Origin of the sequence: Streptomyces sp. NPDC006516 (genome assembly GCF_040611875.1) — a bacterium.
Classification (GTDB): domain Bacteria; phylum Actinomycetota; class Actinomycetes; order Streptomycetales; family Streptomycetaceae; genus Streptomyces.
This window is the reverse complement of sequence record NZ_JBEXPD010000006.1, coordinates 111,369-221,801: the sequence shown is the minus strand read 5'-3', so window position 1 is coordinate 221,801 and position 110,433 is coordinate 111,369. Positions and strand designations below refer to the sequence as shown.

The following is a 110,433-nucleotide window of genomic DNA, read 5'->3' as shown; positions in this document are numbered from 1 at the left end:
GTGGTCGAGCCCTCGACGTAGACGTTCCACGGCCAGGAGTCACCGGCCAGGTTGATCCCGACCCAGCCGCTGGCGGGCTCGCCGCCCCGGCCGACCAGCTTGATGTTCAGGTCGTAGCGCTCCTCCTCCTTGAGCAGCGCGACGGAAGTCCGCGTCACGGGCTTCCCGGTGACCGTGTCCGTGGCTGTCACGTAGCCGACGTGCCGGCCCGCCGAGGCGGCTTGCGGGTCCCCGGTCACGGGGACAGTGGCGGTTCCGTCCGCAGGGACGGTCACCGTGGCGGCTCCCAGCACGAAGGGCCCGCCGTCGTCGGTCAGCGCGAGGTCCAGTGTGACCTCGGCGGGACCGGTGTTGGTGAACGTCAGGTCCTTCGTGACGGCGACGTCCTGCGGCTTGTGCGGCCAGGTGTAGTTGCCGAAGAAGAGCGATCCGGTACCGCGGACCGTGGCGCGCACGGCGGCGGCCACGTCGAGGCGGCCGGTGCCGACCTCGTACGGGGAGTACCCGGCGTCCAGACCCTTGGCGGTGCTCATGAGGTGTTCCTTGAGCTGCGCGCCGGTCCAGTCCGGGTGCTGCTGGGCCAGGATCGCCGCCGCGCCGACCACGTGCGGAGTGGCCATCGAGGTGCCGCTGATGGTGCGGTAGAGGCCCTCACCGCCGTCGGTCATGTCCTGCGAGCGGGCCGCGGTGATGTCCACGCCGGGCGCCGCGATGTCCGGCTTCATGCCACCGGAGTAGGCCAGCGGGCCGGTGCTGGAGAAGTTCGCGAGGCGGTCCTGCTTGTCCGTGGCGGCCACGGTCAGCGCTGCGGCGGCTGCCCCCGGGGCGGAGATGCTCTCCGGGCCCGAGTTGCCGGCTGCGATGACGAACAGGGTGCCGTACTGCTCGGACAGTGCGTCGACCGTCTGCGACATCGGGTCGCTGCCGTCCGTCGGGTAGGAGTCGCCTAGGCTCATGTTGACGACGTCCGCACCGGTCTCGGCGGCCCACTGCATTCCGGCGATGATCCAGGAGTCCTGGCCGTAGCCCTCCACACCACCGAGCACCTTGCCGACGAACAGATCGGCGCCAGGAGCGACGCCTTTGTTGTCGCCACCGGAGGCGGCGCCCGAACCGACGATCGTGCCGGCCACGTGCGTGCCGTGGCCGTTGACGTCGGTGACCGGCTCACCCGGCACGAAGCTGGCCGTGCCGTCGATCAGCCCGACGAGATCGGGGTGGTTGACATCGATCCCCGTGTCGAGCACCGCCACCTTGACGCCCTTGCCGTCGTACCCGGCCGCCCAGGCCTCAGGCGCGCCTATCAGCGGCACGCTCTCCTTCAGGCTCGCCTTCACGCGGCCGTCGAGCCACAGCTTCGCCACACCGGCGCCCAGCTTCGCACTGCCCTGCGGCGCGACGGTGGTCCAGAAGGTGCGGGTCTGCCGCTTCTGGGTGCTGAGTGCGGCACCGCGGATGCCCTTGAGCTTGCGGGTCAGCTTGCTGCCCCGGGGCGCCGTCGGCTCGACGGCCGAGCGGGACTTCGACCCGCCGTACGTCGCTATCAGCGGTACCGCGGCCGACTTCGCGTCGTCGTAGCCCATCTCGATCAGGTCGGTGACGTTGAACAGTCGCCGATCCAGTTTGTCCGTGCCCAGGAGCTGAGTGGCCTCGTCAGGAATGACGAACAGGTCGCCCTTGATCTTCTGGATCTTCACGCCGCCGACAGCGCTGTCCGGCCGGTCGACATCCGCGGTCTGCTTGCCGTCGGCCATCGTGGTGACCGTGACGACATCGCCGGTGACCAGGGTGACCTTGTGGGTCGCCGAGGGTCTGGCGGGAGCGGTGGGCTTGCTCGGTGCGGCTTGTGCGGGCGCTTGCAGAACTGCAAGTCCCGACGCCAGCAGCGGCACCACGATGGCCGCTGAGATCACTTGCCGGCGCCTGCCTCGGAAAGCGGGCGACTGAGAGGGGGAGAACATGCCATGGGTCTATAGGCCGGTCACGCCCGACGTGAAGACCTGCGGGCGGCAACTCCGCGCCATGGCAGGGACTTGCCAGCCGCAAAAGAGCCGGAACTCGGGCAATGGAGGTTGTACGGGGCACCATCCAGCCGCGCTCTGCCGAGCTGCCAGGCGACGTCGGACTCGTCGTAGGAGCGCTTGCCGGCGAGTCGGAGAGCAACGAGGGCAGTTGCTCGGCGTCGCTGCCGACCGCTTGGAAGCGGCCGCTGTTATGCAGGTTGTCCGCCGGCGCGTGGGCGTTCTCCTGCATGATCTTCATGACATAGGTGCAGCCCTGGCGGCCGAGACGCACGAAGTTGTAGTACTGCGCGAGCACCATGACCGAGCCGACCTGCCCGGACGTCATCGACGGCAGCCATGCCGTGCCCCTACCGCATGGCGAGTTCGCGTACCGTCGCCATGTCGCTGAACGGGAGCAGTTCTTCGTTGACGATCTGGTAGGGCTCGCTGCCCTTGCCCGCGATCAGGACGATGTCGCCGTGCCCGGCGGCGGACAGGGCGAAAGAGATCGCGCGGCGGCGGTCGGCGAACCGCTCGAAGGCGGCGCCGCTTGCTATCAGGCCCGGGACGATCTGGTCCATGATCTCCCGAGGGTCTTCGTTCCTGGGGTTGTCCGAGGTCAGGACGCAAAGATCGGAGTAGGTCCCGGCGATCTCCCCCATCGGAGCGCGCTTGGTGACGTCCCGGTCCCCGCCACAGCCGAAGACGGTGATGACCCGGCCCGAGGCGAAGCCGCGGATGGTGGTCAGCACCTTCTCCAGCGAGTCCGGGGAGTGTGCGTAGTCCACGATGACGGACGTGCCGTCCTGGGTCTCGTAGCGTTCGAACCTTCCCGGGATCGGGGGCATCTGCTCGAGTGCGCTGACCAGTCCGGCCAGATTGTGGCCGGTGAGGTGGCAGGCGGCGACAGCGGCCAGTGCGTTGGAGACGGAGAACCGTCCGGGAAGGGGGATCGCGGCCGGATACTTGTGGCCGGCGTGGTGCAGGGTGAAGCGGGTGCCGACGGCGTCCATGGTGAGGTCAGTCGCGCGGTAGTCCGCCTCCGCGTCGATGCCGTACGTGACGACGGCGCCGGGCATCATCGTCCCGATGTCCGCCCCGAGCGGATCGTCGGCGTTGACCACCGCACGCCGGGACAGCCCCTGGAAGAGACGGAGTTTGGCGTCCCGGTAGTTCTCCATGGTGCCGTGGTCGTCCAGGTGATCCTGCGTCAGGTTGGTGAACACCCCTACGTCGACGAATGAGTGGTCCAGGCGGTGCGTCAGCAGACCCATCGATGTGGCTTCCAGGACGACGGTGGCGACACCGCGGTCGCGCATGCACCCGAGCAGATACTGGAAGTCCGGCGACTCCGGAGTGCTCAGTACCGACCTCGGCATCGGAATCAGCTCGTCGCCGATCCGGCTGCCCGCCGTCCCGATGACCCCCACCTTGGCTCGCTCGGCGATCCTCAGCACCGACTCGACCATGTACGAAACCGACGTCTTCCCGTTGGTGCCGGTGACGGCCACCATGTCCATCTGGCGTCCGGGCTCGCCGTGGTACCGGGAGGCGACGACCGCAGCCGCCTTGCGTGTATCCGGCACCGCCACGACGCACACGCCCGCGTCCGACGCCCAGGCCGCGGCCGGAGGCTTCGGTGCCGCGGAGTCGACGAGGATCGCCACCGCGCCGCGTGCGAGCGCCGGCCCGATGGCCTCGAGGCCACCCTCGCGGTGACCGGGCACCGCGATGAAGAGGGATCCCGGGACGGCGCGGTGAGCGTCGAAGCACGCGCCCGCCGTGATCCTCGTCTCCGGATCGCCCGCAAGGACTTCATGGTCGTGCCCGGCGAGCAGCTCGCTCAACTTCACAGGGGTCCTCTCGTGGATGCACCGGCTGCCGGTCGTCCGGCAGTCGGCGCGCAGGTGGCGCGCAGGGCGCCAAGGAGTGACAGAGCAGGATGTTGTGGCGAGGACAGCCACGTTGCGGTTGCAGTGGAGAAGAAGACGGTGGCCGGAAAGGGCTCTGCCGGCACAGACGCGGAGTGATCAGGGCCGAGAGCTGCCCGGCATCGCTAACCGTGGCCGTGCAGCGCGCGGCAGCAGGCCGCCGGCATGTTCACCAGGTTTGCGCGTGCACCTGCGGCGGTCGGACACACGGCATGAGTGGCCTGGAGCAGGCACTCCCTCACTGCACATGTGCGACCCATGTGTGGAGTGTACGTCCATCCGCAGGAGCGATCTCCCGAAGTTCCTCCCCGATCTTGGATGGTGGGTGTGTCGTCTCGGAACCGGAGTCGTGATCGGTGGTCGGTCGCGTGTGTGGTCGCCCACGGCTCCGAGCTGGGGAAGGTGCGGTAGGCGACCGAGGCGCGTTCGCCTGGCTGCGAAGCCATCGGGAGGCAGCGAGTGTCGGAGGTCCTGGCGGACTCGGCCCGCGCCTGAGCGCCTTTTCCGCCATGGTCGCCACTGACGGCAGGCGAGGGCGGACAGATCGCGAACGTCAGTGCCGGGACCATGGGTGACTTCGTCTACTCCGAGCACCCACCCACTGCCGCGCCAAGAACCTCGGTACGCGGTAAGGGTCCGACCGGCACCCCGGTCGGACCCTCAGCGCCGCTCCGACGACGGCTCGCGCTCCGTCGGTCAGGTTGCCGCAGGGGCGCCGAGCATCGCGGAAGCGTGCCGCAGCGGGTCGAGACCACGAGTGGGTGCGGGGGCCGGAGCGAGGTCGCGGCAGGTGAAGCCGAGCTGGGTCATGGCCCGCAGGACTTCGCCGGCACTGAAGTCACGGCGGTCTTGGCGTGTGACGACCTGGCCGACCTGTTTGACGGGGTAGGTTCGCCGGCCGATGATCACGGACTCGCCGGAAGCCTGCTCGGGCTTGACGCCCTTCATCGATTCCAGGACGCCGCTCCTGGTGAGGTCGAACGGAAAGCGGGCGATGACACAGCGCATGATGCCTCACAGGGAGAGGAACGAAGAGGGAGTGGCTCTGCCGCGGTGGATACGGCTCAGCGGGCAAGGGCAAGGACGCCCAAGCCAATGCCGTATTCGTCGACCACGGGCAGGGCATCAACCTGGCTGTGGCGCATCAGGTGCCCGGCTTCGGCCATCGTGGTCACTGGCGAGGTGAACGGCCCGCGGGCGCCGAGCATGTCCCGCAGCTGAACCTTGTCCGAGTACGCGGAGGCGTCACGCGCTCCTGTGAGCTGAGCCTGGGTGACCAGTCCGATACACAGGCCGCTGTCGTCGCAGACAAGCAGATGCCCGGTACGGGCACTGGCCATGACCGCCAGGGCTACCTCGACGGTCATGTCGTCACAGACCTGCGGTCCTGCGGTGTCCATGACGTCGGCCACCGTGCTGTGTACGACACCGGCCTTCGTCGAGCGGGGGTGCATCTGAACCAGCGTCACAAAATACCTCCTGCATGAGGGGTCAGCTTCCCGATCACGAGTTCTCAGGCCGCCGCGTCGAAGGAGGACTGGCGCACGTTCACGCTCCGGGCGGCCGAGACGGGGCTGCGCCGACGACGTGAGGGCGCGCTGCGCTGACGCCGCTCGGCCACCGGCGCAGTGATCGTCACGGGGATGCCGGAGGGAGTCCGGGCGCCGGTGATCCGGCCGAGTGCCTCTTCGCCGGAGCGGACCTGGGTGGTCTGGGGCACGATGCCTGCGGCGGCCATGAGGCGGGTCATGTCGCGGCGCTGGTCGGGGGTGACCAGGGTGACGACACTGCCGGACTCCCCTGCTCGCGCCGTACGGCCACCGCGGTGGAGGTAGTCCTTGTGATCGGTCGGCGGGTCGACGTTGACGACCATGTCGAGATTGTCGACGTGGATGCCGCGGGCCGCGACATTGGTGGCCACAAGCACGGTGACGTGCCCGGTCTTGAACTGGGTCAGGGTCCGGGTGCGCTGCGACTGCGCCTTCCCGCCGTGCAGTGCGGCGGCCCGAACGCCGTTGGCCAGCAGGTGGTCGGTGAGCTTGTCCACGGCCCGCTTGGTGTCCAGAAACATGATCACCCGGCCTTCGCGTGCCGCGATCTGCGTCGTCGTGCGGTGCTTGTCGGTGCCGTGGACGTGCAACACGTGATGTTCCATCGTGGTGACCGCGCCTGCGGACGGGTCGACGGAGTGGACGACCGGGTCGGTGAGGTAACGGCGGACCAGGCGGTCGACGTTGCGGTCCAGGGTGGCGGAGAACAACATGCGCTGGCCTTCGGGGCGGACCTGGTCCAAAAGCGCGGTGACCTGGGGCATGAAGCCCATGTCGGCCATCTGGTCGGCCTCGTCCAGGACAGTGATCGCGACCTGGTTCAGTCGGCAGTCACCGCGGTCGATGAGGTCCTTGAGCCGGCCCGGAGTCGCGACGACCACCTCGGCGCCGCCACGCAGCGCGTTGGCCTGCCTCCCGATCGACATTCCGCCGACAACAGTGGCCAGGCGCAGCCTCACCGAGCGGGCATAGGGAGTGAGCGCGTCGGTCACCTGCTGTGCCAGCTCACGCGTCGGTACGAGGACCAGGGCCAGCGGCTGGCGGGGCTCGGCGCGCTGACCGGCGGTGCGGGCCAACAGCGCCAGGCCGAAAGCGAGGGTCTTGCCGGAGCCGGTGCGCCCGCGCCCCAGGGCATCACGGCCCGCCAGCGTGTTGGGCAGGGTCGCACCCTGGATCGGGAACGGAACGCTCAGGCCCTGGGCGGTCAGCGCCGCCAGCAGCTGCCCCGGCATGTCGAGGTCGGCGAACGCCTCGACCGCGGGCAGTGCGGGTGTGACCGTCTTCGGGAGGGCGAACTCCCCCTGCACCGCCGCGGGCCGCCGGCCATGTCCGCTCGACCGGCTCGGACCCCCTGAACGGTTCGGGACGGACGAGCTGAAGCGTGCGCCCCGCCGCGGACCGGCGTCGGCGCCGAAGGCGAGAGAGTCGGTCCGGTTGCGGCTGGAGGAACGGCTGTTCGTACGTGTGGGGTTCATCGAGAACCTTCCTTGATACACGGCACGTACCAGGAAATTCCCACAGCCTAAAACAGTGCAGGGAATCACAAGAAACGGACCGAATGGAATGAGAAAAGAATCTGGTGTGCGGTGAACCAGGTGAGGCAAGAAGAGGTTGAAACGAGCGAGTCACACGGGACGTGAAATCCCGGACGTCGACCGGTTTCAGCTCAGAAGAAGCACGGGCCCCGGAGAAGGAACCCAGGCAATGCCCAGAGGAGGAAAACGCGGGAAATGTCCGTAGCTGGGGCCCACACCCCGAGGGATGCGGGCCCCAGCTACGAAGTACGCGACAGCGTCAGGCCGGAATGATGTTCTCGGCCATCGGGCCCTTCTGGCCCGGGACGATGTCGAAGTTGACCTTCTGCCCTTCGAGCAGCTCACGGAGGCCCTGGGCGGCGATGTTCGAGAAGTGGGCGAACACGTCGGCGCCGCCACCATCCTGCTCGATGAAGCCGAACCCCTTGGCCGCGTTGAACCACTTCACGGTGCCTGATGCCACGTCATGTCTCCTTTGGGGGCAGTACGCCGGGATCCTCGATGTCAGGTACCCGGGTCGCCGCGATGATGCCCCGACCGGAAAATGACCGGCAGACAAAACGCTTCCAGTGGCCGAAAATACTGGCTTAGGCGCTTGAATTTTTGGGAACCACAACTGCAACTGAGATCGAGACTAGCATGAAGTAACAGCGTGGGCACGGAAAATCATTTCACTCAGCCAGTAGCAGCACAAACACTCTCCGCACGGCACGTCAAACCCTCACCTCGCGGGCATAGATATTGCCCCACCCGAACGCCAGGCCGTGAAAGTGGAGCTCGACCAGAGGGCTGGGCATCACCCTGGTCCTTGCCGCGTTGGCGATCGGCAGGTGAGCTCACAGGCATGAGGACTGCCATGTGGGCCTGCGGCAGGGCTCTGGCCACCAGTTCACGACGCGTTCCTGGCCGGCTTCTCGAGAACTGCATGCTCGACATGTTCCGTGTGCCCACCGGGAGCGGCGGAGACCACGTCCCAGCCTCAGACAGCGTCTGCCGTCCGAGCACGGACCCTCATCGTGAAACGGTCAGTGAGGCGGGTGGCTACTCTCCTGCCAGGGCCGATCAGAAGCGAAGGGGAGCAGGCTGTGCGTAACGCCGCAGTGACGCCTGAGGGCGACCAGATCCGTTGGGTTGAGCTGCCGGGACAGGAGCCTTCCCGCGTCTATGTGCACGGGCTGGGGGCCACGTCGCCGGCCTACTTCACGGAAGTTGCCGTTCATCCTCTGCTCGCCGGACGTCGTTCACTGCTGATCGATCTGCTCGGGCACGGCATCAGCGACCGGCCCGCACACTTCGATTACACCCTGGAATCCCACGCCGATGCGCTCGCCGCAGCCCTGAGGAGCGCGGGTGTCATGGGTGCTGAGCTGATCGCGCACAGCATGGGTGGTTCGATAGCCATCGTCCTGGCCGTCCGGCACCCCCAGTTGGTCGCACGCCTGGTCCTGGTCGACGCCAATCTCGACCCGATCCCGCCCACGCCCGGCTCCGCAGGCAGCAGCGGCATCGCCGCGTACTCCGAGGAGGACTTCCTTGCGGGTGGCTGGGAAGAGATCCGAGACCGGGCCGGTTCCCACTGGTGGTCCACGATGCGCCTGGCGGGCCGAGAAGCCCTGCATCGCAGCGCGGTCCACCTCACGCGCGGGACCGATCCCTCTATGCGCGAGCGTCTAGTGGAGCTGAAAATCCCCCGCACCTACATGCGGCCTGAGGCCGACGGCCCGCTTCCGGGCTCCGATGCGCTCGTCGAAGCCGGCGTGACTGTTGTCTCGGTCCCGGACTGCGGGCACAACATCATGTTGGACAACCCAGAGGGTTTCGCCCGTGCCACCGCGGCAGCGCTTTCGACCCACAATCAGCGCGAGCAGTAGAAGCGGCCCAGGACGAGGATGCGGGTGCGGAGGAGATCGAGTTCTGCCCGGCCGGTTCCAGCCGGCGGAGGACAGGCGCCGGCCTCGGTCCAGTCCGTAAACGGCGCGAGGCTGTGACCCCGAGCAACCCACCTTCTGGCGAAACACATCACGCCGTGCCGCACCCGTACACAGGACGAAAATTCAGATCATCGGGCACGAGATCTCTGATCACATCCGAGATCGTGGCAGCAGCAGCCCGATCAGGCGGGACTGTTCACCGGCGAACTCGCTTGATGAGCGAGAGCGGACAGCAGAGAGGTTGGAGCGATCCGTAAGCTGAAGCCCGGCTTCTTTTCTTTGCTCGTCTCTGACATTGGGGGCTCACCCCCGGCAGCCATCCGGCGCTGCGACTCCCAGACGCCCCTCGCACCGGCCATGCCCGCGGCCCGAAGGCTCTTCGCACCACTGGCGCGGTGCCGACAGCGTATGGAACACCGTGCTGTCCGGCCGTCCGGCCCCCGCCGCATCGACTCGATCACCACTCCCCCAGATGCGACAGTGCCTTCTGCAAGCCCCCTGAACTGCACACCCGGACAAACGATCAACCCGACGTCGCATCATGAGATCAGCGACAGATCTGGTGGACGGACACAAGGGTGCGCAAATTTTGGTTCCGCTTCCATCCGAACCGCGCTTGTTCACATGCCGTGGCCGTGGTGCTGCACAAGGACAGCGAGGAGCCGGGCCAACTGCTCGCGTTCCGGCGGAGTGAGTGGCGCAAGCACGTCGCTCTCCGCTTCGGACAGCAGTTTGTCGAGCTTGAGCAGCTGCCGCTGGCCCTGCCGGGTGAGGGTGATGACGTTCTGTCGGCGGTCGGCGGGGTTGGGTGAGCGTTTCACCAGTTCTCGATCGGCCAGCTCGTTGATGACCGTGACCATGTCACTTCGGTAGATCCCGGTGCGGGAGACCAGTTCCGCCTGGCTTGCGGGTCCGAACTCGTCCAGCGTGGCGAGCACCGCGTAATGCCACTTGCGGGCGCCCGCCCGCGCCAGCTTCTCGTTCACCAGACGATCCGACTGGATCGCAGCCAGTGACAGGAGCCGGGTCCGCAGATTCCACAGGCGCGCGGCAGTGGCCTGCCGGTCGGCCGAACAAGCGGGGTCAGGGTTGTAGTTGCTCATGCCCACATCCTTGCGTTAGTCACACTAACAAACTACTCTGCCCGACGACGGAATGTTAGTGTGACGAACCAATGGGAGGACGTCATGCCTGTGGCGAGCGTGCTGGACTCGACGATGTTTTACGAGGAGGTCGGCAGCGGCACCCCCTTCGTCTTCCTGCACGGCAACCCGAGCTCATCGCACCTGTGGCGCAAGGTGCTGCCCGAAGTCGGCCTGCCCGCACGCCTGCTCGCCCCCGACTTGATCGGCATGGGCCGCTCCGGCAAGCCCGACGTGCTGTACCGGTTCGCTGACCACGCCCGCTACCTGGACGAGTGGTTCGACCAACTGGGTCTGGACGGCGTGGTGCTCATTGGCCACGACTGGGGCGGCGCACTCGCCTTCGACTGGGCGGCGCGCCACCCTGATCGGATCCGCGGTATGGCCTTCTTCGAAACCATAGTTCGGCCCATGTCATGGAGCGAGCTGGGCGACGGCCCGCGCTCGCGCGCCCAGGCCATGCGCGGACCCCAGGGCGAGGCACTGGTCCTGGACCAGAACGTCTTCCTGGAATCGGCCTTCACCGGTGGCGTGCTGAACCCGGTCACCGAGGCAGACATGCGGGCCTACCGGGCGCCGTACCCCACTCGGGAAAGCCGTCGCCCGGTGCTGGAGTGGGCACGCTCGCTACCGCTGGACGGACAGCCGACCGACGTCGCCGAACGAGCCGAGCAGTACGTCAAGTGGCTGGCCAACAGCCGCGAGGTCCCCAAGCTGCTCCTCACCTTCGACTCCTCGCCCACATTGCTGGTCGGCAGAGAGATGGCCGAATGGTGCGCGGCGAACATCGCCGCGCTGGAAACCCAGCACTGCGGACCGGCCGGCCACCACGCGCCCGAGGACCAACCCCAAGCCATCGCCCATGCGATTGGCGCGTGGGCTCGGCGGCACACTCTTCCCGTTCACTGATCGTTTCAAAGTGAGATCCGGAGTCGTCGCAAGCAGATGACGGTGAAGGCGAGTTGGATGTCCGAGGTGAGGTCGGCTCGTAATCTCGTAGCGGATGCCCAGTCGTTTGAACTGGGAGAACCAGGCGAACGTCCGCTCGACGGCCCACCGGGTCACAATGCGGCGACGGCCGTCCGGGCTGGCCGCCCGATGTCCATGCCTTCCCTCCGCGTTCTGCTCGCCAGGCTGTCGGGGTTGGTTCCAGCAGTTCCGACGAGCATACGAGGACGCGAACCAAGTCCAGGTCTTCGACACCTTCGGGCGCGCGACCTCGTCCTTCTGCGCCGGGGACGCCATCGAGCACCTGCTCGTGGACGAGGCCAGCCATATCCCCGAAACATCCGTCCAGCCGACAGACGTCGGCCTGCTCACCCTGCCCGATGGTTTTGCCCCCGGCCCCTCGGCGGGTCGTCTGCCGAGGAGGAAGCAGGATCTACGTCCAGGCCGAGCCGTTCGCCGCGTGGGGCATGTTCGACCTCAGCACGTGATACCCGGCACTGGAAAGACCATTTCGACCCGGGCGCGGCCTTCGACCGGTTGATCGAGATCTTCGACGAGTCGGTGCCCGGCGCTCTTCATTCAGCTGACCACTGAACGTTGCGCTCGGCCTGCGTGAGCGTGCCGGTCGGGCCGGGCTATTTCCTCGTCACTCCACAGCGCGGCCGATGAGTTTGTTGCTCCCGGTCGGTCCAAGCTAGTGACACCCCAGGAAAGGACACCGCCATGTCGGAACTTCTCGTCGACTTCATCACCTCCCTCGACGGCTATGCCTCGGGAGAAGGATGGCCCGGGTTCTGGGGCCTCGAGGGCCCGGAGTACCTCGCATGGCTCGGTGAGCAGCCCGAGGTCACCTACCTGATGGGAGCGAACACCTACCGCCTGATGTCGGGCTTCGCCGCAGGCGCGGTCCCGAACGGCACCGACGAGTTCAGGCCCGAGGAGGAGGCCTCCGTCGACGAGCTCTCGCGTACGTCCAAGGTGGTGTTCTCCTCCTCACTCCAGGACCCCCTGACGTGGGCCAACTCCACCCTCGTCCGCGACGACGCTGTCGAGGCGGTCCGCACCATGAAGTCGAATGGTTCAGGGCTTCTCAGCACGATCGGCAGCCTCAGCCTGTGCCGGTCCCTTCTACGAGCCGGACTCGTCGACCGCTTCCGGGTCGTGATGTTCCCGGTGATCACCGGCGCCACGGGCCAAGAACGCATCTACGACGGTTATCCGGACGTTGCCCTCGAGATGATCGAGCATCGCACCTTCGACGGCCGCATCCAGCTGGTCGAGTACAAGCCCAGCGTGCTCGAACACCCGCCGCTCATCCCTGCGTGACCTCCTCGTCCGCCAGTTCGGGCGGCCTGGCCAACGAGGTCGCTGCGTTCGGCGTCCGGGTCAACTCCGTCAGTCCCGGTTTCGTCCAGACCACCGCTGCCGACCAGCTCGTCGCACGCATCGCGGAGAACTCCGGCACCAGCACCGAAGCGGCGCTGAAGCAGCTCATGGACTCCCTCGGCGGAATCCCGCTGGGCCGCCCCTCCCGCCCCCAGGAAGTTGCTGAACTCGTCGCCTTCCTTGTCTCCGACCGCGCCTCGGCCATCGTCGGCGCCGAGCACGTCAACGACGGCGGCACCGTTCCTACCATCTGATCCCTCCACCCCTAGGAGTCCTCATGTCCACCGATCAGCCCCAGACCGTCGCTCCCGAGGCCCGCCCGAGGCCGTCACCGGCTTCCTGGACGCGCACCGCGCCCACGACGCCACCACAGCACTCAGCTTCCTCAGCCCGGACGCAAGCGTGACCGACGAGAGCAAGACCCATCAGGGAGCCCGGCGATCGAAGCCTGGATGACCCGCGCTTCCGGCGAGTACACGTGCACGATCGAACTCATCGGCGCGCAGAAGGCCGATGCGGACCACTACGTCGCCACCCACCACCTGGAGGGCGGCTTCCCGGGCGGCGTCGTGGACCGCACTACCGCTTCAGCCTCAGCGACGGCCTCATCGAGGACCTGCGAATCGAGCCCTGACCAGGCTCACCATGCCCGACGCCACGTATAGATCACTTGCGGGGCGGCACTTGTGGCAGCCCGATGGGGGCGGGCCTCAGCGGGTCACCATTGAGCTCGTCGCAGCCGTCTTCCTCCCACCACAGAGAACCTCGCGTGGTGAGGTGGGGGCGCAGTCCGCGGACGTCTGCACCTGCGTGAAGCGCCTGAGCGACCGCGTGAAGAAGGCTCGCCAGATCGGGCCACGAATCGGTGAAGTCGCCGCCGCCGCTGTGGCCTGCCCAGCCGAGGCAACCTGTGTCTGGGCCGGGACGCAGGTCGAGCACTTGGGCCCCGCCATCGGCACTCTCGGCCCAGGGGATCCAGAGCGGGTGCCACCAAGGCTCGTTCTCCCAGGGGCGGGGGGTCAGGCCGTCATTCTCCGCCGCGACGTCCATGCGGGTCTGCCAATGCTCCACGATGCCGTTCGCCGAGAGCGGGGACTGCTCCGGCAGGAAGCTCGTCCAGGCGCTCACGCCGTTGTGGCAGCGCAGAGACTCAGCCAGATCACTCGGCAGCTGGGAGCCGAGGATTTGTTCCGCCTGCCGAATCTCCTCCGGTGTTGCCGGTGGATTGAGGAGTGCGAACTCGGAGGCAACATGCGTCGCCAGCCAGGCGTCGATCCGACGCCAGGACTCAGTCGGGGACAAGATCTGCGGTGCCATGGCGTCATCTTGCCCGACCCGGGCCTGACCTCATCGTCGGCAATCTGCGGCGTCCCGGCCGGTGCCCGTATGCGCCGCGATCCGTCTCACCCGACCACGAACTTCACCGAGCCGAAGCGATCAGGTAAGCGAGGCTCCGGCGGTCTTCACCCGTGGGTCGAGTGCCGGTCGACGATCAAGTGCGCTCCACCCGGCATCGACACCGCCGGCCCCGACGCGCCCTGCGGCTCGTGCTGTTCTTGGACGACGCGGACCCGCGTCCGACGGCTCCTGGATGTACGGCCCGCCGTGCCTCGTCGCTGGAGACGCCGATGGGGGAATGCAGCCATCTTCTCTCCCGGCCCGCGCCCCCGTGGCTGCATCTTGGCGATTGTTAAGATCCGGCCATGGCTCAAGCGCACGTGGTGGCTGTACTGGCCTTCGAAGGCATGGCGCCGTTCGAGCTGGGCGTGGTGGTGGAGGTCTTCGGCCTGTCCCGGCCCGAGCTGGGAGACCTTCCCTGGTACGAGCTGCGGGTGTGTGCCGAGGAACCCGGCAGGGATCTGCGGGCGGTCGGCGGTTTCACGCTGCGCGCCGAGTACGGGCTCGACGCGCTGACCGGGGCGGACACGGTGATCGTGCCGGGGGTGGCCAACGCGGGGGCGGAGGTCTCGCCTGCCTTGGTGGATGCGCTGCTGCGGGCCCATGCTCGGGGAGCGCGCCTGGTATCGATCTGCTCGGGGGCGTTCGCGCTGGCCGCGACCGGCCTGCTGGAGGGCCGGCGCGCCGCCACCCACTGGCGCTACGCCCGCGCTCTTGCCGAACGGCACCCGGGGATCGAGGTCGACCCCGACGTGCTGTACGTCGACAACGGCGATGTCCTCACCAGCGCGGGCAGTGCGGCTGGTATCGACCTCTGCCTCTATCTGGTCCGGGCCGATCACGGTGCGGCCGTGGCCAACACGGTGGCGCGCCGTTTCGTCGTTCCGCCGCACCGCGAGGGCGGGCAGGCGCAGTTCATCGAGGCGGCGGTGGGAGAGATCAGCCCCGAGGACGACGGGGTCACACAGAGCATGGACTGGGCGCTGCGCCATCTGAACACGCCGTTGTCCGTGCCCGCCCTGGCCCGGGCCGCGCGCATGTCCGAACGCTCGTACTTGAGGCACTTCACCCGCCGCAACGGCGTGAGCCCCATGCGCTGGGTCATCGCCCAGCGCGTAGCCGCCAGCCTGCCGCTGCTCGAGTCCGGCGAGGGCACCGTGGACGAGGTCGCCGCCGCAGTCGGTTTCGACAGCACCGGGACGTACCGGCACCACTTCACCCGTCAGATGCGTACGACGCCGACGGCCTACCGCAAGACGTTCACCCGCGCCCGGACCACACGTGACGGTCGGTCCGTACGACCGGCACGCCTGGCGGAATCCTGACGACCGTAGGCGTTTACGCCACTCGTGGGGCGGACCCACGGATCAGAGGATGGAGCCATCGCCGGCCGGGGAGACCTGGCCCGCCCATCGGTTCTCCGTCCGACCCGCAAGAATCAAGAGGTCTCCCATGTCCGCCACCGCTTCCGCCGAAATCACCAGCGCCGTGCTGAGCGTGCCCGCCGCCGCCCCGGCCGTGGGCGCGGCCCACTTCGCCGCCCGCCTCGCCTTCGAGGCGGATGTCTCCGACGTCCACGCCGATCTGGCATCCGGCGCACCCGGGATCGTGGTGGTCGACACCCGCAGCGATGCCGCCTGGGACCAGGGCCACATCCCAGGGGCCTTTCACCTTCCCACCGCGCGGATTGCCGACCTGGCACCGCAGTTGATCGACCCGGCCCGGACTGTGGTCCCCTACTGCTGGGGCCCCGGCTGCAACGGCGCGACCCGCGCGGCGCTGGCCTTTGCCCGCCTCGGCTACCAGGTGAAGGAAATGCTCGGAGGCTTCGAGTACTGGGTACGCGAGGGCTTCGTCTACGACTCCGCCGCCGGCTCCGAGCAGCGTCCCGTCGACGATCTGACCGCTCCGCGCTCGGGCATTGCCTGCGCATGCTGAGGGACACCGCGCGGCCGGAAGGCGGCATCCGTCCGGCCACGGAGGCCGGCCCGCCGGCGATAGCCCACCTGCGCGCAGCACACGTCCCCTTCGAGCGCGCCGGAGCGGTCAGCTCTCGACAGGTACGGGCTCAGCGCGGACCGACACGGCGGTGAGGTAGGGACCGTCGCCGCTGAGCCGGAATGCCGGGGGCAGGCTGTCGCCGAGGGCGTCCGAAACCTCAGTGGTCGGGTAGCCGAAGAGGTCGATGCCGTGGAGGACAACTGGGCAGGCAGACGGCCCGTCGAGCGTGAAGGGGTCGCGGGTGAGGCCGATGCCGGCCAGCCCAGGGGTGTCATGGTGTCGGCCGCGGCGGTCCGTGATGTCGCCGTATGCCTCGAACGTCAGGCCCCGGTACTGCGCGCTGAAGGCCCAGCGGGCGCCACAGACCCAACCGTCGCGAACATCCGCGACGGTGGCGACGGCCCACCGGGCGGTGCGCTCGTCCATGCCGAAGCGGAGGGTCCCGGCACAGCCAGGGAGCCGGAGACCGACCTCGGGGAGAAACTCGAGCATGCGCAGAGGGTCCCAAGAACGGCACCGCGCCACAAGCCGGAAACGACGACCACCTGCCGCCGACCTCCAGGGGCCGCTTCCCTGTCGCTGCGCTCAGGCGCTAGCGCGAGCTGGTTCCCCCGTCGGGTCGTCGGCGGCTCGGTGCGGCGGGCTGACATACGGGCAAACCGCCTGGTCATGTGCCACGCGCCTCGGCGGACTGAGGGCGCCCGCCACATGGCTTCGCGCGTGGTGACACGGCGGGCACGCCGCCGACCGGGAGCATGCCGAGCCCGGCGGTGTCCGAGGACCCCAGGAGTCAGGCGGCGTCTTGCGGTCGCGCCTCGGGAAGCAACTCGGCGAACCCGAGGGTGGGGAAGACCTCCGCCGCCGTGCGTAGCAGTTCCAGCGGTTGCATAGGCATCGCCGTCACTGTGGTCCGTCGTGGGCTGTCTGCCGTTTGCGGGTCGATGAGCAGATGCAGACCTGCGATGTCGATGAAGGGCGTGTTCCGGAGGTCCCAGATCACCTCGGTCACGTCCTGCGGCAGGGCTGAGAGTACGGCGCGGAGTTCGGGCAGGGTCTCGTGGTCGATTTCGCCGTGCGGGAGGATTCGGGCGGTCGTGGCGTCGATCATCGCGGTGACGTGCACGTGGACATGCCCCCTTCCGGGGGTTGTGAGCCCAAAGACGAGATCCCTCGTGAGGGATGACCTTGGGGGGCCGGGAGCCCGTGAGGGGGGCAATGCCCGGAACCCAAAGTCCGGCACTCGTGGGTGCCGAACGGTCTCGCGTCCCCTCACCGTGACACACTCCTGCCCCTTCAGGCCACCACCCCGGCGGCCGACGGAAGGTCCGGGATGCCGGCCACGGGCCGGTGTGCTTCACCAGGCACACGGGCGCACCCTGGAGTTATGAGCGCGCCGATCGTCATTCATCGGCCCTCCGCCTCAGGGGGCCGGAGGGTCACCATCCGGGGGCAGATCGCCGGACTCGCCCATGGGGACCGGGACGTCACCGAGTTCCTGCGGCGGGCCGGACTCCCGGACGCGGACGAACTGCTGGACCGTCCGGAGTGGGTGGAATGGCGCGGCGGTCGCGCACACCACTATGCGGCGGCATAAGCCCTCGTGCTGGTCGTAGCAGTGCGCTCGAGAGAGCTTCGGTGGAGGCGGGCTCTCGGCTCGCGCTCGGGTGTGGCAGTCGGTGCCGGTCCCGATGATGGGGCGTCAAGATGTGGCGACCGCCGATGGCCGGGCGAGGCTGGGGTCGGTCGCTCGCCGAGGTGCGGAAGGTCAGCTTCAGCAATGCCCGGGCGGAGAACTGGCACCCGGCAGGTATTCGTCGTGCGCGCATGCATTCGTCTTCCGCGCCCCAGACTTCACCTGGATGCGGCGTGGCTGGCCGTTGGGGTGGTCATCGGGGATGGCGAACGTGGTCCTGGTCCGCTTCGCGAGCGCGGCACCGGCTGCCACGGCGAGGGCAGTCAGCCCCAGGGGCGGCAGTGTGAGGGCAAGTCGAGGAAGAAGAACGACGGATGCGCCCAGGCCCATGCGATCCTGGCCAGCGCCCCGCGCCACGTCTGCGGCAGCACCGGCTCGCCCGCGCGGTGTCAGGAGTCGGGGTGCGCGTCCGTCCGGAGCGTCCACGCGGCTCCCGGGCAGCCTGCCGGAAGGGGTGGGAAGCGGTGGCCTTTCACGTCGGTGCTCCAGTGGTGGCCCGCGCCGCAGTCACACTCGTAGATCCCGCTCTCCGGCACAACCTCGCCCGGATGCCACGACGTCTGTTCCTCGCTCATCTTCCCGGTGTACGACGCTCCGGTGCGGGGCGCGACTCAGGGGCGGTGTTCACGGCCGTGCTTCTCACCGGACGGTGACCACTACTCGCGGTCAACCCGGCGTCCGGCCGGCAGATCTCGCACGACGCGATGTCCGCCTCGGCCGGCGAGTCCTCGGCCGGGTACATGGTGCAGCCCTCCGCGCGGCGCCGGCGCTCCTGCTCAATCGCCTCCGGCGAGTCCTTCGACGGCTGGAACAATGCCTTCACGGCCACCGGCTCCTACCGCCGCGCCACGGCACCCGCGCGCGAGTCGAGGAGCCCTCCAAGGCCGGCTGTCCTGACGGACGGCCGGCCATTCCTTGCGGTGTCCGCTGGACAGGACTCAAGAATCGAGTACGGCGGCGACCGCCTCGATCTCGACGAGTTGGTCGCTGTAACCGAGCACGGTGACCCCCATCAAAGTGCTGGGGACGTCGTGGTCGGCGAACGCGTCCCGGACCACCTGCCAGGCGGCCACCAGGTCCTCCCGCCGGGCCGATGCGACGAGAACCCTTGTACTGATGACGTCCTGGAGCGACGCACCCGAGGCGGTGAGCGCAGCCTGCATGTTCTCGATCGCCTTCGCTGCCTGGCCGGCGTAGTCCCCGATCGCTGCCGTGGAGCCGTCATCGTTCAGCGGACATGCTCCGGCCAGGAAGATCAGGCGTGACTCAGCAGGCGCCGTGGCCGCGTAGGCGTACTCGGCGACGTCGGACAGGGAGGCGGATCGGATCAGAGTAATGGCACGAGCCACCGTCGTGGGGCCTTTCCCTCGGGTACTGAGCGCGCACATCCTGTCAGCACCCCGGCAGCTCCCGCCTCCCGTTATTGGCCGCCCCCACGGTAACGCCGTCATCTCCGCTCAACATGCATGAACCGCGTGATCACCAGAACTGACTCCGGAACCAGCCGCCAAACACCTCGTCATGCAACCGCCGACTGAGATCAGGCCGCTTGCGCGAGCTGGTGAGCGGCCCGGTGCGTTCGGTGCAGAACAAGGTGAAGAACGACTAATACGCCTTATCCGCGCGGACCTTCACCGGTCGGCTGCGGCCGGGACCGCGCCGGGAGCGGACGGCCGGTATCCCCAGGATGAGCGGCTCGAACGCCTGACTGTCGTGCAGGTTCGCACCCGACACCGCCACGACCAGCGGCAGGCCGTGCCCCTCGGACAGCACGTGTAACTCGCTACCCTTCTTACCGTGATCGACCGGATTCGGCCCGGCCAGCGCGCCCCCCGCTACCGTCTTCGTGGCCTGGCGATGAGGCCCCCGGCCTTCGGCCCCGAAATGACTTGAGCCCTCAGCCGAGATGATCAAAAAGGTGGTGCCGCCGGTGCCGGAGGCATGACGGCACCTTCATACCGCCATGCACACCCACTCGTCAGCATGTACGCCACAGCCGTGACACCCCCGCTCGTCATGGGGAGCGGTCCCGCCACCTTGCGGTCGAGCCGCGAACGACGGCAGTAGCGGGGCGACCGGCTCCCAGAGCTCAGCAGGAACCAGGCGCTTGGACAGATCAGCCCTCACGGCCGCCATCATGCCGCTCGAACCTCAAGTCACGTGGCACAGACCTCTGTTCTCTGGCCGATGCGGCCGATCTGGCGGCCTGCTCGATCTTCACGTAGTAGGCGGCGCGGGCTTCCTCGTCGACCTGCATCTCATGTTCGGGGCGCATCCCGGTTCGGCCGTCGACGCCTTCGCGCAGGATGTCGGCGTGCCCGGCATGCCGGTTGGTCTCGCCGAGGACGTGGACCATGACGGCGAACAGGTTCGTGCAGGAATGGAGATCGGGCCACCAGTCCACGTGGCCGGGGGCATCGAGGGGAAGCTCGTTGATCGTCGCGTCCGAGTGTTCCCACGTGCGCCGGTAGAACTCGATGATCTGATCGCGGTTCTCGCCCTCAGTCGCCCACAGATCGCTGCCGTCGTGGTCCTGCCACCGGGGCAGCGGATCCGGGAAAGGGCGGTCGAAGACCTCGCCGAAGTACCTGGCCTCGACGCTGGCCACGTGTTTGACCAGGCCGAGGAGGTTGCTCCCGGTCACTGTCAAGGGTCGTCGGGCGTCGTATTCGGACAAGCCGTCGAGCTTCCAGAGCAGCGCTTCGCGGTCCCGCCGCAGTCTCCCGTGCAGGTTTCCCTTCGCGAATTCATCGATCATGCGGCATGAGCCTGCCATGGGCTGATCGCGGCCTCAAGATCCCGTGCGTGGACCGCAACGCCCGGAAAGCCGAAGTCTGGGGCATGGCCAGTGCCCTGAGCTGTCACAGGAATCCCTCGTGGTGTGCATAGCCGGTCGTGAGCAGAGTCCGTGCATTGATCGCTCGACGGATCGGACGGCTCGCCTGATCTTGCCGGCAGGGCGCTGTCAGGAGCAGCCGGCGTGCAGCACCTCGCGATCCCAGAGGTGGCGCGGCTGCGTGTGCAGGTGCCAGTAGTGCTCGGCGATGTCATCGGGGTCGAAGTCGGTGCCGGGGGCGACCGGCCCATCCACGGTGACGCTCGCCGCGTGGACTCCGAAGGAGCCGTACTGCTGATCGAGCAGCGCGATCAGGGTCCGGACGCCCGCTTTGCCCAGGGAGAGGCTCACATACTCCGGCTTGGGCTCGGGCATGCCGCCTGTGACAAGGAACGTTCCGTTCCCTCGTGCCGCCATGGCCGGTGCGAGGCGCGCTGCGGCATTCAGCGAGCCGACGATGTTGACCGCCCAAGCTTCCATATGATCGCGCACCGACATCTCGCCCAGCCCGTCCGCGCGGACGAGTGCTGCGTTGTACACGGCAACCTCCGGTACGCCGTGCTCCCCGACGGCCTGGTCCAGGGCCCCGTCCAACTCGGCCCGGTCGGTGCTGTCGGCCCGCAACGTCATGATCGGGACGCCATAGGGAGCAAGCCCGTCAGCAACGTCGCGCAGCACCTGTCCGCCCCTGGCGACCAGCGTGATCGGCATCCCCTCTCTGGCGAACCGACGGGCGACTGCCCGCCCGATTCCCGGTCCCACACCAATGATCACTGCACCCGGCATGACCGGCCCTCCATTTCGTGATCGGCAATACTGGGGACCGTAAGGCATCACACCAATGAGAAGGTCAAGGAGGCTGCCCTGCATGCGAATTGGCGACCTCGCCCACGAAACCGGGGTGAGCCGGCGGCTGTTGCGCTATTACGAGGAGCAGGGCCTGCTCAGACCGGCGCGGTCGGACAACGGCTACCGCGAGTACGCGGAGGGAGACGTCGCCATGGTGCGCCACATCCGAGCAATGCTCGCCGCAGGGCTCTCCACCGCCGTTATCGGCAAGGTTGTGCACTGTGTGCGCGACAAAGACGAACTGAGGGTGCCACTCGGCTGCCCGACCTTCATCGGGGAATTGCGGCGTGAACGCGCCCGCATCACCGAGACGATCAGCCAACTGGAGAGTTCCCGGCGGATACTCGACGCAGTTCTGGACACGGCGCCTCGGAACAATGAAGATGCGTCGCGCGAGGCCACCCTATGAGCCGGGGCGGGAGCCGGATTGTCTGCATGCCTCGGCATTGAGTGCGCCGTGGACCGCCCGTCAGCGGTTGACTCCGAGGCTCAAGCACGGGAACTGGAGGTTCAGGGGCGCCACAGCTTCACCTTTCCGCTTCGGTCGTCGGCCTCCTGCGGCCAGGGCACGCCCCGGCCGTGGCCAATTCGGCGCGATGCGGGGCGGGACCACACCCCTCCCCCACGCCCGGCAACCGAGAGGAACGGGTTGGGGGTCGGGGCGGAGTGGGAGCCCCTCGTCGATCCCGGCGCCACCCGCTGCACCGCGACGAGCGGGCGCCCCATACCGGCGCGGGCTACAACGTGACGGCCGGTCCGGAGGAATGCGGATTCTGCTGGGACTCAGCAACGGGGAAGTTCACCCCGGTGAGGTCTTCGGAGACGGCCCACAGCCGCTGCTGGACGACCATCTCGTACGACTGCGGGCTGGAGGTGACCAGCCGGGGGTGGCCCATGATCTCGTTGCGTCCGCCAGGTCCGTAGTACTGGCCGCCGAGCGCGGCGGGGTCGGTGGCGGCACGAAGGGTCGGCAGCGCGCCCATCGCCGGGGTCTGGGTGATCAGCGGCGCGAGCCAGGTGAGCGGAAGCCGGAGGGCGGCGGGGGTGTTGCGGGCGAGCTCGGTGCTGGACATGCCGGGGTGCGCGGCCACTGCGACAGTGGTGCCGTGCGTGGCGAGCCGGCGCTGCAGCTCGTATGTGAACATCAGGTTGGCCAGCTTGGACTGACCATAGGCGGCGACCCGGCTGTAAGACCGCTCCCACTGCAGGTCGTCGAAGTGGATCGCGGCCCGGATACGGTGGCCGGTGCTGCTGACCGTCACCACCCGCGAGCCGGGCACCGGCAGCATCATGTCCAGCAGCAGGCCGGTGAGCGCGAAGTGGCCGAGGTGGTTGGTGCCGAACTGCATCTCGAAGCCGTCCCGGGTGGTCTGCTTCGGGGTGTACATCACGCCGGCGTTGTTGATCAGCAGGTCGATCCGGTCGAGCCGTGACCTCAGCGCCTGCGCCGCGGCCCGGACGGAGTCGAGCGAGGTCAGGTCCAGCGCCTGCACGGTCACATCGCCGGCCATGCGGGCGGCGGCCTGCTCGCCCTTCTCGACGTTGCGCACGGCGAGCACCACGGACGCCCCGCAGTCGGCCAGCGCTTTGGCGGTTTCGTACCCGAGTCCGGTGTTGGCCCCGGTCACCACGGCCACCCGCCCGTGCTGGTCCGGAATGTCCGCCGTCGTCCACTTCTTGCCCATGTCAAGCCCCCACCAGTTAACATACCGAAAGTATCTTACATCTCAAACGTTAAAGTACTTTCGGTACGTTGTCAACGTACCGAAGGTACTTAAGTTAGGCTGGCGATCGTGACATTCCAGCGGGCGCGAACCGAAGAGCAGCGGGAGATCCGTCGACGGGCGATCCTCGACATGGCGTCGGCGATGCTCGACGAGATGCCCGTGGCTGCGGTCACCCTGAACGAGCTCAGCCGCCGGGTAGGCCTGGCGAAGCCGAATGTGCTGCGGTACTTCGAGTCTCGCGAGGCGGTGCTGCTTGAACTGCTGGACCGCTACCTGCGGGAGTGGCTGACGGACCTGGCAGGCGAGTTGTCCGCCGGCGTGGACGAAGATCTGCCCATGGCCGAGCGAGCGGCAGCGGTGGCCGAGATCCTCAGCCGCTCACTCTCCGGCCGAGTGGTGCTGTGCGACCTCTTCGGCGCACAGGGGAGCGTCCTGGAACACAACGTCTCCGTCCAGGTCGTAGCACGCTACAAGCGCGCCTCCCTGGACCGTCTGGCAACCATGACCGCCCTGATCCGGAAGTACCTGCCAGAACTGGGCGAGAACGCAACACAGTTCAGCCTGCACGCCATGGTCCTGGCCGGCGCGCTGTCGGCGTACAGCGCACCCCCGCCCAGCCTGCGGGCGGCCTACGAGGCCGAGCCCGACCTGGCCCGCCTTCATTTGGAGCTGAAGGACTCCTTGCGGCTGGGTCTGACCGCAGCCCTGCTGGGTGTGCTCCCCCGCCGCTGACCTGCGCGGCACCCGGCGGCGGAAACCCGGCGTCCCTCCGGCGCCAAACCCGCCTGAGTTGTCGCGCCGGGCCAGAGCCGATCGTGTTCGAGGCGGGCAACCGCGCCGGCCCCTGCCCCGATGTCAGACCCGCTCGAACGGCTCGGCGTACGTGAAGGCGCCCCGCAGCGCAGGGTCGTAGGCGCTCAGGGTTCGGACCTGGAAGTACTCGCCCCACGAGGGGTCCGGTGCGGTGATGCCGTAGTCCGTGCTGGTGCGGAACCCGTAGCGGCTGTAGTACGCGGCGCTGCCCAGAAGCGCGACAAGGGGCTCGCCCAGGGCATCCGCTGCGCCGAGCACGGTGTGGACGAGGGCGAGGCCGACACCGCGGTTCTGGTGGTCGGGGTGCACGCTGAGCGGGCCGAGGCCCACGGCGGGAGCGCTGCCGACATGGCCTCGCGTACAGACCACGTGTCCTACTACCTCACCCTTGTCGCTGAGTGCCACGAACGAGAGTTCCGGCAGCCAGGCGTCGCACGTGCGCAACTCGTCGAGGAGGGCTACCTCCACAGGAACCGGGGTCTCCGGCTTGGCGAAGGCGGCCGCGGTGACGATGCTTACGGCGGGGACATCAGCAGGCGTTTCGCGTCGAATCAGCACCTGCACAGTCTGGTCCCCGCACCGCAGCGCCGCAAATAACTTTGCGCTCAAGGGCCGGACGCGGAATCGCAGATCGACGGCACCACCGCTGGGCGGGCTCATCGGTGCGGACCACCGCTACGCCACCGGCATCCTGGCGACCCCCGAGACGCGCACAACCATGCTGAGCAAGGGGAAGAGCCGGCCAACTGCGTCTCCTTCCGGTCGCTCAGGGAACACGTGGTTCATGACCACACCAGACGCACTGCCCGGCACAGCCGAGTCCTACTGGATGGACACAGCTCCGGGCCCTCGATGGCCGAGGCTCGAAGCCGACACGACGGCGGACGTCGTCGTGATCGGCGCAGGTATGGCCGGTCTCAGCACCGCCTGGGAATTGATCCGGGCCGGACGGAATGTGGCCGTGCTGGAAGCGGATCGCGTGGCTGCCGGGGTGTCCGGCTACACCACGGCGAAGCTCACCGCGGCTCACTCCCTCGTGTACGAACGACTGCGCCGCACACGCGGGAAGGAAGGCGCACGAGCGTACGCCCGCTCCCAGCAGGGAGCGGTGGAACAGGTCGCAGCAGTGGCTGCCGAACTGGGCATCGACTGCGACATCGAACGGTCCTCAGCTCTCACCTTCACCACTGACCCGCACCAACGCGCCATGTTCGAAGCCGAGGCCGAGGCTGCCGCGGAAGCGGGGCTCGACGCCGACTTCGTGACCGGGACGGACCTGCCCTTTCCCGTCAGCGCAGCTGTACGGGTCGGCAACCAGGCACGATTCCACCCGCGCAAGTACCTTCTTGCTCTGGCCGATGACATCACCGCCCGCGGCGGTGTCATTCACGAACGGACCCGCGTGACCGGCCTCACCGAGGGCAGTCCGTGCAAGGTCACGACCGAGCAAGGCGTGACGGTCAGTGCGGCGGACGTCGTCGTCGCCACGCACTACCCGGTCTTCGACCGTGCGCTCCACTTCGCCCGCCTGTCGCCGCGCCGCGAACTGGTCGTGGCCGCTCCCCTGCCCGCCTCCGAGGCGCCGGAGCACATGTACATCACGGACGACATGGGTAAACGATCGGTCCGCACCGCGCCGTTCGACGAGGGCCGGCGTCTCCTCATCGTCACGGGCGAGAGCTTCACTCCCGGCACAGGTGACAGCCGCGAGCGGTTCCTGCGGCTGGACGGATGGATGCACGAACACTTTCGGGTCGGTGCCACGGCCTACCGGTGGGCTGCCCAGGACAACGAGGCGAGCGATGGCGTGCCGCTCGTCGGCCCGTTCCATCCGGGCGCCCGTCATGTGTACGTGGCGACCGGATTCGGCGGCTGGGGCATGAGCGGAGGCGCCATGGCCGGTCAGTTGCTGGCAGCGGAGCTCACCGGCGCGGAACCCGAGTGGGCAAGCCTGTACGACCCGCGCCGCCTGTGGAGCACCGTACGGGAAGGGTCGGCGCTGTTGCAGCAGCAGGCGGACGTCGCACGGCACTTCGTAGGTGACCGGTTGAAAAGCACCCACGTGGACTCGGTCACCGACATCGCTCCGGGCTCAGGGGCGGTCGTTCGGGTCGAAGGGCGCCGCTGCGCCGTGTACCGCGATGAGGAAGGTACGGCCCACGCGGTGTCCGCACGCTGCACCCACCTCGGTTGCCTGGTGGCCTTCAACCAGGCCGAGACCGCCTGGGAGTGCCCGTGCCACGGTTCGAGGTTCGGGATCGACGGCGAGGTGCTCCACGGCCCGGCCCTGCGCCCGCTGCCTCCGCGGAGCATCTGACTACCGTTCCTCACTTGCCGCAGGTTCCGGCCCGCCACCCGTAGACCGAGCAGCACGGCGCCGACTGAGCCGGAAGAGGCGAGGCGCTCCGGTGCTCGAACGGCAGGGGCCGGGCTGGGGGGATGGTCAGGCGTCGTCGCCGTCATGCCGTTCTTCCGGCCCGGCCGCTGGGCCCGCGGTTCGCGCTGCCCGTGCACTACGACAATTACAGCTTGATGACGTCGCCGCTGAGCACGTTCCTGGACGAGATGGGCCGGCGGGGCCTCGGAGAGCGGATCGTTCACTGCGGCCAGGTCAGGTCGCGAGGTTCACACCGGGACACTCGGGCGTCCACGTGGCCTGAACCCGGCATCCCGAGCGCTGTCGGAGCCGTGCCAGGCGGTGCATGGCGACCTCGCCGTGCACCCCTCGCCGGACGACCCGTGTGACCGAGGACCGGGACATCCAGGTCCGTGCGGCGTGCCGTGCCTCGCCCGCAAGCCGCCCCTTCCTCATGGACCGCACCCCCGGCAGCCCTCGGTCCGGCGCACGCGACCTCCGGCAACGGACGTGGTGAGAGCACGTAATCGCGCCATGTGGGCAGGAGAAGCCGCAAGACTTTGGGAGGTTGTCATGGCGAGAGAACGCATCGGACTGGCCGAGGTGCTGGTGGCGGCGGAGGACGCCGCGCCGGCGGATTCACTCGACGTCGTAGCGCGTAATCTCCGCACCCGGTTCGGTGCCCGTTACGTGTCGTTCCTGTTCGTCGACGTGGTGGGCAGGCGCCTGCTGCGGGTGAGCGACACGGCAGGTGAGGCGCAGGAGGACCGCGCCGAGGGCGTTCCCCTGGACGACAGCGGTGTCTACGACGAGGTCCTGCGTACCCAGAAACTGGTGCAGACGCCGGAGGGGGACCAGGGGCGGCGGATACTTGCCCCGGTCAGCAATCGCGGCGACGCCATCGGTGTCCTGGAGCTGTTCCTGCCCGATGCCGACGTCACCCAGGACGTTCTGGACCAGGTCGAGGAGGCGGCGCACGCGCTGGCGTACATCATCGTCACAGACCGCCGTTTCACCGACCTGTACCACTGGGGCAATCGCACCACCACCGTCAGCCTCGCCGCCGAGATCCAGCGACAGCTGCTGCCTTCCGCCTCCTCCTGCGAAGCCCCTGCGTTCACCCTTGCCGGGGCGCTGGTCCCCGCCTCCGACATCGCCGGCGACACCTACGACTACAGCCTGGACGACGACACCCTGCACCTCTCCGTCACCGATGCCATGGGCCACGACGTCGATGCCTCCCTCATGGCCACCCTCCTGGTGAACGCCTCCCGCGGCGCCCGACGCGCCGGGGCGAACCTTGCGGAACAGGCGCGGCAGGTCCACCAGGCCCTTCTCGACCACGGTCGGCGCACCTTCGCCACCGGCCAGCTGCTGCGCGTCGCCCTGGATGGGACCGGTGCCCAGCTCGTCAACGCCGGTCACCCGCGGCCGCTGCGGCTGCGCGACGGCGTGGTCAGCGAGGTGCGTCTCACGGCGAACATGCCGTTCGGCGTTCCGCAGCAGGGCCCGTACCTGGTGCAGGACGTCGATCTGCGTCCCGGGGACCGGCTTCTCCTCCATACCGACGGCATGCAGGAGCGCGAAGCGGCGACCGTCGCTCTGCCCGGCATCATGCGCGACACCGCCGATCAGCATCCGCGCGAAGTCGTGCGCGCCCTTGTGGCCGCGGTCGCCGACGCATACGACGGGCGGCCGCCCAAGGACGATGCCACCGTCCTGTGCCTCGACTGGCACGGCCCTCTCACCAGGCCCCGCTCGCCGCGCCGTTGAACTTCCGCACGTCTGCCGGCGCAGCCTGGGAGAGCCTGAGGGCTGCTGTCAAGCGGCGCGTCGTCCGGCGGCACAGCGTGGGAACCGCGCTGACAGCCATCCCACCACGCTCGACTGACATCCCGTACAGGAGAATGGTGGCGACCCGCAGGGAGAATCTGGTGCCGGCGTCGCCGAACGCGCTGCCCGGCAGTGTGGCGACGCCGAACACCGGTCGAGCCGCACGGCGGCCAGTTCCGCTCCGGTGGTGACACCCTGCGCGTGGAGGGTGCGGCGCTGCGGGGAGAAGTCGGGGTGGAGGTAGAAGCCGCCCTGTGGCGGACGGCACTCCGCTCGCGCCGCCCGCAGCCGGTCGTGCACGATCAGTCACGGCGGAGCAAGGCCATGGCCATCTGCTGGACGGACCGGGTGAAGCGCCGAGGGTCGTCATGCGGCGTCATGTGGCGGACCAGGTCGCCGTCGAAGAGGGCGAGTACGGCGTGGGCAAGGAAGTCGGCGTCGAGGTCGGGTCGTCCGTCGGCGAACAAGGCGGCGAGATGGTGGTGCCACAGCTGGTAGCTGGGATCGCCGTACCTGTCCTCAGCACAGGCTTGCCCGTGGGCGGACAGCAAGGTGGCGTTGCCTTCGGCGATCGCGCCGAGCCCGTCCAGGAAGGCGAGCAGTCGCTCCGGTGCGGGCGCTCCGGGTCCCAGGGGCGGGGGCCCGTTCCCGACCGCATCGCGCAGTTCCCGGGTCCTCTCCTCCAGCAGCGCCTGCAGCAGTCCGGCGCGGTTGCCGAAGCGCCGGAAGACGGTGCCTTTCCCGACTCCGGCAAGGGCGGCGACACGGTCGAGTGACACATGGTCCCTGCCGCGTTCGGTCAGGAGTTGCTCGGTCGCGCGTAGCACCGCGCGACGGTTACGGACCGCGTCGGCACGTTCGGCCCGCTGTTCAGCCATCGACATCTCTCACCTGGACGGACTGTTGGTCCGCATACTACCGTGCGCCAAACGGACTATCGGTCCGCATAATGCACACCAACAGAGGGGCCTCATGGTCATGCACGCACTCGTCGTCGATCCCGACGCTCCCGGATCCCTGCGCCTCGGGCCGGCCGCAGAACCTCAGGCAGCACCGCATCAACTGCTGGTCGATGTCCAGCACATCTCGCTCAACCGCGGCGAGGTGGCGTTCGCGGGGCGGCTTCCGGCCGGGACCGTTCACGGCTACGACGCCGCCGGTGTCGTCGTACGTGCCGCGACGGACGGCACCGGACCGTCCGTAGGAGCCAGGGTCGCGGCATTCGGAGCCGGCGCGTGGGCCCAGCGGATGGCCGTGGACACCACCGCGGTGGCCGAAGTGCCCGCCCGGGTCGGCCTCGCTGACGCCGCCGCGCTGCCGATGGCCGGCATCACCGCTTTACGCACGCTGCGCTCCCGCCCCATCCTGGGCCGACGCGTACTGATCACCGGCGCGGCCGGCGGCGTCGGCCGCTACGCCGTCCAGCTCGCGGCCCTGGGGGGTGCCCATGTGATCGCCTCGGTTGGATCGTCGACGCGAGCCGCAGGCCTTGCCGAGCTGGGCGCCCACCAAGTGGTGGTGGGCCTGGAAGGCATCGACCGGCCGGTTGACCTCATCCTCGACAATGTCGGCGGGCGACAGCTGGTCGCAGCCTGGGAACTCCTCGCGCCGGGCGGGGGTGTGCAGAACATCGGCTGGGCTTCCGACGAACCCGCGGTGTTCGCGCCGTACTCGCTGTTCTCCGTGGGACCGTCCAGGACGATGAACACGTTCGGTGACGTGCACGAGGTAGGCCCGGACCTGGCAACCCTGCTGGAGTTCGTGGCAGCGGGAAAGCTTTCCCCGGAGGTCGGCTGGCGTGGTTCCTGGGAGCGTGTCCCCGAGGCCGCCCAGGCGCTGTTGGACCGGCGCGTCGCGGGCAAGGCGGTCCTGGATGTAGAGCCGGTGGCCTACTGACTGACCACAGCCGGGCGGCGCGCCGAGAAAGCACGCCGCCCGGCTGTGTCGAGGCGTGGGTCGGCCGGCACCGCCGGTCACGGCTGCCCGGACGGGACTGGACCTGTTCACGTCCTGCTCGCCCACGCTCAGCCCGCCGTCACCCCCGCCCAGGCGGCCGGCCGGGCCTCGGCTCCACGACTCCCGGCCGGCCGGTGGGTCAGCGAGTGACGCCCAGCGCCGGAAGCACCGTTTCCGCGACTCTGTAGGCCTCCTCCAGCAAAGGGTTCCCGGACAGGATGAACGTGTCGACACCCAGTTCCTCGAACTCCTTGAGACGCTCGACGACCTGGGCCGTCGAGCCGACGACCGCCGTGCCGGGGCCCGGCCGGAACAAGCTCATACCCGGCCACATGTTGGGGTACGTCTCCAGCTCACGGGCCCGGGCGGGGACCCGCCCGCCGTGCTGGCGGAACTGACGCTGCCAGCCCACACCCTCCTCACCGGCCCGGTCACCGAGCATGCGTGCGTACGTGGCCTCGCTGGTGACGTCCAGCAGCCGGTCAGCTGCGGCCCATGCCGCGTCCTCCGTGTCGCGGACGATGAGGTGGAGCCGCAGCCCGATGCGGAGGGTGCGGCCGTAGGCGCGGGCCCGTGCCCGGACCTTCTCCAGCTTCTCCTTCAGCAGGTGCGGGGGTTCCCCCCAGGTGAGGAAGACGTCGACGTGTTCGGCCGCCATCTCGATCCCCGGGTCCGACGAGCCGCCGAACCACAGCGGGATGTGCGGGGCCTGCACCGGCTTCAGCTCCCGGAACGAGGCGCCCGCGTCCTTCAGGTCGTAGAAACGGCCCTTGTGGTCGAAAACCTCTCCGGCCGTCAGCCGCTTCACGATCGACCAGTACTCGGCACTGAGTGCGTACCGTTCGTCGTGCTCCACATGGAGTCCGTACTCCCGCAGCGCCTTCGTGGAACCGTTGACCACGTTGAAGCGCAGCCGGCCCCCGAAGAGCTGGTCGAAACTCAGCGCCATCTTGGCCAGCAGGGTCGGCGACACGAGTCCGGGGTGGACTGCGAGCAACGGTTTGAACCGGGTGCTGGTGGACGCCGCGAGTGCGCTGCCCAGCGGCCAGACGTCGTACAGGTCGGTGGCGAGCAGGGCGCCGCTGTATCCGAGCTGTTCGACGGCCCCGGCGAGCCGGCTCAGATAGCCGAGGTCGGCGGTCCGCCGGCCTTCGGGCTCCCACGGGTAGGCGCCTTCGCGCGGGATGATGTACCAGAGGACTTCTGCCGCCACGGCGCTCAGACCGCCTTCGGGCCGGCAGAGCCGGTGACGCGCGCCCGGGCCGTGGCGACCTCGACCGGCCGGTCGATGAAACCGGTGCGGTGGAAGATGTCCGCGGCCTCCTGCTGCTCGGCGATGAACTCGTCACTCACCGCCTCGATCTTCCACGGCAGGGCCCGCAGAGCGGTCTCCCAGTCGTCGGCGCTTCCGCCCAGGTCCGCCGCGGCGATCTCGGCGGCGGCGCGGGGGTTGGCTGCCGCCCAGTCGTCGGCCCGTCGGAGGGCTCGGGTGAGCGCCTCGACGACCTCGGGGCGGTTCTCGGCGAAGTCGCGCCGGGTGAAGAAGACGGAGCGGTCCGAGATCACGTCGCCCGTGGCGACGAGCGTGCGCAGTCCCCCGGCCCTCCGCGCGGCCGCGAGCTCGGGGCCCTGGGCGACCCAGGCGCCGATCTCTCCGGAGCGCAGCAGCCGCTCGCTGTCACCGCCGCTGCGGACCGCGGTGATGTCGTCGGAGTACGAGAGCCCGGCGTCGTCCAGCGCCTTGGCGATCAGATGGGTCTGCCAGGACCCGATCGCCAGGTGCACGGCCGCACCCTTGAGGTCGGCGACCGTACGGGCGGGGCTGTCCTCGGGCACCAGGAGGGCACCGTGACCAGGACGCGGGGCGGAGACCGCGGTGTAGACGAGGTCGTGGCCCGCGGCCTGCGCGGTGACCGGCGGGGTAGAGCCGGTGCCGCCGAAGTCGATGACGCCCTGGGTGAGCAGCTCGCCGGTGCGGACCCCGTTGGTGTACGGGAAGAAGGCGACCGTCTCGTCCAGCGCGGCCAGTTCCTCCTGCGCGAAGCCGAGACGGGAGAGGTGGTAGAGGTGGTAGAGGGAGGGGTTACTGCTGTGCACCCCGATGGTGACGGTCATTCAGATCACTCCGGCTTCGGAAGACGTGAGGAGTTGCGAGGACGAGGAGGAGGGGTCGGGTCGCGGACCGGGGTCCGCATCGGGTCGGTGCGGACCGTGGCCGGCGTCGACCCCCAGGTCGCTGAGCAGCCGGCGACGCAGTGCGGCGAACGCGGGATCGCCCGGGTCGCGCGGCCTGCCGACGTCGACGGACTCGTCGGTGACGAGCCTCCCGTCGCGCAGGACGGCGACGCGGTCCGCGAGCCGCACCGCCTCGTCGACGTCATGGGTGACCAGCAGGACTGCGGGGCGGTGCTTGCGGCACAGCTCCCCCACCAGGTCCTGCATCTTCAATCGGGTCAGGGCGTCCAGCGCGGCAAACGGCTCGTCCAGCAGCAGAAGTTCGGGCTCCCGTACCAGCGCCCTGGCGAGGGCCACGCGCTGGGCCTCGCCGCCGGAGAGCGTGCCGGGCCAGGCCTCGGCGTGCCGTTCCAGGCCGACCTCCGCCAGGGCCCTGAGCCCGTGCGGGGCGCGGCTGCGCGGAAGGGCGACCGTCACATTGGCCAGCACCTTCTTGGACGGTACGAGGCGGGGTTCCTGGAAGACGATGGTGCGGGCCTCGGGGACCAGCACCTCTCCCCCGTCGGCACCGTCCAGCGCGCCCAGGATGCGGAGCAAGGTGGTCTTGCCGCTTCCGCTTGCGCCGAGCAGGGCCACGAACTCGCCCCGTGCGATGTCGAGTCGCAAGTCGTCGAGCACGGCCCGGGTGCCGAAGACCCGGCGCAGACCCCGTACCCGTACGGCAGGTCGTTCCGCTGCGGCGGTCATCGTGTCCCTCCTTGCGGGATCCGCCACGGCATCAGGACGCGCTCGAGCAGCCGTACGACGATGTCGGCGGCCAGGCCGAGCAGGCCGTAGATCAGGATGCAGACGGCAAGGATGTCGGTACGGGCGTAGCTCTGCGCCTGAGACATCAGATATCCGATGCCCTCGGTGGAGTTGATCTCCTCGGCGGCGATGAGGGCGATCACGCTGAGCGTCATGGACAGCCGCAGTCCGGCCAGAAGGGACGGCAGAGCGCCGGGAATGACGACCTCCCGGACGACGGCGAGCCGGCTCATCCCGAAGCTGCGCATGGCCTCGACGAGCTTGGGATCGGTGTTGCGTACGCCGCTCGACGTGGACACGTACATGGGGAACGTGGTGGCGACGGCGATCAGCAGGATCTTCGCCGTCTCGTTGATCCCGAACCAGACCATGAAGAGCGGTACGAGGGCGAGGAAGGGAATGGTGCGCAGGGTCTGGAGCGAGGAGTCGAGAAGCTCGTCCCCGATCCTGGTGAATCCGGTGATGACGCCGAGGGTGAGCCCGACGGCGAGGCCGATCAGCAGACCGATGCCGGAGCGGGTCAGCGAGGTGGTGAGCGCGTCAGGCAACTGTCCGTTCCCCCACAACTCGCCCACTGCACGCAGTACTTCGGCGGGTGACGCCAGCACGTCGGCGGTGAGCACCCCCGTCGCCGAGGCCGCCCACCACAGGGCGAGCAGAGCGACCGGGCCCAGTGCGCGGACGGTCACGGCGAAGGGCCGGCTGCGCGTCGTCCGCAGCCCGGGACGGGGAGTGATCAGGCCCTCTGCGGCTGTTGCCCCGGAGACGGCGCTCATGTCAGCTTCTCCACGTCGAGGAGGTGGGCCGCGACGTCCACCTTGTTCTTGGTGACCTTCTGTTCCGCGTAGAAGGCGGCGACGGCCTCGAATCGGGTGATGTCCTCGGGGCCGATCGGATCGACCGTGCCGCCCTGGGCGATGAACCCGGTCTGCACCTCCTTGGCCTTACCGGTGACGGCGGTGGGCCCGACATCGGTGAAGACGTTCAGGTAGGCGGCGGGGTCCTTCTTCTCCCTGACGCTGGACGTGTGGAGGTACGTGTAGAGCGCCTTGACGATCTCGGGGTGCTTCTCGGCGAAGCCGGTCCGCACGGCGTTCAGGCTGTAGTTGTCGGAGCCGATGGCCGCGCCGTCGGCGACGAAGTGGGCCTTGCCGCTGCCGATCTCGGCCACGGCATAGGTGGCCCAGACGGCCCAGGCATCGACCTTGCCCGCGTTGAAGACGGCGGCGGTCTGGTCGGGGCGCAGGTAGACCCGCTGGACCTTGTCCACCGGGATCCCCTCCTTGGCCAGCGCCTTCAGCAACAGGTACTCACCGGTGCCGCCCTGGTTGACGGCGACCCTCTTCCCCACCAGGTCGGCGACGGAGCCGATGCCCGAACCGTCTCGGACGAGGATGCCCTCGCCCGCCCCGTCGGGGTCGACGGCGGTGAAGAACTTGAACCCGGGTCGCTGCGCGAGCGAGGTGATGCCCGAGGTGATGGAACCGGTGGCGAAGTCGAGCTGGTCCGCGTTCATCGCCTGTGCCGCGGGGGCGAAGGGCCCGGCGCTGCCGGTCCATTCCACCTCGGCACCCACCTTGCCGAGGGCCTCGTCGAGGCTGCCGTCCTTCTTGCCGGCGGCGAGGACTCCGGAGTTGCCGGGGTCGGGAATGCGTACGGTGACGGTACTCGTGGCGCCGGATCCGCTGTCCGCGTCGGAGGTACCGCAGGCGCTGAGGGCGAGGACGGCGGTGACCGTGAGCAGGGCGGGGGCGATCGTCGTACGGACAGATCGGTGCAGGTTCATGCTGACAGCGGTCCTTCGGGTTCGCGGGCGGGTGAGAGGGCTGAGTGAAGGCCTGCGCGGCCGGCAGCCCTGCTCAAGGGCTCGAGGTCGGCCCAGGCGTCGACGTCGACGCGCTCCGGGAGGAAGCCGTGGGCACGCAGCGCGGCCTCCTGCTCGGCCAGCAGGGCGAGGCGCTCGGCCGCCAGAGTGGGGTGCAGGGTGAGGTGGGTGCCGGGGCGATAGGCGCCGGCGACCCCGTCGGCGCCCGCCCCCGTCTCGGCGCCCAGGATGCGATCGACGTCGACGGGATGCCTGGTGGCCCAGTCGGCCGCTCTGAGCAGGACGGCGAGGAAACGGTCGACGAGGTCGGGGTGATCGTCCAGCAGCCGCTGGTGGACGGTGATGGGGCGGGGTGTTCCGTTGTTGACGCGGAAGCGGCGGTCGGGGAGTTCGTCGAGTTCGACGGCGACTTCCGCTCCTGCCCGGCGGGCCGCCTCGACGGCGACCGCGCCCTTCACGTACACGGCGTCCACGTCACCGCGCCGCAGTGCGTCAAGCTCGGCGGCCCACTGGCCCTCGTGCGCGTGGGCGGGTACGTCGACGAGTGCGGCGTCCCCGAGCTCCAGGCCGGCAGAGGCGAGCGCGCCCTCGAATCCGCGCAGCGCCATGGCCCGCCAGAAGTCGATGGCGATGGCGTGGGAGGGCACGGCGAGCCGCAGGCCGCGCAGGGCGTGGGCGCCCCTGATCCCGGCTCCGGGTGCGACCAGCACGACCTGGCGTTCCTCGATCCAGGTGAGGCCGATCAGCCGGGTCGCCTCTCCTCGCGAACGGGCCCAGAGGGCGGGCACGTTGCCGCCTTCGCGGAACAGGCCCGGCAGGGCGTGGGTGTAGTGGGTGGCACGGTCCGCGTCGGGGGCGGCGTCCTGGAGGGAACGCACCGCGATGCCGTCCGGGGCGAACTCCTCGTTGAGCCAGTGCCGGTCGGCGGCGATGCCCGTCGCGGTGGGTACGGGACAGCGGGTGAACCAGAGGGTGTCGGGCAGCGCGGCAGTGTGCGACATGGTCTCTTCCCGAAGAGGGTGGACGGAGCAGGGGGCAGGGTGCGCCCGGGTCGAAGGGCGGGGGCACGGTCCGCGGGCGGCGGGGGCGACGCGGGAACAGCCGGGCGCGTCAGCGAGGCGCGCGAGCCTGAGCGGTACGCGGCTTCAGCGGCAGGCGAGGTATGGGGCGCAGCGGCAGGCTGTGAGGTACGGAGCTTCAGCGACAGGCGGCACTGGAAACGCGCGCCAGGTCGATGTGACGGCGCAGCGTGAGAGCGAGCGTGACCGGAATGGAGCTGCCGGGGGACGTGGCGCTGAGGCCTGCCATGGCACTGCTCCTTTCCGTACGCCTGTGGTGAGGACTGCAGACTGCCACGGGCTCACTCCCACCCACAACTGGCCTCCCATAATGTGGGATCGACTGTGAACAGAGCGTTGCGCAGCCAGGTTCGAGGGCTTCTGACTCCCGTAATGTGGAGATCATGGTCCCTTCCACCTCCCCAGCGGAGAGCGAGACCGGCATGGGCGAGACAGCGGCGGCACGTGCTCCGGGTGGGGCACAGGCGGTCCAGCGCGCGCTGGACGTCCTGCACTGTTTCCACGACAACGGCCCCGACCTGAGCGCCGCTGACCTCGCCCGGCGCCTCGAACTCTCGGCCTCCACGGCACACCGGCTGGCCCGCACCCTCCTGGGCGCGGGCTTCCTGGAACAGGACGCACGGACCGCGCGCTACCGGCTGGGCCCTGCGGTGACGGAGCTCGGCCGGCTCTCGTACCACCAGCGTGGGCTCCATCTGGCCGCACCGGAGTTGGCCGACCTGGCCGAGCGCACCGGCGCGACGGCCGACCTGGCTCTGCGCAGCGGCCCGCATGCCGTGATCGTCGCGGGCGGTTCGGTGACACCGCGGATGGGGCTGCGCCGGCCACTGCACTCGACGGCTCTGGGCAAGGTGCTGCTCGCCTGGGCCCGGCCGGGCGACAGCGGCCCCGCCGGGCTCACGCTGCACGCTTTCACCGACCGCACGATCGTGGAACCAGCACTGCTGGCAGCCGAGTTGGAGCGCGTCCGTGCTGATGAGTACGCGCTCAACGACGGGGAGTCGGCCCTGGGGGTGCGCACCCTGGCCGTGCCTGTGCTGGACGGCGCCGGCCATGCGCGGTTCGCGCTCGCCGTCCGAGCCACTCCGTCCGTGATCACGGCCGAACGCACCGACTGGTTTCTGGAACAGGCCCGCTCGTGTGCGCACGCGCTGGAGGTGCTGTTGCTGACACCGGCAGAGCGCAGGCCGCCGCCCTCCTGACGGACCCGCCACCGATTTGCCGGCTGTCGCGAGCTTGCGAGGAGCGGTCGGCGGCAAAGAGAAGCTCCGGGAGGGCGCTCCTGTCGCGTCTCGATCGTTCGTCGCCCGCACATCGGCAAGGTGCTCCGGGTACTCCGGCCCTCGCGCAACCCAATTCCATGCCCCGGCGTCCGACTCGATGACGGACGGCTACCGATGACCTGGGAGGGCACGTGGCGAAGAAGGGCCAGATGACCGACGCAACGACGGGGAAGGACCGCGAGAAGTGGATGGCGCGTTTCCAGGTACGGCTGGCCATGCAGCCGGGCGTGGACCGGGCAGTCGTGCTCAAGGCGGTCAAGGATGTCACGGCACACTGCGCGGAGACGGGAGAGCACCCGCGGGCTGCCTTCGGTGACCCGGACGCCTATGCCGTGCAGACCGCCGCCCGGCTGGTGCCGGCGGACCGGGCGGCGCGCGAGAGGAGACACGACACCGTGGTGGGGGCACTCGGCTCCGTACTGAAGAGGGCCGAGGACGTCGCCGGGCTGTGACCGGCTGAAGCGACGTCCGCCATGGTCCGGCGCACAACTGCGGACGCAGCAGCGATCTGTCGCAGGCTGCTGGCCGGCTCACGGGATGTGCGGAGCGCCACCCCAGCCGGGACAACCCCCCGTGCTTCGCACGGTTACGCCGGAGGTCGGGCCCCCCGCAGGTGACGCCTACCACGCTTCGGCTCATCGCGCGTCGACCGTGACAAGAGCCCGCCGGTCGCCGTGGCTCGAGAGGTCGTGCGCCTGGCCGACGTCTCTGGAGACCCATGCGGACGCCAGCGACGTCACCCCGACTCCGGCACCAGCGACGACATCGTCTTCACCACGGCCGGGGCGCCCGGAGATCACGCCTGCTCACCGGTCAGTGGCGAAAGGGGCCGCTCGAAGAAGGTCTCCAGGACCACCGTGGCCTGCGTTCCGCTGACCCCGTCGATGGCGTAGATCCGGCGCAGCACATCCTGTAGTTGCTCGGTGGTCGCGGTCCTGACCTTCACCAGCAGCGAGGCGGTTCCCGCGATGACATGCGCCTCCAGGATCTCGGGGACCGCGGCGAAGTCCTGCGCCGAATCCCCCATCCAGGAGGTCGAGTCGACCATCACGTAAGCCAGCACGGCGCTGCCCACGGCGACCGGGTCCACCTCGGCCGTGGTACGCCGGATGACGCCGCGCTCGCGCAGCTTCCGCACCCGTTCATGGGCGGCGCCGGCGGACAGACCGACGGCCTGGCCCAGCGCGGCGTAGGACTGGGTGGCGTCCCGCTGGAGCTGGGCCAGCAGCGCACGATCGATGTGATCCACAACTCTCCATTCGGAATCTGCTGGCCCAGACCATATCTCATCTTGTATTAATCACATCATGCCGACTCACATTCGGCAGACCGGCAGACTAAACCTTTCGCGAGGAGTGGACCCCATGAGCAGCGAGCGCCCCGGGCTGTACGAGATGCTCGACGACCGGTTCCGTACCGGCAGGTGCATGAACGGTGACGACGCGCTGGAGGTCTTGTTCACCGGGTGCCGCTGGGCCGAGGGGCCGGTCTACCTCCCCGCCTGGCGCCAGCTGGTCTGGAGCGACATACCCAACGACCGCATGCTGCGCTGGGACGAGGAGACCGGCTCGGTCGGCGTCTTCCGCCGCACCGCCGGGCACACCAACGGCAACACCCTCGACCGCGAAGGCCGCCTGATCACCTGCGAGCAGGGCAACCGCCGCGTGACCCGCACCGAGCACGACGGCACGATCACCGTGCTGGCCGACCGGTGGCAGGGCAAGCGGCTGAACAGCCCCAACGACGCCGCCGTGAAGTCGGACGGCTCGATCTGGTTCTCCGACCCCGACTTCGGCATCACCAGTGACTACGAGGGGTACCGCGCGCAGAGCGAGATCGGCGCCAACAACGTCTACCGCATCGACCCGTCCACCGGAGAGGTGCGGCTGGTCGCGGACTGCTTCGGCGCCCCGAACGGACTGGTCTTCTCCGCCGCCGAGCAGCAGTTGTTCGTCTCGGACACCCGGGCGGGCTTCATCCGGGTCTTCGACGTACGCGACGACGGCACCCTCTCCGACGGCAAGGTCTTCGCCGAAGCCGGGGCCCGCGAGAAGGCCCGCTTCGACAACCTCCGCTTCGACGACGGCGGCCGGCTCTGGGCCGCCGCGATGGACGACGGCGTGCACTGCTACGACCCCGACGGAACCCTGATCGGCCGCCTCGACGTCCCCGAGGCGGTCGCCAACATCGCCTGGGGCGGCGCCAAGCGCAACCGCCTCTTCATCACTGCGGAGACCAGTCTGTACTCGGTGGTCATGGGCGTCACCGGCACGCACCCGACCGGCCCGGGGCGGCGGCCCTGGCAGTAGCCAGCGCCCCGGCGAACGCCCGGCCCGTATCGTCCACAGCTGGGGCGAGTCGGTCGGGCGGGGCTCACCCCGCCGGGGCGCCGGCGCCCCGGAAGGTGCGGCGGTACGCCATCGGCGAGACGCCGATCGCGGCGTGCAGGTGCTCACGCAACGACGTCCCGGTGGCGAAACCGACCTGGCCGGCGATGTCGTCGACGGCCAGGTCGGTGGTCTCCAGCAGGTGCTGGGCCCGGGACACCCGCTGCTGGATCAGCCAGCGCCCCGGGCTCGTCCCGACCTCCTCGTTGAACCGGCGCACGAAGGTGCGCCGGCTCATCCGGGCATGCCCGGCGAGCTGGATCAGCGTCAGCGGCTCGTGCAGGTTCTCCAGCGCCCACTGGCGGGTGGCCGACGTGCCGGCCACGGACGGCGGCAGCACCGGGTGCTCGATGTACTGGGCCTGTCCGCCGTCCCGCCACGGCGGCACCACGCAGACCCGTGCCACGTGGTTGGCGACAGCCGTACCGTGATCCCGCCGTACGAGGTGGAGACAGACGTCGACACCAGAGGCGGCACCGGCCGAGGTGAGCACGTCGCCGTCGTCCACGAACAGCACGTCCGGGTCGAGCGCGACCGTCGGGTACCAGGCCCGGAAGACGTCGGCGACGGCCCAATGGGTGGTGGCGGGCCGCCCGTCGAGCAGTCCGGCCGCCGCCAGCGCGAACGCCCCCGTGCAGATCGACACGATCCGCGTCCCGGGCCGTACCGCCGCGAGAGCCTCGGCCGCTCCCGGCGGCAGCTCGCGCGAGAGGCGGGAGATGTCGAAGGGCGGCAGAAGGACCGTGTCCGCCGTCGCCAGAACGTCAGGGCCGTGCCCCACCGTCACCGAGAAGTCGGCGTTCGTGGCGACGGGTCCGCCGTCGACGGAGCACGTCACGACCTCGTAGCGGTCCTGGAGCGCGCCGAAGATCCGGCTCGGAATGCCGAGCTCGAAGGGGTACACCCCGTCCAGGGCGAGGACGGCGACCCGATGAACAGCTGTCATGGCACGATCCCGTCGTAAGTTGGCATTCATGCCATGGTACGGGGAAGCACCTCCGGCAAGGCTGGTGCACATGACGAATCCCGACACCATGCACGCCATCCGCCAGGACACCCACGGCTCGCCCGAGGTCCTCGCTCAGGTCGTCCTGCCCCGTCCCACGCCCGCCCCGGGCCAGATCCTCGTCGCCGTCCGCGCGGCGGGGGTCAACCCGACCGACTGGAAGCACCGCGCCGCCGGCCTCTTCCTCGACCGTCTGCCGCTGGTCCTCGGCTGGGACGTGTCCGGCGTCGTCGAGGCCGTCGGCTTCGGCGTCACCCTGTTCAAGCCCGGCGACGAGGTCTTCGGGATGCTGCCCTACCCGCACGGCGTCGGCTCCCACGCCGAGTACGTGACGGGCCCCGCCCGCGCCTTCGCGCACAAGCCCACCGGCATCGACCACGTCCAGGCCGGCGCCCTGCCGCTCGCCGCCCTGACCGCGTACCAGGCGATCGTCGACACCGCCGCGGTCCATGCCGGACAGCGCGTCCTGATCCACGCGGCAGCCGGCGGAGTGGGCCACCTCGCCGTCCAGATCGCCAAGTCCCGCGGCGCGTACGTCATCGGCACCGCCAGTGCCCCCAAACACGACTTCATCCGCTCCCTCGGCGCCGACGAGGTCATCGACTACCGCAGCACCGACTTCCGAGACGCCGTCCAGGACGTCGACATGGTCCTCGACCCCCTCTCCGGTGACACCCGCGCCCGCTCCCTCGACGTCCTGCGCCCCGGCGGCATCCTCGTCTCGCTCCTACCGAGCGCCGACCCCGACGAGGCCGCGAAGGCAGCGGCCCGCGAGGTGCGCGTCGAGACCCTCCTCGTCGAAGCCGACCACGCCGGCATGAACGCCCTCGCCGGCCTGGTCACCTCCGGCTCGCTGCGCGCCCACGTCGAGGCCGTCTTCCCACTCGCCGATGCAGCCAAGGCCCACGCTCTGGGCGAGTCGGGCCACACCACCGGCAAGATCGTGCTGACCATTCCCTGAGCGCCGGTGCTCCGGCGCAGGCGCCGACCCATCCTTCGGTACCAGCGAGCGCTCCCCTGGCCGCTCCCAGCGGCGAACCCCGTGGTCCGGTCGGCGAGTACGAGGAGGCAAGGAGCCCCGGGCCCGCGAACTGGACCGGGCCTACGGGAGGGGACCGGGCCTACGGGAGGGGACCGCCCGGCGTCGATGGCCCAGCCTCATCCATGGGCTCGACCCCTCCTGGCCTGGTGACGCTACGCACGGCGGTGCCCCTTCGCCACGACGCCCGCTGTTTCACCAGACCGGGCGCCATGGCGGGATCGAGTCTCCAGCCAAAGCGCGGATGACCGCAGCGAGTTCGGCTCGCGGTACCTGCCGGCCGGCCTCGTGAAGCTGCTCCGTCAACCGCGCCTCCAGCTCATGCAAGGTCCGGCCGGCCACAGTGAGGTGCTCGTGCGCCTTGTCGGTGAGGACGACGAGTTTGCGGCGGCCGCCGGCAGGGTGCGGTCGCCGCTCGACGTAACCCCGCTTCTCCAGATCGTCGATGATCTGGCCGGCAGCCTGCTTGGTGACCCCGAGCCGCTCGGCCAGCTCGCTGCTCGTCGCGCCGGAACCGCGCAGCGCCTGGAAGACCAGGCCGTGCATGGGACGCAGGTCGGCGTAGCCGGCGGCGTCGAGGCGGCTCACGAACTCGGAGAGGACGAGCTGGAAGGCCATTCCGAGCAGGAAGGTGAGTTCGGCGCGTTCGAGGGGGTCACGGTTTTCCACCGGATCATCTTGACACACCTGAATAAAGGCACTTTACTCGTCACGAGTAAAGTGCCTTTACATAGAGGGGTGTACATGTACGTCGTCAGCGAAAGCGAGCAGCGGACGACCAGGACTCCGAGCGGCTCGATGTTCGCCCTGGCTGCCCCCAGCCAGGGCAGCACCGAGATCAGCACATGGCGGGTGGAGATCGGCGCGGACTCCGCCACGCCTGTGCACGTCATCGACCGCGAACAGGTCTGGATGCCCCTGTCGGGCGAGTTCGAGATCGAGGTGGAAGGCAGGACCGGTCAGGCCAGGACCGGTCAGGCCGTCATCCTGCCCGCCGGTGCGGTACGGCGGTTGAAGGCCGTGGGCGGCCCAGCGGAGGCTCTGGTGGCCATGGCCGTGGGCGGCAAGGCGATGCTGCCGGGGAGCGAGGACAGGATCCCGCTTCCCTGGGCCGAGTGACTCCTTTCCTGTCGACGGCCCGGCCAGGCCCCCCCGGTCGTTCTGGTCGGACCGTTCGCCGCTCCGAGGCCGCGCAGCCAGTGTGTCGCCGCGCCTGGGCCGCAGAACGGGAACACGACAACGGTCAAGAGGCATCGATGCGTACCGGGCCGCCTACAAAGCCGACAGACATTGTCGAGGACGAAGGCCTGGACCGGCGCTGTGGTTCACCTTCGCCGGCTACAGCAGGCTCGGGGAGCAGGACCTTGGCTCGTACGGCGTCGTCCGGATGCTCGACGAGAAGCGCTGGGAACGAAGAAGGTCTTCTACACAATGGCAGCCAGATACAGACGCGTTTCGTCGATCAGGACCTCCAGGCCTGGCAGCGCCCTTCTCCAGACCTCGATCAAGCTCAGTGCCCGGCCACACGGCCTGGGCGGCGAGGGGCTTGGCACGCGGGGTCGGCGGAACCGGGTACCGTCAGTGTCATGTTCTTCCAGTCGCCGGTCTACGAGCGGGAGCGTGACGGGCCCCCGCGCTGACGTCCTTCGACGTCGCCGCACCCATCCCCCTACCGACGAATCCGTAGATCACTTCACATCGCCACCGGGAGAACCCATGACCGACAGCAAGAACATCAACAACCCCGTGGGCCAGGGGGGCGGCCAGCGCAAGAGGCAGTCCCGCGCCGAACGGCAGAACCACGGTCCGCACCGCAACCTCGACCGCCGGAGCGCCGCCGACCAGAAAGCAGAGCTGGTTCGCAAGATGCGCGAAAAGACAGGCGCAACTGGGACCGCCGGACAGTCGAGCGACAACAACACCGCCCAGAGCTGACGCACCGCCGCCACAAGGCGGCACCGCAGGGCACCAGGGCTCGGACCGCGCCGCGGGTCCGGGCCCTGGTGCCGTATCGGGGCTGCTGTCGTACTGAGCACAGTCAAGCCCGAGCATCCGGACGGCGAACAAACCCTCGCTCTCGCGGACGGCTGTCCGGCCAGGCCCGCCCAGGCGTCGTTTCAGCGGCTTCAGGACCGGCCCGGCCTACCCGGTCACTCCGGCTGACTGCTGCTCGGGGCAGGTTCAGCCGGCGGCGGACCTGCGGGCGGTGGCCGTGGCGGCATTCGGGTGGATGGCGAAGACCTGGTCCAGGCCGACGATGCGCAGAATGCGAGTGGTGTTGGCGGGGACCGCGGCGAGGGCTATGTGGCCGCCGTACTCGATGGTCAGGCTCCGGGCCGACAGCAGAGCGCTGATCCCGCTGGAATCGCAGAAGTCCAGACCGCCCAGATCCAGGACCAACAGCTGCCCCGAGGCAAGGCTCAGGTCCTCCACGGCTTTGCGCAGTTCGGGCGCCGTCTCGTGGTCGAGGTCACCGTTGATCTCCAGTACGGGACCGGTGACGGCTTCGCGGGTGGTGATCGTCAACGGTCTCATGTCAGACCTTCGCTCCGGGGACGGGAAGGGCGGCGGGCACGCCGAGGGCGAGTAGCGCGGTGTCGTCGTCGAGCCCGTCGCCGAAGGAGGTGAGCAGTCCACTCAGGGCGGCGATCAGAGCCTTCGGGCCCGCCGGCGGCTGGGCCGCGGTGAACGCGCGCAGGGCGTCCTCGCCGTACAGCTCGCGATCGGGTCCGGTGCGGGCTTCGGTCAGGCCGTCGGTGTAGAGGAGCAGGGTGTCTCCGGGCAGCAGCCGCGCGCGGGCGGTGGTGAACGAGGCCTGGGGCAGGACACCGACGAGCAGCCCGCCCGGAGTGGGCAGATAGTCAGCGCTGCCGTCCGCGCGCTGGATCAGCGCGGAAGGATGGCCACCGGAAGCCAGGTGCACGCCCATGTGGCCGTCGTCGGGTTCCAGGACACCGAATATGGCGGTGCAGTAGCGGGTGTCGCCGCTGGTGTACCGATCGTGCAGCACCGTGTTCAACGTGTTCAGCACGCTGACCGGGTCGGCGTCGTGCAGAGCGGCGGCGCGCAGGGTGTGGCGGGTCAGGGAGGTGACCGCGGCGGCCTGGGGGCCCTTGCCGCACACGTCGCCGAGGAAGAAAGCCCACCGGCCGCTGCCCAGGGGGAACAGGTCGTAGAAGTCGCCGCCCAGCAGATCCGGGGAGGCGGTGTGGTAGTAGGAACCGGTCTCCAGACCCGGAACCTCGGGCAGCTCGGGGGGCAGCAGGCTCTGCTGGAGGACGGCCAGCGCCTCCTGGAGCCGGATGCGGTCGGCCTCGGCCTGCCGACGTGCTTCCTCGGCCGCCTTGCGGCCGCGCAGCAGCTCGGCCTCGTACGCGCGGCGGTCACGGGCGTCGAAGACGGTGGTGCGGATCAGCATGGGCTCGCCGTCCTCGCTGGTCTTCACCTTCGAAGTGACCAGCGCCGGCATCCGCTGCTTGCCGGCGGACTTGATGTCCATGGCTATGCCGCTGACCTCACCCTTCATCTGCAACAGCGGCGCAAAGTGCGTCTCGTGATACAGCTTGCCGCCCACCGTCAGCAGATCGACGAACCGCATCCGGCCCACCACACGAGACCTCTCCAGGCCCAACCAGTCCAGCAGCGTGGTGTTGATCTTCGCGATGGTGCCGTCCATCAGAGTGGAGAGGTACCCGCACGGAGCCTGCTCGTACAGCTCCTCAGCGCTGTCCTCCAGCAGAGATGTGAACACCGCGTCCGTGGCGTCCACATCCTGCTCCTCCCCCGGCTCGGGCACCGACTGGTCGGTGCGGCACATCATCAGGCCGCTCCCATGAAGTCGGTGATCGCCCTCAGGGTGGCCTGCGGTGCGCTCAGCTGCGGGCAGTGCCCCGTCGCTTCCAGGGTGACCAGGCGGCTGCCGGGGATGGCGTCCCGGACGTAGGCACCGACCTCGCGTGGAGCGATCACGTCCTGCCTGCACTCCAGGATCAGCGTCGGCACCGTGATCGTCTTCAGATCCTGGCGGCTGTCGGACAGGAACGTCGTGCGGGCGAAGACCCGGGCCATGTCCGGGTCGGTCGCGCAGAACGAGGTCGTCAGCTCCTGGCCGAGTTCCGGCCGGTCGGCGTTGCCCATGATGACCGGGGCCATCGCCGCCGACCAGCCCAGATAGTTCGACTCCAGCGACTCCAGCAGCTCGTCGATGTCCTCGGCGCTGAATCCGCCCCGGTACCCCTCGTCGTCGATGTAGCAGGGCGAGGGCGCGACCATCACCAGCCGGGACAGACGCTGCGGCGCCTTAGCCGCCGCGAGCACTCCGACCATCGCGCTGACCGAGTGCCCCACGAACGTCACGTCCCGCAGGTCCAGTTCCTCACAGACCTCCAGCACATCCTGCGCGTAGCCCTCAAGCGAGCTGTAGCGCCGCTCGTCCCAGGCCGAAGGGTCCGCCCGGCCGGATCCCACGTAGTCGAACAGCACCACCCGGTAGCTCTCAGCCAGCGCGGGAACCACCAGGCGCCACATGTTCTGGTCGCAGCCGAACCCGTGAGCCAGCAGGAGGACCGGCCCGTCCGCGCGGCCTGTGACAGTGACGTTGTTCCTGCGACGGATATCCATACCCGCCAGTTTCCCATCCGCCGTCCCACCCCAGGCAGGGGCCCCCGCGTCAGGGCGTCCGTCCCCTGCGTAAGTCCAAGATCACTGGAAGGGCACGCAACCGCTGTATCCGTCGTCGCTCGGCCGGGGAGCCCGTCCAGCGAACGAGCGCGTTCCCCGGCCTTCGCGCGGATATGTCAGGTCAGCGGGGCGGGAGGCTGGGCGCCGTAGAAGGTGAGCGGGGGCCAGCCCTTCGACTCGGCGATCGCCGACAGCGCGTTGGCGACCTCCAGGGGGGTGATCTCCTGCGCCGAGGGAGAGCCGTTGGGCCAGTCCACCCGGACGCTGAACGTCATTTCCATCATGAGGTCCGATTCGGCCATGCTCGCGCTGGTCTCGAACTTGGTACCCGGTGAGAACACCGCCGGCGCCTGCGCCGCCTTCGTGTCATCGGCCGCGGCAGTTCCGGCCGAAGCGAAAACGGCTCCCGCCGCTGCCGTCCCCGAATACCCCAGCAGCGAACGTCTGGACATGTTCGACATGTAGCCCCCTCCTCCAGAAGAGCTCCCGCGCCTCGCGGGAGCCGAAAGCGATCTTATGAACGGCTCTTCGGCGGAGGGGCGGCTTCCGCCGAATCGAGAGGAAAGACCAGGCCACGAGTGTCGGCATACTCGGCCTCCTTCACGTGGGCCCCCTTTACGTCGACCCCCCTCACCTCGGCCCCCTCGCGTCGAAACCTGCACCCGGGGGTCCCGCTCGTTCTTCACATGGCGGCAAGCTGCTGCCTCTGCTCGTCGGTCAGGCGGCTGTGGAGCACGGTGAACTCCCAGGGTGCGCGTTCGGACGCTGGAGTCGTCTGTTTTGATCAGTCGCATGACGGAATGGTCTGAGCTCACCCATGCGTACGGCTCCGCCGAAGACGTACCAGGTCTCCTCGATGCAGCCGGGCCCGACCCGGGAGGTCCCGCGTGGAACGAGCTCTGGTCCCGCCTCTGTCACCAGGGGACGGTCTACCCCGCGAGCTACGCTGCCCTGCCCGCGCTGACCGAGAAGGCCCGCCGGCTGACGGCGACAGACCGAACGATGCCGCTGCTCCTGGCGGCTTCCATCGTCGCCGGCACCGACCGGCCCCCCGGGGTATCTGATCCCCGAGATGCCTACGCTGCGGAAATCGGGGAGCTGACGCGTCTGGTGGATGAGGCGCTGCGCCATCCGTCACTGGCCGACAGCCCGGATCGCTATGTGGGGCTGCTGGAAGCCTCGCTCGCTTTCGAGGGAGTCGAGGTGTGGGGGGAGGAGTTGCACGGCCTCAGCGGTGAGGAGTTCGAAGTCCCCTGCCCCGTGTGCGAGGCCGAGAACTTCGTGGTGTTCGGCGAGTACGGCTACTTCACCACGACCGACGGCTTCTACATGAAGGAGACCACTGGGCACCGTAGGGAGCTGCAGCCTGCAGCCCCCTCTTCCTTGGAAGGGCTGGGCAGGCGGCTCCACGCGCGTGCTCTCACCGACGGCCAGCAAAAGGTCGCGGACGCACTGACCTACCTGTTCGGCAGCGCGTACTGCGCGGAGTGCGACGCGCGGTTTCGCGTCGATCACGCCGTCGTGGCCCGCTGGACCATCTGATCCCGGGGTGCCACAGACGGAACCCCGAGGACGACGGGGCCCGAAGCGAGGAAACTGCCCGGCGTGCGGCGGGCGGCAAGAGGCGAGAAAAGTGGGTGTTCCACGGCATGGCTCGGGTGGAGCTTCGAGTACGGTCTCGATCTTCATGCCTTCCGATTTGACCCACTTCGACCGAGTGGCTCCGCCGGCCTGATACTCAGTGCTGGATCAAGCCGTCGACCGGGACAGGATCTACATGGCCGGTTGCCGGAAGGGCCTGGGCCAGAGAGAGGCCGATGTCGACCAGCGATGACCGGCGCAGGCCGACGACGTCGGAGATCCTGGTCCAGACCGACTCGGCGATTTCGCCGTTCGGTTCAGGCCGGAGTCGGCCGCCAGTGATGCGGACCCGGTAGAAGACGCCGACATTCTGGTGTTCGACTCCCGCTCGAGCCTCGGCCGCAGGGATCACTCGTGAGTCCACTCCGATCAGGCGATCCACCACCGCAGTGCAGCCTGTCTCCTCGGCGACCTCCCGGATCACCGCGTCGAACGGATCCTCCCCGTGCTCGACCCGGCCACCCGGAAGAGTCCATGTAGTTTCGCCTGCCGGTGGCACGTGACGGGCGAGCAGCACCCGCCCGTCCTCAATGCACACGGCATACGCCGCCAACCGAAAACTCATCCGCCGCACCTCCCGCCCCGGACCTTATCCAACGTCCAAGATCCGCCCATCGCTCCGCGAGTGGAGCCAGATCAACTTGTCCGGCATCGATCCCGGCCCAGTGACGTCAGCTTGGTGCGCCCACGCGGCATGCTGTCAGGGCCCCTACTGGTAGCTGTCGTACCGGGGCTTGCCTGTCGGCCGGTAGACGCCGACAACGGTGCCGCTCTTCGTCGTCGAGACACTCACCGGCTCCAGAGCGGTGGGAACCGTTCCGTCCGCGAACAGCCGTTTGCCGGTGCCGATGATCACCGGGTGGATGGTCAGCCGATACTCGTCGACCAGCTCGTGCCGCATGAGCGTCTGGGCGAGGTCGCCGCTGCCGACGACGTTGATGTCACTGCCGTCGGACGCCTTCAGCTCGCGCACGGCATCGGCGACGTCGCCCTCCAGCAGAGTGGAGTTCTCCCATTCCAAGGACGTCAGGGTCCGGGACGCCACGTACTTGCGCATGCTGTTCATCCGCTCGGTGAACGGGTTGCCGGGATCGGCGGTCGGCCAGTACGCCGCGAAGATGTCGTACGTCTTGCGGCCGAGCAGCATCGCGTCGGAGTTCTCGTACCAGCCGGCGATGGCCTCGCCGACCTGGTCGTCGGACACCGGCTTCTGCCAGCCGCCGTGCTCGAAGCCGCTCTCGGAGTCCTCGTCCGGACCACCCGGTGCCTGCATGACGCCGTCCAACGACATGAACGTACAGACGATGATCTTACGCATGGTGTGCTCCTTCGTGTCGATGGGTGGACTGTGGGACCGCTGGAAACTCATCGGTGGGACCTTGGCAGCGTGGCAGGAGTCGCCCTCCGACTCTGACCCTGCGCGGTCAACCGGCTACGCTGAACCATCCTGGCCGCACCTCGGTCGGTAGCGGCTGCAGCGACCGCACGGCGTCGGTGTTCATATGAAGCGCCCTGGTACGTCAAGCGCGCTTGAGGCCGAGGGCTCCCCCTCGCCGTGATGATCACCCCACGGGCCCTGGCGTCACCGCTTCTGCTGTCCCGGCACGAACGGGCCGGTCGCGGGAGCCACGCACATGTCCACGACCGTCCTGGTGCCGGCCGCGGCGCCGACCACGCAGAGCCGACCGCCGCGGTCGCGCAGGTCGAGTGAGAACCGCGTGGTCGTACCCGACTGCCGGTGCCCGTGGATGCGCTCGTCGATGTAACCGAGATTGTTCAGAACGGTTCTGACGTCGGAGGGCGTGGGATTCTTCAGATCCCAGAGGGCTTGGGAGACGCGCTCCTCGTGAAGGTGCCCCATGCACCAGTCCCGGGCGTTCAGCTCGACCTCCGGACCGGCCGTAGGGGCGATCGGCTCGACCGCCCCGCTCGGCAGCGCCTCGTCCGCACCGGGCGGCAGGGCGTTCGCAGGCCCGGACGGGGGCGCCTGCGGCGGCCCGTCGGCGGGGCAGGACTCCGCGACCTCGTCGAGCATCTTCGAGAAGGCCGTACCGGGCCGGTCATCGGCGCCCCCTGCGGGGCTGCTCAGGCCGGCGTCCGTGCCGACGCTCTCGGTGCCGCAGGCGGAGAGTGCCACGGTGGCGACAATCGCCGTCACGAGTGTGATGCGCGAGCGGCGCAGGATGGGGGCGACCGTGTCGGCCGACTCGGAAGATCGTCTCATGCGCCCAGTATTCGAACGGCGCAGGACGCCGACATGAGCATGCCTACTCAGGTGAGTAGGAGTAGTCACTCGGCCTGAGCCCGGTCGATCAGACTCAGCGGCGTTCATCATGGCCGGGGAACCCGCTGATCGTTCATCGTCCTGGTGACCCCGGCCCGCAGACGTGACAGAGCGCCGGCGCACCACGTCGGCGCAGCGACGTCTCGCGCATGTGGCGTGGCCAGGGCGGCTACACCTTGCGCGTCAGCACCGCCCCCGGTGGCGACTCGCCCGCTGCTCGCGCCTCGACGGCGGTCGGTTCTCCCCCGTGCTCCCGGCCCGGCGCAAGGCTCGCTCCAGCAGCGCGTGCGCCCTGAGGCCGGCAGCAGCCCGGCCCGCGCAGCCTCACATCCGGGATCTCAGCACATCGACCTCACAGCCCGGCAGGAACGGGTCGAATCCGTGCTCGACCAGCCATCGGATCCCCAGCAGGCTTCGCAGCGACCACCACGCGCGGATCACGTCGAGGTCGACGTCGGTGCCGTAACCGGCGATGACGTCGCCGAGGTGCTCCTCGTGCCCGAGCGTCAAGGTGGCGAGGTCGAACATGGCATCGCCCCGGCCGGCCTCGGACCAGTCGATGATGCCGGTGACCTCGTCGCCGTCGACGAAGACGTGGTCGATCTGCAGGTCGCCGTGCGTGAACACCGCAGCCCACGGCCGGATCGCGGCCTCGGCGACCTGGCGATTGCGGTTGACCAGGTCGGCGGGCAGGACAGCGTTCGTCACGAGCGACTCGCACTCGGCGTCGAGTTCCGCCGCCAGTTCGTCGGGCCCTCGGGCGCCGCCGGCCGGGCCAGGGCGGCAACGGCGCCTCGTGCACCTGGCGGATGGCGGCACCCGCCGCGACCCACGCTGCCGACGACGCGGTCGACGGCTCGCCGAGACGGCCGAGCGCCTTCCCCGGGACAGCGGCGAGTGCGAGCACCGCCGGCCTGCGCCACAGCACCTGTGGAGTACGGACCGGCGCCGTGGCCATCGCCTCGACCTCGACGTCGATGCGCGCCTGATCGGCGTCCACTTTCAAGAACACGTCCCCGACGCGAAGGGTGGCGCGCTCCGAATGGGCGACGACGACCTTGACCTCATCCATGGACGACCAGTTTCCCGGGGCTCATCGCCGATGTCGCCGCAATTGACGTCCGGTACTTGCTCCGCGGATCCAGGCGGCGGAGCTACGCGGCAGTCCCGTGCCGGACGGCGGTGCTGCATCGATTGGCCGGAGGGCCGCTCGGTCTCCCCCGTCGTTCGGCAGCGGATCTAATTCCGTACCACGCGGTCGGGGTCATCGTGGGTGCGGGCGGTGATCCGCGCCCCGGGGGCATCCTCTTCGGGGCCCTCCGCCCCAGGGCCTCAGTTGTGGATCGGGAAAGATGCCTGGAACGCCAGGCGCTCGTCGGCCACGTCGCCGATGCGAGCGAGAATCTCGTCCAGCGCGATGAACTCCTCCCATGCTGCCCGACCCGTGACCCGGGCCAACTGGGCCACGACGAGATCTTCCAGCTCGGGGACACGCTTGTTCTTCCAGATCTTGTCGGCGAGGCTGACCAGCAGGTCCTCGAAGCCGACCCCCGCCTCCGCCCATGACGCGTGGGTCGCGGCGAAGCGCGCCAACTCCGGGCTGATGCCGTGGCTGAGCAGGAGGGCTTGCCCCGCCTCTTCGTGCGCCGATCCGGGCCTGGACAGCTCCTCGAGGTGAACCGTCTTTCCTATGTCGTGCGTGGCGGCCCCGAAGAGCACTGCCTCGCGGTCGAAGATCACGGCGGGGCAGCACTGTTGCATCCAGTCCACCAGCTGGCGCGCGACGTCATGGACAGCGCGCAGGTGAGCTGCCAGTCGTGGCGGACTTCCCAGCTCCGACAGAAGTCCTGCGACACGCTCCGGCAGAGGAGACAGGGGCAGGTCGACAGTGCCGCTCATTGCTCTCGGCAAGAGCGTATTGGCCATCACCGCTTCAGGGTACTGACAGTGGCCTCCTCCCACGGCCACAACGGGGTGCCCGCAGCGAAAGCGCGTCCCGCGCCGCACAGGTGGGGTCCGCCTCCGCGTTCGCATTCGCCGGCGCGTTCGAGCCGCACGCTGAGGACGGTTCGCCGCTGGCGTGGCGGAGCGCCTGGCGAACCTGCGCGAGAACGAGGCGACTCTCACCACGGTCCAGGGCACCCCGGGCCAGGTGGATGGCGTGGAGGAAGATCGGGGCCATCGGCCCGCAAGCGGGGGCCGTCGTCCGGGATGTGAGGCTGTCGGCCAGGTGAGTCCACTGCCGTGGGGCAGAAGCGCCACGCCGCCCACGGTGAACACAGTGCATCGCCTACCGACGTCGCGGGTCCTTGCCGGGTGGGCAGGGACCCGCGACATGAAACGGAGGCGAGCCGGGGCCTGCCCCCTACGATCAGCGCCCTGGCCGACACCGCTCATGGTGTGATGCCGGTCGCAGAACCGGACTCACTTCAGGTCCCAGTACACAGAACCGGACTCACCTCAGGTGGCGGTCATAGAAGCGGCCTCCGTCCTCCACCTCGAACCAAGGGGTCCCCACGTGCCCGCCCATGTTGGCGTGCAGTGTCTTCTCCCTGCTGCCGAAGGCGTCGAAGAGTTCCAACGCCCGCTGCCGGGGGTTCCCTTCGTCGTCCCACTGCAGCAGGAACAGAAGCGGAATCGTGATCTGCCGGGCCTCCTCGCGCTGCGCGCGAGGCACATAGCCCCCGGCGAAGAAGCCGGCCGCCGCAATGCGCGGCTCCACCACCGCCAAACGAATGCCGACGGCAGTCCACCCCGAGAACCCGACCGGACCGCCGATCTCGGGCAACGACAGGAGCGTGTCCAGGGTGGTCTGCCATTCCGGGACCGCATTTTCTACCAGCGGGCCGATGAGGGACTCGAAGAGCTCGTCGACCGGCTCGCCGGCCTGCATCACCCGGCGGAGGTCGGCGCGTGCCTGCTCGTCCGCGACGGAACGGGGCCGGTCACCGCACCCACGGGCGTCGATGGTGGCCACCGCGTAGCCGTACGCCGCCGTGTGCCGGGCCCGGGCCACCAATCGGGATGCCCCTTTGGGCAGGCCGTTGTTGTGGGCCATCAGGATCAGCGGAGCCGGTGCGGATGCAGGCGTCCACAGGGTGCCGGGGATCTCGCCGATGGTGAATTCGCGTTCGAGGATGCCGTCGTCGAGGCGCTGCTCGGATGTGATCTGCATGGTCGTGCCCTTCGGGAGTGCTCTGAAAAACGGCGCTCCCGGACGACCTATCGCCCGACCGTGACTCCGGAGGAGAGCACCCATGTCGATACTGCGTTCACGGGTACCACGTCCTCGTTCTCTCGCACGGCCTCCGGAAACGTAGCAGCGGCCACCGTGGTCCGCCAATCAGTTTCGTGGACTGGGCTCCGTGCCCGGATGCCTCGGTGCCCGGTCACCCCCCGTGGACAGTTGCTCGCGCGCTCATCGCGGCTTCCCGAGGCCGGAACCGGGGGGCCGGGGTCGCGGTCCGCGTGGAGGAGGCGCCCTCCCCCGACCCGGGAGGGGGTGAGTGAGTCGATGTCGGCGTCGGCCGCGATACGGCCCGGTTCACGCTCGTCGGCCAGGTACGCGGAGAGCGCGGTCGTGGCTTCGGCTGCGTCCCTGCGGTGGTCCACCCACACACCGAGGTGTACCTGGCGCGCTGACCTGGAAGGTTCGCCGGGGCGGCAGCTTCGCCTCGATAGTCTGCACGGCGTGATCAACTCATACGCGAGTCCCGACGACGCTGCAGTCGCGATAGCCGGGGCGCGGGCCGGCGCGGACGTGGTCCGCAACATGTACGGCCGGCGGCTCAACCGCATCGACAAGGGTGCCGGGGACTTTGCCACTGCCGCCGATGTGGAAGCCGAGAAGGCGATCCTTGGCGTCATCCGTGCCGCACGGCCCGATGACGCGGTGCTAGGCGAGGAAGGCGGGCAGCAGGGCGCCGCCGTCGCCGTGCGCCAGTGGTTGGTGGATCCTCTGTGTGGCACGCTCAACTACGCCGTCGGCAACATGCTGGTGGCCGTCAATGTGGCGCTGTGCGATGGGGCGGCGGCGGTGGCCGACCCGTTCAGCGGCGAGATTTTCTTCACCGACGGGGAGACCGCCTGGGTGCGGCATGACGGGGCCGACGACGCACTGCTGACGCCCTCGCCCGCCAGCCGATTGGTGGACGTCAACCTGGATCCGCCGTTCCCGAGCGCGCCCGGATTCCGGGCCGTGGCTCTGCTGGCCCACCCTGAATTCGCCGAACGTTTCCGGCCTCGGGTCGTGTCCACGACCCTGGCGCTTGCCTGGGTCGCTGCCGGCAAGCGCGCCGCGTATGTCACCGATGGCGGCGACCTCTCCATGAGCGTGCACTTCGCGGCCGGCATTGCTTTGTGCCGGGCTGCTGGCTGCGTTGTCACCGGGCTCGACGGTGCCCAGATCGGTGAGGCAGGACGTGGGCTCGTGGTCGCCGCCGACGACGAGACCCATGGGCGGCTGTTGTCGATGATGCGCAGCCGAAGGTAGTGCTGTGACCGCATGGCTTTCGGCGAGCTGGATCCGGCTGCGACTGTGAGGGGCCTGCAGCCCGGCGGATGCCCTTCTCGCTGCGGCGACGCGCGTCCCCTGGCTGGCGGCACCGCTCGACGCCTTCGCTGCCGCCGACTTCGTGTACTTCGGACAAGCGCAGCGCAGCGCAGGGCTGCCCGTGAGCCGGCAGCGGGCTGCCGCCGTCACTCTGGCGCTTCACGCCGCACTCCCCCACCTGGTGGCCGACGCACCGGCCACGCGGGCGGCAGCCGGGCTCGACGACATCGCCGGGTTCGTCGGCGACCTCCTGGTCACGGTGTACGGGGAAGCGTGAGATCGCCCGCCCCCTCCACGCCCTCGAACGCCCCTGCCGCACGACCGGGTATTGATGTTCGCCGGGTGCGGTCCCGCCCCGCTCCCGAGGCTGGGCCGATGTCGACTTGGAGAGAATTGTCGCGACGGGTGATGCCCCCCCTCGACAGCATTGTGCTTCTGGACCGTTACCGTATTCCTTTTCGGCACCCGTCCGGCTTCACGCAGCGATGTTTCGAGTTCCGTGGTTTCGGTCGTTGTGGTCCTCTGTAGCCCTTCTCGCAGTCCTGCGAGAAGGGATATGCGTTTCTTTCGCAACCCGGCACGGGCCCACCGTTACTGTTGAGCCGTAGCGCAGTTCTCTCGGCCACAGGGAAGGTGTCGTTGGTGAACGGCGCGGAAATGGCGCGCAAACGCGTGCTGGGAGATCTGATCGCTGCCAGTCACCTGATGACTTTGGAGCAGTTGCCCGGCACGTTGGCGTCGTACGCTGCTCGGGCAGGCTGGCCACACGTGCTCATCTATCTGGCCGACCTGCAGCAGGAACGGCTTTACCTGCTGGCCGGAAATGTCGACGTCAGTCGCTTCGGCGACGCTGCACCCACCGAGTTGGCCATTGAGGGAACCGTGCCCGGACGGGCCTTCCAACTGGGAATGATCTCTCCGGCCTCCGCAGCGACGACGGGCCAGTGGTGGGTCCCGCTGCTGGACGGCGCCGAGCGCCTGGGTGTCCTTCGCGTGGGTGTCGAGGGCTCCGGGGTGGAGGTGGACGAGGACCTGAACCAGCTCGCCGGCCTCGTCGCGCTTCTTCTGGAAAGCAAGCGAGGGACGAGCGATTCTTATTCCCGTCTTGTCCGGCGCCGCAAGATGAATGTGGCGGCCGAGATGGAGTGGCACCTCATGCCGCCCCGGACTTTCGCTACGGATCGCGTTCTGATCAGCGCTGTCATGGAGCCGGCCTATCAGGTCAGTGGTGATGCCTTCGACTACGCCCTGGCGGGAGAAGTCATGCATCTTTCCGTATTCGACGCCATGGGGCACGACACAGCCGCCGGGTTGACGGCGAATCTGGCGCTGGCCGCTGCTCGCAACTTCCGGCGTCAGGGTGCCGACCTCCTGCAGACCGCAGAGGGAGCCTCGAAGACTCTGGACGAGCAGTTCGCGGGAACCCGCTACGCCACGGGCATCCTGGCCGATCTTCACCTGGCGACAGGCGTCCTGACCTGGACGACCTACGGTCACCACCCCCCGGTGGTCATTCGTGGAAACCGGACAGTCGTGCACCTCTCGTGCCCGCCCGCTCCCCCCATGGGGTCCGGGCTGGATGTGCCCGGCGCTCTGGCCCACGACCAGCTCGAACCGGGCGACCGCCTGCTGCTCTACACCGACGGCATCACCGAAGCGCGCAACGGCACGGGGCAGGAGTTCGGCCTCGACGGTCTGACCGACTTCCTCATCCGCCACCACACCGACGGCCTGCCCGTCCCGGAGACCTTGCGCCGGCTGATCAGCCACCACCTGGAACATCACCACGGCCGTCTCGAGGATGACGCCACCGTGCTCCTCCTGGAGTGGCACGGCCCGACTCCATACCAGCCCACGCAGTTGCAGGCGTTGATGGGGCTGCCCCCCACCATCGCACCGGAGACCATCGCCTCAGCATGGCGGCAACAGCCGACGGACGGTGACCCCGTCTGACCGCGGACATCCGCCGCGGCACAGGGGGCGTTCACTGCCGCACCGCGACACAGAGGGCGCCTCACTGCATCCAGGAGGCGCCCTCTGTGCCTTCCCCGGTGCCGTCTCATCGAGCGGCGATCCGTGCCGCGCGGCAGGGAAGCCGCACCGGCCGCACGGGGAGTTCCCGCGCGAAGGACAGGCTCAGCGGGTGACGACGTGGCGCTCGTTCGGGACGCAGTGGGTCATCGTGAGCCCGGTGACGTCCCGGGGCGGGTTCTCCCCGAGGCGGGCGAGCCGCTTGCTCTCCTCGTCGCTGAGGTTCTGGGTGGCGAGTGGCGGCAGGTGCTTGACGTCTCCGGGGGCGATGCCCAGGCCCTCTCCCACGCGCAGGCCCAGGTCGGTCTCCGCCATCAGGCAGTGCCACACCATACGTTCCTGGACCGGGCGGGTGCACTGCGCGAAGAGGTCGGTGAAGTTCTTGACCAGGTCGTCACGCTCCCACTGCTCCATCAGCTGATAGCGCTGGCCGGCCTGCAGGTAGTCGTTCGTACGCGGAAGTCTCGCGCGGGTGAGGCGCCCGTGGATCGTCGGCCCCTGTTCGTCGTGCGTCGGATACTCGCTCTCCTGGAGGCCTCCGGTGATCGACGGTTCGTAGTTGACCTCGGGGTTCTCACCGCCATGGCCGTTGTCGTAGGCCATCTGACCGTCCCGCTGGTTCGTGGCGACCCGGGCGTGCTTGGCCTGGTTGACCGGAAGCTGCAGGTAGTTCGGCCCCACTCGGTACCGCTGGGTGTCGCTGTACGAGAAGGTCCTGCCGACCAGCATCTTGTCGTCGGAGAAGTCGAGCCCGTCGACCAGGACACCGGTCCCGAATGACGCCTGCTCGTTCTCGGCGAAGTAGTTGTCCGGGACCCGGTTCAGGACCATGCGTCCTACCGCACGCGGCGGGAAGTCCTGTTCGGGCCAGGTCTTCGTGTCGTCCAGCGGGTCGAAGTCGAGCTCCGGGTGTTCGTCGTCGGACATCATCTGGACGACCAGTTCCCACTCGGGGAAGTCGCCCCGCCCGATCGCCTCGTACAAGTCCTTGGTCGCGTGCCCGAGGTCGGCGGCCTGGACGTTCGCGGCGTCCTCCTCGGTCATGCTCCGCACGCCTTGCTTCGGCATCCAGTGGTACTTGACCAGCACGGTGTCACCGTCGCTGTTCACCCACTTGTACGTGTTGACTCCGAAGCCCTGCATATGGCGATAGTCGGAGGGGATTCCGCGCGGGCTGAACAGGTTCACGAGCATGTGCATGCTCTCGGGGGTCTGCGACATGAAGTCGAAGATCCGCGCCGGCTTCTGCTCATGGCTGACCGGATCGGGCTTGAGCGCATGGATCACGTCGGGGAACTTGATGGCGTCCCTGATGAAGAAGACGCCGAGGTTGTTGCCGACGAGATCCCAGTTACCGTCCTCGGTGTAGAACTTCACCGCGAACCCTCGCGGGTCCCGGGCGGCCTCGGAGGAGTCCCTGCCACCGATGACGGTGGAGAAGCGCACCGCCACGTCCGTACGTTTGCCCGCTTCGAACAGCTTGGCACGGGTGTACTTGCGGATCGGCTCGTCGCCCCACTTGCCGTACGCCTCGAAATAGCCGTACGTGGTCACTCCACGTGCGTGAACGACACGCTCCGGAATGCGCTCCCGGTCGAAGTGGCTGATCTTCTCCAGAAAGTGGTAGTTCTCCAGGGTCGCGGGGCCGCGTGCGCCGACCGTGCGCTGATTCTGGTTGTCGTAGACCCGGTGTCCCTGCCGGTTGGTCAGCACCGGGCGCCTTCCGTCTTCGCCGGGCTTCCCACTCTCGGTATCGGTCATGGCCTGTACTCCCTCTCCGTGCGGTCGGTGTCGACCGACTGTTCCCACCTGGAGCGGGACGGAGAGGAAATACGAGCGGATGTCCGCCATCTGCCGCCGATATGGAGCCGACTGGCCGTCAGGCAAGGCGGTCGTTCATTCGCCTGATACCTGTGGCCGGCCCATGAAGGAGCATGTCGGCGCCCCGGTCAGAACGAAGACGATCCCGTACCGGGGCGCGCGTACATGCGTTCCGAAAACCGGGTGCCGACCTCTCCGGCGGCAGGTCAGTGGTGGCCGTGCGCGGTGTCGGAGGCTCCGCTGAAGAGGCGGGCCACGGCGCGGAAGGGAAGAGTCACAACGGTTGCGATGGCCCCGCCGATGGAGCGAAGAACGTCAGCGACTGCCTTGAACACGGGATTCCTCCTTTTTGGTGTCTCGACCTCTGCGGTGCCGAGATCAGGTTCATCCGGCTCGTACCCCCATGCGATTCGAGGAAACCCGGCGTTTGCGCGTAGCTGCCTGGCACCGGGGACCGATGAATCTCCCTGCCCCACCGCAAGGCGCATGCATCGCTTTACCGACGGAGAAATGCGGTTGCTGCCGGCCCCTCCCCTCACCGGCGCGCAACTGCCGGAGCTCAGGTATTCCGGTTCTTTCCCTGCGGAGAGAATGCGGCCACCTGAAAGGCCCGGCGACGTACGGGGTCATCGTCGGGCGGGGGTGGCGGGCGTCGGGGGCCGTACGGCAGGATGCGGCGGCAGGTGATCGGCAACGACGGGGGCGCGGGATGACGACGACGGATGGCAACGAGATCACCGAGGCGATCGAACAGCTGCGCACGCAGCTGGCCGAGGCACAGGAGTACGGCAAGGACGCCCGCCTCCAGTTCCACATCGCCGAGGTGGAGATGGAGTTCCTCGTCGAGGTACGGAAGGACGCCGGCGGGTCGGGCGGTGTTCGCCTCGGCGTGGTCAAGCTCGGTGCCGACGCGAAGGTCTCCCAGGGCACGACCCATCGCCTCCGCCTCAAGCTGGACGTGCGCGACACCCTGACCGGGGACTCCGCCACCGTCTCCGGCCGGCGGTGAGCGCACCACGGGCGGGGGGCGCGCACAACGGGACCGCTCCGCTCCACCCGGGGCTCGTCACGGTCACAGCGGGCCCGGCGGATGCCGACGGGCGCAAGGAGTTCTCGTCCGGGCGATTACTCACGCCGCTGCTGGTGCTCACCTCCCGGCACGGCGTGACGTTCGCTGACGGCCGGCCACGGCCGGACATCACCGTCAGGTCGGTCATCGGGAGTCGCGGGGCCGTGCGCCTCGCCGATCCGGTGCCGTGCACGGTGGCGTGGCAAGGGAACGAGGTGCTCGACGCGGCGCTGCTCCGTCTCGCCGTCGAGGCGCCGGACGCGTCCGGTGCCCACGGTGTTCCCGAGCCGCGCTGGGCCGAGGTGGCGGGCACCGAGCCGGTCGCCGTCGCCATCACCGGCATGTCCGCGGCAGCCGCGCGCAGCACGGGCGACGGTACCGAGACCGAGACGGTGCGCGGCGTCCTGGACCCGCTGACGTACACGCGCAGCGACCGTTACGCCGTCGACGTGTCCACCGCCTGGCCTGCCGGCTGGGATCAGTGGTCGGGCATGTCCGGCAGCGCGGTCGTCCACAAGAGCGGCGCCCTGCTCGGCGTAGTCGCCTGGAGCGACCGGCCGTACGAGGGGCGGCGGCTGACGGCCGTCCCCGTGCGGGCTCTGCTCGCGGATGCCGGGTTCCTGGCCGTGCTGCGCGACCTGACCGGCCGTGATCCGCTGTTACGTGCGCTTGACCCCGAACGCCCGGTGGAATCGGTCCGGTTGCCGGCCGGGCCGGGGCCGGCGGCCGGGGTGCGCACCACGCTGAAGGCGCCGCCGCGCAGGATCGTGGACCGGGAGGCCGAGCGCCGCCGGGTGCCCGAGATGGTGGCCGGGACCCTCACCGGCCGGCCCGAGCTGGTGCACGCCATCGTCGGGATGCCGGGCGTCGGCAAATCCGCCCTGGCTCGTCATCTGGCCCACCAGCTGGCTTCCGACTTCCCCGACGCGCAGTTCGAGCTCGACCTGTACGGCCACACCCCCGACCGGGCTCCGCTGGACGCGCAGGCCGCGATGGAGGCTCTCCTCACCTGGGCGGGAATCCGCGGCGACGACGCACCGGATCTCGACGCGAAGGCCGCGCTGTGGCGGAACTGGCTGCACGGCAGACGTGGCCTGCTGTTGCTCGACAACGCGGCGTCGCTGGAGCAGGTGGCGTGCCTGCTCCCGGGCGACGACAGCAATCTCGTCCTGATCACCAGTCGGGTGGCACTGCACGATCCCGATCGCATCACGCTCACCGAGCTCGACATCCTTCCCGCCGACGAGGCGGTACGGCTCCTCGTGGCGAGCGCCGGGCTGCCGGCGGAGGAGGCGGCGGACCCCGCCCTCAAGGAGATCTGCAGGGCCTGTGGGTTCCTCCCGCTGGCCGTGCAGGCGGTCGCCGCCCGGCTGCGTTTCGAGGATCCGGAGGACCTGCTCCTGGCCATGCGGGAGGCGGCATCCCCCCTGTTGGAGATACCCGACGCCGACCGGCGGGTCGGCGCCGCCTTCGAGGTGTCCTGGCAGGCACTGGAGGCGGCCGACCCTGCGCAGGCCCGTCTGCTGCGGGTCCTGGCGATGCATCCTGGGTCCGAACTGGAGGCTGAGGCGTGCGCGGCGATGTCCGGTACGACGGCGCGTGAATGCCGTCGCAGGATGGCCGACCTCGCCGCGAGGCACCTGCTGCAACGCCACGGACGGGGGCGCTTCGGCTTCCACGATCTGTTCCTCGCCTATGCCCGCAACCTGGCGGTGGAACAGGAGCCGCAGGAGCGCTGGGACGAGGCACTCGACCGGCTCTTCACCCATCTCCTCAGCCGGGGCGAGGCGGAACGGGACGCGCTCGCCGCCGGTACGGGCGAGCCTGGTGCCGCTCGGGCCTGGCTGGAGAAGGAGCGCACCAACCTGATCGCGGTGACCGTGGCCGCCGTCGAACGCCGCTCCCCGCATGCCAGGCGTCTAGCCGCGCTGGCGCACGCCGTCCTGGGCAGGCTCGGTGGTACCACCGAACTCGCGAGGATCTGGAGCACCATGAGGGACGCCGCCGAGACCGACCACGACCGTCCCAGCCGCGCCGACGCTCTGCGCGGGCTGGCCGACACCGAGCGTACGAAGGGCGATCTGGACGCTGCCCGGGACAACTACCGGGCCGCCGGTGACCTGTACGAGGAGCTGGGCGACCGGCGAGGACAGGCTGACGCCCTGTGGGGCCTCGCCGAGACGGAACGCGCCCGCAGTCGCTACGAGGACGCGCACGAGCTCTTCACCGGGGTTGAGCGCCTCTACGAGGAACTCGACGACCGGGCCGGTCTCGCCGACACATTCTGGGGGCTGGGCAACGTCAGCGTCTCGAGGGGGCGCTACCAGGAGGGCGCGGAGAAGTTCCGGCGCGCACGTGAGCTGTACGCCGGACTGGGCGACCGCAGGGGTGAGGCACAGGCGACGCGGGGCCTGGCAGACATCGCACGCAACCAGGGCAGGGGGCAGGAGGCGCACGAGGGCTATCTCACCGCTCTGGCGACGTACGAGGAGATCGGTGACGTGCGCGGGCAGGCCCAGTCGTTGCGGGGCCTCGGGCACGTGGCCCGGGTGGGCGGACGGCACGACGAGGCCGCCGCCCTGTTCGTCCGGGCCTGCGAGCTGTCCCGGCGTATCGGCGACCGGCGCGGGGAGGCCGACATGCTGCGCGGCCTCGGTGACGTGCAGCGTCTGCGTGGCGACTACGCGGAGGCCCGCGAGACGCTCACCCGGTCCGCCGGGATCCACCGCAATCTGGGCAATGCGGGCGGCCTGGGCTTCACGCTGCGGGCCCTGGGCGACACCGAGCACGCCGAAGGCCGACCGGACCGGGCGCGAGCCGCCTACGAGGAGGCGCTCGCCGTTTTCGATCGTGTCGGTTCCCGCCGTGGTCGCGCCGACGTCCTGTACTCGTCGGCAGGCGTGCTGCCGTCCGGCGCCGAGGCACGGGCCGCGTACACGGAAGCACTCGGCATCTACGAGGACCTCGGCGCGGACGGCACAGCCGCCAGGTGCCGCGAGCGTCTGGCCGAACTCGACGGGCGCTCGCAGCACGGGGGTTGAGAGGGCCGAGCAGAGCCTTATGCAGTATCTGCGGCCCGTGGGGCTGCCCGGTTCTCCTTCGCAGGGGAGCCGGGCACGACGCCCAGCGGCAGGAGCCGGGGGCGCTTCGCGGTGCGGCCGTCTCCCGACGACCGGCCTCGCAGCCGGCGTCCGAGCCAGGGGCCGAGGAACGTGGCCACCCAGAGCAGCTCGTGTCCTGTCGCTTGCAGACGTCCGGGCGCCGACCGGGGCGGAAGTGGGTAGGTCCACGCGTCGTCGAAGCCAGGCAGCCGGATGGCCTGGGCCAGGGCCGCGGCGATTCGTTCGTGGCCGAGAGGGCTGGCGTGGAGTCGATCCGCGGTCCACAGCCGCGGGTCGGTGGAGACTGCGTGTCGTGCGGTGTCGGCGACCACGACCCCGTGCCGGGAGGCTGCCTCGCGGATGCGGGCATTGAGATCGAACACGCGGGATCTGACGGGCCGGGCGAGGGGCGCGATCTTTCCCACGTCGGGGAAGGTCAGAGTCACGACCTGGGTCCCGGCACCTGTGAGGGCGGCGAACATCTCTTCCAGGTGGCCGGCCACCTCCGATGCGTCGAATCGTGGCCGGAGCAGGTCGTTGACCCCGGCGACGACGGTGGCCAGGTCGGGCCGCAAGGCCAGGGCGGGTCCCAGCTGCTCGGCACGCACCTGCGCGGCGACTCTGCCCCGAACGGCCAGATTGGCGTAGTGGAGTCCGGGGTCGGCCGCCGCGAGGTGTTCGGCGAGCCGGTCGGCGAACCCTCGGAGGCCGGTGGTGTCGTCCCCGTCGCCGAGGCCTTCCGTCTGGCTGTCGCCCAGTGCGACGTAGCGCACGTACTCACCGCTCGGCACGGGTGGACTGCCTCTCCTTGAGAACGGCCGCGATCCTCCGGCACCAGTCCAGGTGTTCCTGTTCGAAGGCCAGGCCGCGCAGGCAGGTCAGGTAGGGCCCGATGCGCTCTCCCCGGCGCAGGAACTCCTCCTCGGCGGTGTCGCCGCGCAGCTGCCGCAACAGCGAGCCGAGAAGCTCGATCTTGGCCTCGGCCGCGGACGCACGCTCCTCGAGTTGCCCGATCACGGCCGCGGTACCGATGCGGTCGGCGACCTGGACCTTGACGAGCAGGTCGTCGCGGATGAACGAGGGCTTGGACACGGCTGCGGCGAACTCCTCCAGCTCGGCGCGGCCGGCGTCGGTGACGCGGAACAGGCGTTTGTTGGGCCGGCTCTCCTGGACCACCTGCCGCCCCGCGACCAGCCCCTCCTTCTCCAGCTTGGTCAGCTCGGCGTACAACTGCTGGGGCAGAGCGTGCCAGAAGTTCGCCACGCCGATGTCGAACGCCTTCGCCAGCTGGTATCCGCTGTACTCACCGTCCAGGAGCGCCGCCAGCACGGCATGCCGCAAGGCCATCGACCCAGCCCCCTCTCAAGTCGTCTCATGTCTCAACCACTCCTGGCAGCATAGTAACCAAATTGAATAGTCGCATTCTTGACTATGAATGAGACGGTCTCCACCGACGTGCCAAGGACCGGAAACCGGGAGATCGGGGCCTTCACCCACTCCCGCACAACTCGCCGGATACGGGCCCTGGTGGCCAGGCCCGAAAGGGAACCCTGAGTGGCGGTCCGGGCTCAGGCGCGCTGCGCCCAGTCAGGGTCGAGGCGGTCGGTCAGGCCCGCGGCGGCGAAGGCTGCCTCCAGCTCGTCACGGCCCTCGGTGAAGTGGGCCCAGCTGTCGTGGTGGACCGGGACGACACGGCGGGCGTCAAGAATCCGGGTGGCCTCGGCGGCCTGGGCGCTGTCCAGGACGATCAGGTTGCCGTCGAAGAGCATGGGAAAGCGGGGGGCGCCGGCGAACAGGAGGGCGGTGTCGATCGGGGCGAAGCGGTCGGCGATCTGCCTGACCGCGTCGAGCGAGGCGTTGTCGCCGCTGACGTAGACCGTCGGCAGTCCCTCCCCTGTCAGGACGAAGCCGACGACCTGGCCGGCGAAGGGCTCGATCTCCTCACGCGCGCCGGGGCCGTGGATGGCAGGGACCCCGGTCACAGTGATGGTGCCGCCGCCCGGACGCTCCAGCTCGACCGACTCCCAGTCGGCCAGGCCCTTGGCCTTCGCCCCTAGGCGCTCGCCGCCGCCGGGGGTGGTGAGGGTGAGGGGGACGTCGGCCAGCAGGGCCCGGCCGGAGGTGTCGAGGTTGTCGGCGTGCTCGTCGTGGGAGAGCAGGACCACGTCGATGGGGCCGAGCTCGGCGGGCGTGGTGGTGGAGGGGGCGGTCTTGGTCAGGGTCGGGCCGCCGGGCGTGGCGTAATCGCCAGGGCCGTCGAAGGTCGGGTCGGTCAGGAAACGCAGGCCGCCGTACTCGAACAGGGCGGTCGGACCGCCGAACGTGCGGACCGGGAACTGGTTGGCGTTGAGCTGGGACATGAGGTCTCCGTTCTCACGAAAAAAACCTGCGGTTAACGTGATGCTAGGCTAGGCAGTCATCACGGAAAAACGCAAGCGCTACCATGAGAGGCATGGACGACACCCTTGCCACCGACGTGGCACCGACCGCTCTGCCCCCGGCGCCGGGTGCCGACCGGTACCGCTCCCTGGACTTCGCCGACACCGCCGCCACCCTGGCCGCCGGCCAGAGCTACGACCTGCTCGCAGCCCCGGGATCCGCCATGCGCTGGCTCGCCGCCCACGACCTGACCACCCCGGACGTGCAGCTGTACGAGGTGTGCGCACAGCGGATGCGCACACTGCGCGACCACATCCGCGCCCTGTTCGCCGCCCGCGTCGACACCACCACGCCGCCCGAGGAATCCCTGCGCGCGGTGAACGAGGCCCTCACGGCCGTGCCCACCGCCCCCCTCCTCGCCTGGGACGGGGCCCGGGGGCTGCGCCGCATCCAGGCGCACCCCACCGACCAAGCGGTCAACCACGCACTGGCGACCCTCGCCGCCGACGCCGCCGACCTGCTCACCGGTCCCGACGCCGACATCCTCGCCGCCTGCGGATCAGCCCCCTGCGACCGGTTCCTCCTGCGCACCCACGGCCGGCGCCACTGGTGCTCCACACGCTGCGGCGACCGCGTCCGCGCCGCCCGCGCCTACGCCCGGCGCAGCGGCGCCTCGGACTGACGCACCACCCCCAGGACCCTCCTGCGGACCGCCCGGCGGTCATACGAGAACAGGGCCGACCCGGGCTGGGAAAGCGTGAGGTCGTTGTTCGAGGCATGGGCGGCCTACGAGGGCCCTGACCCTGATGGGCTCAGGTTCATCGCCCTGGCCGAGCCGCTGCAGGATCTGGGGCTCATGCCGGCTCCAGTTCACGGCCAGCTGCCATTGCGGCTCTTCGAGGACCGCATCGTGCACATCAACGGGTCTGAGGCTCGTCTCCGCTACTGGCGCGTTTGACCGGGCGCTGGAGCCCACGCAGACATATGAGGCCGCAGGCCAGGTCGAGCAGGCCTGGTGGAGATCAGCGCGTCGTTCGTAGCGGGCAAAAGCTGGGTGACGTCGTGCCGGCTGCCGCCGGTGAGCGTGACTGCGAACGGTGTTCCGTGCCGGTCGACGATCAGGTGTGACGTCGAGACGGCGCCTGAGTAGAGCGGGTGCCGGAGATGAGTACGACTGCTCACGCCCCGCCGGGGCCGGCCGCCGACGATGAGGATCAACTTCGTCGAGACCGGGAGACCGTCCATGCTCAGCCGAATCGCCGATGTGCTCGTGCCTGCCGTCGGCCGCCTGTCGGTCACCGCCGATCCGGACGCAGCACTCGCGCCGGGCAGCATCCTCGCCGCCAACCACACGTCATTGGCGGACCCTGCCATCGTGATCGCCGCCCTGCGCCGCCTCGGTGGAGCGGAGCCGGTCATCATGGCGGCGGCGGGGCTGTGGCACGTCCCACTGCTCGGCCGCGCGCTGGTCCGCGAGGGGCACATTCCCGTCTTCCGGGGCGACCGGCGCGCCGCAGCCGCACTGGACGCGGCGGCCGGCGCGCTGGAGCAGGGGCGGCTGGTTCTCATCTACGCCGAGGGCGGGCTGCCGCGCCGCAGGGACGCCGCGGAGGCGGCTCCGGAAGCATTCCGCAGTGGCCTGGCCAGGCTCGCCGCGCGCACCGGCGCCCCTGTGGTGCCCGTGGGCCAGGCGGGCGCCCGCCGAGTCACCTCGGGCGGCACGGTCAAGCAGCTCGCCGGGCTCGCGACGGCGCCCGTACGACGGCCGGGGCTGCATGTACACGTGGGCGCGCCGTTGGTTCTGACGGGCGATCACGCCCTTCGGACGGTGCGGGCCCGGGACGCGGTGACGACCGCCTGGCGGACGGCAGCGGCCCACCTGGGCGAGGCCGCGGCGCTCGCCGCCTGAACCGAGGCGGACTGTTCGCCGAGCCGTAGCCCGCGCGGTGGGGGTGAGCCCGGCACCCTCGCGCCTTCGGAGTCCGGCACCCTCGCGCCTTCGGGGCCGGGCACCGAATGACGACCGGACGGGTGGAACCGGGACGGGCAGCGCCTCCCGGGCGGCCGGCCCCGCCGGGCTCGCCCCGCCCGGCATCGGCGCCCGCCGCTGCACGGCCAGGGCATGGGCCGGTCGAACATTTCGTACGATCCCGGTGCCCGGGGCGGGGAGGGGCCCTGTCGAGGATGACCTCCCCGCCCCGGTCACCGGTCACAACGGCATTCAGGACCGGCGCGCCTGGAGCGGCGTCGGCCGCCCGTCTCGGGGTGAACTGCCGCTGTGCCGTGGCTGACGGATCTCACGCGGCCTGGATGAGCTCCGCGCGGCCGAACAGCAGGGCGTAACCGGAGGGGAGCTGGGCGAGGACATCGTCGAGGAGGCCGGGGCCGGCGAGGTCGGCGACGGTGGCGAGTACGGCTCCGGTGTCCCATCGCACGGTGGCAGCAGTGCCCCCGGTCCGGGCGGCGAGGTCCTTGACGAAGCCCCAGCCGGTGAGGGGCTCGGGGGCAGGGATCTGGGCCGCGAAGGTGCGGGCCGCTTCTGCGGGGAGGCATGCGGCGAGACGGACGCGTTCGTCCCCGGTGAGCTGACGGCCGAGGCCGGCCAGCACGGCGTGCGTGACGGTCTCGGCTCGCTCGCGCGTGGGGTACGCGCCCTCGTACCTGATCTTCTCCAGCATCTGGTCGAACGTCATGCTCGGCGTGACGCGGGCCGTTTCACGAGGGAAGCGCATGGGTGGACTGCCCTTTCTGGGAGCGGCTGCCGCTGGTGGCGGGGAGAGCCGACAGCCGCGCTACTGGTTGTTGGGGGAAGGTCCGGCAGAGGGCCGCCGGGCCCGGCGGGACCGACGAGGCTCCCGCCCTCGGGGCGGGAGTCGCCCTCCCAGCCGGGCCGGCGCGCCGCCGTGGGGCGCCCCGTTCCTTCGGGAACGGGGCGCCCCGGAGTGCGGGTGGGCCCGGGTCAGACGCCGATCTGCTTGTGGGTCGACGCGTCACCGATGGCGATCTTGCGGGGCTTGGCCCGCTCAGCGATCGGGATGCGCAGGGTCAGCACCCCTGCGTCGTAGTCGGCCCTGATGCGCTCCGTGTCCAGGGTGTCGGCCAGGACCAGCTGGCGGGAGAAGACGCCCAGCGGCCTCTCGGAGAGCTCCACCTGCACGTCGTCGCCGACGGTGAGGGGCCGACGCTCCGCCTTGACGGTGAGCATGTTCCGTTCGACGTCGATCTCGATGGCGTCCTTGGCGACACCCGGCAGGTCGAGGGCGATCACATACTCCTCGCCCTCGCGATAGGCGTCCATCGGCATCGCCGAGGGCTTGGACCAGGTGCCGGAAACACCCGTGAGCTGCTGGGCGAGCCGGTCGAGTTCGCGGAACGGGTCAGTGCGCATCAACATCGCGAAAACACCTCCATGCGTCAGGCAGAAACTGCCAATGCGCTTCGTCTGAGTCCGTTGTAGCATGTCATCCAAACGATGACAACTGCGATGTCGTCCGAAGGGTGACGACGCGAAGGGGAGCCATGAAAACATCCCGACCAGGCGAGCCGACGTCGTTCGCCGCCGCCACGACGGCGCTCAGCGCCATCGACGAGGCCGTCCGCATCGCTCAGGCGCCGCCCCCCGGCGAACACCCCGAGGGGGAAGAGGCCAGCTCCGAGCAGGCGCTGGCCGCTCTGCTCCTCCTGCGGGAGCTGCGTGACCGACTGGCCGGGTGGGAGCCGGGGCTGATCGAAGCGGCCCGCGCGGCAGGCACCAGCTGGGCCGACCTCGCCCAGCCCCTCGGCGTCACCAGCCGCCAGGCCGCGGAGCGCCGCTATCTGCGCGTACGCCCCGGGGCTCCCGGGACCACCGGCGAGCAGCGCGTGCAGGCCACCCGCAGCGACCGCGCGGCCGACCGCAGCGTCACCACCTGGGCACGCGACCACTCCGCGGACCTTCGCCAGATCGCCGGCCAGATCACCGCCCTCACCGACATCCCCAGTGCGCAGCTCACCCGGCTCTCGGCCGCCCTCGCCGAGAACGACGCCGCCCGTCTCATCGCCCCGCTGGCCGACGCCCACACGCACCTGACGGCCAATCACCCCGACCTGGCCGCGCGCGTCGACTCCATCAGCCGCCACACCGACCGGCTGCGCAAGGACAGCAACGACCAGCGGGGGGCGCGCTGACGCCGGACACATGATCCGCACGCGGGGTGTACGGATGTCCGCGCGTGCCCGGCGGCTCGTCCAGCCCTGCCAGGTACGGAACAGGGCAGCGGGCGGGCACCCGGCCTTGCGCCGGGCGCCCACCCCGATACCGGCGCCCTACTCCTCGTCGCGCAGCCGGGCGGCCAAGGAAGCCAGCGGCTCGGCCTCCCCCGTGTGGCCGAGAGCGGACAGGCGCGAGATCGCCGCGTCCAGGCGTACCAGCGCGGGGGCAGGTCGCTCCAGGTAGATGCCCTCCACGGCACCCGCGAGCCGGACGCACTCGGCCCACTCCGCCGCACGCTCCTCCTCCGCTCCCGGCTCGCCGAGCAGAGCGAGGGCCTTGTCCAGGGCGATCACGGCGTCCTCGTACTCACCGGCGTATGCGTACACCCGTCCGTGCTCGTAGGCCAGCGCGGTCTCCAGGCTGCGGCCGTGCGTCTCGTACCCGGCCGCCTGGGCCTCCTCGGCGATCCGGCCGGCGTCGGCGAGGCGGGCCAGGGCGTCGGCCAGGCCGTCGGGACCCTGCCGCTGTGCCTGGAGGCGGGCGATCTCGCGCAGGCAGTTGCTGATCTGCTCGTAGCGCGGGGCCCGGGCGTGAGCGGCGAGTGCCTGCGCCGCGGCTTCGCCCGCCCGGTCGAAATCGCCGGATTCACCGAGCAGCACAGCCGCCTCCGCGGCGATCATGGCGTGGCTGCCCGGGTCGTCGTCCCAGGTCGCCGAGAGGGCCGCCAGCTCGACCAGTTCCACCATGGCGGCCTTCACATCCTCGCCGGCGCGCAACGCACGGGCGCGCGTGAGACGCAGCTGCGCCACGAGGCGGTCGTCCAGCTCCCCCGCGACCACGTCCGGTTCGCCGAGCAGGGAGTCGAGCAGGGCGATGCAGTCCTCGACACGACCGAGGTCCAGGCTGAGCTGTGCCGCGTTGCTGTACGCGCAGAACGCGTCCGTCCGGTCGCCGTGGCGGAGGTCCAGTTCCGCCGAGCGCGTCAGGTGCCGCAGCGCCTCCTCGGGGCGGCCGAGATGCATGCAGGCCTCGGCCAGATCGCTGTGGAGGCGGGTGGGGTCCCCCGTTCCGGCCGGCCAGTCGGCGGCCAGCCGCAGACCCTCCGACAGACTGGCGTGCGCGGCCTCCGCGTCCTGCAGACCGAGCTGTAGCCTGCCTCGCAGACCGAGCACACGGGGCAGGTGCCAGGCGGGCCCGTCCTCCCGAAGGCCGGGCAGAAGGGTGTCGATCTCCGTGATCGCGGCGGGCAGATCCCCTGAGATGGCATGGGTGGTGGCCCTCAGCATCCGGGCACCGGAGACCTGGCCCCGGATCTCGTGCCGGGCTGCGAACGTGTGCAGCAACTCCAGCTCGGCGAAGACCGGGGCGACATGTTCCTGGCTCCCCGATACCTGCAGCCGCAGACCGAGCGCCGTCGCACGCAGCCGCAGCAGACGGGCCTCCTGGTAGGGGGCGAGGGCGGCAGCGTCCTCGTGCAGGCCGACGATGGAGGCGTGCGCGGCCGTCAGCGCGGCGGCCCGCGCCTCGGGCCCTTCGCCCACTTCTCCCGGGACCTCGGCCGCTGCGAGCACGGCACAGGCGCGGGCCACGGCTGCGTGACCCGGCAGGCCGCCGTCCTCGTACAGGCCTGCGGCCTCCTCGTGGAGCGCGGCGCAGTCCTCGAACGCGTCTCTCTCACCGGCCCTGCTCGCCTCGTCGTCCAGCAGGTCCGCCCGGAGCTGTACCAGCGGACCCACGGCCGGATCGTCGGGGTGCGCGTAGTCCCGGGCGGCGACGCGTATGCGGAGCTCTGCCCAGCATGCCTGTGCGTCCGGGTGCCCCTGCTCGTCCAGCGCCCGTGCCTGGAGGATGAGTTCGGGGAGCGCTTTCTCAGGCTCGGCGGCCGTGCGGGCGGACGGGGCCACCGGTGCGGCCGGAGCCCGATCGTCGAGGCTGCGGGTGCGCAGGGTGAGTTCCAGTGCGTCAAGGAGCGGGGCACGCTCCAGGCGCGCCGCGCGGCGGTCGGTGTGGGCCGTGGTCTCGTTGCGCGCGTCGAAGCGGGCGGCGAGGTCGTCGGCGCGGTCCCGTACCTCGGCGCGCAGGCCGGACACCGTCCAGGCGCGGCCCGCGAATCCGGCGGCGGGCAGGTCTCCGTGGCCGAGGACCTCGACGCGCTGGAGGAGGACTTCCACACCCGTCAGGAAGTCGAACTGCGAGAGCGGCGAGTCCACCTCGTCGAACAGGCTCCGGTTCTCGGCGAGCAGCTCCAGGCCACGCGCCTCGTTGCCGGTCAGCGCGCAGAACTCCAGGTGACGGCCGACCTCCCCGGACATCGAGGTGTTGCGGCGGCAGCTGCGGTAACCGGCCAGGTGCAGTCGGCAGGCCTCGTCGGTCCGGCCGGTGCGCAGCAGGGGCAGCAGGGCGTACGAGACGGAGCGGGCGGGCTCCTCCTTGCAGGATTCCGTTCCCGCCAGTACGGGCTCCCAGGCGCGCAGTGCCCGTTCGTCGTCGCCCGCCACCAGGTGGTACAGGGCGCGCTCGCAGATCTCGCAGGCCTCGCAGTCGCTGAGCGGGGTGCGGGTGCGGCCGGCCCACAGCTCGTAGGCCGGGGTGGTGTCCTTCCCCAGGTGGGCGGCGAGCTGGTAGGCCTGCCCGTAGTAGGGCTGGAGGCCGAAGCCCTCCTTCTCGTACCGCTCGCCCATCTCCGTCAGCCACTGGCGCAGGCTGGCCAGCGGCATCTCGGGCAGCTGGCGCAGGGCGTTGGCCACCCACTTGAACCGCCAGAACAGGGTGTGGCGCAGGCGGGCGTCGAAGATGTCGGGCTGCTCGTCGAAGAGGGCGAGGAGCCGGGCGAAGACGACGGGTGACTTCCGGGGTTCGGAGCCGTAGGTGTACGCCTCCTGGAGTTCGAGGAGCGCGTGGATGAGCGGGACGGGCTCCTCGAACCGCTCCGCGGCGTCCACGAGCTCCTCGGCCGTGACGGTGCGGATGCGGCCGTACGGGAGCCGGTCGTTCTCCTGGAGCGCCTGGTACAGCTCGTCGGTGGTCTGGGGTGCGGTCGGCATCGTCAGCTGTCCTTGCGCAGAGCGTGGGCGAGAAGGTCGAGGAAGGAGCGGTTGATCAGGCTCGATTCGGCCGGTCTGAGCGGACGCCGGGACAGCAGCGCGGCCTGCCCGTAGAGGGCTTCGGCGCTGGTACGGGCCAGTTCGGGCTCGGCGATGGCGACGGCGGTGCGCACCAGGGGATTGAGCTGGTTGAGGATGAGCTGCGCCCGTGGGGCCTCCTGCCGCAGGGCCCCCAGGATGTCGCCCCACAGACCGCCCTCCTGCTCACGGGCGAGCTGGGAGCGGGTGCGTTCGTGCCTGGCCTCGCGGCTGTCGATGAGGAGCGCGGGGGCTGATGCGGGCTGGAAGGTACGCAGCGCGACGTCGCAGTCGAAGACAGCGAGGGCGTCACGGGCCAGCGCGAGGTACGGTGCGGCGGCCAGTTCGGTCTCGCGGTCGACCGGGTCGAGATGGGCGGTGAGGGTCGCCGGGTCGAGGTCGGCGACGGTGACCTCGGGCCTGATCTCGGGCAGCCGGTGCACCAGTTCACGGTCGTAGGTGTAGCCACCGTTGACGACACCGAGCCCCGCGGCCGAGGCGATCGCCGCGACCTGCCGGAACTCCTCCACACTCGAGGTCACCAGCACGGTGCGATGGGCGCGCGCGAACTGGTCGAGGGTGCTGTGCCCGTCGGTGGTCTCGAAGGGGAGCCACGGCAGCAGCATCCTCAGGATCTCGTCGTCGTGCACGGCCAGCGACTTCACCGCGAGGTGGTGGGCCTGCAGGAAGCGGGCGAGCAGGTCCGGGTCACTGGCCGCCGCCCGGGCGATCCACGCGCGGAGCCGGTCGGCGAGGGCGTCGCGGACGGCGGCGAGGATGTCGTCCTCGTACAGGGACTCGCGGGACGCCGTCGGGCGGAGGCTCTCGGCGTCCACCACGCAGCGGACGAAGAACGCCCACTCGGGCAGGATCTCCTCGGCCTGCTCGGACAGCAGCATGCCTTTGACATGCACGCGGTGGCCGTGGCGGCGCCCGACCGGTACCGCCTCGGGCAGCACGCAGGCAATGCCTTTCAGGCCCACGGCGGGGAGGTCCAGATCGATGGTGTCCAGCGGGGTGAACCCGAAGACCTCCTCGCCGTACGCCGCCAGCGCACGCGAGCGCGAACCCGGCGTGGGGTAGGCGCGCGCCCAGGGCGCGGGCTCGGGATTGACCGGTATGCCCGGAGCGCCTCTGCCGTCGTCGAAGGTCACGGGATGGCGCAGCAGGGAGCCGAAGTGCCGGGCCAGCGCGTGGACCTGCTCGGGCCGGGTCCACTCCCCCGCGTCGGTGCGCGGCGTCAGCGTGACGGTGGTACCGGGCCGGGGCCGGGCGGAGGGCGGCAGCGTGCGGATGGTGTAGCTGCCGTCGCCACGTCCCCGCCACTCGACGGCATCCGCGTCAGGGGTGCGGGCGGAGCGGCTCAGGACGTGGATCTCGTCCGCGACGAGGAAGCAGGACAGCAGACCGATCCCGAACTGCCCGATGAAGTCCCCCCGTTGCTCAGCGATCCGTTCGGCGCGCTTGCTGCTGCGGCCGATCGTGGCGAGGAAGGTGTGTACGTCGGCTTCGGTGAGGCCGACACCGTCGTCCTCCAGACGCACCAGCGAACCGTCCGCGTACAGACGGATGCCGAAGGCGTCGGCGGGAGCGGCCGGTTCGAGTCCGTGCCGGGCGGTGAGCGCGTCCACGGCGTTCTGAAGCAGTTCGCGCAGGTAGACGCGGGGACTGGAGTAGAGGTGGTGGGAGAGGAGATCGACGAGGCCGCGCAGGTCCACCTGGAAGGTGTGGTCGGCGCCGGCCGGGTGGGAGGCGGTGTCAGGCAGAGTCATCGGGCAGTCCCTGTTGGGAGGGGCGACGGACGGGCGCGTGTGCTCAGGCGCGGCGGTGGCGGCGGGCGAACTGCTCCTCGGGCTCCGCGAAGTAGGTCCAGGGCCAGGTGGTGTAGGCACCGTCGAGTGCCTTGAAGACGCGCCGGGCCGTGGGACGTTCACCGGCCAGTGACAGGGCCATGGCGAACATGTTGAAGTCGTTCTGCCAGCCCGGGCGCCGCACGTGATCGGGGTGGAGAATGCTGTGGTCGGCCGCTTCCCGCAGCTCGGCCCGGATCTCGGGTGTCTCGAGGCAGCCCTCACGCTCGGACTCCACCCACTCCTCGATGTGCGCCATGGCGATCACGCAGCCGAGCCGGTGTCCCCGGGGCGTGCGGGCGAGCGCGTCACGGGCGAACGCCAGGGCCTGGCCCTCCTCGCCGCCCCAGCGGGGCTGCAACTGCGAGATCCACTCGACGTGTGTGTCCAGGTCCAGCGGTTCGCGGCGCAGAGCGGCGTCGAGCCGGGTCTCGTTGATCGCGGGCCCCAGCGACATGCCACGGCCGGAGGTGAGGAGACGGCGCCACGGCGTGACCCATTCCGGCCGCAGCTCGGCGGCCTGGAACAGCTGCTCCTCGGCGATGTGGAGCCGCTCGTGGAAGATCTTCCACTGCTCCTGGGTCACCTGCACGGCACGCGCGTCGCTGCGGGCCTCCCAGCCCCAGACGATGTGACGCGCCCCGGATATGAGCAGGGCGGTCGCCCGGTGCTCCTTGTCGTCCTCGAGGGCGCGGCCGATCCAGTCCTGCAGACCGTCGCAGTCGGCGAGCTCGCCCAGCACGTCGTGATCGCGGCCGAGGTCGAAGGGGGTCAGCGCCTGCTTGACCGCCTCCCAGTCACCGGCTCCGGCCGCCTCGGTGACCGCGAGCACCCGCGCGTCCCCGAGGGCGCGCAGTGTGTACATCCCGTTCTTCTGCCTGCGGGGGACGGGAAGGGCGTGCGGATCCGCCGCCGGTCTGTCCCCACCCCTGTCGAACAGCTTGCCGAACATGCCGCGCCCTCCCCTGGACCCGCGTGATCTTCCGGTGCAGCATAAGTGGCCCCACCGACATCACGTCCACAGGGTATTCACGAGGGCTTCACGCGCCCGCGCCTCACCGTCCGCGCCGTCGGTCGCCCCCTGTCCCCACGACTACCGGCCGCGGGGGCCTGGCCGGTCTCGGGGATCCCTGCCGGGAAACGCGGGTGCTCACATGCGTCGTCCAGGACGCATCGGGTACGCGACGTGCGACAACGGCTCGCCCACAACGGGACACCTACAGACGGGAGCATCGACATGACCGACCGAAGGCCTCCGGGCACCGCCTACACCGGCGCGACCGGCAGCCCGCCGCCCATTCCCGCAGACATGCCCGACCAGCAGGCCCAGGAGGGAGAGGACGCCCTTGATGTGATCCTCCCGCCGGGTTCCGAACGCCCCGAGGCACGGCCCGCCTCCGAGACCGAAGAGGCGGACCCCGACGAGGCCGGTTCGGGCCGCAGCGCCGCCCGCAATGCCGGCGTCCACCCGGAGCACCCCACCCCGGACGAGTCCACGGGGTGATCCGTGGTCCCCGCCCGCGAACGCTCCCGCAAGGGCCGGCAGTCGCGGGCGGCCGGGCCGGTCATCGCCGCGCCACGCTCTTCACGGCCTTCCCGGCTGACCGGCACGCTTCCGTGGGCGAGAAGCGCTCCCGGCCGTGAGCCAGGTCCCCTGGCCGCGGAAAGGGCATCGCCCGCCGGGCGACCCGAGCGCATACTGGGTTCATGGCCTCCTCCACGCATGCCGTACCGGGTCTGCGGGAGCGGCTCGGCAGCGCCGTCTTCTCCCGGGTCGCCGGCCCCGCAGGACCGGAGAACCGTGTGCGTATCCACGAGACGCCCGGCCCGCGCTGGTTCGGTCCCGAACGGCCCATCCGAACCGTCCACGGCGACGCGTCCATGTTCATCGGCGGGCTACGCGCTCTCCTGCTGCAGTCCCTGCACCCGCTGGCCATGGCAGCGGTCGAGGCACATTCCGGTTATCGCGGCGACCCCTGGGGGCGGCTCCAGCGCACCAGCACCTTCCTCGCCGTGACCACGTACGGGACGGCGGACGACGCGCAGCAGGCGGTGGACCGGGTGCGGGCCGTACACGGTCAGGTGCGTGGAACGACCTCGTCGGGCGAGGTCTACCACGCCGCAGATCCGCACCTCCTCGGCTGGGTACATGTCGCCGAGGTGGAGAGTTTCCTGCTCGCGCACCGGCGTTACGGGTCCCGGCCGCTCGACGCCGCCGGATACGACGGGTACATCGCCGACGCGGCACGGGTCGCGGAAGCGCTCGGGGTCATCGATCCCCCGCGCGACCGCAAGGAACTCGCCGCCCGCCTCGGGGCCTACCGCGGTGAACTCCGCCCGACGCCGGAGGCACGCGAGGCTGCACGCTTCATCCTGTTGCACCCGCCCCTCCCCTGGGCCGCACGCGCGCCCTACGCGGTCCTCGCCGCGAACTCGGTCGCCGCGCTCCCCCGCTGGGCCCGTACGGCGCTGGACCTGCCCGCGCTGTCCGGCGTCGCCGAGGCCTGTGTGCGACCGACCGGGCGCGCGCTGACCTCCGCGATCCGCTGGGCCATGGCTCCGTCGCGCCCTTCGGTGTGATCATCGGTGGGTGCCGGCTGCCCGGACTCACGGAGGCAGTACCGTCCGGCTCGCCGCCTCGCCCGCGGGACGTAGCTCCGGTGGGCGAGGCGTCTCCGCAAGGGGCGCCGGGTCAGGGCTGGATCGGCATCGACCAGCAGTTCGAGGTGGCCGCCTTGCCGGAGAGACGGTCGGTGAGCCAGGAGACGGCGTCCCCCTGGTCGGTGATGAGCGGCACCAGGTGGTTGGTGAGGATCTTGTCCCCGAGGTTCGGCAGGTTGATGGCGTCGTAGGTGACCTGCGCTCCCTTACGGCACCAGTCGACGGCCAACTGCCGGGCCTGCGCGTGGGGGACGATGTCGTCCTGGACCCCGGTGGCCAGGCGCACCGGGCCGGCGGGCTTGAGCGCGCCGATGCGCTGCTTGTCCAGGGCGGCCTGGGCGCGGCTGTCGGCCGCGATGATCTCGCCCATGGTCTTTCCGCTGGTGGTCCATTTGCTGCTCTTGGTGAATCCGTAGCCGAAGAGCGCGTCGCCGACGCACATCGTCGACGCGTCTGCCAGAGCGGCCTTGCCGGTGGCGTTGATGTTCGCGTCGACAACTGCGCGCAGGTCGGGGTCCGCCTGCGCGAATCCGCTGATCGACCAGGCCAGAGCACCGGCGAGGGCACTGCCGTCGATACCCTTCATGACGGAGGTGAGATCCGCCGGGGGTGCCCCCGCGTAGGTCCCGGCGAGCGGGACGTCAGGCGCGTACGAGGGCTGGAGTTCGGCGGCGGCGGCGCTGGCTCCGCCGCCCTGGCTGTAGCCGTACAGGCCGGTCCTGGACGCCGCGGTGACCGAGGCACCGGGGACCGAGCGGGCGGCGCGGGCCGCGTCCAGGAGCGCGTGCGCCTGGTCGACGCGGTTGACGTAGGTGTGCAGCCTGTCGGTGGTCCCGAGGCCGACGTAGTCGGTGACGACGACCGCCGCGCCGGTGGCCAGGAGCCGGTAGATCGCCAGGGCTTCGTAGCCCACTGACACCGTGTCTCCGTTGAGGGTCAGGGGGTTCTGCAGGGCGAAGGAGGGCGCGCACTGGTCGCCCTGGCCCATGGTGCCCGAGGCCAGCGCGACCAGCGGGCGCGGTCCGGGGCCCTTCCAGGCGGCCGACGGCTCGATGTAGGCGCCGGTCACGGCCACCGGCTGTCCGGTCGAGTCGGTCGACCTGTACATCAGCCGGGTCGCGGTGCCCGGCATCGGGCGGCCGTCCAGCCCGGGGATGCTCAGCCCGAGCGGCAGGGCCTCGGTGCGGACCAACGCTCCGTTCGCTCCCGGCAGTTCGGTCGGCGGTGTGTAGAACGCGGGAATGGTGACCCCACGGGAGACGACCGGTTCCGTCGTCGCCGCGGAGGCCGGAAGCGCCGGCAGGCAGGCGCACACGGCGCCGGCGAGGACGCCGGCAAGCACACGCCGCCCGGGGCGGGCGTCGCGACGGCCCGTCACCTCGGCCGGGCGCGTCGTGCTCCGGCTCACGGAGGCGGGGAGGCCGGAACTGGAAGTGGTTCTCTTGCGGCTCATGATGTGCTCCTCGTCCGTCATTCAGATGATCGTGTCGATGTCATGGGCTGTGATCACGTCCAACGCCTCTTCGGCGAAGGCGCCGATGGTGCTCGAGGGGTTGCAGGCGCCGGACGTGCCGGGGATCAGAGCGCGATGGAGGACGTACAGGCCGCGCTGCCCGCGGGCGCGGCCCTCCAGGTCACAGGCCGTGTCCGTCGGCGCTCCACCCAGGGGTGCCAGGTGGCGTCGACCAGCATGAGCGGCTCCTTGAGCGGGTGGGGGGCCGTCCCGTCGTGGTGGCTGTCCGTGCCGCGCAGGCGGATCCGGCCTGGCCGGCCGATGCCCCCGGAACCGCTTTCTCCTGCCGTCGCACGCCAAATGCCGTGCGAGGCAGCAGAGTTACTCGCTGGTCACTTACGGCAGCGTAGGTCCCCGTGTCAGTCAGTGACAAGGTGTCTGCGTGCGTCATTTCTGAAGGGCTCGCTATGCTGCGTGGACAGCGGACGAGAGCGGGGCGAGGGTGGGCGAGACGCTAGCCGCGGAACGCGGGCCGACGGCGGAAGCCGACAGCAAGCCGTCGCTCACGCAGCGGCGCAAGGCGATGCTGCGCCTCGAGATCGCGGGCGAGGCCGTCCGGCTCTTCGCCGCACAGGGCGTCACCGGTACGACGGGTGAGCAGATCGCCCAGGCCGTCGGCATCTCGGCCCGCACCCTCTGGCGCCACTTCCCCTCGAAGGAGAGCTGCGTACTGCCGTTGCTCGCGGCCGGGCTCGAGTTCGCCGTGGAGCGGCTGGGCAACTGGCCGGCGGAGACAAGCCTGCTGGATTACGTCACCGAGTCCTGCCGGGGCGGTGAACTCCCCGCCGCGGCACCCGCCATCCTCGATCTGATCCGGATGACCTCCACCGACCCGGCACTGCGCGCCGTCTGGCTCCAGGCCCATGACGACGCCCTGCCCGTCCTCGCGGAACTCCTCGCTCAGCGATCCGGCGGCAGCGCCGACGAGCTGAGAATCAAGGTGCACGCGGCAACCGTGAACGGGGCGCTGCGGGCGGCGGCCGAGGAATTCGCCCTCCGGTACGCGGACGACCCCGAGGCGTCGGACGACGAGATCGCCACGTGCCTGCTGGCCGCCCTGCACGCGGCGTCGGAGGGTCTCCCCTACTGAACTCCCCCGGTCTCACGCCGGCGCCACTCGTGGAGCCGCACCGCGTCGAGGTAGCGCTCCTCGTCCGCGTGACCCGCCCGGTGCGGGCCGAGTCGGCGTGCGGCCTCGACACACCGTCCGTCGTCGTGACGGGCGAGCCCGTAGACCGCGGTCAACCGGACCCGGCGGTCCGCGTCGTCGAGCAGAGCGGCCATGGCGTCGGCGAAGGCGGGTTCCCGGTCTCGGCCGTCGGCCACCGTGAGGCAGGCGTACCACCGCACCGAGGGAGCCGGGTCGAGCATCAGCTCCAGCAGCACCTGGCGGACAGCATCGGAGAAGACGGGGGGTGAGGGCCACGCGCTGAACCCGTCCGCCACCGCACGCCGTACACGCTCGTCGTGGTGGCCGGCATGGGGAAGGAGCGCCGCGGTCGCGCGGGGGCCTGCGTGTTCTCCGACGCCGACGAGAATTTCGCCGAGCACGGCCGGGTCCCTCTCTTCGGCCGACCAGTCGACGAAGGTGTCCAGGACCGGGCCGGCGAACGCATCCGCGTCGCCGGCGTCGAACAGATGGGTCAACCGCATCACTTCGGCACCGAACAACCGGCGGACCGGGTCCGGATGTGTACGCAGCGACGCGGCAGCGGTCCAGGTCTCCTGGTCTCCCCGCCTGCCGAGCAGGATGGTGGCGCTCGCCCATACGCTGTGGTCCTGATCAGGGTGGCTCAACGCACGGCCCATCAGTTCCCCGAAGGGGGCACGGACGCCGAGCAGCTCCTCCAGGCGTGTGAGGATCGCCGCATGCCCGTCCCGCACGGTCACCCCATCGAGAGAGTATTCGTCGACGCAGTTGAACTCGTCGTCCTGGACCCGGACGCGGGCCACAGCCCCCTGGGATCCGGTACGGCGGCGTAGTTCCCTCTCGACGCCCGTCTCGTGCCAATGGCGGGCGAGGTCCCGTGCCTCCGCCATCTCGGATACGCGATACCGTTCCCGGCCCCCGTCGTCCAGGAGCGCCTCCAGCAGTGCGGGCGATCCCGAATCGGCCGCCTCGCGCAGTGCGAGTGGGGGCCCCTCGCACTCGCCGGGATCAGCGCCGTGCGTGAGCAGCAGCTGGGCGATGGTCCCGGAGCGCATCCCGACCGCCAGGCAGAACGCGGGCGTCCCGTGGGCGTCGCGCACGGCGGGGTCCGCGCCTTCCCGGAGCAGCCTCTTCACCAGGCCGGGGTCGCCGGTACGGATCGCATCGATCAGGGCAGGGCCACCATCCGGCGCGCTGCTCGCCCCCGCAACGGAATGCGTACCTGTGTCCATGGCCCCCGTACCTTCGTCGCGCTCTCGATGCCGCTGCAGCGTAGTGCGCCGGACCGGTGGGAGGGGCGGCGTGTGCAGGCGAGGGCCTACCGGTGCGGGCGCGGACAGACGTGCGCGGCGCGGATCGGGCCGCTTCGAGTCCTGCGGTCCGGAGCAGCTCAGAGTTGGCGGTCGACCTTCCCTTCCCTCATCAGTTTCTCCAGCTCGGCGTCGGACAGCGGATGCACGCTGTTCAGGAGACGCCGCAGCCCGGCTTCGTCGAGGGTCTGGCTGGTGACCTCGAACTCCGCGTCGGGGTGGCGCCGGGTGAGGGTGACGCCGTGGCCGCCGCCTGGCAGGTCGCGGACCGTGCGCATCTCGCCGTGCACGTCCACCCGGCAGGTGACGTCCTTCTCCACGAGGTCGGAACACGTGGCAGTGGGCATGAGCAGCGAACGCACCGTGAGGCCCACGAGCGCGAACTCGTCCTGCCGGGCGGAACGGTATTCGACGCTGAAGGAGGCGGGCCCGGCCGTGGCACGGGAGACCTGCATGCCGGACGGAGCAGGGGCGATGTACAGCAACTCCGCATGCTCCCGGTACCGCGCGACCTCCGCTTCGTGCTGGCGCTGCCGCGCCTGCGCCGGGCCGAGGAAACCCCCGTAGGCCACCCCTGCCGCCAGCACCGCCACCGCCCCGAGCCGTACCCACCGGCCCGGTACGAAGAACGCCGCGGCCACCGCGTACGGCACCCCGGTCAGCGCGAACCGCGTGCCGGCGCTGCCCAGGTCCACATCCCCACCGTAGGCGGCCACACCGGCCAGAACGCCGGCGGTGCCGAGGACGAAGACCAGTACCGCCCAGCCGATCCGCTGACGCGCGGAGCTGCACGACGGCACGACCGTCCGTACCGGTACGCCCGCAGTGGCGAGCAGACCCACCGTCAACGGCACGCCCAACAGCAACAGCGGAGCGGCCATGCCGGCTCCACCGCCCCAGGCCGCCGCCAGCAAGCCGAAGCCGAGCACCGGCACGGCGGCCGACATCGTCGCCCAGACCAGGAAGAGGTGCAGGGCCGTCCCGGCCCGTCTGCCGCTCGTCATGGCGCGGAGTCTGTCAGCCGGCGCTCTCCCGCACATGAGTTCGCGTACTCAGCCGAGAACTTGGCGGCCACGAGCGGCGCCAGGCGATCGGCAGGCCTGTCCTCCGTCCTGGTGGACTCCGCTGGGCGGCGGTTCGTCGGGGCGGGCCGCAGACCCCGTGACCACCAGGCGTAGCGCCCCACCGACCCTCGTCCGTCGCGTCGGGGGCCATGCCGGTCGTCATGGCGAGCTGTTCGGGGGAAGCCCCGCTGCCCCGGATGCCTCCCCCGCCCGACGGGGCACTCATCGACGAAACGAAGGAGAGACACGATGCCGCTGTATCTGTCGAGGTTCAGCTACACGCCGGAGACATGGGCGAGGCTGATCGGCCATCCCGAGGACCGCGCGGAGGCCGCTCGCTCGTACATCGAGTCCGTCGGCGGGAAGCTCCACGGCTTCTGGTACGCCTTCGGCACGCACGACGGCTACAACCTGTGGGAGGCACCGGACAACGTGTCCATGGCCTCGGTCGCACTGGCGATCAGTGGAGGCGGCGCGCTCAGCTCGTTCGAGACGACGGCCCTCCTGACCGTCGACGAAACGATGCAAGCTCTGCGCGGAGCCGAGCAAGTCCGGTACCGCGCACCCGGCGTCCGGCGCGAGCGAGTCACGGAAACCGACGGGTAGAGGCGGCGGGCGCCTCTACGGCCAGGCCCTCCTGCGGGCCGACCGCCGAGTCGCGCACCCGGCCCGGAGCCCTCGCGTACGGCGCTTGCGGCCAGGTCATCGGGGCGAGCCCGGGGGTCGTAGGGTTCTGCCGTGCTACAGCTCGAGATTTCCGACCTCATCACGGCGGTGGACCCGCACACCGGCCACCGGCTCCCTGTTCGGCGCTCCGAGGTGATCCGGCAGCTGCGCGCGACAGGCGACGAGCGCGCGGCCCGGATCGTCGGCCGCCTGCCCACGGACGAGGACGGCGTGCTCGACCCCCACGCGGTGGACCGCTTGCTCGTCCTCGTGCACACCGAGCTCCAGCGCCTGAGCGAGGAACTCCGGATGGGTGAACGCCTGGTCCACGTCCTCGGTCCGCTCTTCACCGCGATCCGGGCAACCACCGGACGGGCCGGGCCGTACCGGCTCGTCGATGTCGGATGCGGCCTGGGCTACCTGGTCCGCCGGCTCGCCGCCACCGAAGCGCTCGGGAAGGACGTCGAACTGGTCGGAGTCGACCTCGATGCCGCGCTGGTCGGCGAAGCCGACCGTCTCGCCCGGGCCGACGGACTCGACTGCCGCTTCGTGCACGGGAACGCGTTCGACCTCCCGGAAGCAGCGACCGTCTATGTCTCGACCGGCGTGCTGCACCACTTCCGCGGGCCGGCTCTGGAGGAGTTCTTCCAGGCCCAGGCCGCCTCTCCGGCGCTCGCCTTCTGCCACTTCGACATAGCGACGAACCGTCTCGCCCCCATCGGCGCCTGGGTCTTCCACCGTGCCCGGATGCGCCACCCACTCGGCCGCCACGACGGAGTGGTCTCCGCCCTCCGCGCACACGGCGACGAGACTCTGCTGCGGGCGGCCTCGGCCCCCGGCATCCGGGCACTCCTCTACGAGCCTCGCAGCGTGGCGAACCCGTTCTGCACCACCTTGCGCCCCGTCGTAGGGGTACGCCCGCACCTGGAGGCCCCCCTGCGCCAAGCCCTCGGGCGCGCCGCACGCCGCCTGGTCGGTCCGGAGCACTTCGCGGTGAGCACCCGATGAGGCCCGCCGTACTGCTCGCACTCCTGGGACTCGTCGACGCGGCGTTCAGCGGCTTCCGCGCCTACGCGGGCCGCGATGCCCGGATACGTAAACAGCGGGCCATCGCCCGCGCCGCCCTTCGTGGGCTGGCCGTGGGGGCGGTGGCCCTCCTCGCTCCCGCACTGTCGGCCTCGTGCCTGCTGCTGGCGACGCCCGACCCTGCCCGGACCTACACGGCGCTGACCGCGGGAGCCATCGGCTACCTGTTGCCGCTCGCGGGCTACGCCTTCGTCGTACTGCTCTCGCTCGCCGCCTACTTCTGGCTCCCCTTCCGTGCCGGCACCCTCGCCATGGTGATCGGACTCGGGCCCCTGACCCTGCTCCGCCCCCTCGCCGTCGCCGCGGCCTGCACCGGCGCGGTCCTCAACGGCGGAGGCGGGCACTCCTTGCTCGTGGGCGTGGTCGCGGGCGCCGCCGTGCTCTGCGTCGGCCCGGCCGTGCACCGGCGCTGGTACTCCACCGTGCAGTAGCGGTGCGGCCGGCCGCGCGCCCCAAGCCCGGTGTGGCCGTGGGACTACGGTCGCGCGGGCCCTCCCGCGCGGCCCGCACCTGCTGTCATGACGTACGGCGCAGGTCCTGGCGTAGGCTTCGCTCGGCGTGGACAGGGGGCGGGGCATGACGGCCGAAGCGGCACAGCGGTGGGGATCGACCCTCGATTCCGTGGTGGTGTACGAGCAGGGCGCGGTCTGCCGCCGTCTGGCTCGGGGAAGTGTGCCGCCTGGCGGCAGGGTCCGGGTGACCGGGCTGCCACGTTCGCTGGACCAGGGGTCGCTGCGAGCCCGCGTCCTGGGCACCTCCGGGGCGCGTGTCAGCGAGGCCCGGGTGGAGGTGGAGGCGGAGCCTCTCGGCATGTCCGCACCCGGTGAGCTGCGGCGTGAGGCCGAACGGCTGAGGGACGAGTACGCGGCGGCGCGGGCACGCAAGGACCACGTGCTGGGGCGGATCAAGGAGATGGCCTCTCTGCGGCCTGTCCCTCCGGCCCGTGAACGGGAGGATCCCCACCGCGTCGCCCCGGTCGACGCATGGCTGGAACTCGCGGATTTCGTGGACGAGCGCCTCGCGGGGCTCCATGCCTCTCTCGTCGAGGTGGAGGAGACACTGCTCCGCGTGGAGCACGAACTCGACGTCGCCTCCGACAGGCTCGCCCGCGCGTCCACCGACGTACCGTCAGCGCCCGTCGACACCACGGTCTCGGCTCTTCTGATCCTGGACGCGTCCTCCATGCGCGACGCGACCGCGGAGGTGGAGCTCGAACTGGACTACGGGGTGCCGGGCGCCGTCTGGGTTCCGGCCTACCGTCTGACGTACCGCCAGGGCGAGGACCGCGGCCGTCTGCTGCTGCGTGCCTCCGTCGCCCAGCGCACCGGCGAGGACTGGACCGGCGTCTCCATCGCGCTCGCGACGGCCGACCTGCGGCGCGGCACCGACCTGCCGAGTCTCCGCTCGATCAGGATCGGGCGCCGGCAGGCCGCCGCCGCGCCCTCCGGCTGGCGAGAGCCTCCCGCTGGTCTCGCCGACCTGTTCACCGGATACGACACCTCGGGGCCCCGCCCGGTCACTACGGCCGTGCCGGCGGTGGGCGGGGCCGGTGCCGCGCCCCCGCCACCGCCCGCTCCCCCGGCGTACGGCGGAGCACCGCCGGCACCGGGTGGTCCAGCGCCGCAGCCCGGTGCTCCCGCACCCGTGGCGCGCTCTGTGCGAGCCCGGACGGGCGCCGGCGGGGCTTTCGGCGGCTCGTCCCCGGCCCCTCTCGCCCCCATGTCCCCCGCGGCCCCCGGCGCTGCGGCACCGCCTCCGGCGCCGTCCATGGCACCGGTGGCCGGTCCGCCCCGGCCGAGCGGCGGCGACCTCGACTACGCCGCCCTCGTCCTCGCCGGTCCCGAGGAACAGGCAGGGCGCCGCGGCCGGCTGTTTCCCGGCTCGGCCTTCGATCCGGTGGCGGCCGAGCACCGCCGCCGCGCGGAGGCGGTGGCCTCGTTGCCCCTGCCTCATCACGCCGTGCGGCCTCGCGAGTCGGCCGGTTCCTTCGACCACCGCTTCGACACCGCTGCCCGTGCGGACGTTCCGTCGGACGGCGCCTGGCACACCGTCACCGTCGGCGAGATCCCTGTCGGCGCACACACCGAACACCTCTGCATACCCGCCGTGGAACAGACCGTCTACGCGACGCTGGTCCTCTCCAACGCCACCGATCAGTCGTTGTTGGCCGGCCCGGTGGAAGTCATCGTCGACGACGACTTCCTGCTGACCGCGGCTCTGCCCACGCTCGCCCCCGGCGGGGTCCGCCGAGTCGGGCTCGGACCGGCGGAGGGTGTTCAGGTCACCCGGCGTACGCATGTGAACGAGTCCACCTCGGGGCTGCGCAACAACATCACCGTGCTCGACCACCGAGTGCACGTGGAGCTGGCCAACCGCCTCGCCGTCCCCGTCGCTCTCGAGGTGCGTGAGCGCGTGCCCGTCACCTCGGAGCCCGACGTCCGGATCGAGGAACGGGCCGACTGGAGGCCGCTGGACGACGCCGAGCCGGGTCGGCACGCTCCGGGAACCCGCGCATGGCGACTGGACCTGCCCGCCGGCGGCACCGCCGTGCTCGACGGCGGCTACGAGATCCGCATCCCGGCCGGCAAGGCCCTCGTCGGCGGCAACCGCAGGAGCTGACACACGTCATGACCACAGCCCCCGACCCGATCGGCCTCCCCGTCACCGCCGTGACCTGTCTGGAGGACCGCGCGCACGTCGAGCGTGCCGCCGTGCTCGACCTCGTGGCGGGTGTTCAACGGCTGCGCCTCGGCCCGGTCAGCGCGCTGGCCGTGGACCGGACCCTGCATGCCGAGCTGACCGCCGATCACCCGGCGTCCGTACTCGACGTACGGATCATCCGCAGTTGGTCACCGCGCGGACCACTGCCGCACACCGACGACTCCGCCCTGCGCCGGCGAATGCTCACCGTGGAGGCCGAGCTGCTCGCCCTGGGGCGGCGGCGGGAACGGCTGGAGGTACGGCAGGAGCTGCTCGGCCGCCTGGCGGCCGATCTGCTGCGGGACATCGGCGAGGGTGCCGGATCGGGCGTGACCGACAGGGCCCGCTGGACCGTGGAACTGGACCGGGTCGACGGCGAACGCGCCGTGTGCGGCGAGGAACTGCGCACCGTGGCAGAACAGTTGTCGGACCTCGACGAGGAACTCGCGCAGATCGGAGAAGCCTTGCTCCTGTCCGAGCAGGAACCCTCCGAACTCGTCGCCCATGTCGAGCTGACCGTGGACTCCGCGAAGGCCGGGCCGGTGGAACTGGCCCTGAGTCACCTCACCCCGTGTGCGCTGTGGCGGCCTGCCTACCGGGCCGTGCTGGACGGGGACTCCCTGACCCTGGAGACCGACGCGATGGTCTGGCAGCGCACGGGCGAGGACTGGCAGGACGTGCGGCTCACCTTGTCGACCGCCCGCTCGGCGCTCGCCGCCGACCCGCCGCGCCTGGCCGAGGACCGGCTCACGCTCACGGACCGCTCCGCCGCGGAACGCCGCACCGTCGACGTGGAACTGCGCGAGGAGGAGATCGGTTCCCTGGGCCCGGCCCCGGCGCTGGGCCTGCCGGGGGTGGACGACGGTGGCGAGACCCGGGTGCTGAAGGCCCGATCACAGGTTTCGGTGCCCGGCGACGGTCGCGCCCATCGCGTGCCGCTGTCCGCCTTCACGGCGCCCGCACGCAGTACGTACACCTGCTCGCCGGAGCTCTCCCCTCTGGTGCACCGGGTCGTCCGGTTCGACAACGCGGCCGGTCACGCACTGCTCGCCGGTCCCGTGGACCTGGTCCGTGACAGCGGCTACTGCGGACGCGGCACGATGGATTTCACCGCTCCCGGCGCAGCCGTCGAGCTCGCCTTCGGCAGCAGCGACGATCATCGAGTGGTCCGGCGGGCCGAGGAGACCCGGGAGACGGCCGGGATCACCCAGCGGACCGTCATCACCCGCACGGTCCGTCTGAGCCTCTCCCGGTTCTCCGCGCCCCAGGAGCAGGGCGACCACGTGGTAGCCCTGCGGGAGCGGCTGCCTGTCTCCGAGGTCTCGGCGGTGGAGATCCGGCTACGGCGGGAGAGTTGCTCCCCGCCGCCTGCGGGCGTCGACTCCGAAGGCATCGCCCGCTGGGACGTGACGCTGCCGCCCGGCAGCCGTCGTACGGTCACCCTCGTCTACGAGCTGTCGGCGAGCGCCAAGGTCACCGGGCTCTGAGGCGTACGCACGGATCGGCCGGAACGCTGCGCGATCCCGCGCCGCCTGCCACGCGTGCACGGCCTCGCGGTGGCCGCCCGCTGCGTGGACGGCGAGGCCGAACTGCGGCGGGCGGCGCGCGAACTCAGGACCGGTGCCGCTGGATCAGCGGATGGTGGTCCTGCGGACCTCCTTCAGCGCGGCGCAGTTCGAGTTCTCCACCGACACGTAGATGTTGGAGATGCTTCCGCCCCAGCTCACGCAGTAGCCCTTGCCGTAGACGTAGGCCGGCCCCGCGTACGACGTGAAGTTCCCCGAGTCGTCGGCCCACTGGTCGGTGGCGGGGACGTAGATGTACGTGGACATGGACTTGGCTGTGCCCGGGTTGGCGCGGATGGTCGCGACGCAGTTCTTGCCGTTGGAGGAGTTGTACGTCAGGTAGACGGTGCCCAGGGAGCCGACCGGCACCGAGTTCACGGTCTTGTAGCCACTGCCGCACACGCCCTGGGGCGTGACGTTGGGTGCGGCCGACGCGGTCGTGGCGAACGCGGTCGTGGCACCGAGCGCCAGCGCGGCCAGCGCCCCGACGGTTGCGATGGAACGGGCGTTTCTCATATATCCCCCTTGTGTCCCTGAGAGCTGTTTGCTCCTACTTGATGTGACCCTCGAGTGGTGCCGATGGTTGTGCCGCCTTCGGGCCCAGATGTGACGGGGCTCTCACCGGTGGCTTCTCCACGAGGACGGGGGTGTGGCACACACCGCGTGAGGACGATCAACGGCGGTGGACCTCGTCACCACCCGCAGGCCCCGCCGCCACGTCGAGCGTGGCAGCATAGGTGACCCACGTGAAGCCTCTGGACGCAGCGGACATGATCTTGTGGTGAGAACTGTCCTACCAGGGCTTCACGCCTGCCCCCAAAAAGGGCTCTCGCATCGGGCATGCCGTCTGTACATGAGAGGTCCGCGTGGACACCGAGCTGGGTTCCGCAGTCGTCCTGATCACCGGCGTGATGGCCGCGGGGAAGTCCACCGTGGCCGAACTGCTGGCAGGGCAGCTATCCCGAGCTGCCCACGTGCGCGGCGACGTCTTTCGACGAATGATGGTGTCCGGCCGGGAGGAACTTCTGCCTGAAGAGACCGCCGAGGCCAGGTCTCAACTGGAACTGCGCTACCGGCTGTCCGCGCTGGTGGCCGACGAGTATGCGCGCCACGGCTGGACCGCGGTCGTCCAGGACATCGTCCTGGGGGAAGACCTGAGCCGGTATGTCGCCAGGGTCCATACCCGCCCCCTGTACGTCGTCGTGCTGGCTCCCTCCGCCGCAGCCGTGCAGAGCAGAGAAACGGAGCGCCCGAAGACCGGATACGGCACTGCCTGGACGGTCGACGCCCTCGACCACACTCTGCGCGAGGAGACGCCGCGAAACGTCGGCCTCTGGCTGGACACGTCGGAGCAGACGGCGGACCAGACGGTCTCAGCGATTCTCGACAACCTGCACGCCGCCCGGGTACAGGCTGGTTGAAGGTCACCGCCAACTCGACCGGATCAGGTCAGGGGGCGAACGTAGGACACGGGGCGGACCGATCAGGAATCGAGAAGCACTGGCGGCCGGACCGCGGTTAACGTCATGGGCATGGACCTCTCCGCGGCCTCGGCCCGTACACGTCCTCAGCATGCACCCTGACCTCGCTCGCCCGGTGGAAGGAGTTACCTCATGTGTCATCCAGGGTTGAGGCGCGCCCTCATCGAGGCACAACGCCGGGAGGACTTCGCGCGGCTGAGGCGCGTCCGCGACCGGATGGACAGGGAGTACGCACAGCCTCTGGACGTCGAGGCGCTCGGCCGGGACGCGAACATGGCGGCCGGTCACCTCAGCCGGCTGTTCAGGCTCGCGTACGGACGGTCGCCGTACGCCTATCTGATGGCGCGTCGTATCGAGCACGCGACGGCGCTGCTGCGGCGGGAAGACGTCGATGGCGGCGAGGTCTGGCGCACGGTCGGCTGTGCCTCGCAGGCCGTATTCCACGCCCGTTTCGGCGAGTTGACCGGGAATCCGCCGGGCGGGTACCTGCCGGTGGCAGCGTCTTCGTCGTGACGGAGCAGGTCCGCCTCTGACCGCGACCGCCGAACCTCCCTCCAGGACCGGTTTCGATCCGAGAGGTCTCGCCGAGCCCTACCAGTACTTCCTGATTCGGCCTCAGCGCATCCAGGCCTGGCGGGAGGCCGACGAACTGCAAGGGCGAGATCTCATGCGCGAGGGCCGCTGGCTGGGCTGATGCCCGGCCGACGCGGGCATCGCAGACGTAGCGGGTTCACGTCGGCCATGGCCGCGTGGCTGCGCTCCAAGGCGGTCGGGCGGCCTCGACGCCTTACGGGCTCACAGGTCGAACGCGATGTGCTCCAGGTCCGTGTACTCGACGGCCAGTCCGGCCGCGCGTCGGCCGCCGTCCTTGAAGTAGACCTCCTGGAGGCCTTCGGCCGCGATGTCCCGGAGCTGCTGATCGGAGTCCCCGCGGTCCCGGGCCTCGAACAGACGAGCGGCGTACGTCGGCGGCAGGGCGACCGTGAGGTGCCGCAGCCGGGCGTCGTCGGTGGTCCCGGGCGCCGCGGTGTATCCGAAGCGGGCACGCGTATCGATGACGAGACCGGTGCTGGTGGCCGCGGCCTGTTTCGCCTTGGCACGGATCTGGGGCTGCCAGCGCTTCTTCACCTCGTTCTCCAGGCGCAGGGCGAGGTCCTTACGGGGCCGTTTGATCTGGTCCTTCACATACCGTTCGACCGTACGCTGGGACACGCGCAGCATCTGGGCGACCGCGCGCGTGCCTTTGTACTGCTTGACGAGGTAACGCATCTGCGCCCCGGCGGACTTGGGGACGGGACGGGTGAACGCCTGCTCCACGGCCCGGTCGAGGCCCTCTCCGAACATGCTCATGGCGTACTACTCCCCCATGTCCGCAGCGGTGACATGCCCGTCCTTGATGTAGCGGGCGAGGTTGAGCTCCTGGCCGTGCTCCTCCCGTACGCCTTCGGCCCACAGGACGGTCTGGGAACCCTCGTGCTTGACCATCCCGGGCGAGACGCCGAGACGGAAGCCGCCCGGCAGTGGTTTGCCCTGCCGGTAGGGCAGGAAGTCCAGAGGGCTCGGCCCCTCGGCGGCGTACACGGCACAGTCGGAGAGGACCGCGACGGGATACCTCCCAGTGAAGGTCGCGTGCTTCAGCATCTTGCGGTGCATGTTGACGCGCGCCCTGGAGATGACGGTGGCGCGGATGTCGGGGCGCCACGTCGGACGGGAGAGAGCCCTCCACGCTTCGCCGGGCTTCCAGTTCTCGCCACGCGGCCGTTCACGCAGTTTACCGATGCCGCCCTTGACGGTGGCCTTCACAGCGGACAGCACGACGGCCAGCTGCGGGTCCCGCTCGCGGTAGCCGTCCATGGCCGCCAGGAACTCTTCCGGAGAAAGATCGGCCACGACGCCGAGGTCGGCCATGGTGGATACGTAGGCGTCGCGCAGCCGGTTGTACCAGCCGTCCAGATAGCGGCCGTTCTCCAAGCGCACGTAGGCCTCGGTGGGGGCCACGGTGTGCCCGAGCTCCACCGCGTACGCCACGGTGGGTGTCGCGTACCAGGCCGGCCCCTGCGGCCGGTCGCCCCTCGGTGTGAAGGGCGAGGGAAGTCGTTCGTCCAGCTCGATGTGCGAGAGGTCGACCAGCCAGGAACCCGGCAGTTTCGGGTCGAACACGGGGCGCTCGATGTGCGTCGGCGCCCCCAGGCCGACGATCGCGCCGTTCGCTCCGGCGGCGAAAGCCATGTTGACGTCGATACCGACGACGTAGCGCAGGGCGTACTCGTCATCGGTCATCGGTCGCGCCCAGTCGTACGCCTCTTCCATCAGCATCTCCGCCGGCCCTCGCTGATGGAACCGGGGCAGGTGCCTCAGCAACGGGTGCCCGTCGGGGGCCTCGCACGGCGCGCAGTCGACCGGCTCACTGCCCAGCGATCCGGGGTTGTACTCGCTGTGCCGCTTGCCCGCCCCGTCCGGCACGCCCGCTCGGGTCGGCGGGTGGAGGGCGGTCATGAGTTCCAGGCCGGTCACGGCTGTGGAACCGCGGGGGGTCATCACGCGCGACGCGTACGTGCCGAGCATGCGGGCGATGTCGGGAGCAGGCAGCTGGGCCGCGTCGCCCCAGTGCCGGGTGTCGAGCGCTCCCCAGGAGGGGAGGCACAGCTGGACACAGGCCCGCCTGCCGCCTTGGGCGGGGCGGTAGATCCTGGCCCACGGCCCGAGCCCTCGCTTCGTCAGTTTCCAGTCGGCGCGGGCCAGTTGCCTGACCGCTCTGTGGTCGTCGGGAACCCGCCCGGACAGCCGCTCCTCCTGGCTGAGCCGGGTGGGCAGGCCGTAGCGCTCGCAGGCGGCCTCGGTCAGGACGAGCAGCGGGTCCTGGTCCTTCCCCGGACCGCTCAGCCTGGGAGCCCCGAGCTTCGCCTCCGACAGGGTCCACTCGACCAGCGCGGGCAGAGATCTGGCGGGCACATCCAGGACGAGGCCCCCGACGCAGTGGGCCAGGACGTGTCCGTCCTCCACGTCGAGGACGGCGAGCGGTCCGTTCTCGAACCGGGGATCGACGGCGGTGGCCTGCACGGGCCTCGCGGCCGCCTTCGGCGTCACCGTCCGCTTCGTGGCCGGGCGACGCTGCGGGGACGAGGTCCTTGCAGTACGTGCGGTACGTGCCGCTTGGCGGGAATGCTCGTCGACCGCCGGCGACGGCACGGCGGCGGGCGGCGGTGACACCGGGGCGCCCGCAGGCTGCGGTGATTTCTCCGCAGGGGCGGCCTGCGACGGGGGCGCGGTCGCGGGGGCCGTCGGCCCTCGGTGTGCGTCCGCGGGCGCGGCGAAGGCGGGTTCAGGGGTGGGGAAGCGGGCGGCGAGTCCCGCCAGGAGCCGTGCGTATGCTGCGCGCTTCGGTGGCCGGGGCTCGGTCCTGCCGCTCTCCCAGCTGCCCACCGCCTCTCGGCGTGCGTCGAGGGCGCCGGCGATCTGTGCCTGGCTCAGCCCGGCCGCCTCACGCAACCGTTTACGCTCGGCGGGGGCGGGCAGCTCGTCCTGCGCGACCTGATCCAACAGGGCGTCGACTGCTCCGAACAGCTCGTTCTCAGCGGACACGGGGTCACCTCCTGCGACCACCGTACCTTCGATCACTCCATGAGCCGCGCATGGATCGCACACGGAACGCACTGCGGAGGTGGGGCGGCGGGAGCGCCCGGCAGCCTGGAGCACCTGCCGGGCACTCATGGCAGTGGCTGGGTCGATGGCGCCCCGGGCTGGTGCCGGGACGGACGCCGCGCGCAAGGCGCCTGCCACCGGTCCTCACCGGGGCAGGCGCCTGTCCGCCTCTCGGCGGGTACTCACCGTCGACCGGTTCGCCGTCCGTGGCCGATTCCCGCGACGTGCAGGGCCAGCAGGCCCAGTCCGATCAGCATGACGTTCACCGAGCTGAAGACATCGTTCGTCGTGATGTCGGCAGCATTGATCAGAAAGGCGATGAAGAAAAGTACAGCTGCGGCGATTCCCAACATGACCGGCTCCTTTGTTTGTTGGAACACGCGTTCCCCCATGTCCGTGATTCAGACCTGCGGGATGCGCAGCCGGTCCGGGCTCCGGTCCTTCTCGCGGGTGGCTGGATTGCCACCGGCGCAGGAACACGGACAGAAAGGGCGGAAAGCGGCACTGCCCGGCCCGTTCCCCGGGCCGGGCAGCGCTCCGGAGTCACGAGGCGGCGACAGCCCCGCTCGGTGATGTCTGGCTCTCCGGCTCCTGGACCGGATCGCTGAGCTGCTCACGCACGTAGTTCCAGATCACGGCGATCACCGCGGCGACGGGCACGGCGAGGAGGCTGCCCACGATGCCGGCCAGACTGCCGCCCAACGTCACCGCCAGGAGCACCACAGCAGCATGCAGGCCGAGTCCACGGCTCTGGATCATGGGCTGGAAGACGTTGCCCTCCAGCTGCTGCACCACCAGGATGATCGCCAGGACGATGAGTGCGTCGGTGGGGCCGTTCGACACGAGCGCGATGAGTACGGCGACGAAGCCCGCGAAGAGGGCACCGACGATCGGCACGAACGCGGACACGAACGTCAGAACCGCCAGAGGAAGCACCAGCGGAACGCCCACGATCCACAGGCCGATGCCGATGAGGACGGCGTCGAGCAGGCCGACGTAGGCCTGGGAGCGTACGAACTCGCACAGTGTCGTCCAGCCGCGCGCGGCCACGGTCGGGACATCGGTGGCGAGACGTCCGGGCAGCTGACGGCCCAGCCACGGCAGGAACCGGGTGCCGTCCTTGAGCATGAAGAACATCAGGAACACCGCCAGGACTGCGGTGACCACCCCGTCGACGACGGTGCTCACACCCGTGAAGACAGTGGTGACCATGCTGCCGACGCTGTCCTGGATGCGCTCGGTCGCGGAGTCGAACGCGCCGGTGATCTGGTCGTCGCCGATGTTGAGCGGGGGGCCTGAGGCCCACTCGCGCAGCCTCTGGATGCCTTCCACCACACCGTCGGCCAGATCACCGGACTGGGATGCCACGGGTACAGCGATCAGGGCCACGACCCCCACGGCGACGAGAAGGAAGAGCACCGTCACCACCGAGGCCGCGAGAGCCGGGGGGCACCCTCGTCTGCGGAGAAGACGCGCGGAGGGCCAGGTCAGCGTGGTGAGCAAGAGGCCGACTATGAGCGGCCAGACGATCGACCACATGCGGCCCAGGACCCACACGGCCACAGAGGCCATGACCAGGACCAGGATCAACTCACCCGAGACGCGTGCCGAAGTACGCAGAGCGGCGCGGGTTTTGGTGGAACTCAACGTGACAGACATGCGGGTCACCCTATTAGCCACGGCCCGGCCCTCAGGCCACCCCTGTCCCCGCATGCACAGGCGCAGTGGTAGCCGCCCGCCGACGCTTCGTCCCCGACCGGCTCCCACTCACCGGACGCGCCACGCGTGAGCCGGGGCGGGCAGCCTGCCGCGTGGACCTCAGTCCGAGAGCCAGGAGAGCGTCGCGACGACGAGGGCGCTCACGCCGGTGTCGAGTGTGGGCTGGAGTACGGGGGCGAAGTGCGGACTGTGGTTGACCGGGACGTGTCCTGCGCCTGCGCCGTCGGCCGTCGCGAAGAGCGCGGGGTCGGAACCGCCGATGCCCCAGTAGGTGAACGGTACGCCGAACGCTCCGGGGATCTTGCTCATGTCCTCGCTGGCGGTCTGCACGTCGACGGTCTGCGCGTCCTCGCCGAAGTACCCGGCGAACGCCTCCGCGACCCTCTGGGTCACCTCGACGTCGTTGACCGTCGGGGGGAACGAGGTGATCTTCTCGATCTCGGGCGGCTTCGGAGCACCGGACGCCTGGCACTCGGCCGTCACGACCCGCTCGATGGCCGCCAGCACCCGGGCGCGCGAATCGTCGTCGTACGTCCGGACGTTCACCTGGATGACGGCTCGGTCCGGGATGATGTTGGGGTCGGTGCCCGCGTGGATGCTCCCTACCGTGACCACGGCAGGGGTCAGAGCCGCCACCTCACGGGAGACGATGGTCTGCAGGCGTACGACGATCATGGCGGCCATCACCACCGGGTCCACCGTGACCTGCGGCATCGAGCCGTGCCCTCCCCTGCCGTGGACGGTGATGCGCAGACTGTCGGCCGCCGACAGGAAGGATCCGGCGCGGGTGCCCACGTAGCCGGCCGGGTAGGGCAACACGTGCTGGGCGAGCACCACATCGGGGTGGGGCGCCTTGGAGGTCAGACCGTCCGCGAGCATCGCGTCCGCGCCGTCGCCACGCTCCTCCGAGGGCTGGAACAGCGCCACGAAGGTGCCTTTCCACGCCTCCTTGCGCTCGGCCAGCAGGCGTGCGCAGCCGACCAGGGCGGCGACGTGCATGTCGTGCCCGCAGGCATGCATCACAGGCAGCTCGGTGCCGTCACTCCCGGTCACGGTCGCCGTGGAGGCGTAGGGCAGGCCCGTCTGCTCCCGGACCGGAAGGGCGTCCATGTCGGCCCGGGCCATGACGGTGGGGCCCTCGCCGTTGACCAGGATCCCGATCACACCGGTGCCGCCGATGCCGTCGACGACCTGGTAGCCGAGGGCGCGCAGGGAGTCGGCGGCCTTCTTCGCCGTACGGTGCTCCTGCAGGCCCAGTTCGGGGTGGCGGTGGAGGTCCTTGTAGAGATCCTCGATGTCGGACCGGATGCTGTCGAGGCCTTCCAGCACGACACCGGCGCTGTCGGTCATGCTGACTCCGTCCGGTGGCTCGCGTGCTACCTGCTCCTGCCGAGGCTACCGGCCGGAGTGACGTGGCAGGCAGCCAGGGCACCGCCGAGCGCGGCGCGCCCGCCGTCGAGCGCCCTGAGAGGGCCCCCTCCGTGCCCCTGGGACCCGGCTGCGGCAAGGGCGTGATGCGGGATCGAGGGACCGCCGGGAGCGCGCGAGCTCAGGCCTCGATGTAGGCGATCACCACAACGGTATGCAGTGCAGTGACGAAGTACAGGACACGCACGTCCTCGACCTCGTCGGTGTACTGGCGCAGGGCGGGCTGCCCCGCCGGGCCGGATGCCGTGGTGCCGCCGATGGGTTCACCGATGTCGGGGTCGACGCTGACGGCGACGAGAGTGCGGTCGAGAGCATGCACGGCGCGTTCGGAGAGCTCTTCCAGTTGCTTGGCCGCGGAGTCGCTGAACGCGATACGGGCTCGCCTGGGAGCCATCAGGCGACGGCGGGGCGTACGTCGGCAAGCTGGGCGAGGCGAGCGTCGCGTAGGTCCTCCCAGGGGGTGCACTCGTCCAGCGAGGGCAGGCCGTTGGCGGCGATGTCCTCGAGAACCGCGGCGAGGCGGTCGGCGTTCGCACGGGTTCTGGCGGCGTACGCGCGAACCGCGTCGGCGGCCTCGGGCTCCAGCGGCTTCCGTTCTGGTGAGGGGTCGGCAACGGCCGGCTGCTCGCTCATCGAGGGCTCCAGGGGGCGGACTTGGCGTGGCCCTTCAACGGTATCCCTCGGCCCACCGGCTGGTCACCCACTCGGGCAAACCCCCGCCATCCGCTCAGGCATGCCTTTGGCTGCTCGGGCAGCCTGTCAGCCCCTCGGACAGTTCCTCGGCTGCTCGGGGCGTGGTCGGTGCGGACTTCCGGCGATCCGGGCGCAGGGGTGGAGGAACCGCAGCCGGCTCGACACCCGGGCACGCCCCCACCGTTCCCACGGCATTGCCGCGAGTACGCCACGGTCCAGGGATCATTCCTTGCGCCCAGTCACCGCCACCGTGACTCCTAGGCCGATCATCGTCAGGCCGCCGACGCCCCCGACCAGGGAGAGCCGGCGGGGGGAGCGGGCGAACCAGTCGCGCCCCGTTGCCGCGACGAGTCCCCACGCGCTGTCGCAGGCCACGGCGATGATGTTGAAGACCAGCCCCAGCACGAGCATCTGCATCACGACGTGGCCTTGTGCTCGGTCGACGAACTGCGGAAGGACGGCAGCGAAGAACACGATGGTCTTCGGGTTGGCCACACCGACCGCAAAGCCTTCCCACAGCGTGCGCAGACCACCCTGTGTGGACGTCTCCGCCGAGAACGCGGCCTGCAGTGAGGCCCGCTGCCGCCACGCTCTGACGCCCAGATACACCAGGTAGGCGGCACCGACGAGCTTGAGCATGGTGAACACCAGGACGGACCGCTCCACGACCGATCCGACCCCGAGAGCCACGGCGACGATCAGCACGTAGGCGCCGAACGTGTTCCCCACGACCGTGGTGAGCGCCGCGCGGCGTCCTTGTGCCAGGGCTCGCCCGATCACGAAGAGCACACTGGGACCGGGTACCACGATGAGGAGGAACGACATAGCCGCGAAGGCGAGCAAGCGCTCAGCAGAGACCATGCCGCCCATGTAAACACGGGCGACATCGACCGCTCAGCCCTTTTGATTTTCGAAGCACGGCCGCTCTCGGCCCGGGCAAGGGCCGGGGCTCAGCGAGGTGCCGTCGCATCACCGACGCTCACGCGCTCGCGCGGCCTCCTTAGCTCTGTCCCGGAGCCTCGCCGCGATGCGCTCAGCTCGCCTGCGCACGCCAGGTCGGGCGCCGAACGAGCACGCTGCGCCCCGGCGTGCAACAGGCCGCCCTCTCGGATGCGGATCAGAGCTGGAACTCCGCGGGGGACAGCCCGAGTGCCGTGCACGCTTCCAGAAGGACCGCGTGCTCGGCCTGTGAGAAGTTGCCGTCGGCGCCGGCGATGACGATGCCGGTCTGGAGTACGGCACGTGCCTCGGTCGGCTTCTTGGCCGTCTTGACGATCTCCTGCATCGCGTCGGCCTTGCCCTGCTGGAAGTTGAAGGTCAACTGGTCGACGTGCTTGCCGAAGCGCTGCCGCAGCTGCTCGGGCGGGAAGTTCTGCAACACCTCGTTGCCGAGGATCATCGACTCCACGTGCTGGCGCTCGGCGGGGTCCACGTGCCCGTCCGCTGCCGCGACGAGCGCGCACATGGCCATGCTGGCGTCCCGGTACGCGCCGCTCTTCAGCTCCGTCTTGAGTGAGGCGAGCTGCGACTTGAGCGTACTGACCAGCTGGGCACGGGATCCGCCGCTGGACCCGTGCGATCCATGCCCGCTGCCACTGCTGGTTCGTCCGCCGCTCGCCCCCCGCGCGCCCTGGGACTGCTGGAGAGTCCTGGCCTGATCCTTGAGCCGGTCCCACACTGCCATTGAGGTCACCTCGGTCTTCGTCTGCATGATCGGTCAGGAGCCCGTCGGCTCACTTGGTCAACGGCCCGCCCCGGGTAAAGGTTCCGCAAAGTAGCCGATCCTTTTGCTCCGCGGTCCTTGTCGCCCGCCAGGACTCGTCGTGACCGCCACGTGCGACGCTCCGCCATGCCCCGGCGCCGAAGCGCGCCCCGGCCCTCGGCCTGGGCGGCGACGCCACCGTCCCCGTAGGCATGGCGGAGCGTCGCCGCGCTGTGCGGCATCATCGAGTCATGCGCACCCGACCTGTACTCGTCTACGACGGTGACTGCTCCTTCTGCACGTCCTCGGTGATCTTCGCCGAACGGCGTATCCGGCCCCGCTGCGAGATCAGCCCCTGGCAGTTCGCCGATCTTGAATCCTTGGGTACGACTCAGGAGCGCGCCGTGCACGAGGTGTTGTGGATCACGCCGACCGGTTCGATCCACGGTGGTGCGCAGGCGGTCGCCAAGCTGCTGCTGAGCGCCGGAAAGGGCTGGAGTGTTCTGGGAGCACTGCTCACCCTGCCGCCGTTCCGCTGGCTCGCCCACGGGGTCTACCGGCTCGTCGCGGACAACCGTGAACGTCTGCCGGGCGGGACGCCCGCGTGCGCTCTGCCTCCGGACCGTCGTCCCCAGCCCCCGGCGAACCCGGCGCGCACCGAACGCTGAGCCCGCAGGGGCAGAACCCCGCGCCGTATCACTGTCGGCGCGGCCCGCTCGGCGCGGCGGATGGCTCCGCTGCTCCACAGCCGCCGTTCCACACGCCTGACGGCGCGTCACGGCCACGTGATCCCCGCCTGCCTCTGCTGCCGCACACGCCGGGTCATGACCGCGCCAGGGATGGCGACCGCGAGCAGGACAGGGATCGCGAGGGCGATCCCGACCCAGAGCACGATGGCGAGGTAACCGTAGGCGGCGTTCGCCGAGTCAGCGTCCGCCTGCACGAGGAGGACGACGCTCACCACGACCGCGGCCACCACGAGGACCGCGATGACGATCGCGAGCCCGACGAGGATGCGAGCCCAGCGCCGGTAGCCGGCACTGAGTTCCGGTGCTCGCGGCGGCACATACGCCCCCGGGGGGAAGGGCATCCGGGCGGGGTGAGGGGGCTGCTGGTCATACATGAGGCCCAGTTCTAGTGTGCGCGGCCCGGAAACACCACCCTCGTCCCGATGGCGCACACGGCACCGGAGCGTGCCGACCCCGGCCCTCACCCGGCCGGGCGGGAGAGGTTCATGGTGGCGCCAGCGATCAGCCGAGGGCTCGACGCAGCAGATCGGCTTGTGTAGGCGGGCGCTCGTGGCAGCCTTCAGCGGGACCTGTCCACCCGCGCACCATCCGCGCCTGAGCCACCCGCCGTCGCGCCACCCGCGGTTTCTGTCATGGCCGGACTGATCCTCCTCACGCTCGTCGCTCCACCCCCCGCGCGGATGGAGCGACGAGCGGTGGGCCCACCGTTCTCTGCCACGAGCCACATGTCGGCCGCACCGCCCGGTGACGGCGCCGCAGGGCTTCGCCCTTCGCCGCCGTCCCGGGTGCCGGCTCAGCGCAGCTCGGACGCGGCGTAGGCCTCGACGGCGTCCCGCTGGTACGTGGCCAGACCGGGCGCGATCGCTTCGTACGCCGTCCGCAACCGCTCGTTGTCCACGCAGGAGCGCCCCATCGCACGGAACTCCTCGCCGGACACGGCGCGCAGACGGCTGAGCGCCTGGTACTGCGCGTCGATCTCGGCCTGTACGGGTGCGGCGTCGGCCGGGTGGCCGGCGGCCAGCAGATCCGCCAGCCGGATCATCTGCGCCGTGCGCTCACGGTGTCCGGCCTCGACCTCCTCCTGGCTCATCGTTGCGGTGCGGCGGCCGACCGCGTCGGCGTGCTCGGGGAATTCGCGCAGTGAGTCTGCGTACTGAGCGGGCTGTACACCCTCGAACAGGTTCTCCGGTCGGTTGACGGCAGTCATGGGCATTCCGTCCTTCCTGGACTGTTCCAGTTCGGCGATCGTGCGCGAGACGGTCTCGGCCAGGGCATCCAGCCGGTCGCGCTCCGCGAGCAGTCGGCGCCGGTGACCGCGCAGGGCCTCCACCTCGTCGACCTGTTCGGCCAGTACGCGGCCGATCTCCGGCAGGCCCACTCCGAGCGCCCGCAGCACGAGGATCTGCTGCAACAGCAGGAGCTGTGGCTCCTCGTAGTAGCGGTGCCCGTTGGTTCCGATCCGGGCCGGAGGCAGGAGCCCGATCTCGTCGTAATGCCGCAGAGTGCGGGCGGTCACACCCGACATCCGGGCGACCTCCGCGATCGGCCACCGCATGACAGCTCCCTCACGAACGCTCCACCGGGCCGGCCTCTCCGGCCCTGGTCATGACGGTAGAAGCTGCCGTTGCGGCAGCTTCAACCCCTGACGGCACAGCATCTCCACGCCCTGCCGCCGAGGGGTGATGCGGTCACGCACGGCGCGTCAGGGGGTACGGCGCGTTTCCGCCGGGCCTCAGGACTCCATGGCGGGGAGAGCGGCCAGACCGGTCTCGCGCATGATGCGGTCGACGGTCGAGGCGAGGCTGCTGTCGGCGCCGATGACGGTCTCGATGCCGTTCGGCAGCAGATCCAGTTCCCGGTACCAGGCGCGCAACTGCGACTCACCGACCTCGTCGGCGATCGGCTTGGTGGAGTGCCGGGCGAGGCTCTGCTCGAACGGCACGTGAAGGTAATAGGCGCAGGTGGGGCCGCGGTGGTCGGCGCGCAGCCGGGCGAGCATGTCGCCGTAGTGGTCGGCGTACAAAATGCCCTCGACCACGACGTGATAGCCGGCGTCCAGGGCGTAGCGGGCGGTCATGTCGATCAGGCCGATGTTCGCGGCGCCCCGCCGGTCCCGTTCTCGTAGCACCACGCGACGGAGGTTGTCCTGGGCGACCAGGGCCAGGCCCCGGCCGAAGGCGTCGCGGAGGCCACCGGCCACGCTCGACTTACCTGAGGCACTGTTGCCGCGCACGATGACGAGCCTGGTCGTCTCGGTACCTGCCCTCACGGCGGCCAGGCTACCGGCCCTACTGTGACGAACCGGCCCTCGCCGGTGGGCCGGTGCACACCGGACCGAGCGGTGATGGCGGGACGTGAACCCGTGTTCCGGTTGCCCTTTGAGCAAAGATTAGCTTAGGCTTGCCTAACTTTTACTCGGGAGGTCGAGCCCTGGAGAATCCGCGTGCTGAGTGCCCGTCACTCCGCGCGTCTCCGTGCATCCGGGCCCCCGGCAGCCGAAAGAGAAGGGCGCGGTCCATCCGCGTCCGCAGACCGCGGGCGCCTCGCAGGAGGTGCCCGCCAGGGAGAACAGCACCCATGGCTTCGCTCAACCGCCGTGTCCGCCGCGCCGCGGCGACCGCCGTGGCCCTCGCCGCCTGCACCGCACTCGCGCCGGCCGGCACCGCATCGGCGGGCACCAGCACCCTGCACCGCCCGCACGTCACGACGGTGCCGCTCGCGCAGGGTCTCTACCAGTCGGCCTACTCCGAGCGCAACGACGTGCTGTGGGCCACCGCTTCCGTGGGGCAGCCGCCGGCCCCGACCACCGGATCCCAGCTCCTGCGGATCGACCCCTCCACTCTCGAGGTGGAGGCCGCCTACACACCTCCCACCGGCAGCACGGTGGAGGCCGTCTACGGCATCGATGTGGACGACGAGCACAACACCCTCTGGGTCACCAACACCCGGAACAACTCCGTCGCCGTATACAGCCAGAGGACCGGCAGGCATCTCGCCACACGCCCGGACGTGAACCACTCCCGTGAGGTCGTCGTGGACGAGCGACGGGACCTCGTGTGGGCGAGCTCCTTCAGCGACGGCGCACTTGTCGCCTTCGACAGCCGCACCTTCAAGGAGGTCAGGCGAGTCACCGTGGAGGGCAGCGGCCCGACGGGTCTCGCGGTCGACGAGCGGAGCGGGACGGTCTACGCCACCGATTTCACCAACAGCCGGATCATCGAGCTGACCCCGGGTTCCTCGGCCCCGCGGCTCATCCCCACGGGCACCGGACCGCTCTCGATCTCGCTCTCCCGGGACGGCCGGACCGCCTACACGGCCGATCAGGGCTCGGGCACACTTTCCGTGGTGGATCTGAAAAGCGGCACGGTCGCCCGGTCGGTACCCACAGGAGAAGGCGCGAAATCCGTGGCTACCGAGCCGTGCTCGGGCAACGTCCTGGTCGTGAACCGCCTGGCGAACAGCGTCTCGGTGGTCGATCCGCGGGTGGGAAGCGTCGTGGAGACCGTGGCCACGAGTGCGCTCCCCAATCACGTCAAGGTGACCGACGACAGCACCGCCTATGTCCTCGACAAGTCCGCCTCTGGCCCAGCCGGCGAGGACGGACTGACCCGGATACGCCTGGACTCCGGAGCGCACAAGGGGTGTTGACGCCGGGCGGAGGATGCGACGAGGCGACCCCCGCCACCGTCGCCGTACGCGACGTCATCTTGCCCGCGACACCCCGGTCGGCGGGTCGGCGGGTCGGCGGCTGATCGGGGGCACCGGCCTACTGTGGAACCGTGCCGGCGCGGCATCCGCCGTGCGGGTCCCACGATCGAGAGCCATCAGGCCGCCGGACTCCGACCCCGTCGTGCTCGCCGCGCTCTCGCGTCGCGGCACCCGGGAGGCGGAGCACCGGGACGCTCTGATCGCACAGGCCGCCCGCGTCACGTTCGCGGTCCTCGCCCCGGCGTCTCAAGGGCGGTAGCGCAGCGGGTGGTCCGAGGGGACCTGGGTCAGGACGATGCGGTGGCCGTCCGGGTCCGCGATCCACATCTCGATCAGCCCCCACGGCTCCTGGACCGGCGGCCGCAGGATGCGCGCGCCGCGCGCCGACAGTTCCTCGTGCGCCGCCGCGCAGTCCTCGACCTGCATCCATAGCCGCAGTGTGTCGGCCGGCGGCCCATCGGCACGTCCGGAGACCTCCAGGAAGCCGCCGCCGAGGAAATAGACCGTCCCCCGCTCCCGGCCCGTTCCGAACTCTCTGTAGACGGAGAGCCCGAGCGTCCCTCCGTAGAAGTCGCGCGAGGCATCGGGGTCACTGGGCCGCAGCAGCACCCGGCTGCTCAGTACATGCACCATGGTCCCGACCTTACGCGGACGTACGGGCCGGAGAAGTGACACGCTGCGGCCCGTACGTCATGGAACTGCGGTACGGCAGCCGGCGGCTCAGTGCGCGATCGAGTCGATCAGCTCGCGGGCGCCTTGACGGAGCAGGGTGACGGCCACGGAGGTGCCGAGCGTTGCGGGGTCGAGCGGACCGGCCCACTCGTGTGCGTTGAGGACGGTCTTCCCGTCGGGGGTGAAGACGCAGGCACGCAACGAGAGGTCCCCGTTGCGGTGGGCTGTGGCGTACCCGGCGATCGGGGAGTTGCAGTGTCCCTGGAGAACGTGCAGGAACATGCGCTCCGCCGTCACCTCACGGAAGGTGCCGGGGTGATTCAGCGCGCCGACCGCGTCGATGGTCGCGGTGTCTTCTTCACGGCATTGCAGGGCGAGGACGCCGGCTCCGATCGGGGGGCACATCGTCTCGGGTCCGAGGGTTTCACTGATCACGTCCGGCCGGCCGATCCGGTGGAGGCCGGCGACGGCGAGGAGGAGCGCGTCGGCCTCCCCCGCCGCCAGCTTCGCCAGCCGCCGGTTGGCGTTGCCCCGGAACGGGACGCACGTCAAGTGGGGGTGCGAGGAGGCCAGTTGGGCGACCCGGCGTACGGAGGACGTGCCGATACGGGTGCCTTCGGTGAGCTGGTCCAGAGTGAGACCCTCAGGGTGGACGAGAGCGTCGCGGATGTCGTCGCGCTCCAGGAAGGCGGCGAAGGTCGTTCCGGCGGGCAGCGGGCGGTCCGCCGGAATGTCCTTGACGCAGTGGACGGCGAGGTCGGCCTCCCCTGCGAGCAGGGCCGCGTCGACCTCCTTGGTGAACGCCCCCTTGCCTTCGACCTTCGAGAGGTCTCCCAGCCACTTGTCACCCGTGGTCCTCACGGGAACGACCTCGGTGACGGTGGCCGGGTACAGGGCGGCCAGTTCGGCCCGGACGCGTTCGACCTGGGCCAGGGCCATGGGTGAGTCGCGCGAGACGATGCGGATCAGCTCAGGGGCGGACATGCACCCAACGATAGTGCGCCGGAGCGGGGCAGTGAATGTCCGACGCCGACCCACACCCCACTTTCGGGCTGTTCCACCGGTGAACACCTCAGGGATGCACGGTCGATTTCAAGCCGCATCGGAACAACGCTCTGTACGGACGAAGCGTGGCCGCCACCTTGCGCCCTCATGTGAGGAAGGGCTGTCCACCAGGGCATATTGACAGCCCGATGGCGATGTTGGACGGCATATGCCGGTGCTCGCAGGGTGAATGGCGGCGGCACGGGTGTCCGGCATGGTTCGCACCTGGCTGATTAGTCGTCACGCAGCCTCCCTCACTCCCCCGAGGACTGTCAGCCGCCCCACGAGGTCCCTAGCATGACCCCTCACTGACACCGACTTCTTCTCTCAGAACCGCGAGGGACTGGATGAGCCACGGGGACACCTCCATTCCGAAGAACATCGACGTGAACGTACCGAGCGTCGCGCGTATGTACGACTACTACCTGGGCGGCAAGGACAACTACCCCGCCGACCGGGTCGCGTGCGAGCAGTTGCTGGAGGTCGTGCCGAGCACGAAGGTCCTTGCCGTGAACAACCGCCGGTTCCTGCGGCGGGTGGTGCACCATCTGGCCTCCGAGTACGGGATCCGCCAGTTCATCGACCACGGATCCGGGCTGCCGACCCAGGACAACGTGCATCAGGTCGCCCAGCTGGTGGACCCCGGCGCCAGGGTGGTCTACATAGACAACGACCCGATCGTCCTGGCCCACGGCAAGGCCATACTCGAGGAGAACGACCGGACCGCGGTCATCCAGGCGGACATGCGCGACACCGACGGGATTCTGGGTCACCCCGAGGTGCGTCGGCTCATCGATCTCGACGAGCCCGTGGCCGCCCTGTTCGTGTCCGTGCTGCACTGCATCCCCGACGAGGACGACCCGGCGGGCCTGGTGCGCAGGGTGGCCGACCGGCTGGCGCCGGGGAGCTTCCTCGTGGTGTGCCAGCTCGTGAGCGAGGACGCCGCAACACGCGACTTCGTCACCGACTTCATGGCAAAGAGCACCGGCAACCAGTGGGGACGGGTGCGCAGACAGGACGACGTGCGCGACTTCCTCGACGGCCTCGACATCCTGGAGCCCGGCCTGGTGGAGGTCTCGACCTGGCGACCGGATTCGGATCTGGCGCCGAAGCAGGAAACCCAGGAGTGGATCGAGTACGGCGGCGTCGGCCGCAAGTGGTGACGGAACAGGCAGGGACGGCCGCCCAGCGGTGCCGGCGCGGACAGGCTGCCGCCCTGCGGTGAGGGCCGAGCAGGAACGGGGCAGGCCGCAACGGCATCGAGTCGGAGCGGCCTGCCTCTCAGCCACGGCGCCCGTGCCGGCGCCGCCTGCCCTTCAGCTGTAGCGCCCGAGGGCCTGCCTCAGCAGGTCCCTGCTCTCCGCCGGACTCGGGGACTGGGCGCTGAGGGAGTCCAGGATCCAGCGGTACTCGTCCGTGCTCTCCTGCTTGTTCACCGAGGTGGCGTTGGTCAGGTGCTCGATGTACGCGACATCGGGCAGCCCCTCCAGCGCGAACCGCAGATAGGTGATGCCGTTGCCCGGAGACGTGTGTGCGGTCACCTCGAACGGAGCCACCTGCACGATCACATGAGGCTTTTCCGTCATGTCCAGCAGATGTGCGAGCTGCTCACGCATCACGCGGGCACCGCCCGTGGGGCGCAGCAGTACCGCCTCGTCGAGCAGCACCCAGAGCTTGGGAGCGTCGGGGCGCCGGAGCAGTTCCTGCCGCTTGAGGCGGAGTTCGACCCGGCGCCGCGTGATCTCTTCCGACTCGAGGGCGTGTCCGGAACGCACCACCGCGTAGGCGTAGTCGGCCGTCTGCAGCAACCCGGGGATGTAGTGCCCCTCGTAGGTCCGGATCGACGCCGCCGCCTCCTCCAGACCCACAAGTGGCTCGAACCAGTCTGGCAGCACGTCGGCGTAGTTGCGCCACCAGCCGCGCTGCCCTGCCCGGCGCACCAGTTCGATGAATTCGGCCGTCCTCGCGGGATCGGTCACACCGTAGAGGGCGAGCAGATCGACGGCGTCGCGTTCCTTGCACGGGGAGTGCCCCGTCTCCAGCCTGCTGATCTTCGCGGTGGAACAGCGGATCCGGGCTGCCGCGGCCTCGGGGGTGAACCCCGCCTCTCCGCGCATACGCCGCAGCTGTGCACCCAGAACCAGCCGCAGGGCAGTGGGACTTGACCCCGCGGCCTGCGCGAGCGCCGGCTTCCGTAACGGCTGAAGCGGTTCGATTCCGGGCATGCGGACTCCTGAGGACGGGCGTCGTGACGCCAGTGTGCCATCAGGAGCCCCAAGAGGTCCTGCCGGTACGTGAAAGCCGTACCGATTCAGCCTTTCGCTCTGCGGATCTCAGCCGGCCATGCCGTCGAAGTCGCCGTCCCTGACGCCGGCGAGGAACGCGCGCACCTCGTCGTGGGTGTAGACGAGAGCGGGGCCTTCGGGGTGCCTGGAGTTGCGGACGGCCACTCCTCCTGCGGGCAGGAGCGCCATCTCGACGCAGTTGCCACTCGGATTGCTGTGACGGCTCTTCTTCCACTCCACGCCCGTGAGGGAGTTGGCGGGAACACCGTTGTCGATGTGCTGCATGCGAACGATTCCTTTCTTCGGCCTGGAATGCGGACTGCCCCTGGTGCGCGGCCAGGATCCGCCTCACGGTGAACAGTTGTCCCCTGCTCACACCCCGGGGTGCAATTTCGGATGCAATTGCACCGCGTGGACGGACGGCGAGGATACTAGTGGTCGCCCGGCCCCCACGGCACCATCGACCGGCCTTGTGCGGAGGATGATCAGCGCTCATGCACGCGCAGAACACATCAGGTGACGCAGCGGCGGCGACCGACCCGCCAGGTCGGGCGGAGGTCGCTCCGGACCCGCACGAGGAGCTGGCACGGGATCTGGGCATCGCTGCCCCGGGCTTCACCACGCGAGGGCTGGGACCCGGCCCGGACAGCCTGCGGCAGGCGCGCGCGTTCGTCCGCGAGGCGCTCGAGGCATGGGGTTTGCGCTACTGCGCGGACGACGTCGCCCTCGTGGCAGGCGAGTTGATGAGCAATGCGGTCTGTCACGGTCTGCGGTCTACCGCGGAGCCCACGGACCCGCCCGCCGCGCGGCTGGGCCTGGCACGTCAGGACAGCACCCTCGTCTGCGCCGTGAACGATCCGAACCCCGACGTGCCCGTGCTCCGCCCTGACGACGAATCGCTCGAACGGGGTAGGGGTCTGCGCATCATCGACGCGCTGTGCAGTTCATGGGGGTGGTCCCGGCCCACCCCGGCGGGCAAGACCGTCTGGGCCAGGATTCCGGTCTCTCAGGACCCGGAGGGGCCCACCCCCACCAGCGCCGCCCAGGCCTCCGCGAGCACGGTGTGCCCGTGCGGTGTCGGGTGGACTCCGTCCCCCGCGATGTGTTCGGCGCCGCCGGCGGCACGGGCGGCCTGGTTCAGCAGACCGTCCGCCGCCAGCAGCGCCGCGTCGAACTCCTCGGCCAGCCTGCGGACCGCCTGAATTTTGGGATCGAGGTCCTCACGCCAGGCCCACTGCTCGTCCGTCACGGGTACGAGGAAGGGCTCGATGAGGATCAGCTGGGTGTCCGGACCTTCCCGCACCTGCGTGAGGATGGCGCGGTAGTCGTCCTCGAACGCCCGCACCGGGGTGAGGTCGCCGGAGTCGTAGCGGCGCCAGGTGTCGTTCACACCGATGAGGATCGACACGACGTCGGGCCGGAGGCCGACGGCGTCCTGCCGCCACCGGGCCCGCAGATCCGCGACGCCGTCGCCGCCGACGCCCCGGTTGACGAACGTGACACCGCAGCCGGGCCGCGCGGCACGCACCAGGTCGGCCGCGATCCGCACGTAGCCGTTGCCCAGGGGTTTGTCCGGCTCCACGAGCCTGCCCACGTCGGTGATGCTGTCCCCCTGGAAGAGGACGGTTGCGGAGGGGTGCAGGCTGACGGTCACGCGGTGCTCCGTACGGGGTGAGGGGTCAGTGGGCGGCGGAATGATCCTGCCCACTGCGCCCCGGCATGATCCCCTAGCGCATGCCGGCCGAGGCGCGCACCGCGCTGAAGTCGAGCGCGCTCTCCACCTCCAGCAAGGTCTCCTCGGCGATGCGCCGCACCTCGGCAGGAACGTCGCCCTGCTCCTCCACCAGACCGGCGTAGATCGGCGCGTCGGATGTGTCTGCGGAACTCACGTGAAACTGCCTAACGATCGGTTATGCCCGCCAATCAGCGGAAACGGGAGCCGAGTGTACGCGCTCGGCTCCGGCCGCCTCCCGGCGGACCCGGGATACCGGCTTCGCCGCCTCCGGGCAGTACCTCACCCGGACGGGCGCCCGGAGGCGTCAGAGCGGGTAGGCGCAGCCGGATCCCGGGGCCCCGCTCCCACCGCCCGGAGAACCGCTTCCCCGGTCGGCGGGCGGCAAACCGGCGACTACTCGACGACGAGCTCGACCTCGATGTTGCCGCGCGTCGCCTTGGAGTACGGGCAGTAGGCGTGCGTCGCCTCGACCAGCTGCCGCCCCGTCTCACCCTCGAGCGCCTCCGGAAGTTCGACGCGCATGACCACGGAGAGACCGAAGCCGGTGTCGTCCTTGCCGATGGAGACCTCGGCCGTCACCGCGACGTCCTTGGTGTCGATCTTCATCTCGCGGCCCACCGAGCTCATCGCGCTGGCGAAGCAGGCGGCGTAACCGGCGGCGAAGAGCTGCTCCGGGTTGGTGCCCTCGCCGTTGCCACCGAGGGCCGGCGGCAGGGCGAGTGCCAGGTCGAGCCGTCCGTCCGAGCTCACGGCCCGGCCTTCGCGTCCGTTCGCGGTGGCGGCAGCGGTGTACAGCGCGTCCATGGGGTGTCCTCATCTCGTACGGAGGTGACCGCGGGCCGGCCACCTCCAAGAGAGTGACACACAATTTAATTGTGCACAACTGAATGGCCTCGGCAGGCTACTCTGGACCCATGACGCCACCACCCGCCCCCGTCCCCGGCCTGTCGGATCTGCCGGACGCCGAGCTCCTCCGGCTGGACCACCAGGTCTGCTTCTCCCTGCAGGCGGCCTCGCGCGCCTTCGGCGGCGTCTACAGGGAAGCGCTCAAGGACCTGGGGCTCACCTATCCCCAGTACCTGGCGATGATGGTGCTCTGGGAACACGGGCCGCTGCCGGTCAAGTCGATCGGCGAGCTGCTGCACCTGGACTCCGGCACACTGTCTCCGCTGCTGAAAAGGCTGGAGTCGGCGGGGCTCGTCGCGCGTGAGCGCAGCCCGCAGGACGAGCGGTCGGTGACGGTCCGGCTCACCGAGGCCGGAGCGGAGCTGCGTGCGCGCGCCCTCCACGTGCCCCGGGCGATCCTCAAGGCCACCGGCTTGTCCGTGGAGGAGGTCCTGGCGCTGCAGGAGACCCTGGGACGGCTCACCGCGTCCCTGGGACGAGCCGGCTGAACCTGCCCGTCCGCAGGCCGCGGCTCAGCGCTCGCAGGAGTTTCACCGCCGAAATAGGATGCAGGAACTATCGCAACGCGGAGCGGCCCATGAACCGGCGTCGAACTCCCCGGTCGGCGAGCGCAGAGGACCTGCTCAGCACACTGCAGCACCTGACCGCCCGTGCCCGGCAGGAAGTGGAGTTGCACCAGGCACGCGTCGAACTGGCGCAAGCCCTGCAGCGCAAGATGCTGCCTGCGGCGCTGCCCGCCCTGC

General features: G+C 70.0%; 109 protein-coding genes and 7 pseudogenes (2 of these 116 running past the window's edge). 44 read left to right on the top strand and 72 right to left on the bottom strand.

Annotated features, from left to right (window positions below; all coding sequences use genetic code 11):
- From ABZY45_RS19315 to ABZY45_RS19290, 6 genes are all read right to left on the bottom strand, one after another.
- Positions 1-1,913, bottom strand: partial view of a S8 family serine peptidase gene (locus ABZY45_RS19315; RefSeq protein ID WP_356741435.1) — the 5' portion only. It extends 1,774 nt beyond the left edge of the window; 1,913 of the gene's 3,687 nt are visible here — the first part of the coding sequence; the start codon lies at positions 1,911-1,913; its stop codon lies off the left edge, out of view.
- Positions 1,914-2,371: 458 nt separating this feature from the next.
- Positions 2,372-3,856, bottom strand: a complete 1,485-nt coding sequence (locus tag ABZY45_RS19310) for a UDP-N-acetylmuramoyl-L-alanyl-D-glutamate--2,6-diaminopimelate ligase (protein WP_356741433.1) — start codon at positions 3,854-3,856, stop codon at positions 2,372-2,374.
- A 774-nt stretch (positions 3,857-4,630) separates the two neighbouring features.
- Positions 4,631-4,942, bottom strand: a complete 312-nt coding sequence (locus tag ABZY45_RS19305; protein ID WP_356741431.1) for an SCO5918 family protein — start codon at positions 4,940-4,942, stop codon at positions 4,631-4,633.
- Positions 4,943-4,998: 56 nt separating this feature from the next.
- The gene (locus ABZY45_RS19300) at positions 4,999-5,403 is read right to left on the bottom strand and encodes a CBS domain-containing protein (RefSeq protein WP_356741430.1); all 405 of its coding nucleotides are present in this window, start codon (positions 5,401-5,403) and stop codon (positions 4,999-5,001) included.
- Between the two features lie 44 nt (positions 5,404-5,447).
- A complete protein-coding gene (locus tag ABZY45_RS19295) occupies positions 5,448-6,959 on the bottom strand; it encodes a DEAD/DEAH box helicase (protein ID WP_356741428.1) in 1,512 nt (503 codons plus the stop codon).
- A 319-nt stretch (positions 6,960-7,278) separates the two neighbouring features.
- Positions 7,279-7,482 carry a cold-shock protein gene (locus ABZY45_RS19290; protein WP_356741427.1) on the bottom strand — a complete coding sequence of 68 codons (204 nt, stop codon included), beginning with the start codon at positions 7,480-7,482 and terminating at the stop codon, positions 7,279-7,281.
- Between the two features lie 622 nt (positions 7,483-8,104).
- Here ABZY45_RS19290 and ABZY45_RS19285 point away from each other — a divergent pair.
- Entirely contained in the window at positions 8,105-8,890 is a 786-nt protein-coding gene (locus ABZY45_RS19285) for an alpha/beta hydrolase (protein WP_356741426.1), read from the top strand.
- A gap of 680 nt (positions 8,891-9,570) precedes the next feature.
- Here the strand turns inward: ABZY45_RS19285 and ABZY45_RS19280 are convergent.
- A complete protein-coding gene (locus tag ABZY45_RS19280; RefSeq protein WP_356741424.1) occupies positions 9,571-10,053 on the bottom strand; it encodes a MarR family transcriptional regulator in 483 nt (160 codons plus the stop codon).
- Positions 10,054-10,137: 84 nt separating this feature from the next.
- Between ABZY45_RS19280 and ABZY45_RS19275 the strand changes: the two genes are divergently transcribed.
- The 3 genes and pseudogenes from ABZY45_RS19275 to ABZY45_RS19265 form a co-directional block, all read left to right on the top strand.
- Entirely contained in the window at positions 10,138-11,001 is an 864-nt protein-coding gene (locus ABZY45_RS19275; RefSeq protein WP_356741423.1) for a haloalkane dehalogenase, read from the top strand.
- A gap of 762 nt (positions 11,002-11,763) precedes the next feature.
- Positions 11,764-12,366 (top strand): dihydrofolate reductase family protein, encoded by a 603-nt coding sequence (locus ABZY45_RS19270; protein ID WP_356741421.1) that lies wholly within the window; start codon positions 11,764-11,766, stop codon positions 12,364-12,366.
- Between the two features lie 17 nt (positions 12,367-12,383).
- Positions 12,384-12,680, top strand: a pseudogene (locus tag ABZY45_RS19265) (SDR family oxidoreductase); the annotation flags it as partial.
- Positions 12,681-13,092: 412 nt separating this feature from the next.
- Here the strand turns inward: ABZY45_RS19265 and ABZY45_RS19260 are convergent.
- Positions 13,093-13,743, bottom strand: a complete 651-nt coding sequence (locus ABZY45_RS19260) for an SMI1/KNR4 family protein (RefSeq protein ID WP_356741420.1) — start codon at positions 13,741-13,743, stop codon at positions 13,093-13,095.
- 386 nt (positions 13,744-14,129) lie between these two features.
- Between ABZY45_RS19260 and ABZY45_RS19255 the strand changes: the two genes are divergently transcribed.
- Both ABZY45_RS19255 and ABZY45_RS19250 read left to right on the top strand, forming a co-directional pair.
- The gene (locus ABZY45_RS19255) at positions 14,130-15,149 is read left to right on the top strand and encodes a helix-turn-helix domain-containing protein (RefSeq protein ID WP_356741419.1); all 1,020 of its coding nucleotides are present in this window, start codon (positions 14,130-14,132) and stop codon (positions 15,147-15,149) included.
- A gap of 127 nt (positions 15,150-15,276) precedes the next feature.
- Positions 15,277-15,762 carry a rhodanese-like domain-containing protein gene (locus tag ABZY45_RS19250; protein WP_356741417.1) on the top strand — a complete coding sequence of 162 codons (486 nt, stop codon included), beginning with the start codon at positions 15,277-15,279 and terminating at the stop codon, positions 15,760-15,762.
- A 108-nt stretch (positions 15,763-15,870) separates the two neighbouring features.
- On the opposite strand, the gene ABZY45_RS19245 is transcribed toward ABZY45_RS19250, so the two are convergent.
- Together ABZY45_RS19245 and ABZY45_RS19240 are read right to left on the bottom strand one after the other, a co-directional pair.
- Positions 15,871-16,317, bottom strand: coding sequence for a hypothetical protein (locus ABZY45_RS19245; protein ID WP_356741416.1), 447 nt, complete (start codon positions 16,315-16,317; stop codon positions 15,871-15,873).
- Positions 16,318-16,615: 298 nt separating this feature from the next.
- Positions 16,616-16,948 carry an STAS domain-containing protein gene (locus ABZY45_RS19240; RefSeq protein WP_356741415.1) on the bottom strand — a complete coding sequence of 111 codons (333 nt, stop codon included), beginning with the start codon at positions 16,946-16,948 and terminating at the stop codon, positions 16,616-16,618.
- A gap of 261 nt (positions 16,949-17,209) precedes the next feature.
- Here ABZY45_RS19240 and ABZY45_RS19235 point away from each other — a divergent pair, with 261 nt between their 5' ends.
- On the top strand, positions 17,210-17,419 hold the full coding sequence (locus ABZY45_RS19235; protein WP_356741413.1) for a hypothetical protein: 210 nt from the start codon (positions 17,210-17,212) through the stop codon (positions 17,417-17,419).
- Between the two features lie 488 nt (positions 17,420-17,907).
- Here ABZY45_RS19235 and ABZY45_RS19230 read toward each other — a convergent pair whose 3' ends face one another.
- From ABZY45_RS19230 to ABZY45_RS19210, 5 genes and pseudogenes are all read right to left on the bottom strand, one after another.
- Positions 17,908-18,093 (bottom strand): hypothetical protein, encoded by a 186-nt coding sequence (locus tag ABZY45_RS19230; protein ID WP_307128680.1) that lies wholly within the window; start codon positions 18,091-18,093, stop codon positions 17,908-17,910.
- A gap of 363 nt (positions 18,094-18,456) precedes the next feature.
- On the bottom strand, positions 18,457-18,867 hold the full coding sequence (locus ABZY45_RS19225) for a Rid family hydrolase (protein ID WP_356741412.1): 411 nt from the start codon (positions 18,865-18,867) through the stop codon (positions 18,457-18,459).
- Between the two features lie 259 nt (positions 18,868-19,126).
- Positions 19,127-19,348: pseudogene (locus ABZY45_RS19220) on the bottom strand (transposase); the annotation flags it as partial.
- Positions 19,349-19,634: 286 nt separating this feature from the next.
- Positions 19,635-20,276 (bottom strand): DinB family protein, encoded by a 642-nt coding sequence (locus ABZY45_RS19215; protein ID WP_356741411.1) that lies wholly within the window; start codon positions 20,274-20,276, stop codon positions 19,635-19,637.
- A gap of 207 nt (positions 20,277-20,483) precedes the next feature.
- The gene (locus ABZY45_RS19210) at positions 20,484-21,140 is read right to left on the bottom strand and encodes an SDR family NAD(P)-dependent oxidoreductase (protein WP_356741409.1); all 657 of its coding nucleotides are present in this window, start codon (positions 21,138-21,140) and stop codon (positions 20,484-20,486) included.
- Positions 21,141-21,222: 82 nt separating this feature from the next.
- Between ABZY45_RS19210 and ABZY45_RS19205 the strand changes: the two genes are divergently transcribed.
- Positions 21,223-21,612, top strand: coding sequence for a MerR family transcriptional regulator (locus tag ABZY45_RS19205; RefSeq protein ID WP_356741407.1), 390 nt, complete (start codon positions 21,223-21,225; stop codon positions 21,610-21,612).
- A gap of 328 nt (positions 21,613-21,940) precedes the next feature.
- On the opposite strand, the gene ABZY45_RS19200 is transcribed toward ABZY45_RS19205, so the two are convergent.
- Positions 21,941-22,888: an SDR family NAD(P)-dependent oxidoreductase gene (locus ABZY45_RS19200; RefSeq protein ID WP_356741405.1), complete on the bottom strand. Its 948-nt coding sequence runs from the start codon at positions 22,886-22,888 to the stop codon at positions 21,941-21,943.
- A gap of 108 nt (positions 22,889-22,996) precedes the next feature.
- Here ABZY45_RS19200 and ABZY45_RS19195 point away from each other — a divergent pair, with 108 nt between their 5' ends.
- Entirely contained in the window at positions 22,997-23,662 is a 666-nt protein-coding gene (locus ABZY45_RS19195) for a TetR/AcrR family transcriptional regulator (protein ID WP_356741404.1), read from the top strand.
- Between the two features lie 123 nt (positions 23,663-23,785).
- Here ABZY45_RS19195 and ABZY45_RS19190 read toward each other — a convergent pair whose 3' ends face one another.
- Positions 23,786-24,301: an N-acetyltransferase gene (locus ABZY45_RS19190; RefSeq protein WP_356741402.1), complete on the bottom strand. Its 516-nt coding sequence runs from the start codon at positions 24,299-24,301 to the stop codon at positions 23,786-23,788.
- A 226-nt stretch (positions 24,302-24,527) separates the two neighbouring features.
- Between ABZY45_RS19190 and ABZY45_RS19185 the strand changes: the two genes are divergently transcribed.
- A complete protein-coding gene (locus tag ABZY45_RS19185; RefSeq protein ID WP_356741400.1) occupies positions 24,528-26,060 on the top strand; it encodes an FAD-dependent oxidoreductase in 1,533 nt (510 codons plus the stop codon).
- 612 nt (positions 26,061-26,672) lie between these two features.
- Positions 26,673-27,872 (top strand): PP2C family protein-serine/threonine phosphatase, encoded by a 1,200-nt coding sequence (locus tag ABZY45_RS19180; RefSeq protein WP_356741398.1) that lies wholly within the window; start codon positions 26,673-26,675, stop codon positions 27,870-27,872.
- Positions 27,873-28,234: 362 nt separating this feature from the next.
- On the opposite strand, the gene ABZY45_RS19175 is transcribed toward ABZY45_RS19180, so the two are convergent.
- Complete coding sequence (locus ABZY45_RS19175; RefSeq protein ID WP_356741396.1) at positions 28,235-28,810, bottom strand: TetR/AcrR family transcriptional regulator; 576 nt, start codon at positions 28,808-28,810, stop codon at positions 28,235-28,237.
- A 100-nt stretch (positions 28,811-28,910) separates the two neighbouring features.
- Here ABZY45_RS19175 and ABZY45_RS19170 point away from each other — a divergent pair, with 100 nt between their 5' ends.
- Positions 28,911-29,828, top strand: coding sequence for a zinc-binding dehydrogenase (locus ABZY45_RS19170; protein ID WP_356741394.1), 918 nt, complete (start codon positions 28,911-28,913; stop codon positions 29,826-29,828).
- Between the two features lie 199 nt (positions 29,829-30,027).
- Here ABZY45_RS19170 and ABZY45_RS19165 read toward each other — a convergent pair whose 3' ends face one another.
- From ABZY45_RS19165 to ABZY45_RS19140, 6 genes are read right to left on the bottom strand one after another with little or no spacing between them, the layout of a single operon-like run.
- Entirely contained in the window at positions 30,028-31,101 is a 1,074-nt protein-coding gene (locus tag ABZY45_RS19165; protein WP_356741392.1) for an LLM class flavin-dependent oxidoreductase, read from the bottom strand.
- A gap of 5 nt (positions 31,102-31,106) precedes the next feature.
- The gene (locus ABZY45_RS19160; protein ID WP_356741390.1) at positions 31,107-32,003 is read right to left on the bottom strand and encodes an ABC transporter substrate-binding protein; all 897 of its coding nucleotides are present in this window, start codon (positions 32,001-32,003) and stop codon (positions 31,107-31,109) included.
- Complete coding sequence (locus tag ABZY45_RS19155) at positions 32,004-32,810, bottom strand: ABC transporter ATP-binding protein (RefSeq protein ID WP_356741388.1); 807 nt, start codon at positions 32,808-32,810, stop codon at positions 32,004-32,006.
- Complete coding sequence (locus ABZY45_RS19150; protein ID WP_356741386.1) at positions 32,807-33,646, bottom strand: ABC transporter permease; 840 nt, start codon at positions 33,644-33,646, stop codon at positions 32,807-32,809. The genes ABZY45_RS19155 and ABZY45_RS19150 overlap by 4 nt, the downstream gene beginning before the upstream one ends.
- Positions 33,643-34,656, bottom strand: coding sequence for an NrtA/SsuA/CpmA family ABC transporter substrate-binding protein (locus tag ABZY45_RS19145; protein WP_356741384.1), 1,014 nt, complete (start codon positions 34,654-34,656; stop codon positions 33,643-33,645). Before ABZY45_RS19145 ends, ABZY45_RS19150 begins: the two co-directional genes overlap by 4 nt.
- A complete protein-coding gene (locus tag ABZY45_RS19140; RefSeq protein WP_356741382.1) occupies positions 34,653-35,696 on the bottom strand; it encodes an ABC transporter substrate-binding protein in 1,044 nt (347 codons plus the stop codon). The genes ABZY45_RS19145 and ABZY45_RS19140 overlap by 4 nt, the downstream gene beginning before the upstream one ends.
- Before the next feature lie 500 nt (positions 35,697-36,196).
- Between ABZY45_RS19140 and ABZY45_RS19135 the strand changes: the two genes are divergently transcribed.
- A complete protein-coding gene (locus tag ABZY45_RS19135; protein ID WP_356741637.1) occupies positions 36,197-36,976 on the top strand; it encodes an IclR family transcriptional regulator in 780 nt (259 codons plus the stop codon).
- Positions 36,977-37,206: 230 nt separating this feature from the next.
- Positions 37,207-37,509, top strand: a complete 303-nt coding sequence (locus ABZY45_RS19130) for a hypothetical protein (RefSeq protein WP_356741380.1) — start codon at positions 37,207-37,209, stop codon at positions 37,507-37,509.
- Between the two features lie 344 nt (positions 37,510-37,853).
- Here the strand turns inward: ABZY45_RS19130 and ABZY45_RS19125 are convergent, their stop codons facing one another.
- The gene (locus tag ABZY45_RS19125) at positions 37,854-38,306 is read right to left on the bottom strand and encodes an Lrp/AsnC family transcriptional regulator (RefSeq protein WP_356741378.1); all 453 of its coding nucleotides are present in this window, start codon (positions 38,304-38,306) and stop codon (positions 37,854-37,856) included.
- A gap of 115 nt (positions 38,307-38,421) precedes the next feature.
- Here ABZY45_RS19125 and ABZY45_RS19120 point away from each other — a divergent pair, with 115 nt between their 5' ends.
- Positions 38,422-39,366 (top strand): SMP-30/gluconolactonase/LRE family protein, encoded by a 945-nt coding sequence (locus tag ABZY45_RS19120; protein WP_356741376.1) that lies wholly within the window; start codon positions 38,422-38,424, stop codon positions 39,364-39,366.
- 64 nt (positions 39,367-39,430) lie between these two features.
- On the opposite strand, the gene ABZY45_RS19115 is transcribed toward ABZY45_RS19120, so the two are convergent.
- Positions 39,431-40,390 (bottom strand): helix-turn-helix domain-containing protein, encoded by a 960-nt coding sequence (locus ABZY45_RS19115; RefSeq protein ID WP_356741374.1) that lies wholly within the window; start codon positions 40,388-40,390, stop codon positions 39,431-39,433.
- An 88-nt stretch (positions 40,391-40,478) separates the two neighbouring features.
- Here ABZY45_RS19115 and ABZY45_RS19110 point away from each other — a divergent pair, with 88 nt between their 5' ends.
- A complete protein-coding gene (locus ABZY45_RS19110) occupies positions 40,479-41,411 on the top strand; it encodes an NADP-dependent oxidoreductase (RefSeq protein WP_356741636.1) in 933 nt (310 codons plus the stop codon).
- A 273-nt stretch (positions 41,412-41,684) separates the two neighbouring features.
- Here the strand turns inward: ABZY45_RS19110 and ABZY45_RS19105 are convergent, their stop codons facing one another.
- The gene (locus tag ABZY45_RS19105) at positions 41,685-42,158 is read right to left on the bottom strand and encodes a MarR family transcriptional regulator (protein WP_356741372.1); all 474 of its coding nucleotides are present in this window, start codon (positions 42,156-42,158) and stop codon (positions 41,685-41,687) included.
- A gap of 75 nt (positions 42,159-42,233) precedes the next feature.
- Here ABZY45_RS19105 and ABZY45_RS19100 point away from each other — a divergent pair, with 75 nt between their 5' ends.
- Both ABZY45_RS19100 and ABZY45_RS19095 read left to right on the top strand, forming a co-directional pair.
- Entirely contained in the window at positions 42,234-42,608 is a 375-nt protein-coding gene (locus ABZY45_RS19100) for a cupin domain-containing protein (protein ID WP_356741371.1), read from the top strand.
- A 597-nt stretch (positions 42,609-43,205) separates the two neighbouring features.
- A complete protein-coding gene (locus ABZY45_RS19095) occupies positions 43,206-43,424 on the top strand; it encodes a DUF6243 family protein (protein WP_356741369.1) in 219 nt (72 codons plus the stop codon).
- 246 nt (positions 43,425-43,670) lie between these two features.
- Here ABZY45_RS19095 and ABZY45_RS19090 read toward each other — a convergent pair whose 3' ends face one another.
- The 4 genes from ABZY45_RS19090 to ABZY45_RS19075 form a co-directional block, all read right to left on the bottom strand.
- Positions 43,671-44,024, bottom strand: a complete 354-nt coding sequence (locus tag ABZY45_RS19090; protein ID WP_356741367.1) for an STAS domain-containing protein — start codon at positions 44,022-44,024, stop codon at positions 43,671-43,673.
- 1 nt (position 44,025) lies between these two features.
- A complete protein-coding gene (locus tag ABZY45_RS19085) occupies positions 44,026-45,306 on the bottom strand; it encodes a SpoIIE family protein phosphatase (RefSeq protein WP_356741634.1) in 1,281 nt (426 codons plus the stop codon).
- A 2-nt stretch (positions 45,307-45,308) separates the two neighbouring features.
- Positions 45,309-46,109: an alpha/beta hydrolase gene (locus ABZY45_RS19080; protein WP_356741365.1), complete on the bottom strand. Its 801-nt coding sequence runs from the start codon at positions 46,107-46,109 to the stop codon at positions 45,309-45,311.
- Between the two features lie 176 nt (positions 46,110-46,285).
- Positions 46,286-46,630: a hypothetical protein gene (locus ABZY45_RS19075; RefSeq protein WP_356741363.1), complete on the bottom strand. Its 345-nt coding sequence runs from the start codon at positions 46,628-46,630 to the stop codon at positions 46,286-46,288.
- Between the two features lie 541 nt (positions 46,631-47,171).
- Between ABZY45_RS19075 and ABZY45_RS19070 the strand changes: the two genes are divergently transcribed.
- Positions 47,172-47,711: a hypothetical protein gene (locus ABZY45_RS19070; protein WP_356741361.1), complete on the top strand. Its 540-nt coding sequence runs from the start codon at positions 47,172-47,174 to the stop codon at positions 47,709-47,711.
- Between the two features lie 196 nt (positions 47,712-47,907).
- On the opposite strand, the gene ABZY45_RS19065 is transcribed toward ABZY45_RS19070, so the two are convergent.
- The 7 genes and pseudogenes from ABZY45_RS19065 to ABZY45_RS19035 all read right to left on the bottom strand — a co-directional run.
- On the bottom strand, positions 47,908-48,375 hold the full coding sequence (locus ABZY45_RS19065) for an NUDIX domain-containing protein (protein WP_356741360.1): 468 nt from the start codon (positions 48,373-48,375) through the stop codon (positions 47,908-47,910).
- 144 nt (positions 48,376-48,519) lie between these two features.
- The gene (locus ABZY45_RS19060; RefSeq protein WP_356741358.1) at positions 48,520-49,128 is read right to left on the bottom strand and encodes a dihydrofolate reductase family protein; all 609 of its coding nucleotides are present in this window, start codon (positions 49,126-49,128) and stop codon (positions 48,520-48,522) included.
- Positions 49,129-49,392: 264 nt separating this feature from the next.
- Positions 49,393-50,034: a hypothetical protein gene (locus ABZY45_RS19055; RefSeq protein WP_356741357.1), complete on the bottom strand. Its 642-nt coding sequence runs from the start codon at positions 50,032-50,034 to the stop codon at positions 49,393-49,395.
- Positions 50,035-50,418: 384 nt separating this feature from the next.
- A pseudogene (locus ABZY45_RS19050) lies at positions 50,419-51,166 on the bottom strand (phosphotransferase).
- 260 nt (positions 51,167-51,426) lie between these two features.
- Positions 51,427-52,020: an HD domain-containing protein gene (locus tag ABZY45_RS19045; RefSeq protein WP_356741632.1), complete on the bottom strand. Its 594-nt coding sequence runs from the start codon at positions 52,018-52,020 to the stop codon at positions 51,427-51,429.
- Positions 52,021-52,549: 529 nt separating this feature from the next.
- Positions 52,550-53,269 (bottom strand): alpha/beta hydrolase, encoded by a 720-nt coding sequence (locus ABZY45_RS19040; protein WP_356741355.1) that lies wholly within the window; start codon positions 53,267-53,269, stop codon positions 52,550-52,552.
- 257 nt (positions 53,270-53,526) lie between these two features.
- Positions 53,527-53,685 (bottom strand): annotated as a pseudogene (locus ABZY45_RS19035) (TetR/AcrR family transcriptional regulator); the annotation flags it as partial.
- A 100-nt stretch (positions 53,686-53,785) separates the two neighbouring features.
- Here ABZY45_RS19035 and ABZY45_RS19030 point away from each other — a divergent pair.
- The 3 genes and pseudogenes from ABZY45_RS19030 to ABZY45_RS19020 all read left to right on the top strand — a co-directional run bounded on the left by ABZY45_RS19030 (position 53,786) and on the right by ABZY45_RS19020 (position 56,599).
- The gene (locus ABZY45_RS19030) at positions 53,786-54,586 is read left to right on the top strand and encodes an inositol monophosphatase family protein (protein WP_356741354.1); all 801 of its coding nucleotides are present in this window, start codon (positions 53,786-53,788) and stop codon (positions 54,584-54,586) included.
- Positions 54,587-54,659: 73 nt separating this feature from the next.
- Positions 54,660-54,923, top strand: a pseudogene (locus tag ABZY45_RS19025) (TetR/AcrR family transcriptional regulator); the annotation flags it as partial.
- Positions 54,924-55,303: 380 nt separating this feature from the next.
- Positions 55,304-56,599, top strand: a complete 1,296-nt coding sequence (locus ABZY45_RS19020) for a PP2C family protein-serine/threonine phosphatase (protein WP_356741630.1) — start codon at positions 55,304-55,306, stop codon at positions 56,597-56,599.
- A 183-nt stretch (positions 56,600-56,782) separates the two neighbouring features.
- Here ABZY45_RS19020 and ABZY45_RS19015 read toward each other — a convergent pair whose 3' ends face one another.
- Together ABZY45_RS19015 and ABZY45_RS19010 are read right to left on the bottom strand one after the other, a co-directional pair.
- Positions 56,783-58,438: a catalase gene (locus tag ABZY45_RS19015; protein ID WP_356741352.1), complete on the bottom strand. Its 1,656-nt coding sequence runs from the start codon at positions 58,436-58,438 to the stop codon at positions 56,783-56,785.
- A gap of 266 nt (positions 58,439-58,704) precedes the next feature.
- A complete protein-coding gene (locus ABZY45_RS19010) occupies positions 58,705-58,833 on the bottom strand; it encodes an LPFR motif small protein (RefSeq protein ID WP_356741351.1) in 129 nt (42 codons plus the stop codon).
- A 374-nt stretch (positions 58,834-59,207) separates the two neighbouring features.
- Between ABZY45_RS19010 and ABZY45_RS19005 the strand changes: the two genes are divergently transcribed.
- Both ABZY45_RS19005 and ABZY45_RS19000 read left to right on the top strand, forming a co-directional pair.
- Complete coding sequence (locus ABZY45_RS19005) at positions 59,208-59,507, top strand: trypco2 family protein (RefSeq protein WP_356741349.1); 300 nt, start codon at positions 59,208-59,210, stop codon at positions 59,505-59,507.
- A complete protein-coding gene (locus tag ABZY45_RS19000) occupies positions 59,504-62,608 on the top strand; it encodes a tetratricopeptide repeat protein (protein ID WP_356741348.1) in 3,105 nt (1,034 codons plus the stop codon). The genes ABZY45_RS19005 and ABZY45_RS19000 overlap by 4 nt, the downstream gene beginning before the upstream one ends.
- A gap of 17 nt (positions 62,609-62,625) precedes the next feature.
- Here ABZY45_RS19000 and ABZY45_RS18995 read toward each other — a convergent pair whose 3' ends face one another.
- The 3 genes from ABZY45_RS18995 to ABZY45_RS18985 all read right to left on the bottom strand — a co-directional run bounded on the left by ABZY45_RS18995 (position 62,626) and on the right by ABZY45_RS18985 (position 65,028).
- Positions 62,626-63,459 (bottom strand): SGNH/GDSL hydrolase family protein, encoded by an 834-nt coding sequence (locus ABZY45_RS18995; RefSeq protein ID WP_356741347.1) that lies wholly within the window; start codon positions 63,457-63,459, stop codon positions 62,626-62,628.
- Entirely contained in the window at positions 63,446-64,015 is a 570-nt protein-coding gene (locus ABZY45_RS18990) for a PadR family transcriptional regulator (protein WP_356741346.1), read from the bottom strand. The genes ABZY45_RS18995 and ABZY45_RS18990 overlap by 14 nt, the downstream gene beginning before the upstream one ends.
- Positions 64,016-64,236: 221 nt before the next feature.
- Positions 64,237-65,028 (bottom strand): MBL fold metallo-hydrolase, encoded by a 792-nt coding sequence (locus ABZY45_RS18985; RefSeq protein WP_356741344.1) that lies wholly within the window; start codon positions 65,026-65,028, stop codon positions 64,237-64,239.
- A 92-nt stretch (positions 65,029-65,120) separates the two neighbouring features.
- On the opposite strand from ABZY45_RS18985, the gene ABZY45_RS18980 reads away from it, so the two are divergent.
- Both ABZY45_RS18980 and ABZY45_RS18975 read left to right on the top strand, forming a co-directional pair.
- Positions 65,121-65,729: an ABATE domain-containing protein gene (locus ABZY45_RS18980; protein ID WP_356741343.1), complete on the top strand. Its 609-nt coding sequence runs from the start codon at positions 65,121-65,123 to the stop codon at positions 65,727-65,729.
- A gap of 561 nt (positions 65,730-66,290) precedes the next feature.
- Positions 66,291-66,956 carry a lysophospholipid acyltransferase family protein gene (locus ABZY45_RS18975; protein WP_356741342.1) on the top strand — a complete coding sequence of 222 codons (666 nt, stop codon included), beginning with the start codon at positions 66,291-66,293 and terminating at the stop codon, positions 66,954-66,956.
- Between the two features lie 388 nt (positions 66,957-67,344).
- On the opposite strand, the gene ABZY45_RS18970 is transcribed toward ABZY45_RS18975, so the two are convergent.
- Both ABZY45_RS18970 and ABZY45_RS18965 read right to left on the bottom strand, forming a co-directional pair.
- Positions 67,345-67,779, bottom strand: coding sequence for a DUF2267 domain-containing protein (locus ABZY45_RS18970; RefSeq protein ID WP_356741340.1), 435 nt, complete (start codon positions 67,777-67,779; stop codon positions 67,345-67,347).
- Positions 67,780-68,006: 227 nt separating this feature from the next.
- The gene (locus ABZY45_RS18965; RefSeq protein ID WP_356741339.1) at positions 68,007-68,441 is read right to left on the bottom strand and encodes an Hsp20/alpha crystallin family protein; all 435 of its coding nucleotides are present in this window, start codon (positions 68,439-68,441) and stop codon (positions 68,007-68,009) included.
- 125 nt (positions 68,442-68,566) lie between these two features.
- Here ABZY45_RS18965 and ABZY45_RS18960 point away from each other — a divergent pair, with 125 nt between their 5' ends.
- Positions 68,567-69,214: a type III effector protein gene (locus tag ABZY45_RS18960; RefSeq protein WP_356741338.1), complete on the top strand. Its 648-nt coding sequence runs from the start codon at positions 68,567-68,569 to the stop codon at positions 69,212-69,214.
- Between the two features lie 138 nt (positions 69,215-69,352).
- Here the strand turns inward: ABZY45_RS18960 and ABZY45_RS18955 are convergent, their stop codons facing one another.
- The 3 genes from ABZY45_RS18955 to ABZY45_RS18945 are packed head-to-tail and all read right to left on the bottom strand — an operon-like array spanning position 69,353 to position 75,163.
- Positions 69,353-72,283, bottom strand: coding sequence for a hypothetical protein (locus ABZY45_RS18955; RefSeq protein ID WP_356741337.1), 2,931 nt, complete (start codon positions 72,281-72,283; stop codon positions 69,353-69,355).
- A 2-nt stretch (positions 72,284-72,285) separates the two neighbouring features.
- A complete protein-coding gene (locus ABZY45_RS18950; protein ID WP_356741335.1) occupies positions 72,286-74,133 on the bottom strand; it encodes an HSP90 family protein in 1,848 nt (615 codons plus the stop codon).
- Positions 74,134-74,176: 43 nt separating this feature from the next.
- On the bottom strand, positions 74,177-75,163 hold the full coding sequence (locus ABZY45_RS18945; RefSeq protein WP_356741334.1) for a hypothetical protein: 987 nt from the start codon (positions 75,161-75,163) through the stop codon (positions 74,177-74,179).
- Positions 75,164-75,448: 285 nt separating this feature from the next.
- Between ABZY45_RS18945 and ABZY45_RS18940 the strand changes: the two genes are divergently transcribed.
- Positions 75,449-75,715: a hypothetical protein gene (locus ABZY45_RS18940; RefSeq protein ID WP_356741332.1), complete on the top strand. Its 267-nt coding sequence runs from the start codon at positions 75,449-75,451 to the stop codon at positions 75,713-75,715.
- A gap of 203 nt (positions 75,716-75,918) precedes the next feature.
- The gene (locus tag ABZY45_RS18935; protein WP_356741331.1) at positions 75,919-76,791 is read left to right on the top strand and encodes an oxygenase MpaB family protein; all 873 of its coding nucleotides are present in this window, start codon (positions 75,919-75,921) and stop codon (positions 76,789-76,791) included.
- A gap of 112 nt (positions 76,792-76,903) precedes the next feature.
- Here ABZY45_RS18935 and ABZY45_RS18930 read toward each other — a convergent pair whose 3' ends face one another.
- The gene (locus ABZY45_RS18930) at positions 76,904-78,325 is read right to left on the bottom strand and encodes a lipase family protein (RefSeq protein WP_356741330.1); all 1,422 of its coding nucleotides are present in this window, start codon (positions 78,323-78,325) and stop codon (positions 76,904-76,906) included.
- A gap of 21 nt (positions 78,326-78,346) precedes the next feature.
- Positions 78,347-78,685 (bottom strand): GMC oxidoreductase, encoded by a 339-nt coding sequence (locus ABZY45_RS18925; protein ID WP_356741328.1) that lies wholly within the window; start codon positions 78,683-78,685, stop codon positions 78,347-78,349.
- 223 nt (positions 78,686-78,908) lie between these two features.
- Between ABZY45_RS18925 and ABZY45_RS18920 the strand changes: the two genes are divergently transcribed.
- Positions 78,909-79,475: a TetR family transcriptional regulator gene (locus ABZY45_RS18920; RefSeq protein WP_356741628.1), complete on the top strand. Its 567-nt coding sequence runs from the start codon at positions 78,909-78,911 to the stop codon at positions 79,473-79,475.
- Here ABZY45_RS18920 and ABZY45_RS18915 read toward each other — a convergent pair.
- Both ABZY45_RS18915 and ABZY45_RS18910 read right to left on the bottom strand, forming a co-directional pair.
- Positions 79,469-80,767: a hypothetical protein gene (locus ABZY45_RS18915; RefSeq protein ID WP_356741327.1), complete on the bottom strand. Its 1,299-nt coding sequence runs from the start codon at positions 80,765-80,767 to the stop codon at positions 79,469-79,471. The two genes, ABZY45_RS18920 and ABZY45_RS18915, sit on opposite strands and share 7 nt — an antisense overlap.
- 158 nt (positions 80,768-80,925) lie before the next feature.
- Positions 80,926-81,849 (bottom strand): hypothetical protein, encoded by a 924-nt coding sequence (locus ABZY45_RS18910; protein WP_356741325.1) that lies wholly within the window; start codon positions 81,847-81,849, stop codon positions 80,926-80,928.
- Positions 81,850-82,158: 309 nt separating this feature from the next.
- Between ABZY45_RS18910 and ABZY45_RS18905 the strand changes: the two genes are divergently transcribed.
- The 5 genes from ABZY45_RS18905 to ABZY45_RS18885 all read left to right on the top strand — a co-directional run bounded on the left by ABZY45_RS18905 (position 82,159) and on the right by ABZY45_RS18885 (position 87,848).
- Positions 82,159-82,515 (top strand): GYD domain-containing protein, encoded by a 357-nt coding sequence (locus ABZY45_RS18905; protein WP_356741324.1) that lies wholly within the window; start codon positions 82,159-82,161, stop codon positions 82,513-82,515.
- Between the two features lie 132 nt (positions 82,516-82,647).
- Positions 82,648-83,583, top strand: coding sequence for a class I SAM-dependent methyltransferase (locus ABZY45_RS18900; RefSeq protein WP_356741323.1), 936 nt, complete (start codon positions 82,648-82,650; stop codon positions 83,581-83,583).
- A complete protein-coding gene (locus ABZY45_RS18895; protein ID WP_356741322.1) occupies positions 83,580-84,092 on the top strand; it encodes a hypothetical protein in 513 nt (170 codons plus the stop codon). The genes ABZY45_RS18900 and ABZY45_RS18895 overlap by 4 nt, the downstream gene beginning before the upstream one ends.
- Before the next feature lie 145 nt (positions 84,093-84,237).
- Positions 84,238-86,280, top strand: coding sequence for a DUF4139 domain-containing protein (locus ABZY45_RS18890; RefSeq protein WP_356741320.1), 2,043 nt, complete (start codon positions 84,238-84,240; stop codon positions 86,278-86,280).
- 8 nt (positions 86,281-86,288) lie between these two features.
- The gene (locus ABZY45_RS18885; protein ID WP_356741319.1) at positions 86,289-87,848 is read left to right on the top strand and encodes a DUF4139 domain-containing protein; all 1,560 of its coding nucleotides are present in this window, start codon (positions 86,289-86,291) and stop codon (positions 87,846-87,848) included.
- A 144-nt stretch (positions 87,849-87,992) separates the two neighbouring features.
- Here ABZY45_RS18885 and ABZY45_RS18880 read toward each other — a convergent pair whose 3' ends face one another.
- Positions 87,993-88,442, bottom strand: a complete 450-nt coding sequence (locus tag ABZY45_RS18880) for a spore-associated protein (RefSeq protein WP_356741317.1) — start codon at positions 88,440-88,442, stop codon at positions 87,993-87,995.
- A gap of 350 nt (positions 88,443-88,792) precedes the next feature.
- On the opposite strand from ABZY45_RS18880, the gene ABZY45_RS18875 reads away from it, so the two are divergent.
- The 3 genes and pseudogenes from ABZY45_RS18875 to ABZY45_RS18865 all read left to right on the top strand — a co-directional run.
- Positions 88,793-89,347: an AAA family ATPase gene (locus tag ABZY45_RS18875; RefSeq protein WP_356741315.1), complete on the top strand. Its 555-nt coding sequence runs from the start codon at positions 88,793-88,795 to the stop codon at positions 89,345-89,347.
- A gap of 192 nt (positions 89,348-89,539) precedes the next feature.
- Positions 89,540-89,920: an AraC family transcriptional regulator gene (locus ABZY45_RS18870; protein ID WP_356741313.1), complete on the top strand. Its 381-nt coding sequence runs from the start codon at positions 89,540-89,542 to the stop codon at positions 89,918-89,920.
- A gap of 40 nt (positions 89,921-89,960) precedes the next feature.
- Positions 89,961-90,101, top strand: a pseudogene (locus ABZY45_RS18865) (pyridoxamine 5'-phosphate oxidase family protein); the annotation flags it as partial.
- Positions 90,102-90,202: 101 nt separating this feature from the next.
- Here ABZY45_RS18865 and ABZY45_RS18860 read toward each other — a convergent pair.
- The 9 genes from ABZY45_RS18860 to ABZY45_RS18820 form a co-directional block, all read right to left on the bottom strand.
- Positions 90,203-90,757, bottom strand: a complete 555-nt coding sequence (locus ABZY45_RS18860) for an XRE family transcriptional regulator (protein WP_356741311.1) — start codon at positions 90,755-90,757, stop codon at positions 90,203-90,205.
- Between the two features lie 6 nt (positions 90,758-90,763).
- Positions 90,764-92,989, bottom strand: a complete 2,226-nt coding sequence (locus ABZY45_RS18855; protein ID WP_356741310.1) for a helix-turn-helix domain-containing protein — start codon at positions 92,987-92,989, stop codon at positions 90,764-90,766.
- 242 nt (positions 92,990-93,231) lie between these two features.
- Complete coding sequence (locus ABZY45_RS18850; protein WP_356741308.1) at positions 93,232-93,402, bottom strand: hypothetical protein; 171 nt, start codon at positions 93,400-93,402, stop codon at positions 93,232-93,234.
- 190 nt (positions 93,403-93,592) lie between these two features.
- Positions 93,593-94,708 carry an AI-2E family transporter gene (locus ABZY45_RS18845; protein ID WP_356741306.1) on the bottom strand — a complete coding sequence of 372 codons (1,116 nt, stop codon included), beginning with the start codon at positions 94,706-94,708 and terminating at the stop codon, positions 93,593-93,595.
- Between the two features lie 159 nt (positions 94,709-94,867).
- Complete coding sequence (locus ABZY45_RS18840) at positions 94,868-96,118, bottom strand: M20 family metallopeptidase (protein WP_356741304.1); 1,251 nt, start codon at positions 96,116-96,118, stop codon at positions 94,868-94,870.
- Between the two features lie 199 nt (positions 96,119-96,317).
- Positions 96,318-96,590: a hypothetical protein gene (locus tag ABZY45_RS18835; RefSeq protein ID WP_356741302.1), complete on the bottom strand. Its 273-nt coding sequence runs from the start codon at positions 96,588-96,590 to the stop codon at positions 96,318-96,320.
- Positions 96,590-96,829, bottom strand: coding sequence for a hypothetical protein (locus ABZY45_RS18830; protein ID WP_356741300.1), 240 nt, complete (start codon positions 96,827-96,829; stop codon positions 96,590-96,592). Before ABZY45_RS18830 ends, ABZY45_RS18835 begins: the two co-directional genes overlap by 1 nt.
- Positions 96,830-97,111: 282 nt before the next feature.
- Positions 97,112-97,750, bottom strand: coding sequence for a LysE family translocator (locus ABZY45_RS18825; RefSeq protein ID WP_356741299.1), 639 nt, complete (start codon positions 97,748-97,750; stop codon positions 97,112-97,114).
- 256 nt (positions 97,751-98,006) lie between these two features.
- On the bottom strand, positions 98,007-98,573 hold the full coding sequence (locus tag ABZY45_RS18820; protein WP_356741297.1) for a tellurite resistance TerB family protein: 567 nt from the start codon (positions 98,571-98,573) through the stop codon (positions 98,007-98,009).
- A 269-nt stretch (positions 98,574-98,842) separates the two neighbouring features.
- Between ABZY45_RS18820 and ABZY45_RS18815 the strand changes: the two genes are divergently transcribed.
- Complete coding sequence (locus ABZY45_RS18815; RefSeq protein WP_356741296.1) at positions 98,843-99,259, top strand: DUF393 domain-containing protein; 417 nt, start codon at positions 98,843-98,845, stop codon at positions 99,257-99,259.
- 107 nt (positions 99,260-99,366) lie between these two features.
- Here ABZY45_RS18815 and ABZY45_RS18810 read toward each other — a convergent pair whose 3' ends face one another.
- From ABZY45_RS18810 to ABZY45_RS18800, 3 genes are all read right to left on the bottom strand, one after another.
- A complete protein-coding gene (locus ABZY45_RS18810; RefSeq protein ID WP_356741294.1) occupies positions 99,367-99,714 on the bottom strand; it encodes a hypothetical protein in 348 nt (115 codons plus the stop codon).
- A 419-nt stretch (positions 99,715-100,133) separates the two neighbouring features.
- The gene (locus tag ABZY45_RS18805; protein ID WP_356741292.1) at positions 100,134-100,895 is read right to left on the bottom strand and encodes a MerR family transcriptional regulator; all 762 of its coding nucleotides are present in this window, start codon (positions 100,893-100,895) and stop codon (positions 100,134-100,136) included.
- Positions 100,896-101,072: 177 nt separating this feature from the next.
- On the bottom strand, positions 101,073-101,618 hold the full coding sequence (locus ABZY45_RS18800; RefSeq protein WP_356741626.1) for an AAA family ATPase: 546 nt from the start codon (positions 101,616-101,618) through the stop codon (positions 101,073-101,075).
- Between the two features lie 299 nt (positions 101,619-101,917).
- Between ABZY45_RS18800 and ABZY45_RS18795 the strand changes: the two genes are divergently transcribed.
- Positions 101,918-102,988, top strand: coding sequence for a YncE family protein (locus ABZY45_RS18795; protein ID WP_356741290.1), 1,071 nt, complete (start codon positions 101,918-101,920; stop codon positions 102,986-102,988).
- Positions 102,989-103,294: 306 nt separating this feature from the next.
- Here ABZY45_RS18795 and ABZY45_RS18790 read toward each other — a convergent pair whose 3' ends face one another.
- Positions 103,295-103,681 (bottom strand): VOC family protein, encoded by a 387-nt coding sequence (locus ABZY45_RS18790; RefSeq protein ID WP_356741288.1) that lies wholly within the window; start codon positions 103,679-103,681, stop codon positions 103,295-103,297.
- Positions 103,682-103,768: 87 nt separating this feature from the next.
- A complete protein-coding gene (gene hemC / locus ABZY45_RS18785) occupies positions 103,769-104,704 on the bottom strand; it encodes a hydroxymethylbilane synthase (RefSeq protein ID WP_356741286.1) in 936 nt (311 codons plus the stop codon).
- 407 nt (positions 104,705-105,111) lie between these two features.
- Between hemC and ABZY45_RS18780 the strand changes: the two genes are divergently transcribed.
- Positions 105,112-105,927, top strand: a complete 816-nt coding sequence (locus tag ABZY45_RS18780) for an SAM-dependent methyltransferase (protein ID WP_356741285.1) — start codon at positions 105,112-105,114, stop codon at positions 105,925-105,927.
- A gap of 153 nt (positions 105,928-106,080) precedes the next feature.
- Here ABZY45_RS18780 and ABZY45_RS18775 read toward each other — a convergent pair whose 3' ends face one another.
- Together ABZY45_RS18775 and ABZY45_RS18770 are read right to left on the bottom strand one after the other, a co-directional pair.
- Entirely contained in the window at positions 106,081-106,989 is a 909-nt protein-coding gene (locus tag ABZY45_RS18775) for a helix-turn-helix transcriptional regulator (RefSeq protein WP_356741284.1), read from the bottom strand.
- A gap of 108 nt (positions 106,990-107,097) precedes the next feature.
- Positions 107,098-107,334 (bottom strand): DUF397 domain-containing protein, encoded by a 237-nt coding sequence (locus ABZY45_RS18770; protein WP_356741282.1) that lies wholly within the window; start codon positions 107,332-107,334, stop codon positions 107,098-107,100.
- Between the two features lie 209 nt (positions 107,335-107,543).
- Here ABZY45_RS18770 and ABZY45_RS18765 point away from each other — a divergent pair.
- Positions 107,544-108,032: pseudogene (locus ABZY45_RS18765) on the top strand (ATP-binding protein); the annotation flags it as partial.
- 23 nt (positions 108,033-108,055) lie between these two features.
- Here ABZY45_RS18765 and ABZY45_RS18760 read toward each other — a convergent pair.
- From ABZY45_RS18760 to ABZY45_RS18750, 3 genes are all read right to left on the bottom strand, one after another.
- Positions 108,056-108,703: an SGNH/GDSL hydrolase family protein gene (locus tag ABZY45_RS18760; RefSeq protein ID WP_356741281.1), complete on the bottom strand. Its 648-nt coding sequence runs from the start codon at positions 108,701-108,703 to the stop codon at positions 108,056-108,058.
- Between the two features lie 73 nt (positions 108,704-108,776).
- Positions 108,777-108,938, bottom strand: coding sequence for a hypothetical protein (locus ABZY45_RS18755; protein ID WP_356741280.1), 162 nt, complete (start codon positions 108,936-108,938; stop codon positions 108,777-108,779).
- 239 nt (positions 108,939-109,177) lie between these two features.
- Positions 109,178-109,588, bottom strand: coding sequence for an organic hydroperoxide resistance protein (locus ABZY45_RS18750; RefSeq protein WP_356741278.1), 411 nt, complete (start codon positions 109,586-109,588; stop codon positions 109,178-109,180).
- Positions 109,589-109,698: 110 nt separating this feature from the next.
- Here ABZY45_RS18750 and ABZY45_RS18745 point away from each other — a divergent pair, with 110 nt between their 5' ends.
- Both ABZY45_RS18745 and ABZY45_RS18740 read left to right on the top strand, forming a co-directional pair.
- Complete coding sequence (locus tag ABZY45_RS18745; RefSeq protein WP_356741276.1) at positions 109,699-110,178, top strand: MarR family transcriptional regulator; 480 nt, start codon at positions 109,699-109,701, stop codon at positions 110,176-110,178.
- Positions 110,179-110,267: 89 nt separating this feature from the next.
- Positions 110,268-110,433 carry the start of a PP2C family protein-serine/threonine phosphatase gene (locus ABZY45_RS18740; RefSeq protein ID WP_356741274.1) on the top strand. It continues 668 nt past the right edge of the window, so 166 of the gene's 834 nt are visible here — the first part of the coding sequence; its start codon is at positions 110,268-110,270; its stop codon lies beyond the right edge, outside the window.

Bases quoted from the DNA above. Each gene is read 5' to 3' on its own strand.
- ABZY45_RS19305 (WP_356741431.1), bottom strand. From the start codon at position 4,942: ATGCGCTGTGTCATCGCCCGCTTTCCGTTCGACCTCACCAGGAGCGGC.
- ABZY45_RS19295 (WP_356741428.1), bottom strand. From the start codon at position 6,959: ATGAACCCCACACGTACGAACAGCCGTTCCTCCAGCCGCAACCGGACC.
- ABZY45_RS19280 (WP_356741424.1), bottom strand. From the start codon at position 10,053: ATGAGCAACTACAACCCTGACCCCGCTTGTTCGGCCGACCGGCAGGCC.
- ABZY45_RS19275 (WP_356741423.1), top strand. From the start codon at position 10,138: ATGCCTGTGGCGAGCGTGCTGGACTCGACGATGTTTTACGAGGAGGTC.
- ABZY45_RS19270 (WP_356741421.1), top strand. From the start codon at position 11,764: ATGTCGGAACTTCTCGTCGACTTCATCACCTCCCTCGACGGCTATGCC.
- ABZY45_RS19260 (WP_356741420.1), bottom strand. From the start codon at position 13,743: ATGGCACCGCAGATCTTGTCCCCGACTGAGTCCTGGCGTCGGATCGAC.
- ABZY45_RS19255 (WP_356741419.1), top strand. From the start codon at position 14,130: ATGGCTCAAGCGCACGTGGTGGCTGTACTGGCCTTCGAAGGCATGGCG.
- ABZY45_RS19250 (WP_356741417.1), top strand. From the start codon at position 15,277: ATGTCCGCCACCGCTTCCGCCGAAATCACCAGCGCCGTGCTGAGCGTG.
- ABZY45_RS19245 (WP_356741416.1), bottom strand. From the start codon at position 16,317: ATGCTCGAGTTTCTCCCCGAGGTCGGTCTCCGGCTCCCTGGCTGTGCC.
- ABZY45_RS19235 (WP_356741413.1), top strand. From the start codon at position 17,210: ATGAGCGCGCCGATCGTCATTCATCGGCCCTCCGCCTCAGGGGGCCGG.
- ABZY45_RS19230 (WP_307128680.1), bottom strand. From the start codon at position 18,093: ATGAGCGAGGAACAGACGTCGTGGCATCCGGGCGAGGTTGTGCCGGAG.
- ABZY45_RS19215 (WP_356741411.1), bottom strand. From the start codon at position 20,276: ATGATCGATGAATTCGCGAAGGGAAACCTGCACGGGAGACTGCGGCGG.
- ABZY45_RS19210 (WP_356741409.1), bottom strand. From the start codon at position 21,140: ATGCCGGGTGCAGTGATCATTGGTGTGGGACCGGGAATCGGGCGGGCA.
- ABZY45_RS19205 (WP_356741407.1), top strand. From the start codon at position 21,223: ATGCGAATTGGCGACCTCGCCCACGAAACCGGGGTGAGCCGGCGGCTG.
- ABZY45_RS19200 (WP_356741405.1), bottom strand. From the start codon at position 22,888: ATGGGCAAGAAGTGGACGACGGCGGACATTCCGGACCAGCACGGGCGG.
- ABZY45_RS19185 (WP_356741400.1), top strand. From the start codon at position 24,528: ATGACCACACCAGACGCACTGCCCGGCACAGCCGAGTCCTACTGGATG.
- ABZY45_RS19180 (WP_356741398.1), top strand. From the start codon at position 26,673: ATGGCGAGAGAACGCATCGGACTGGCCGAGGTGCTGGTGGCGGCGGAG.
- ABZY45_RS19175 (WP_356741396.1), bottom strand. From the start codon at position 28,810: ATGGCTGAACAGCGGGCCGAACGTGCCGACGCGGTCCGTAACCGTCGC.
- ABZY45_RS19170 (WP_356741394.1), top strand. From the start codon at position 28,911: ATGCACGCACTCGTCGTCGATCCCGACGCTCCCGGATCCCTGCGCCTC.
- ABZY45_RS19160 (WP_356741390.1), bottom strand. From the start codon at position 32,003: ATGACCGTCACCATCGGGGTGCACAGCAGTAACCCCTCCCTCTACCAC.
- ABZY45_RS19155 (WP_356741388.1), bottom strand. From the start codon at position 32,810: ATGACCGCCGCAGCGGAACGACCTGCCGTACGGGTACGGGGTCTGCGC.
- ABZY45_RS19150 (WP_356741386.1), bottom strand. From the start codon at position 33,646: ATGAGCGCCGTCTCCGGGGCAACAGCCGCAGAGGGCCTGATCACTCCC.
- ABZY45_RS19145 (WP_356741384.1), bottom strand. From the start codon at position 34,656: ATGAACCTGCACCGATCTGTCCGTACGACGATCGCCCCCGCCCTGCTC.
- ABZY45_RS19140 (WP_356741382.1), bottom strand. From the start codon at position 35,696: ATGTCGCACACTGCCGCGCTGCCCGACACCCTCTGGTTCACCCGCTGT.
- ABZY45_RS19135 (WP_356741637.1), top strand. From the start codon at position 36,197: ATGGGCGAGACAGCGGCGGCACGTGCTCCGGGTGGGGCACAGGCGGTC.
- ABZY45_RS19130 (WP_356741380.1), top strand. From the start codon at position 37,207: ATGACCGACGCAACGACGGGGAAGGACCGCGAGAAGTGGATGGCGCGT.
- ABZY45_RS19120 (WP_356741376.1), top strand. From the start codon at position 38,422: ATGAGCAGCGAGCGCCCCGGGCTGTACGAGATGCTCGACGACCGGTTC.
- ABZY45_RS19115 (WP_356741374.1), bottom strand. From the start codon at position 40,390: ATGACAGCTGTTCATCGGGTCGCCGTCCTCGCCCTGGACGGGGTGTAC.
- ABZY45_RS19110 (WP_356741636.1), top strand. From the start codon at position 40,479: ATGCACGCCATCCGCCAGGACACCCACGGCTCGCCCGAGGTCCTCGCT.
- ABZY45_RS19100 (WP_356741371.1), top strand. From the start codon at position 42,234: ATGTACGTCGTCAGCGAAAGCGAGCAGCGGACGACCAGGACTCCGAGC.
- ABZY45_RS19095 (WP_356741369.1), top strand. From the start codon at position 43,206: ATGACCGACAGCAAGAACATCAACAACCCCGTGGGCCAGGGGGGCGGC.
- ABZY45_RS19090 (WP_356741367.1), bottom strand. From the start codon at position 44,024: ATGAGACCGTTGACGATCACCACCCGCGAAGCCGTCACCGGTCCCGTA.
- ABZY45_RS19085 (WP_356741634.1), bottom strand. From the start codon at position 45,306: ATGTGCCGCACCGACCAGTCGGTGCCCGAGCCGGGGGAGGAGCAGGAT.
- ABZY45_RS19080 (WP_356741365.1), bottom strand. From the start codon at position 46,109: ATGGATATCCGTCGCAGGAACAACGTCACTGTCACAGGCCGCGCGGAC.
- ABZY45_RS19075 (WP_356741363.1), bottom strand. From the start codon at position 46,630: ATGTCGAACATGTCCAGACGTTCGCTGCTGGGGTATTCGGGGACGGCA.
- ABZY45_RS19070 (WP_356741361.1), top strand. From the start codon at position 47,172: ATGCCGCTGCTCCTGGCGGCTTCCATCGTCGCCGGCACCGACCGGCCC.
- ABZY45_RS19065 (WP_356741360.1), bottom strand. From the start codon at position 48,375: ATGAGTTTTCGGTTGGCGGCGTATGCCGTGTGCATTGAGGACGGGCGG.
- ABZY45_RS19060 (WP_356741358.1), bottom strand. From the start codon at position 49,128: ATGCGTAAGATCATCGTCTGTACGTTCATGTCGTTGGACGGCGTCATG.
- ABZY45_RS19055 (WP_356741357.1), bottom strand. From the start codon at position 50,034: ATGAGACGATCTTCCGAGTCGGCCGACACGGTCGCCCCCATCCTGCGC.
- ABZY45_RS19045 (WP_356741632.1), bottom strand. From the start codon at position 52,020: ATGGCCAATACGCTCTTGCCGAGAGCAATGAGCGGCACTGTCGACCTG.
- ABZY45_RS19040 (WP_356741355.1), bottom strand. From the start codon at position 53,269: ATGCAGATCACATCCGAGCAGCGCCTCGACGACGGCATCCTCGAACGC.
- ABZY45_RS19020 (WP_356741630.1), top strand. From the start codon at position 55,304: ATGGCGCGCAAACGCGTGCTGGGAGATCTGATCGCTGCCAGTCACCTG.
- ABZY45_RS19015 (WP_356741352.1), bottom strand. From the start codon at position 58,438: ATGACCGATACCGAGAGTGGGAAGCCCGGCGAAGACGGAAGGCGCCCG.
- ABZY45_RS19005 (WP_356741349.1), top strand. From the start codon at position 59,208: ATGACGACGACGGATGGCAACGAGATCACCGAGGCGATCGAACAGCTG.
- ABZY45_RS18990 (WP_356741346.1), bottom strand. From the start codon at position 64,015: ATGGCCTTGCGGCATGCCGTGCTGGCGGCGCTCCTGGACGGTGAGTAC.
- ABZY45_RS18985 (WP_356741344.1), bottom strand. From the start codon at position 65,028: ATGTCCCAGCTCAACGCCAACCAGTTCCCGGTCCGCACGTTCGGCGGT.
- ABZY45_RS18980 (WP_356741343.1), top strand. From the start codon at position 65,121: ATGGACGACACCCTTGCCACCGACGTGGCACCGACCGCTCTGCCCCCG.
- ABZY45_RS18975 (WP_356741342.1), top strand. From the start codon at position 66,291: ATGCTCAGCCGAATCGCCGATGTGCTCGTGCCTGCCGTCGGCCGCCTG.
- ABZY45_RS18970 (WP_356741340.1), bottom strand. From the start codon at position 67,779: ATGCGCTTCCCTCGTGAAACGGCCCGCGTCACGCCGAGCATGACGTTC.
- ABZY45_RS18965 (WP_356741339.1), bottom strand. From the start codon at position 68,441: ATGTTGATGCGCACTGACCCGTTCCGCGAACTCGACCGGCTCGCCCAG.
- ABZY45_RS18960 (WP_356741338.1), top strand. From the start codon at position 68,567: ATGAAAACATCCCGACCAGGCGAGCCGACGTCGTTCGCCGCCGCCACG.
- ABZY45_RS18955 (WP_356741337.1), bottom strand. From the start codon at position 72,283: ATGCCGACCGCACCCCAGACCACCGACGAGCTGTACCAGGCGCTCCAG.
- ABZY45_RS18950 (WP_356741335.1), bottom strand. From the start codon at position 74,133: ATGACTCTGCCTGACACCGCCTCCCACCCGGCCGGCGCCGACCACACC.
- ABZY45_RS18945 (WP_356741334.1), bottom strand. From the start codon at position 75,163: ATGTTCGGCAAGCTGTTCGACAGGGGTGGGGACAGACCGGCGGCGGAT.
- ABZY45_RS18940 (WP_356741332.1), top strand. From the start codon at position 75,449: ATGACCGACCGAAGGCCTCCGGGCACCGCCTACACCGGCGCGACCGGC.
- ABZY45_RS18935 (WP_356741331.1), top strand. From the start codon at position 75,919: ATGGCCTCCTCCACGCATGCCGTACCGGGTCTGCGGGAGCGGCTCGGC.
- ABZY45_RS18930 (WP_356741330.1), bottom strand. From the start codon at position 78,325: ATGAGCCGCAAGAGAACCACTTCCAGTTCCGGCCTCCCCGCCTCCGTG.
- ABZY45_RS18920 (WP_356741628.1), top strand. From the start codon at position 78,909: ATGCTGCGCCTCGAGATCGCGGGCGAGGCCGTCCGGCTCTTCGCCGCA.
- ABZY45_RS18915 (WP_356741327.1), bottom strand. From the start codon at position 80,767: ATGGACACAGGTACGCATTCCGTTGCGGGGGCGAGCAGCGCGCCGGAT.
- ABZY45_RS18910 (WP_356741325.1), bottom strand. From the start codon at position 81,849: ATGACGAGCGGCAGACGGGCCGGGACGGCCCTGCACCTCTTCCTGGTC.
- ABZY45_RS18905 (WP_356741324.1), top strand. From the start codon at position 82,159: ATGCCGCTGTATCTGTCGAGGTTCAGCTACACGCCGGAGACATGGGCG.
- ABZY45_RS18895 (WP_356741322.1), top strand. From the start codon at position 83,580: ATGAGGCCCGCCGTACTGCTCGCACTCCTGGGACTCGTCGACGCGGCG.
- ABZY45_RS18890 (WP_356741320.1), top strand. From the start codon at position 84,238: ATGACGGCCGAAGCGGCACAGCGGTGGGGATCGACCCTCGATTCCGTG.
- ABZY45_RS18885 (WP_356741319.1), top strand. From the start codon at position 86,289: ATGACCACAGCCCCCGACCCGATCGGCCTCCCCGTCACCGCCGTGACC.
- ABZY45_RS18880 (WP_356741317.1), bottom strand. From the start codon at position 88,442: ATGAGAAACGCCCGTTCCATCGCAACCGTCGGGGCGCTGGCCGCGCTG.
- ABZY45_RS18870 (WP_356741313.1), top strand. From the start codon at position 89,540: ATGTGTCATCCAGGGTTGAGGCGCGCCCTCATCGAGGCACAACGCCGG.
- ABZY45_RS18860 (WP_356741311.1), bottom strand. From the start codon at position 90,757: ATGAGCATGTTCGGAGAGGGCCTCGACCGGGCCGTGGAGCAGGCGTTC.
- ABZY45_RS18850 (WP_356741308.1), bottom strand. From the start codon at position 93,402: ATGTTGGGAATCGCCGCAGCTGTACTTTTCTTCATCGCCTTTCTGATC.
- ABZY45_RS18845 (WP_356741306.1), bottom strand. From the start codon at position 94,708: ATGTCTGTCACGTTGAGTTCCACCAAAACCCGCGCCGCTCTGCGTACT.
- ABZY45_RS18840 (WP_356741304.1), bottom strand. From the start codon at position 96,118: ATGACCGACAGCGCCGGTGTCGTGCTGGAAGGCCTCGACAGCATCCGG.
- ABZY45_RS18835 (WP_356741302.1), bottom strand. From the start codon at position 96,590: ATGGCTCCCAGGCGAGCCCGTATCGCGTTCAGCGACTCCGCGGCCAAG.
- ABZY45_RS18830 (WP_356741300.1), bottom strand. From the start codon at position 96,829: ATGAGCGAGCAGCCGGCCGTTGCCGACCCCTCACCAGAACGGAAGCCG.
- ABZY45_RS18825 (WP_356741299.1), bottom strand. From the start codon at position 97,750: ATGGTCTCTGCTGAGCGCTTGCTCGCCTTCGCGGCTATGTCGTTCCTC.
- ABZY45_RS18820 (WP_356741297.1), bottom strand. From the start codon at position 98,573: ATGGCAGTGTGGGACCGGCTCAAGGATCAGGCCAGGACTCTCCAGCAG.
- ABZY45_RS18815 (WP_356741296.1), top strand. From the start codon at position 98,843: ATGCGCACCCGACCTGTACTCGTCTACGACGGTGACTGCTCCTTCTGC.
- ABZY45_RS18810 (WP_356741294.1), bottom strand. From the start codon at position 99,714: ATGTATGACCAGCAGCCCCCTCACCCCGCCCGGATGCCCTTCCCCCCG.
- ABZY45_RS18805 (WP_356741292.1), bottom strand. From the start codon at position 100,895: ATGCGGTGGCCGATCGCGGAGGTCGCCCGGATGTCGGGTGTGACCGCC.
- ABZY45_RS18795 (WP_356741290.1), top strand. From the start codon at position 101,918: ATGGCTTCGCTCAACCGCCGTGTCCGCCGCGCCGCGGCGACCGCCGTG.
- ABZY45_RS18790 (WP_356741288.1), bottom strand. From the start codon at position 103,681: ATGGTGCATGTACTGAGCAGCCGGGTGCTGCTGCGGCCCAGTGACCCC.
- hemC (WP_356741286.1), bottom strand. From the start codon at position 104,704: ATGTCCGCCCCTGAGCTGATCCGCATCGTCTCGCGCGACTCACCCATG.
- ABZY45_RS18780 (WP_356741285.1), top strand. From the start codon at position 105,112: ATGAGCCACGGGGACACCTCCATTCCGAAGAACATCGACGTGAACGTA.
- ABZY45_RS18775 (WP_356741284.1), bottom strand. From the start codon at position 106,989: ATGCCCGGAATCGAACCGCTTCAGCCGTTACGGAAGCCGGCGCTCGCG.
- ABZY45_RS18770 (WP_356741282.1), bottom strand. From the start codon at position 107,334: ATGCAGCACATCGACAACGGTGTTCCCGCCAACTCCCTCACGGGCGTG.
- ABZY45_RS18750 (WP_356741278.1), bottom strand. From the start codon at position 109,588: ATGGACGCGCTGTACACCGCTGCCGCCACCGCGAACGGACGCGAAGGC.
- ABZY45_RS18745 (WP_356741276.1), top strand. From the start codon at position 109,699: ATGACGCCACCACCCGCCCCCGTCCCCGGCCTGTCGGATCTGCCGGAC.